The organism is Pseudomonas sp. SBB6 (genome assembly GCF_024213215.1).
Taxonomy (GTDB): domain Bacteria; phylum Pseudomonadota; class Gammaproteobacteria; order Pseudomonadales; family Pseudomonadaceae; genus Aquipseudomonas; species Aquipseudomonas donghuensis.
In genome coordinates this window covers 1-115,343 of the sequence record NZ_JANAVH010000014.1, presented here as the reverse complement: position 1 = coordinate 115,343, position 115,343 = coordinate 1, and the positions used below count along the sequence as shown (strand labels likewise).

Here is a 115,343-nt window from a genome sequence, read left to right as displayed (position 1 = left end):
GAGACTTAGTGTGCCGCCTGTTTGCATCCTAGTCAGGAGACCTAACGAGGGGTTAGGAGTTTTTTATTGATTACTAGGATTATTTTGCAGCACTGCCTGCCCGGCGAGGTTAAGAAAACGAGAAACAAGGAAGGAATGAGAAAATGAAACCTGAATCGGCCAACTTGCCATTTCTGCTGTGGTTCGATCGCACCCGGGATCGATCGGCCGAGGCGTTGGTAGCGCATTTTCGCCCGACCTGTGAATGTCGTATCGCCAAGAACGCCGCGTTGTCCGAGCTTGCGGGTGAGCGCCAGCCAGATATGGTCTGCATCCACTATGACCGCCCCGACATGCCTGGCCTCAACCTGCTGCTGGAGATCAAGCACGCGTCCCCCTCGATACCGATCGCCATGTTCACCGTACAGCACTCCGAGGAGCTTGCCGTATGGGCCATGCGCTCACGTGTCTGGGAGTACATCGTGCTGCCCCTGTGCAACAGCGAAAAAGGCCGCTTTCTGCACGCGCTGCAGCAACTCTGCGAGCTGCGCCGCAGCACTCACTTCCCCAGCAAGAAGCCCCTGATCGAACATGGTCCGTCGCTGCCGGACAGCATCCGGCTGACCGCAGAACACCACAAGCACCAGGCACTCAGTAACGTATTGCTCTACATCGACCAGCATTTACGTGACAGCATCGACCAGAAAGAATTGGCAAAGCGCTGCGGCATGACCACCTTTCGCTTCAGCCGCCTGTTCAAGGAAGTCAATGGCCTGGGGTTCATGGAGTACATCCTGAGCAAACGGATGGACTATGCCAGGGAGCTGCTCGACAACAGCCAGATGCCCATCACCAGCATCGGTTACGAAGTCGGATTCAAGGACCCTTCTTATTTTGCCCGTGCCTTCAAGCAATTCGTCGGGTGTACACCTAGCGAGTACCGGCAGCTCCCTCGAGCTGAGAGCTCCGGGGTAGAATCGACATCAACGGAAGAACTCTCGGAGGTCGTCGAAAGCCTGCGGCTGGGTGCCAAACGCTGACGGATGGCTACGTGCCATTAGCCCGTTTGTGCTAATCGACCCTTCTCTTTCCCGGCGCTATATTCCTCTTCACCCCAGTGTTCCCCAGTGCCGCAGCGTTGCCGCGCGAGGGATCGCCGTGCCTGCAACAACACAACAACACCAAGGAAGAAGCGCCATGAAACCTGCATTCAACACGCTCACCCTGCTCAGCGCCCTGCTCGTCGCCCTCGCCGGCTGCCAGACCATGAAACCCAACGAAGATCGCCTGAAAACCACAGCCCAGACGACGATCGGCGAGCCGGTGACCAAGATTTCCAACGTGCGCAACGACAACAGCGCCACTTACTTCATCGCCAGCACCGCTTCAGGGGATTACAACTGCGAGCTGCCCAGCGGCGTCATGATCGGGATCGCTTCGATGGGCATGGGGATGAGCGCCCACTGCTACAACAAGAACAGTGGCCGGCCGCAGAATCCGCTGCAGCGCTATTGATCCTCAGCTAAACCGGTTCTGTGCGGGCTTCACGCAACGAGCGCAAGGTCGCGCGTAACTCGGCCGGGCGCACCGGCTTGGACAGAATCGCGATCTGGCGGTCATGCAGGGCCGCCTGGATCCTCTCCACCTCATGCCCGGTGAGGATCAGTGCTGGCACCGCCCTGCCCCGTTGCGCACGTAGCTGGTCGATGCACTCGATGCCGGTGGTCTGGTTGCCCAGGTCATAGTCGGCGACGATGATGTCGCAGTCGCTGAGCAGGTCCTTGCCACTGGATTCGGCCTGCACTTCGCAGCCCCAGCGTTCAAGCAAGGCTTTGGTGGCCAGCAGCACGTTGCGGTCATCCTCCACCAGGCACACTTTCAGGCCGGTCAACAAGCCGACCTGGCTCGCTTGCTCTCGGGTGATCGGCTGCCGGGGTGCTTCAACCCTGCGCAAGCCCAGCAGGCTCACCGCCGTGCCATGGCCGACCCGCGAACGTATCGCCACCTGCATGTCCATCATCCGGCCCAGGCGTCTGACGATCGACAGGCCCAGGCCCACGCCTTCAACGTCCTTGTCGCGTAACTGGCGCACGCGGTAGAACTCCTCGAAGACCTTGGGCAATTCGTCGGCATCAATGCCGCAGCCCTGGTCATAAACGACAATGGCCAACCCGTCACCACGCTTGCGCACACCGATCAATACCGGCCGCTGCGGTGCGTACTTGAAGCAGTTGGACAGCACGTTCTGGACCATGGTGGCCAGCAGCGCCGGGTCAATCTGCACCCAGTGCTCGGCCACCCGCAGGCGCAGTTCGACGCCGGCCCAACGCGCCGCTTCGGCGTTCTGGCGCACCAGGTCGTGGAGCAGATCAGCCAGCTGTACGCATTGCAGGCGGGGTTGCAGGCGCCCGTTGTCGAGGGTGTACAGGTCGAGAATCGAGCGAAACAGTTGCGCGACGTTGAGCAGCGAGCGGTCGATGTTGTCGACCAGGCGTCGCTCCTCCTCGCCCAGGCGCGCTTCGCGCAGGCAAGCGGTGAACAGGCCGATCGAGTGAATCGGTTGGCGCAGGTCGTGACTGGCCTGGGCCAGAAAGCGCGACTTTTCCAGGTTGGCGGCGGTCGCTTCTTCGGAGGCCTTGCGCGTGCGCTCAAGCAACAGGTGCGCGTACATGGGGATGACCGTACTGGTGATCATCAACATCAGCACCATGAACGGTTGCGCCTGCCAGTAAGGGGTCAGCCGGTAAACGCAGAGCAATGCCAACAACGCCAGGGCGGTGGCGATCGCCAGGTATCGCGAGCCATAGCGCATGCCATTGCCCAGGTTGACCCAGACCATCACCGCGTACAGCGGCAGCGCGGCCTCGCCACCCACCACCAGGCCGTAACAGGTGCCGGTGTAGTCCTGGACCATGCTGAAGATACGCCGGGCCGGATAGTTGCCCGGCCAGCGCACGATGACCTGGCGCAGGACGATCGACAGCAGCAGGAACAGGACGATGTAGATCATGATCGGCAGGTACGTGTTGACCTGCTGCCCGGGCAGAAAACCCAACACGCTGATATAGACCATGGCAAGGCCGGCGACAATGATCCGCAGGTTGGCCTGGTCGAGCTCGGTATTTTTCTCGAACTTCATCGGGAACATCCTTGTGCGACAGTCGTCATATCCAGTACGTACACCGGGCAGCGTCCGTGCCCGGTGGTAAAGTAACACGCCTGTAAGGAACGCCAGGCCCAGGGAGGCACTCGACATGGCATGCCGGATCATCATAGCTGACGACCACCCGCTGTTTCGCGAAGCGATGGTGGGGACTGTCCAGCGCCTGTTACCTGATGCGCTGATCGAACAAGCCGGGGATTTCGACAGCGTCCTGGCACAGGTTGCTCGCGGCGCGGAGCCCGACACCCTGCTCCTTGACCTGCGCTTCCCCGGGCTTACCTGCATCACTCAGTTGGTCGACTTGCGTCAACAGTTGCGCCGCACCACCCTGATTGTGGTGTCGATGGTCGATGACCCGGAGCTGATCAGCGAAGTGATGGCCGCCGGTATCGACGGTTTCATTGGCAAGAACATCGCCCCCGACGAGATCGGCCAGGCGATTCTGGCCATTCGCGAAGGCGAAGTGCTGGTGCGTTTTGCTCCGTCCGGGTTGCTGCCGCTGGACACCAGTGCAGTGGCCACCACCCTGACCGCGCGTCAGCAAGAGGTGTTGCGCCTGATCGCCCAGGGCAAGACCAACAAGGAAATTGCCCGCGCGCTGGATATCTCGCCCTTTACCGTGCGCATTCATGTGTCGTCGTTGTTGCGCACCCTCAACGTGCCGTCGCGGGCCGCCGCGGTGAAATACGCCGTCACACCATAGGGGCCGGCTTGCCCCGCGATTTCACTACTGAAGCCCAGGCTCGTCAGGCTTTCGTCCGCTGTCGCAGTGTGAATGCCCAGCGTTTTTTTATCGCCAGCAAGCGTGAACATCCGCCCACCGACTATATTGATAAAGCCGCCCGCTGCGGCAGGTGGGAAGCGCAGCCGTCCGTTTTTTCCACACCTTGGGACATCACCATGGTCTGACATCGAGACGGCGAACATGCTCTCCAGTCAATCCTCCAGGATCACGCCTGAATCGACACCCTCATCACCGCCACTCAAATTCAACCTGAGCTGGGGGCTGCTGGCGATTGTAATGACCGTTGCAGCCGGCGTCTTGGCTCACTGGCAACCACCCTACCCTTACCCGGCCACCCCCGTTTCCGAGCGAAGCTGGGTGGACCAACTGCTGTACCCCCGCGAGGCGAATGGTGAGTTGCGGCTATGGCAACCCGCCCGCAAACTCAACTCCATCGCGGCCTCCGCAAATGGGCAATACCTTCTGGCTGTTGGCGACAGCGGCGCCGCCCTGTTCTCTGACGATAGCGGCAAGCATTGGCGCAGCCAGGTCAGCGGGTTGACCAAGGACCTGACATACGCGTGGATCTCCGATGATGGCAAGCAAGGTGGCGCCGTCACATTCTCGGGTTCGGTCTATGAGATGCGCCCTGACAGCGGCACCTGGACACCAGATACTCGTTCATCTGGAATTCCGATAGGTCCTCCGCAGCTCCCATCACCATCGCCGTACTTTAATAATCGTTCACCCCGCTGGCCCCAAGGCATGCCACCCGGAACACAAATAGAAAGGTCTCTGAGCAAGGACGCCTCGCAAACCTCCAACGATAGTCCGTGGGGGCTGGTGGTTTCTCCAGTGCCTACCGACTGCAAACACGCATGGGCCATTGGCGACTATGGCAGCATCGTCACCAGCGAGGACTGCGGGAAAACCTGGAAGGTTAAGGCCAGCGCATTGCCTGGCAGCCTCTTCGCCATAACATTCCTGGCCGATGGCAAACGCGGCTGGGCGGCCGGGTACGCTGGCGTGTTGCTGCGAACCACCGACGCGGGTGAGCACTGGCTGCCGACCGTCACCGGCATTCACTCCACTGTGACCTCGATCATGTTCCTCGAAAATGGCCACGGATGGATGGCCACGGAGGATGGGGAATTGCTGTCGAGCACGGATCTAGGGCGCTCCTGGCGTTTGCTGAAACCACAACCACAACCCCAACTGCCAGGGCTACGCTGCGTCCACTTTCAAGCGGATGGACTGCGTGGCAGGATCAGCAATGGCGAGGGGGCGTCCTTGTCTACCACAGACGGCGGCTTGAAGTGGAAAAGTGTTGCCAGGGACAAGCCTGCGGACGTGCACACCATGACGTTCTCTCCAGACGGCCTGAAGGCCCCTCCCAAAGCAAAGGACGGGACGATGGTGTCCAACGATTGCGGCGCTACCTGGCGCTTGCAGCCCACGCCTGATGTCCAGATGACTGCAACCGCGACCTACAGCACGGGCAACGGCCTTGGCTGGATGGCGGGCGAGGACGGCCAGATGATTGCAAGCGTCAACGGCGCGGCGCAAAAAAGCTACTCGCCGGCACGCTCCACGCGCTTGGCCATGTGGTTCAGTGATGCCAACAACGGCTGGGCCGTCGGCCTGCACCCTGCCCTCACGCGCACCCGGGACGGCGGCAAGACCTGGGCAATCGTGCCCACTCCGATTCAATACTCCCGCTACCCTGCGCCGTGGTTCTGGGCCTCGCTGCTGCTGATCGCCTGGATGTGGATGCGTGCATTCCAGACCCGGCCGCCCCCCGTGGAGGATGGCGTCGCCACCATGGCCGCGTCGGATGCGCCAACCCAAGACTTCTGCCAAGACCGCCTGCGCTTCGGCCCACTGGCCAAAGGCATTTCGCGTTTTCTGCGCAACGAGGCCACGGAGCCGCCGCTGACGCTCGCTGTTTCCGGCGACTGGGGTACCGGCAAGAGCAGCCTGATGACGTTGATTTGCAAAGACTTGCAGAACAACGGCTGCCGCCCGGTATGGTTCAACGCCTGGCACCACCAGAAAGATGAGCAGTTGCTCGCGGCCTTGCTCAGTGCCGTGCGCGAGCAGTCGCTGCCTTCCTTTTTCGAACCGAGCGGGTGGATATTCCGCTGGCGACTGCTGGTACTACGCACGAAAAGGCATTGGTTCGTGGCCAGTCTGTTGGCACTGTCCGCGGTCTGGTTGGGGGCCTACCTGTCGGCTCATGAGGCAGGTCAATGGCAGTCGCTTTCGACACTGCTCGACAAAGCCTCGGCGCCCCAGGACGACGGGATCACGCTGGCGTTTCTCGGATCGCTGAATCTGGGGCCGCTGGCGGCGAAACTGGCAGGGCTGGTTACAGCGTTCGTTGCCTTGCGCAAGACGCTAACCGCTTTCGGCGCGGATCCGGCCGTGTTGCTGTCCAACTCGGTAGAGCAGTTTCGACTCAAGGAAGCGAATGCCCTGACCAGCTTCCGCTCACGGTTCGCCAAGGAGTTCGAGGAGGTCACCCAGTGTTTGCCTGGGCGCTTGGTGGTGGTGATCGATGACCTGGACCGTTGTCGCGCAGAGGCTGTCCTGGAGGTAATGGAGGCCGTCAATTTCCTGGTGTCGTCAGGCAAATGCTTTGTTATCTTTGGCATGGCCACCAACCGGGTACAGGCGGCGCTGGCGTTGTCCTTTGAAAAGATCGCCCAGGAAATGACCGAACTCGACAGCTCTAGCCAAGCGCCGCTCACGGCTGAGGCAAAAGCCGAGTTGGAACGTATGCGGCGACGCAAATACGCCCGTGACTACCTGGAAAAGCTGATCAATCTGGAGATCGCAGTACCGGATACTCCCAGCGACAAACCGCACTCCTTGCTGGAAGAAACCGCAGCCGACTCAACGCCACAGACGGCCCTTTTCAAACGACTGAAGATTGCAGTCACTACGGTTTTTTGTCTTGTTGCACTCGGCTATGCATGGCATTCAGGCCAGCACTATCAACTCCCGCTTGCCTCGGCGCAAGCTTACGAAACCACGACAAACAAAACAGCTGCGACACCCCCTGCCAGCGTACCCGACGACAACAAACAAGGCAGCTCCGCACTGCCTGAAACCAATCTTGACAGCACCGTCACAGCCAACCCCTTCCCGCCGAACGAAGCGTTGGATACGCGTAACGATATCGCCTTTACGGTGGTAGCGATCATCGTGCTGCTGGTTACCACGGGTTTGACCTATGCGCTTTTGCGTTTGCGCCGCACTCTGTACAGGGTGCAGGACTCACCAGCGTTCAAAGCGTCTCTGGTGGCATGGTCGCCCTTGGTCCAGAAGCATCGCAGAACACCTCGAGCGCTCAAGCGTTTTGCCAATCGCTTGCGTTACCTGGCAATGCTGCAGCAGGCCCAGCGGTTTGATCAGTCCGGTTGGGACATACTGCCAAGGCGTCTAAGGGAGTGGCTAGGGCTGACAGTAGCATCCGGATCTTCGGCGGCCGAAGCCAGTATCGCTGAACACCGGATCGTGGCCCTGGGCGCGCTCTATGAGGTGTTCGGTAGCGACTGGAAGAACTGCGCCAAAGACCATCTCCCCGAGAGTGAACTCGCCGATCTGGCCAAGGTGTCGATCAAGGCCTACTGTGCGCCAGGCCTGGGGGTCACTTGGCCGCCCTCGGAGGAGGAGATACAGCGTTTTGCCCAATCATTGGCTGGGGTGCGTATTCCTTCTTGATAGCTTTTTCCAACGAATCTCGGCCTCATGGGCAGGGCCAGATCGAACGCCAGTGTTCGACCTGGTGAGGCCCCTCCCCCCGCCATCACCGCACCCAGCGTGACTCGCTGTTCTGCAATGCCGTGGCAATGGTATCGAGGCGGTTGTCCGGCAGGGTCTCGGGCAGCAGATCGGTGCCGGCGCTGACGAACAGCTGCGCATGGGCATTGCGTAACTCGGCATAGGCCAGGTCGCGCTTGAGTTGGGTCTGCAGGTTGTTGAGCTCGCCCTGGATCAGTTCCAGCTCTCCGATGTTCTGGGTCTGATAGCGGTTGCGCAACTGCTCGGCGATTTCCCCGTCCAGGGTTGCCAGCTCTTCGCTGGTGCGGAACTGCCGGGTCGCCTCGTTGAAGTTGGCGTTGGCCACATACAGTTGTGCCAGGACCGCCATCGACATCGCCTGGCGCCGGGCTGCCGCTACATCCTCGCCGGCCTTGGCAACCTTGATGGCGGCCGGTGCCGAGAGCACGTTGAACAGGTTCCAGGTGACCTTGACGCCGTAGTCCGCCCAGCTCTGATTGACCAGGAAGGAGTTGCTGTCGTAATGCCCGCCGGCGGAAAACTCCAGGCCCGGCAGCAAGCGCAACATGGCCTTGCGTGTTTCCGCTGCGCTGATGCGTGCCTGGTAATCCTGCTCGCGCAGTTCCGGCCGACTGGCCAGGGCCTGCTGCTCAAGCTGGGCGAAATCGCCTTTGAACTGCGGCAGCGCATAGCCCTCCTGCGGCGCCAGGCTGAAATCGGCGTTCAACGGCAGGTTGATCAACGCCGCCAGTTCGGTCTTGGCCAGCGACAAGGCGCGACGCTGCTCTTCCAGCTGGCGGGTCGCTTCGATCAGCGCACGCTGATAGCTGAGCACCTGTACCGGGTCGCCCAGGCGCTGCGCACTCATGTGCTGGCTATTGCTGCGCGCCTCGGCGATGCGCCCCATGAGGCTGTCGATCTGGGTCAGCAGACGCTGCGCCGCCACGGCGCGCCAATAGGCCGAGCGTACATCCTGGGTGATGGTATGGATGACCTTGCGCCGGCGCTCCTGGAGAATCAGGCGCTGGTCGGCCTGCTGCTTGGCGCTGACATAGCTGACACCGAAGTCGAGGACGTTCCACACCATGGTCAGGTCGGCCACCTCGCGATCGCGGTCCTGGGAGGTCGAGGGTTCCAGGGACTGGGTACCCGTTCGCACACTCTGGCTGCTGGACGCACTGACATTGTTACGTCCGGCATAACCGGCTTCCAGTGCCATGCGCGGCAACATGTCGAAGCTCGCCAGGTCGACCTGGCGCTTGGCCAGCGCTTCTTCCATGACTTTCAGTCGCGCCTCGAGGTTGTACTTCACCGCCCGTGCCATTGCCTGATGCAAGGTCAGCGGCCCCCTGAGCGGTTCCTGGTCCTTGAACATCGCGCTAATATCGGCGCGTGCACGGTCCTCACTGACCTGCCTGTCTATCGGCTGGCTGGTGACCGCACAGCCGCTGATGGCGAATGCCAAGACGCTGACCCCGAGCAACTTGTGGTTTTTTTTCATCCTTGGGCCGCCCCCTGGTACGGCTCGATCTTGAAAGTGTTGGTGCCGTCCATCATGCCCGCGGTCCGATCTGCGTCGGTTGCGCCAGGGCCAGGGCCAACTCGCGTACAGGACGCTGGTCGGCCTCGTTCAGTGCATGCAATTGCTGACCCAGGGTCGGCGCCCCGGAGACACCGCGGCCATCACCGCCGCGCCACTGCTTGCCATCGAAGACGCTCATCTGGACCTCCTCCGACGGCATTTGCCGGGTGAAAATAGTCGAGAAGCTGCTACTGCCAAACACCCCGCCATCGCCACCGCCAAAACCCAGGAACCCCGTGCCCGTGCCCTCGCCAGGATTGTTGCTGCTGGCAAAGACCTGGGCGATGAAGCTCGGTGCGCTGGCGCCGTTGTGTATGAAGAGGCGACCCAAGGGGGCGATGCCGCTGCCCAGCGTGCGCACCTCGAACAACGGCGTCGGCAACAAGGGTGAGGTCGTCGGCTGCGTTGGCATCAGCGGTACTTGTGGTTGCGCCAAGGTGCTCGAAGGCACGGTGCTCGGCTCGGGGACCTTGACCCGGTACTCAGGATCCCCGGCGTCCTGCGCATTGATGACATAGGCCGGCCCCGTCAGCGACACCGCCAATGCATTGCCGGCCTGGTCCTGAATGCCGCTTCCCAACGCATTCAGGCGCAGGCCAAGGCTGCCCTGGCCACTGATACTGGCCACACTGATCCGGTAGGTCCGGGCATCGACTTGCACCAGCGATTGCGGGCTACCGCTGGCACTGCCGGTGCTGGTCACACTGAAATCGCCGACGTCCACGCCGCTGACGTCTTCGTCGAAGGTCAGGGTAAAGCTCAGGGTCGGTTCCGCCGTCGGCGAAGGGCCATCGAGGCTGATTGCGCCTGGACGCGGCGCACGAGCATCAATCAGCACGGCATCGGTACTGGCGACGTTATTGAGCGCAGCCTCCAGATCATTGCCCAGGGCATCGCGCAAGCTGCCACCGTTGAGATCGATGAGCGGCCCGACACTGATGCCGTTGTTGCCTTGCTGGCCGCTGCTGACGGTCATGCGGAACACCAGGGCAGTGCTGCCGGAGCCGGAGAGGTAGTCGGCATAGGCGACCCGGCCGTTGCCCAGGCTGATAGCCAGGCGCGGCAAACCGTCGGCGGTATCGACCAGCACGGCTTCGTCCAGCTGCACGGTGAAATCCAGGGTCTGCCCGGCGACATAGGTGCCGTTGGCCGGAACCTGCACCGCCGTCACCGAGGGGGCGACCCGGTCGATGCTATAGACACTGCCTTGCAGGCCGGCACTGAGGTCGTTGCCGGCACTGTCGACGATAGCGGTGCCGCTGCCCTTGAGATCAAGGCGCAACGTGCCGAGCCCGGCGAGGCTGTCGACCAGTACGGTGTAGGTCCACCCGTTGAGCGCAGTCACGCTGGCGATACGTCCGCTGGCCGTGCCGCTGAACACCAGCGCGAAGTCGGGGCTGTCGACGCCGCTGACGCTTTCATCGAAGGTCACGGTGTAACGGACCGAACTGCTGGCGATCGGGCTGACATCGACCCGCACGATATCGGCAACCTGGGGTGCCAGGGTGTCAACCCGCACCGACGAGGTACTGCCAAGGTTGTTGAGCGACAGGTTCAAGGTATTGCCCGCTCCGTCGCGCACGGCCCCGCCGTTCAGGTCCAGGCTGCCCGCCACGCCAATGCCGTTGGCGTCGTTGTTGCCGGCCTGCACGGTGTACTGGAACAGCAGCGCGCCGGTGCCGGAGCCTGACACATAGGTTGCATGGCGGGTCACGCCACCGATGTTGAGCAACAAGCGTGGCGTCCCCCCGCTGGTATCGACGATCACCGCTTCACTGGTATTGACCGTGAAGCTCAGTACGTCGCCACTGTTATACGCGCCGGCGGCCGGTACCGAGACCGTGGCCACGCTCGGCACCACGGCATCGATCAAGACGCCGCTGGTGCCGGGCACGCCGTTGAGTGTGGTACCGGCGTTGTTGCCGAGCCCATCGCGCAGGGTTGCGCCGTTGAGCTGGAGAGTACTAGCGACAGTGATGCCGTTGCTGTCCAACTGCCCGCTGGCGACGGTCAGGCGGAACACCAGGGCGGCGGTACCGGAACCGGACAGATAGTTGGCGTAGACGGTACCACCGCTATCGAGGGTAACGGCAATACGCGGTGTGCCCCCGGTCGTATCGACCACGACGGTTTCGTCGAGGTGGACGATGAAGTCCAGGTTCTGCCCGGCAACGTAGTTGCCGTTGCTGGGCACCTCGACATGGGTGATGCTCGGCGCGACCCGGTCAATGCTGTAGACAGCGCCAGCCAGGCCACCGCTCAGGCCGTTGCCGGCGGCATCGGTAATAGCGGTGCCGCTGCCATTGAGGTCCAGGCGCACGCTACCCACCCCGCTCAGGCCGTTGACCAGTACCGTGTAGGTATGGCCATCGACCTGGGTAACACTGGCGATGTTGCCGGCAGCGCTGCCGCTCAACACCAGGGTGAAATCGGCGACATCCACGCCGCTGACGTTCTCGTCGAACGTCACCGTGTAGCGGACCGAGTCGGCAGCGCTCGGGCTGGCATCGACGCGCACGATGCCAGTGGTTTGCGGGACGACGGTATCGACCAGCACCGACACGGTGCTGCCAAGGTTGTTGAGCGTCAGCGTCAGCGGGTTGCTCGCCGGATCGCGCACGGTCGCGCCGTTCAGGTCCAGGCTCGCCGCCACGCTGATACCGTTGCTGTCGTTGTCGCCGGCTTGCACGGTGTACTGGAACAGCAACGCAGCGCTGCCAGAACCTGACACATAGGTTGCATAACGGGTCACACCACCGATGTCGAGCAGCAAGCGTGGCGTCCCCCCGCTGGTATCGATGCTCACCGCTTCACTGGTATTGACCGTGAAGCTCAGCACGTCGCCACTGTTATACGCACCGGCGGCCGGTACCGAGACCATGGCCACGCTCGGCACCACGGCATCGATCAAGACGCCGCTGGTGCCGGGCACGCCGTTGAGTGTGGTACCGGCGTTGTTGCCGAGCCCATCGCGCAGGGTTGCGCCGTTGAGCTGGAGAGTACTAGCGACGGTGATGCCGTTGCTGTCCAACTGCCCGCTGGCGACGGTCAGGCGGAACACCAGGGCAGCGGTACCGGAACCGGACAGATAGTTGGCGTAGACGGTACCACCGCTATCGAGGGTAACGGCAATACGCGGTGTGCCCCCGGTCGTATCGACCACGACGGTTTCGTCGAGGTGGACGATGAAGTCCAGGTTCTGCCCGGCAACGTAGTTGCCGTTGCTGGGCACCTCGACATGGGTGATGCTCGGCGCGACCCGGTCAATGCTGTAGACAGCGCCAGCCAGGCCACCGCTCAGGCCGTTGCCGGCGGCATCGGTAATAGCGGTGCCGCTGCCATTGAGGTCCAGGCGCACGCTACCCACCCCGCTCAGGCCGTTGACCAGTACCGTGTAGGTATGGCCATCGACCTGGGTAACACTGGCGATGTTGCCGGCAGCGTTGCCGCTCAACACCAGGGTGAAATCGGCGACATCCACGCCGCTGACGTTCTCGTCGAACGTTACCGTGTAGCGGACCGAGTCGGCAGCGCTCGGGCTGGCATCGACGCGCACGATGCCGGTGGTTTGCGGGACAACGGTATCGACCAGCACCGAGGCTGTACTGCCCAGGTTGTTGAGCGTCAGCGTCAGCGGGTTGGCCGCCGCATCGCCCACGGTTGCGCCGTTCAGGTCCAGGCTGCCCGCCACGCCAATACCGTTGCTGTCGTTGTCGCCGGCCTGCACGGTGTACTGGAACACCAAGGCACCGCTGCCAGAGCCGGACACATAGCTCGCGTAGCGGGTCACGCCACCAATGTCGAGCAACAAGCGCGGCGTGCCTGCGGAGGTATCGACGATCACCGCTTCGCTGGTGTTGACCGTAAAACTCAGCACGTCGCCGTTGTTGTACGCGCCGGCGGCCGGTACCGAGACCGTGGCCACGCTCGGCACGATGGCATCGACCAATACGCCGCTGGTGCTGGGCACGCCGTTGAGCGTGGTCACTGCACTGTTGCCGACGCTGTCACGCAAGGTACCGCCGTTGCTGTCGATGGCACCGGCCACGCTGATGCCGTTGCTGTCCAGCTGCCCGCTGGCGACGGTCAGGCGGAACACCAGGGCACCGGTACCGGAACCGGACAGGTAGTTGGCGTAGACCGTGCCGCCGGTATCCAGGGTGATCGCCAGACGTGGTGTACCGCCGCTGGTGTCGACCAGCATGTTCTCGCTGAAGTTGACGGTGAAATCCAGGTGTTGGCCAGCGACATAGCTACCATTGGCCGGCACGCCGACACTGGCGACCGTCGGTACTACGCCATCGATGACGATACTGTCCTGGCCGGCGATGGAGTTGGCGCCACCCACGGTGGGCAGGGTCAGCACCGCGTCGTCGCTGTGCACGCTTTTGATCGTCGCGCCGTTGAGGCTCAGCGCGCCGGTGGAGGTGTAATCCAGATCGCTGCTCAGGTCGCCGGCCTGGACCACATAACTGAACGTCAGGGTCGTGCTGCCGGAGCCCGATACGTAGGACGCCAGGCGATCGACCAGACCGGTTTCCAGCAACAGGCTCGGTGCGCCGCCGGTGGTATCGACGACCACTGTCTGATCGAAGCTGACGGTCACGCTGATGACGTCACCGACCTTGTAGCCACCATTGGGGTTGCTGACCTGGACGTTACTCACCCGCGGATTGAGCGGGTTCACGTTCAGGTTGATGGTGTCGCTGTCGATCTGCGCGCCGCCGCTGCCACTCAAGCCCTGGTCGTTGCTGATGATCTGCAATGACGCCAGGCCGTTGAAGCCCGGTGTCGGGGTAAAGCTCAGGCCATTGAGCGCAGCGTTGATGCTGGCCAGGCTACCGGTGAAGACCATCGTCGCATCGGCCGTGCCGTCACCGCTGGTGAAGCTCAGGCCGGTAGTTGTGGAGAGCGTGATCAGGCCATTGGTGGCCACCAGCGTTACCTGCAGCGCACCGCCGCCGGCATCCACGTCACTGATGCTGATCAGGTTGCCGTTGCCGGTCGTGAACACCAGCACGCTGTCCTGGGCGAAAGACTGGGTGCCAGGCACCGCGTTGAGCGGCGCATCGTTGATGGCCGTCACGGCCAGGGTCAGCGTCGTGCTGCTCGCCTCGGAACTGCCGGTACCGGAGTTGCCGGGGTCGACGCCCGTGTTGCCGCCGTCGTCGATGGCCACCGTCAGGGTGACGTTGCCGACCGAGTTGGCGGCGGTGAGGAAGTTCACCTGGCTGGCGGCGATGAAGGCATTGATATCGGCCAGACCGCCCACCAGGGTCAGGCTGCCGGTGCCGGAACCGCTCACCGTAACACCGCTGCCGCTGGTTGCGTTCAGGCTGCCACTGGGCACCGAAAGGACGACCGTGACCGCGCCGCTGCCGGCGTCGACGTCGCTAAAGCTGATGCCGGTGATGGCGCCAGGCTGGTCCTCGTTCACGGCGATGCTGCCCGGCGCGCTGATACTCGGTGCGTCGTTGACCGCCGTGACCTGCAAGGTCGTGGTGGTCGAGGCCGTGGCGATGCTGGCGGTGTCGATACTCACCGTCAGGGTCACATTGGCGGTGGCGTTGCTGGCGGTGGTGAAGCTCAGGTTACTGCCGGCAATGAAGGTGTTGATGTTGGCGATAGTGCCGGTCAGTGTGCGGGCCGAGCCCGTACCACCGACCACCACCCCGCCGCCACTGGTGGCCGACAAGGTACCGGAACCCACCGTCAGGGTTACCGTGGCCATGCTTGAATCGACATCGCTGAAACTGATGCCGGTGACTGCGGTAGCGGTGTCTTCGCTGACCGACAGCGTCGCCGGTGCGCTGACCTGCGGCGCGTCATTGACCGCCGTGACGCTGACGGTCTTGGTCGCCACGGTGCTGTCCAGGCTGCCGTCGTTGATCTGGAAGCTGACCGTACGGTTAGCGGTGCTTGGCGCGTCGGACAGGTTGCTGTAGGTCACCGCGTGCAGGGCCGCCTGCCATTGCGCCAGCGTGGCCGAGGCACCTGCCGAGGTCAGGGTCAGGACGCCGCTGGCGGCATTGTAGCTGGCGCTGATATTGCCCATGGTCGCCGGGTTGTTGGTGAAAGCCAGACGGTCTTCAGCCGTCTGCAGGTTGCCGGTGATGCTCACTGTGGCACTGGCCAGGCTAAGGTTGTCGGAATCCGCCAAGGTCAGCCCGCTATCGATAACCACTGGCGTGGAGACGACATTGTTGCCTTCGGTAAACGCTGTGGTGCCGCCACTGGTGGTGACCTGCGGGGCGTCGTTGACGGCGGTGACGGTCACACTGGCCGTATCGCTGGCCAGCGAGAAGGCACCGCTGCCGCCGGACAAGGCGGTGTCCACCTTGGTGCCCTGCTGCCCTGCGGTCACGCCCGTCTGGTCCCAGGCGTTGTAGGTCAGGGTGGCCGTGGTGCCATTGGTGCCGTCCGGAACGAAACGCACTTTGTCGGTGGCCCGCAACAGCAGCGCGCTGTTGGCCGCCACGCTACCCATGGCGTTCCAGGTGCTGCCGTCGAGGCTGTACTGCCAGGTGCCGTTGCCGCTGGTGAGGCCGGTGACGGCGATGCCCTGCAGCGCGCCGCTGTCGACATCGCTGATGCTGGCCCCGACCACGCTGGCAACCGTCTGCCCGGCGTTGTTGATCGCACCGTCGGTCAACGGCGTGAGCGCAGGCGCGGCCGGGGTCAGCACCGGGGCATCGTTGAGTGCGGTGACGCTCAGCGTGGCCTGGGCGATGCCGCTGGAGAACGCGAGGCTGCCACCGTTGCTGCTGGTGTCGGCGCTATTGCGGGTGCTGTTGGTCGACGCCGTGCCGCTGCTCCGGTCCCAGGCGCGGAACGACAGGCTGACGTTCTCGCCATTGCCCTGGTCGGGCACATAGCGCAGGTAGCTGCTGCTCGACAGCAGCAAAGCGGCATTGCCCGTGACTGCGCCCACCGCGTTCCAGGTCAGGCCATCGGTGGAGTACTGCCAGGTGCCGTTGCCGCTACTGGCGGTCAGGGCAATCCCGGACAGCGCACCGGCATCGTCATCTGCATAGGTCAGCCCGCCCAGGATGGTCGAGACCAGCACGCCGGAGGTCGGTGTGTTCTCGTCGGTGCCGGGCAGTGCGTACGGCCCGCCGGACAGCGTCGGCGCATCGTTGACCGCCACCACCGTCACTGTGCTGGCGATCGCCAGCACCTGGGTGTCGACGCCGCCATTGCTGGTGCCGCCGGAGTCGCGGATGCTGGTCAGGGTCACCACCCGGCTGGTGGTGTCCGGGGCCTGGCTGGTGTTGCGGTAGGCCATGCCGTCGACCAGGGTCTGGGTCGCCGCCGTGGTGATACCGCCAACCTTGCTCAAGGTCACGGTAGCGGTGCTGCCGGTAATGTTCACCAGGTAGCTCATGCTATTGCTGGCGGTGGTGCCGGTCGTACCGTTGAGCAGGACAATGGTGGTGCCGTCGACCACCAGCAACTCGTCGCTGCCATTGCCCAGGTTGCCGACCGTGAGGATCAACTGGTCGATATTCTGCCCCGCCTCCAGCGCACTGACGGTGACGCCGCTGAACAGGTCCGCCGCGCCACCGCCCTCGGTAAAGGTCGGGTTGTTCGGCGTCGCCACTACCGTCGGCGCATCGTTGATCGCGGTGATGGCGACAGTGACGTTGGCATTGCTGCTGGTACCGCCGTCGCCATCGTTGACGGTGACGCGCACGGTACGGCTGGCGCTGGCGATGTCGCCGGTATTGCTGTTGCTGTAGGTCAGGTTGCGCAGCAGCGCTTCGACGATGGCGGGCGTCGCGCTGGCGTTGAGGCTGATGACCAGGTTGCTGCCCCCGGTACCGCCGGCAACGGTGCCGATGGTCACACCGGCATAGGTGATGTTGCCGCCCGATACGCCAATCTGGCCGGCACCCACGCCCTGGTTGCGAACATTGAGCACGTCCTCGCCCGCCACCCCGTTGCTGACGATCGACACGGTGACATTGCCGCCGTTGAAATCCGCCGAGTCGGCATCGCTGAGCGTGGCATTGCCGCCCAGGTCGATCAGCACGGCACTGCCGCCTTCGCTGAAGCCGACCGAGTCGCCATTGAGGTTGCCGACCACCGGTGCGGCGTTGGTCAGGGTGGTGAAATTCAGCGTGGTGTTGTTGCTGATGCCTTTGAAAATCGCGCCATCGAGGTCGGCGAAGGTCTTGCTGTCGAAGCGAATGGCGTAACCGGTACCCAGCGCCAGGGTGATCGACGGGTCGATGGTCCAGGTCGTGCCGGAACCGGTGATCTGCCCACTGCCTACCGCGATGGTCTCGACAATGGCGTTGTCGGAAGTCCGCACGATATAGAGGTTGCCGGTGCCCTTGACCACGCTCTCGTTGAAGGTCAAGACGATATTGGCCGTGGGCGAAACGTTCACCCCGTTGTCGCTCGGGGTGGAGCTGACCACGATAGGCGGACGGTCGTTCTGAATGACATAGGTACCGGTGGAGGTGTTGATCCCGGCATACAGGTCGACGTCACCGTCACCGTCGAAATCGGCGACCCGGTAGTTGGTGCCACTGGTGTCGGTCAGGGTCAGGCCGGCAAACGGTGAAGCGGCCTGGGTCATGAGGGTGAAGGTGCCGTCGCCATTGCTGCGCGCGTACTGCCAGGCCGTACCGTTGCCGCCGGTCTGGTAGAGGATGTCGGTATCGCCGTCACTGTCGAAGTCGCCCACCACCAGGCGCGCACCAAAGACCGGTGCCGGGAAGGTGCTGCTGGACTGGCTGCTGAAACTGCTGCCGTCGTTGCGATAGTAGTTGCCGGTGGCGCCGTTGACACCGGTAAGAATGTCCAGGTCGCCGTCACCGTCGAAATCACCGACCCGGTAGGCGTTGCTGTTGTGGTCGGCGAAGCTCAGGCCGGCGAACGGCGACACGTTCTGGGCCATGAGGGTGAACGTGGCATCGCCATTGTTGAGCGCATACTGCCAGGCCGAGCCATTGCCGCCGGTCTGGTACAGGATGTCGGCGTCGCCGTCGTTGTCGTAGTCGCCTACCACCATGCGCACGGCGAAACTCACCGACGGAAAGGTTGTATTCGGCTGGCTGCTGAAACTGCCACCGTCGTTGCGAAAGTAATTGCCCTGGCCGCCGTTGATCCCGGCCAGCAGGTCGATATCGCCATCGCCGTCGAAATCGTCGGCGAAAAAGTTGTTACCCGCGGTGTCGCCCAGGCTCAGGCCGGCAAATGGCGAGACGGCCTGGGTCATGAGGGTGAAGGTACCGTCGCCATTGCTGCGTGCATACTGCCAGGCCGTGCCGTTGCCGCCGGTCTGGTAGAGGATGTCGGCATCGCCATCACCGTCAAAATCGCCCGCCACGGTACGCACACCGAACAGCGGCGCCGGAAAGGTAGCGGTAGAACCGGAACTGAAGCTGGTGGCCAGCAGGCTCTGGTAGCCGCTCAACTGCGCACCCAGGGCGGTGCTTTGCAGCATCCCGTTGCTGCGCTCCAGGGTCCAGTTGCCACCCAGGGCCTGGGCCCCGGTGTCATCGGTGGAGGCCGCGATATCGGCCCCGGTCAACGCCGCGAGCTGATCGACGAACGCCAGGCCGGCGCTGTCCTTGCCGACGCGGCAGCCATACAGCATCAGGTCGCCATCGGCCTTGAGCGCCGAACCGATGCTTTGCAGGGCTGCGCTGTGCTCGGCCAGGTTGCTGCTGTCGAGCCAGACATTGCCCAGCTGCACGCTGCCCGATGCCCCGTGGGACAGCAGGTGGATGGCGTCCAGGCCGTCACGCCCCTTGAGGTAGTCGGCCATCTGTTGCAGGCCGTCCTTACTCGGGTCGAGGACCACCACCTCGGTGCCGGCAGGCAGGCCGTCCAATAACTGTTGCGAATCCTTGACCTGGCCATCGACGAACACCACTTCGTGGCGCTGCCCGGTCTGTTGGCTGCCGATATCGGCAGTGGCCGCCGCTGGCGGGGCGCTGTGCTCGGCAGAGGTGCTGTCCTTGGCCGGTTCCGCTGTCGCCTGGGCCATGGCCTCCTGGGCAACGACGGCCACGGAGGCATCGAACATGATCCGCGGCTCCAGGGCGAACAGCAACGGCGCCTGGCCGCTGTGCCCGGCTGGCTGGGTTGCCTGCGACGCCTGACGCTTGAATCGCTCGAGGAACTTCATGCTGCACCTCCTGCTGTGCAACCGCCCTGCTCACAGGCAGCGAATGGTGAAAAGTGGCGACGGCCCCGCCGGACCGCCGCCGGACCGCGCTGATTTAGTTACGCGACGGGAAGGTGCCTTCCAGCGCGATGATGTACGTGATGCCCAAATACGGATTACGGTTGCCGAATGGCTGGCCGCCGCCAGCCAGGCTCAGCGAGTTGGGTGCCAGGGTCACCGCGCCGCTCAGGTCCGAACCGTAGATGTTCATGGCGTTGCCGCCGGTATCGGCTGCACGCGCCAGGTACAGCGCTTCGCTGCCCACGTCGCTGGTACCCGTAACAGTCGAGACGATCTGCGCATGGCTATGACTCGGCAGTTGGTTGTAGGTCAAGGTAACGTTCTCGACGCCGCCGACCTCGCCCAGGTCGATTTGCGACAAGCTCGGCCCCTGCCCGGTACCGACCGCTGTGCGCCCACGCAGGTCCGGCAGGCCGAAGGTGTTCTGGCCGTTGCCGCCAAAGGCAGTGCCAAGGATCGAGAACAAGGCCGCGTTCTGCGCGATCGGCAGGATCTGGGCCTCGCAGATGGCATATCCGCGAGGCGCGAAATTGCCGCCGAACATCTTGATTTCACCGAGAAATGGTTCGCTCATCGGGCATTTCCTTACGTTGCGTTGTTGGAATGACGGGCCTAGCCGCAGACCGCCTGCGGCGACGATTGGCATTCGCGATGGATCACTGCTTCGAGGGTATGGCGCCCGTCTGCCTCAGGCATTACCGGCGTCATCAGCAACACCCACTCCTGCCCCGCCGGGCCGCCCAGTCGATAAACCGCCTGGGGCAAGATGACCGCGGGAGGCAAGGCGAAGACCACGGAAAAACATTCATAGCGGGCGCTCATCGGCGTCCCGTCGAGCAACTGCAGCAAGGTCAGCGGCAGCGCCTGGTCCGCGCCGATCCAGAGGACGAAGCCATCCGGGGCCGCTTCGGCCAGCTCGTTGCGGCTGGGGATGGCATAGAGAACCTGTTCACTCATGAGGCAATCCTGCTGGCAGAAGCCCGGGCTTGGCGGCGCATGCGCAGGTAGACACCGGACGTGTTGATGACCTGAAAACCGAACCGGGCATACAGCCGCTGCGCCGGGTTGTAGGGCTCGACCGACAACTCCACCGCCAGCCCATGGTCATCGGCGCGCTGCAGCAGATCCGTGAGCAAGCGGGTGCCGAGCCCCTGGCCACGGTAAGGCGGCAACAGGGCGATATCGATGAGGTTGAGCGCGGTCTGGCCCCAGAACAGGTAGAGACGGCCGCAGGCCAGCCCGTCTTGTTCGATGATGGAGAACTCGGCGTCGGGGAAATGTGCCTGGTAGTATTGGTGCTGGGCGTGGAACTGCTGGGCGAGAAAGGCCTCGATGGCCTGCGCGGACCAGCCACTGGGGGCCATTTCCTCGGTGCGGGTGCTGGCATAGAGCAGCCGCAGAAAGTCCAGATCGCCAGCTTCGGTCCCACGAAGAGACACCGCGAACTTCATCATGAACGCAAACTTCCCTGTTTGGTGGAACCGCCGTGGCCTGGAGCTGGATGATCGGCTGATCAGCGTGACATTAAACTGATGGCAGATTACTCCAACTGTCGGACAATCGCACTATCAAAATCCGCTTTCCCTTACACCGAGTGCGGCCATTCGTCGCCAGGCCGCTCCCAGAAGGGATTCGCCGCGGCCTTCAAGCACCACAAGCCCACGAACAGGGTGCGAAATACCTGCCTGCGCCGCCTCTTCCAGGCTAAAACGCACGCCGTATTGGGCCTGCAACGGCTGGGCCCGCTTCTGCTCATCGCGGCGCACGGCAATTGGCCCTTGCTGTTCGGACACCAGCGCTTCCTGATCAATATAGGCCACGCCCGTGGCGTCGACATCACCCAGGCTCACCTTTAACGAGGCACGCAACGGATCGTCCGCGACAAAGTGCCCGAGCGTCCCCGGCCGGACCCGCCATAAGTCGGCTTCGGCCAGGTAGCCACGCAGGCGCATGCCCTGCTCCACCACGGCAGCCAGCGGCAACTGCGCTGAGACCCAGCGGCCCGGAACGAGGTCGCCGACCAGGTCACGCACGATGCCAGCATGGGGCGCGCGCAGGTTCAGGCGTTCGCGCTGGGCCACCAGGCCGCGGTACTCGGCGACCGCTTCGGCCAGGCGCTGCTCGAGGATGCCGCTGTCGGCGGCGGTTTCGCTGCGCCCCGCCTGACGCCGCAGTTGCAGCTGGAGAATCTCGATTTCGCGACGAATGATGCGCAGGCGCGAGTCCAGGTCCGGGGACTCCAGCTCCAGCAACAGCTCATCCCTGGCCACCACCTGGCCGTCGTGGACCCGCACCTGGCGAATACGCGCCGCAGTTGGCGCATGCAACGCGCTGCTGCGCGATGCCTCAAGCATCGCCGGCACTTCGACGTCGCTGCGCCAGGGCACCAGCAACAGCGCCAGCAACCCCAGCAGGCCCAGCCCCAGCCACAGCACCCGCTGCGGCCGGGCATGCTTGCGCTGCTGCCACCAGTGACGCCACTCGCGCCAGATCGGCAAGCCGATGAACCAGGCCAGCTCCACCAGCATCAGGAAGATACCCAGGACCTTGAAGAACAGGTGATAAACCGCCAGGGCGATGCCGAAAAACAGCACTGCCCGCCATAACCACGAGGCATAGCCCCAGACCAGCAGGCGCCGACGCATGCCGGCCGACCAGGGTTCGGGCGCCGGCTCGCGGTAGCCGAACAGGGCTTCACGCAGGTGCCAGCGACACAGGGCGTAGGCACGCCCCTGGAGGTTGTCGACCGCCCACAGATCGCTGAGCAGGAAGTAGCCGTCAAAGCGCATCAACGGGTTGAGGTTGATCGCCAGGGTGGTGAGCCAGGTCGCGCTGGCGAGCATGAACGCCGCCGTGCGCCCTGCGCCGTCCGGCAGCAACGACCAGGCCAGCAAGGCGATGCAGGCCAGCAGTAGCTCGGCGAGCACGCCGCCGGCGCCGATCAGCAGTCGGCTGCGGCGGTCGCGCACGCGCCAGGCATCGCTGACATCGGTGTAGAGCATCGGTAACAGCACCATGAACGCCAGCCCCATGCTCGGTACCCGGCAGCCAGCGCGCTTGGCCATGTAGGCATGGCCGAACTCGTGACACAGCTTGGCGAAACCCAGGGCAATGGCAAAAGCCAGCACCCCGCCGAGGCTGAGCAAATGCGGAAACGTTGCGAGAAAGCGCTCCCAGTCGCGCACCACCAGGAACACCCCCAGCACCAGCACCAGTGGCAGACCATAACGCAAGAGCCCGGGCCCGAAACGCGCCAGCCACGGCCAGGTGCGATTGAGAAAGGCATCCGGGCGCCATAGCGGAATGCGGAAAAACAGGTACTTGTGCAGCAGTTGGGTCCATAACCCCTGGCGCTGGCTAGCCGCCTTGGCGGCGTAGCCTGCGCGCTGCTCATCGTCGTCGGGCGCAACCAGGTCGTGCCCGCGCAGAAAGCGCAGCAGCTCTTCCACGGCAGCCGCTGGCAGTGGCCCCCCGGGTTCGGCATTGGCGGCTGCCAGCACCCGCCGCGGATCGCCCAGCGCCCAGTGCCGCAACAGGCGCATGGCCGGTGCGCCCAGTTTGAAGTAGCGCCCGCGCAACGGGTCGGCCAAGGTCCACTGCGGCGCCCCGTCCAGCCCCGGCGCACTGGCCGAGAGCTGCAGGTCCTGGCGCAGGGCGGGCAGGCTCAAACCCCCACCGCCTGACGCAGCGCCGCCAACGGCCGGCGCAACAGGTACAAGGCCAGCGGGGCGCGCTGGCCGAAGAGTTTGGCCGTGCCGCGCAGGCCGATACGCGGTGGCGCATCGCTGAAGCTTGCGTCCAGCCGATAAGCCAACTGCCCGGCCGGTGTGCTCTGGGCCTGATAAGCGGCTCGTTGCAGGTGTGCGCTATGGCGGTGCAACGGATCGCTATCGAGAAACAGGGCTACCTCGGCGCCCGGCTCGAGGCTGATGGCATCAGCCACGGGCAGTTCAATACGTAACTCGGCCTGGGTCGGGTCGGCGATGTCCAGCAGGCGCTCGCCGGTTTGTACCGGCTTGCCGGTCCAGCGCTGGGCATCGGCGAATACCGCAATGCCAGCCCGCTCGGCACGCACTTCGGTGCGCGCCAGCAGGTCGCGGGCATAGTCGCGTTCCGCACGTTTCTGCTCGACCCGCGCCGCCAGCAGATCAAGCCGGGCACCGGACTCGGCATCGGAGAAGGCCCGCTGGGTATTGGCCTTGAGTTCGGCCTCGGCGACGCCGAGGGTGCGTTCGGCCACATCCGCTTGCGCCTTGAGGCTGGTGGCGTCAAAGCGCAGCAACAGCTGGCCGACGGCCACTCGCTGGTTGGGTTTGACCAGGAACTCGGCAATCACCCCATCCAGTGGCGCCGCCACCACCTGGCCGTTGCGCGGCACGACTTCGGCCGGAGCCAGCACCGACTGGCGCACAGGCACGAACAGCAACAGCAGCACGATGCTGGCAAGCGCCCAACGGGTCCGTAGCGGCCAGCGCAGGCGCCACGGCTTGCCAGGCTGCAAGGCCTGCCAGGCATGGCTGTAGCAATCTCCCAACTGCACCAGCAGGGCTTGTTCGGCCTCGCTCCAGGGCGTGTCGCGGGCCAGCCAGAGGCCACCGAACACCTCGCCTTGACGGTCCTTGAGCGGTAGCCAGAACGCTTCGGCCGCCGACAGTGCCTGCCAGTCCTCGCGGCTGGCCGCATCCAGCGCCGGTGCGAGCACCGGCGCAGCCACAGCCAGCTGCTTGGCGTTCTCCAGGCACCCGACCGCCCGCTCGATGAACGCCACGAACGGCGCATTGGGCTCGATCACACTAATGCCGGTAAGCGCCCGGACCTTGTTGGCGATCAGCAGCACGGCATGGCGGTAGCCGAACAGCGCCTGGCCATCGTTGACCATGGCGAACGCCAGGGCCTCGACGGTGGTAGCGGCCCGGGCCTGGCGCTCCAGGCCCAGGTAATGGGCCAGCAATTGTTCGAGCACACCCGGGGCCGGGGCGTTCATGGCTGCTCGGCGAAATGCGCGGTACCGCTCATTCCCGCCAGCAGCCCCGGGCTGTTGGCCGGCAGCGTGCCGATCAACAACAGGGTCTGGCTGCCTTCGTCAATACGCGCGCCAAGGCGCTTGACCGAGGCCTCCAGGGGTTTGCCGGTTTCGTCGGGGGTAAAGCTGAACCTCTGCTCCGGCTTGAGCCGCCCCAGCCAGCGCGAGGGCACCAACAGGTGGATTTCCAGGGAGCGATTGTCGACGATATCCAGCAGTGGCGCGCCACTGGCGACACTTTCGTGGGCCTGGACCTTGCGTGCGACCACCTGGCCATCGAAAGGTGCCTTGACCTGGCAACGCTGAACGTGCACCTGGTACACCTGCGCTTCAGCCTGGGCCTGGGCCTGACGGGCCTCGGCCAGGGTGACCTCGAAACGCCCGACGGAATTGAGCGCAGCCAGCTGCTGCTTGTTGCGCAGCTCTTCACGGGCGGCACGTACCGCTGCATTGGCCGCACTCTGTTGCGCCTGGTAGGCGCTGCAGTCAAAGCGCACCAGCACATCGCCCTTGGTGAACGACTGGCCTTCGGCATAGGGTATCTCCACCACCCGCCCGGCCAGTTCACTGGCCAACAGCGCCTGGGAGCGCGCCCGCAGCACGCCACGGACCTCACTGGCGGTGGAGGTAGCACCTTCGAGCAACGGGTCAGGGTCCGTCGCGGCCTGAGCCCATCCGCTGGCCATCACCAGCACCATCCACCACGCTGATCGCTTCATGTTGCTGCATCCTTGCGGTTATGGCCGGATGCTATCAATCTTTTCGGCCATCCGAAAGTCGGATGCCAGTTCGTCCGGCTGGACTGCATGCCCCTTCCCACCCCGACCAAGTGATCTTGAAATGCCACTTTGCTCTGCTAGCGTTAGCAGCGCATCACCGCATCCCCGCGTTCGCGGGCTGCAACCGCGGTACAAGGACGATAGACCCTCTGCCAACAATGATTGGAGGCAACAATGAGCGCAGTCAGCAGTTCGACCAATTTCGGTCATGGCTACCCCACCCCCGGTCCACAAACACCCAACGCACAGAAGGTGCTGGACCATGTGTTCTTCCTCTCCGAGTCCGCCTGGAAACAGGTCCGCGAAGAGGAGCATTTCGACTTCATCATTATCGGTACCGGCTTCTGCTCCCTGGCCTTCGCCGAGCGTATCCTGAGCAGCAACCCCAAGGCGCGGATCCTGATGGTCGAACGCGGGCCGTTCTTCCTCCCCGAGCACTTCCAGAACCTGCCGATCCCCTACCAGAAAACCCTCGGTGGCTTTTCCGAAACCTTCCCCTGGACCCTCTCGGCCCGCACCGCCAGCCAGCCACCGGGCAACATCGGCTGGCAGCACGGCATGGTGCCGTTCTTTGGCGGGCGCAGCATCATGTGGAGCGCCTGGTGCCCACGGCCGACCAAAGATGAAATGGCCTTCTGGCCCGAGCAGACCATCGCTGCCGCCGAGGCCCGCTTCGAGTCGGCCGAGAAGCTGCTCAACGTGATCCCGGCCGACAAAATCGACACCCAGCTCGACCCGCAAGTGTGCGCCCATGTTACCGAGCAGCGCCCGGTCTACGGCACCCTGCAGCTTGAGTTGCAGAAAATGCTCGAGCACAACATCGGCAAGATCGACTCGGCCACGCGCTGGCTACCGGCGCCACTCGCCGCCGCTGCCGATCGTGCTGGCGGCGTTGACTTCGCCAAGTTTTCGACCCCGGCCTCGATCATGGAACTGGCGGGCAAACAGGCCGACCTTGCCGCCGCCGGCAGCGGCAGCCCGCTGCGCATCATTACCGAGTGCGTTGTCGAGCGTATCCACCAGCAGGATGGCGTAGCCACTGCGCTGCAAACCTCGCGCGGGGTGATCAACATCGGCAATGCCAAGCTGATCCTGGCCATGGGCACCCTGCCGCCGGCGACCTTGCTGATGAACTCGTTCCCGCAGGTCAAGCGTGCCGGCGATCGCTTTACCGCGCACTTCATCACCTCGGTGGTGGCGCGGGTACCGCGCAAGGACTACCCGTTCGCCGCCAAGCTGGCCGAGCTGGAGCTGGCGGCGATCTACCTGGCCGGCAAGAATAAGGACAACGGCATGCAGTACCACGTGCAGCTGTCGGTGCTGTCTGATCGCGAGCCTGCAAAGAACGCGCAGAAAGCCGCGCGCTACATGCCTGACGTGGTGGCCACCGCATCCATGGCGCAACTGGAATCGTCGAAGGATTACCTGGTGTTCGTTTGCGCCGTGCTCGGCGAGATCGACTTCCGCAACCCGGAAAACCACTTCCACCTCAACGGCCAGGCCGACCCGACCACCAACGTCAACCTGCAGGTACTGGCCAGCGAAACCGACCGGCAAACCTGGGACACCATGGATCAAGGGACCTTCCAGATGATGGAACGGGTGTTTGCCCCCGAGGGCAAGGTCGAATACTGGCATGGCGACCCGAACCTGGGCCATTGGACCAGCGAGCGGCCAAGCATTCCCGAGCGCCGGGTGGCCGGGCTGGTGCACGAAGGCTCGACACTGTGGATTGGCGACAAGGACGAAGGCGTCGTTGGCCTGGATTACCGCCCCCATGGTGTGGAAAACGTCTACGTCACCGGCGGCGCGCTGTGGCCGGCCAGCGGTTCGTGGAACCCGACCATGACCATGGTGGCCCTGGCCCAGGACCTGGCTGACCAGCAACTGCACTGCATCAATGCCGTCCCCCCGCTAACCTCGGACCTGACCGAAGTCTGACCGAAGCCTGATCTGTAGGAGCCGACAACTCCTACAGAGCCTTCCCCCTCAACGCCGTCTTTCAGACGCTGCAGTGACGTTCGCGAATCAGCTTCTTGTTGATCTTGCCGACGCTGGTTTTCGGAATCTCGCTGACAAAGCGCACCAGCTGCGGGATCGCCCATTTATTCAGGCGGCCGCTGTCGACAAAGGGCTGCAGGTGCCAGCCCAGACCACCGGCAAGAACCCGCTGGCCAACCTCATGCAAGCCATCAAGGTCCCGGCTATCTGGCTGGTCAGCTTCAACGTGTTCATGGTTTACATCGTCTACTGCGGCCTGACCTATTTCATCCCATACCTGAAGGAAGTCTATGGCCTGCCGCTGGCGCTGGTCGGTGCCTACGGCATCATCAACCAGTACATGCTGAAGATCTTCGGCGAGCCGGCGGGCGGTTTTATCGCCGACAAACACTTCAAGAGCCCCAGCCGCTACCTGAAATGGGCGTTCCTGGCACTGCTGCCGATGATGGCAATCATCCTCCTGGTCCCCAAGAGCCCGGGTTTCATCTATGCCAGCATGGCCGCGACGCTGTCGTTCGCCTTTATCGTGTTTTCCATGCGCGGGGTGTTCTGGGCACCGATGGGCGAAGTCGGCATCGCCCCGCACATTACAGGTTCCGCTTTCGGCATCGGTTGCCTGATCGGCTATGCGCCGGGGATGTTCGCCTATGTCGGCTACGCCGCAATCCTTGACCACTTCCCGGGCCAGCAAGGCTACAACTATGTGTTCATCGCCATGATGCTGCTGGCACTGATCGGTATTGCCGTCGCCAGTCGCCTGCAACGACTGGTGCGCAACGCCGCCCCGGTTGCCGCACCGGCCGCGGCGTAGCGCCTGGGTTACATCTCGACCTGCGTGCCCAGTTCGATCACCCGGTTAAGCGGCAGGTTGAAGTACTTGAGGTTGCTGTTGGCGTTCTTGAGCAGGAACGCAAACAGCGCCTCGCGCCAGCGTGCCATGCCGATGCGCTTGGTCGGGATCACGGTTTCGCGGCTGAGGAAGTAAGTAGTCGCCATCGGGCTGAAGTCCAACTCATCGAGGTGGCACAGCTGCAGCGCGGCGGGTACGTCCGGCTCTTCGATAAAGCCGAAGTTGAGGTTGACCCGGTAAAAGCCCTCACCAAAGCCCTGCACTTCAAAGCGTTGCGCCGCTGGCACCCGCGGGCGGTCCTGGGAGACCACCGTCAGCAGTACCACCCGTTCATGCAGCACCTGGTTGTGCAAGAGGTTGTGCAGCAATGCATGGGGCACGGCGTCGGCGCGGGCGGTAAGGAACACGGCGGTGCCCTGCACCCGGTGCGGCGGCTGCGCGGCCAGGCTGCTGATGAACAGCGGCAGCGGCAAGGCCGACTCGTCGAGGCGCTCGACGATGATCTTGCGCCCGCGTTTCCAGGTGGTCATGAGGATGAACAAGACAATGCCGGCGATCACCGGGAAGGCACCACCCTGGAAGATCTTCGGCGCGTTGGCGGCAAAGTACAGGCTGTCGACCAGCAAAAAGCCCAGCAGCAACGGCACCGCCAGCCAGCGCGGGGTCTTCCACAGCAGCAAGACCACGGCCGAGGCCAGCAAGGTGGTGATCAGCATGGTGCCGGTCACTGCCACGCCGTAGGCTGCCGCCAGTGCGCCGGACGACTCGAAGCCGATCACCAGCAGCACCACACCGACCATAAGCGCCCAGTTCACCGTGCCGATGTAGATCTGCCCCTGTTCCTGGCTGGAGGTGTGCTGGATAAACATGCGCGGCACATAACCCAGTTGAATGGCCTGGCGGGTAAGCGAGAACGCACCGGAGATCACCGCCTGGGAAGCAATGATGGTCGCCAGGGTGGCCAGGGCGATCATCGGCAGCAGCGCCCAGTCCGGAGCCAGCAGGTAGAACGGGTTGCGTACCGCCTCGGGGTTGCCGAGGATCAGCGCGCCCTGGCCGAAATAATTGAGCACCAGGCCCGGCAGCACCAGCAGGATCCAGGCGCGGGCGATGGGCTTGCGGCCAAAATGGCCCATGTCGGCATACAGCGCCTCGGCGCCGGTCAGGGCCAGCACCACCGCACCAAGAATCGCCACGCCGATGCCCGGGTGCACGATAAAGAAGTTCACCGCCCAGGCCGGGTTCATCGCCAGCAGCACTTCCGGGCGCTGGACGATGCCATAGATACCCAGTGCACCGAGCACGCTGAACCACAGGACCATGACCGGGCCGAAAATGATACCGATGCGTGCGGTGCCATGCTTCTGGATCAGAAACAGTGCCACCAGCACCACCACCGCCAGGGGCACGACCCAATGGTCGATGCCGTCAAAGGCCAGTTGCAGCCCCTCTACCGCCGACAGCACCGAAATCGCCGGGGTGATCATGCTGTCGCCGTAGAACAGCGCAGCACCGAACAGCCCGAGCAGCACCAGCACCCTGCTCAGCCGTGGATACGGCGCCGCCGCACGCCGGGCCAGGGCCGTCAGGGCCATGATGCCGCCTTCGCCCTGGTTATCGGCGCGCAGCACAAACAGCACGTACTTGATGGTGACAACCCAGATCAGCGACCAGAACACCAGCGAGAGGATGCCGAGCACCCCGTCATGGTTGGCCTGCACGCCATAATGGCCGGCAAAGACCTCCTTGAGGGTGTACAGCGGGCTGGTGCCGATATCGCCATAGACCACGCCGGCGGCGGCGATCAACAGGCTCAGTGACGAAGTTTTTACGGGGGAATGGGCGTTTGCGGAGGTTGCGGCTTGGCTCACGGTCAGACGTCTCGAAGAAATGCCAGGGCAGTATCTCTTTCTGCGTAACGCGCCTTCGTAAAAAGTCCGTAAAATTTTTTTACATTTGTCGGCTGGCTGGACTGGCCACATCGCGGGGCAAGTCGAGTCGTCGCACCGCCGCTCCCACCGGATCTGTGGGAGCGGGCTTGACCCGCGATCGATCTACTGCCCGATCACAGTCCCTTCCCACGCGCCGGCACCGTCCTGCCGAGCAACCACCAGGCACTCCCCTGCCCCATCCGCCTTGCAGATCAGTGCGCCATCCCTGGCCCAGATCGCACTCTGCCCCGCCGCTTGCCAGCCACCCGTCTCGCCGCCATGGTTGGCAAGCATCACCATCATCTGGTGTTCGACGGCATAACCGGCCATCTGCTGGCTCTCGGCAACGATGCCCCTGTGGGAAATCAGCATCCCCGCTGCATAGACATCCGCACCGAGCCTGGCAGCATGAGCCGGGTGGCCGGGCTGCATGGCATCGGCGCAGATGGCCAGGGCCAGCCGTTGGCCCCCCAGTGGCAGCAGATCACCACCGCTGCCGGGGCTGAACACCAGGTCCTCGCCAGGATGCAGATGCTGCTTGCTGTACAGACCGACACTGCCGTCGGGGCGAAAGATCAGTGCCGCCAGCAACACCTGACCACTGCCGGGCACGCGCACCGGTGCACCGACCACGCTGTACATCGCCTGTTTACGGGCAAGTTCGCGCAACGGGTCCAGGCGCGGATCGTCCGAGCCCAGGGCCAGGTCAGGCGCGGCATCGAGCTCATAGCCGGTCAGCGACAGTTCCGGGAACAACAGAAACTGCACGCCCTGTTCGGCGGCCAACTGCATCATCTGCAGATGACGCTGCACATTGCCCGTAATGTCCCGGGCAATGGCAACGGTTTGAGCGCAAGCGACAGTCATTGTCATGCTTTCATCCTTAAGGAGGGGGTGTTCAACCCGTGAGCAAAGCACTCAAGTCCAGGCCATGCTCGCCCAGTGGCGGGCACCAGTAGTAGCCGCCGGTGAGCGGCCGGCTGAAGCGGTACAGGGCGTCGACCACACCGTCTTCCAGGCCGCTCATGCGTCGCAGCTGCACCTCGAAGGCATCGAAGGAGTGGCCGAAGGCGAGGAAGGCCAGGCCCGCGCCACGATCGTCGGCCCAGGGCATCGAACGACGGACGATAAAGGCCTCAGGGGCAAAGCTCTCCTGGGCGGTGCGCTTGACGTGAGCCGACTGTGGCGCATCGTCGAGTTCTTCGTTGTCGGCCTTGCGGCGGCCGATGATGTCGTCCTGCTCGGCTTGCGGCAATGCCTTGAAACAATTCAGGTCATGGCGCCACAGCTGGAAGGCGGCAAAGCTTGAGCCGTTCAGGCCCGGCACGTCGCTGGAGCGGATGGCGGCATCGATGGCGGCGTCTTGCACCGGGTTCTCGGTGCCATCTTCATAGCCGGTCAGGTCATGGCCGCTCTTGTGGCGGAAGGCATCGGTGGCGTCGACCAAGGTGAACGCCGGAGCCAGCAGTTGTTCCAGGTCCTGGCTGAGCAGCCACAGGTCGCCGCGGTCTTCACCGCGCAGCCACAGCCACAGGTGGTGCTGGGTGCAGGGATTGTCGACCGCCGCGGTCAGTTGCGGGAACTCGCGCAGACCGTCGATGCTGCGACCCAGCGCCTGCACCAACGGTGCGCCGAACCCGGCTACCACGCGGCTGCCATCGACCTGTTGCTGCAATGCATCGAGCACACCTGGCAGCGCGGCTGGCGAATGCAAGGTGAAGAACAGGTGGCGGGCCTGAGCGGGAACGGGGGCGGCGAGAATACCTGGCTGAAACTGCATCGGGAATCGGGTCCTGGGGCAAAAGCGGGATGCTACTGTTTGCCAGGCATAAACCGCAAGATCTGTAATGGATAGTGAAATCCTTGCCTACACTGGCGGACATCGCCTTTTCTACGAGTCCGTGCCATGACTGCATCGCCCTTGCTCAGTGCCTTCCTGCCCATTGCCCTGGGTTTCATCATGCTCGGCCTGGGGCTGACCCTGACCCTGGCCGATTTTGCCCGGGTGGTGAAGTTCCCAAGGCCGGTGCTGATCGGCCTGGCCTGCCAGATCCTGCTGCTGCCGTTTATCTGCTTTCTGATCGCCAAGGGCTTTGGCCTGGCGCCTGCGCTTGCGGTCGGCCTGATGCTCCTGGCGGCCTCGCCGGGCGGCACCACTGCCAACCTGTTCAGCCACCTGGCCCATGGTGATGTGGCCTTGAACGTGACCCTGACGGCGGTCAACTCGCTGATCGCGATCCTGACCATGCCGCTGCTGGTCAACCTGTCGCTGGCGCACTTCATGGCCGCCGACCAGGCCATCCCGCTGCAGTTTGCCAAGGTGCTGCAGGTATTTGCCATCGTCCTGGTGCCGGTGGCCCTGGGCATGCTGATTCGCCATCTGGCGCCGGGCTTTGCAGCGCGCATGGAGCGGCCGATGAAGATCATCGCCGCGCTGTTTCTGCTGTTTACCGTGGTCCTGGCATTGATCAAGGATTGGCAGACGGTGGTGGAGTATGCGCCGCTGGTGGGTGGCGCGGCTTTATTGTTCAACCTGCTGAGCCTGGGCATCGGCTACTGGCTGCCGCGCCTGCTGAAAATCCCCAAACGTCAGGCGATTGCCATCGGCATGGAGATCGGCATCCACAATGGCACCCTGGCCATTGCCCTGGCCTTGAGCCCTACCCTGCTGAACAACTCGACCATGGCCATCCCGGCAGCCATTTACAGCCTGATCATGTTCTTTACCGCGTCGGGGTTTGGCTGGTGGGTGAGCCGCGGGCATGAGCCCCTGACGGCAGGAGCGGCGCAGCAGCGCCCCGACTTGACTCGCGATTGACCGCAAAGCCTACCCTTCAGCGCGCGCCAGCCTGCCGACGCCTTTGCCCTGCGCCAGGCCGCGCGGCGGCGCACCATAGGTGCGGCGGAACAGCCGGCTGAAATGGGCCTGGTCGTAGAAACCAAGATCCAGGGCAATGGTGCTCAACGGCTGACCGGCCAGCACCCTGGGCAGGGCCCGTTCCAGGCGCAGCTGGGTCAGCCATTGCTGCGGCGGCAGGCCGCAATGGTTGCGAAAGCGGCGCAGCAACTGCCAGGGGCTGAGGCCGGCGAAGGCGGCCATCTCTTCCAGGCTTGGCGGCAGGTCCAGGCGCGACTCCAGCCATTCACGCAGTTGCCGCCAACGCAGCGGATCGAAACCCTGGCCGTGTTCGCCGACCTTGAGCGTCGACCCCAGCCCGAGCAACAGTGCCAGGGCCTCCCATAGCTGGCTCTGGAACGCCAGCGGGTCGCGTTGCCGGTGCAGGCCGTCGAGCAGCTGCTGCAGTTGCGGGTGGCGCAGCTGCAAGGCATTGAGGCTGGGCAGGCCCTGGCGGCCGTCGCTCAGGTCACGGCTGACCTCGGCCAGCCAGGCAGGGTCCAGGGTCAGGATGCGGATACTGTAACCTTGGTCATCGGCACTGGCGCCATCGTGCACATGCTCCGGCGCCATCAGCAGGATGTCCCCGGCCCCGGCCAGCTGCCGTGTGCCACCGGCGGCGTAACGCTGCTGGCCGGTGACGATCAGGCCGATGTGGTACTCCAGGTGAAAATGCCGGGGAAAGGCAAATTGCTGGTAGCGCGCATCGATCAGGCGCACGCCTGGATGCCCGGGGGCCTGGTGGACGACGCTATCCAACTAGCAGGCCGCCCGCCATTGGCGGATCTGGTCGAGGGTCGCGGTCACGCCACCACAGACGATCACCAGCACTTTCTGGTGCTGTTTGAGTTCTGCCGTTGGCGCATAAGCCAGGGCCAGGGCGGCACCGCAGGCGGGCTCGACCAGGATGCGTTGGTCCAGCAGGAACTGCTCGCAGGCTTCCAGCGCCGCCTGATCACTGACCACATGGCTGTACACCGGCCGCTGCTGGCTCCACTCGAACGCCCGCTGGCATACCTGTTTGGCCGCCAGCGAGGTCGCAACGGTATTGACACTATCGAGCGCCACCAGTTGCTTGCGCGCCATGCAGGCTGCCAGCGAGGCGGCGCCGGCGGTCTCGACGGCAAACACCGGCACCTGGCCCCAGCCGTTGCGCGCCAAGCCTTCACAGACGCCGGACAGCAAGCCACCGCCACCGACTGCGACCACCACGGCATCAGGCTTGAAACCGGTGGCGGCGACTTCGTCGATCATGGTCGCATGGCCCTGCCACAGCAGCGGGTCATCGAAGGGATGGATATAGGCGTCATCCTCGCCCATCAGCGACAGCGCCAGGGCATTGGCCTCGTGCCAGGCCTTGCCGTGCACGATCACCTCGGCCTGTTCCTGGCGAATCAGTTGCTTGGCCCGCTCGGTGGTGGTCTCTGGCACCACCACCGTCACCGGCAGGCCCAGAATGCGCCCGGCAACGGCCACGGCGATGCCGGCATTGCCGCCCGACGACGATACGAAGCGGCGCTTGCCCTGCTTGGCATAGGCTTCACAGGCGGCACCAATGCCACGCAATTTGAACGAGCCGGACGGCTGCAGCGCATCGAGCTTCAGCCAGATGTCCAGGCCACTGGCCAGGCTCAACGGGCGTGAGGCCACCAGCGGGGTTTCGATGTGCAGGCTCATAAGGTTTCTCCACTGGTCAATTCAACGATCAGTTCTATTTCGACACAGGCGCCCAGCGGAATCTGGCTGGCCCCGAAAGCGCTGCGGGCATGCTTGCCGCGCTCGCCGAAAACTTCTTCGAACAATTCAGAGCAGCCATCGGCGACCAGATGCTGCTGGGTGTAGTCACTGCTGCTGTTGACCAGGCATAGCAGCTTGACCACTTTGGCCACGCGGTTCAAGTCGCCGGTTGCGGCGAACAAGGTCGCGAGCAGGTCAAGGCCAACCCTGCGCGCGGCGTGTTGCCCGGTGGCGGTGTCCAGTTCACGGCCGAGCTGGCCAACCCAGGGGGCGCCGTTGTGTTTGGCGATATGACCGGAGATGAACAGCAGGTTGCCACTTTGCACCCACGGCAGATAGGCGGCGGCCGGCGGGCTGGGCGGCGTGAGGATGATGCCCAGTTGTTCCAGGCGCTGATGAGGGGATACGGACATGGCAGGTGGCCTTGAGGTGGGAACCACGCCAGCCTACTGCCAGAGGGATATTGAAATCTTGTATGAAATTGCGCTCGATCGCTGGCAGGTCCGGCGTGCACAGATCCCCTGTGGGAGCCGGCCTTGCCGGCGAAAATCTCAGCCGCGCTGCCGCGCCCGCAGTTGCTGCTTCAATTTGCGCAGCGGCGGCGCATACAAGAAACCGAACGACACGTTGTTATCCCGCCCCTTCAACGCATGATGCAGCATATGCGCGCGGTACAGGCGCTTGAGGTAGCGGTTGCGCGGCCGTGGCCGGAACGGCCAGTGCCGGTGAACGATGCCGTCATGGACGATCACATAGATCACCCCGAACGCCGCCACCCCCGCCCCCACCCACTGCAGCGGCGCATGCCCGGCCCGGCCCAGCGCGACCAGGGCAAAGGCGATCAGGGCCAAGGCCAGGAGGTAGACATCGTTGGTTTCCAGCGCCCCCAGGTGCGGCTCATGGTGCGAGCGATGCAGGAACCAGCCCCAGCCATGCATGATGTAGCGATGCGCCAGATAGCCGATGCCCTCCATGGCCGTCAGGGTGCAGAGAAATACAACAAGGTTGAGGATCATGCGCTCGAGTTCGCGTGAGTTGGCAAAAACGCCGCAAAGCCTACCACCTCGGCCCTACTCGCGCACCGTCACTGTCGCCGTGGTACCGGCGCGCAGGTTGGCCTTGCCGGCATAAGCCGGGTCGATTTCAATGCGCACCGGGATGCGCTGGGCCAGCTTCACCCAGGTGTAACTGGGGTTGATATTGGCCAGCAGGCGGTTACCGGGGGCGTTTTCGCGGTCAGTGATGGCGTAAGCGATGCTCTGCACCCAGCCCTGGAAGCGCTCGCCACTCATCAATGCGATATCTACCTTGCTGCCCTGATGAATGCGCGGCAGCTTGGTTTCCTCGAAGTAGCCACTGATATGGAACGAGCCGCTATCGACCAGCGCCAGCAGCGGCCCGCCGGCGGTGGCGTAATCCCCCTGGCGGGTCAGCAGGTTGGTCACATAACCGCTGACCGGCGCATAGATGCGCGTGCGTTGCAGGTCGAGTTCCGCCTGGGTCAGGGCGGCGCTGGCCAGTTGCACGTTGGCGCTGGCCAGGCTCAGGTTGGCCTGGCCGCGCATCAATTCGGCCTGGGCCACGGCAACGTCGGTACTGGATTTTTCCCATTCTTCGCCAGAGATGGCAAAGCCCTGTTTCAAGGTGCGCCGCCGTTGCTCCTCACTCTGGCGCTGCTTGAGCAGGGCCTGGCTGGAGATGATCGCCGCCTGGGCCAAGCCTTCGCTGGCCCGCGCCACCTCGATGGCGCGGCGGGCATGCTCAACCGCCAGGGCATAACGCTCGGGATCGATCTCCAGCAGCAGCTCGCCTTTGTCGACGTGCTGGTTGTCCGTCACCTTGAGGCTGACGATACGCCCGGCGACATCCGCCGACAGCGTCACCACGTCGGCGCGCACCCGCGCATCACGGGTCCAGGGCGCGCGGGTGTAATGCTCCCAGGCAAACCAGCCGAGCACCAGCGCCAGCACCACCACAACCAGGGTCGAGACCTGGGCGACACGTTTGTTCACGGTTCAGCTCCCCATGTACAGGATGATCAGCGCGCACAGGCAGGCGTACAGCGCGCCTTCAAACAGGGCCGGATGCCAGACCCGTTGCATGACCCCCAGCTTTTGCAGCAGCCAGAGCACGGCAATCAACAGCGGTATAGCCAGCAGCAACGCTTGGGCAATCGGCGGCAGGTAGACGCCGCCAATCTCGAAATCAATGGGCAAGGGCCGGGGCTCCTTCATCTGCGGGTTGAAGATAAGAGCTGTAGTGACGCAAGAAACCGGCGATCACCAGCAAGGCCACACGGATCCTGAACAGCGAGCGTAGCTGTTCGGCCGGCGCCTGCAGCTGTTCATCGTGCAGGTTGTCGAGGCGTTCACCCAGGTCCTGCAGGGTCTGCAATAAGGTTGGCAGCACCACCGCGGTACGCCCGGCAATGTACCGGCCAGTATTGCGCAACACCTGCTCAAGCTGGGTGCGCATTGCCTCTGGCAGCAACGGGTTGGTCTTGCCTTGCTCCTGCAGCTGGCGCAAGGCCACGCCCAGGGCCATGCACGCCAGGTTGACCTCGAACAGCGCCCGCGAACGCGCATCCGTTGTCGCCGGCAGCAGGCCGATAATCAGAGTCAGGCGGTCGACCATGCGGCTTTCGAAGGCGAACTGGCGTTCATCCGAGGCCGGGCCCTTGAGCAAGGCATACACCTGTTCACGGGTTTGGCGAAACAGCCGTTCGATGCGCAGTTGCGGGTTGAACGGGAAAATCCACGCATACACCATCAATGACAGCGCCGCGCCACAGACATAAGCACCGGCGAATTCAAACCACTGCATCGCGGTGTTCTGCCAGGCGCCGATGTTCTGCGGGCCGAACAGCAAAAAGCTCGACAGGCCCAGGCCCATGCCAATCCCTGCGGTCATCGGCCCCGACAACCCTACCGCCACCACATAGAGCAAGGGCACCAGCAACAGCGCGAGCATTTCGAAGTCGACCACCTGCGGGATCAGCCAGAACTGGTACAGCGCCGACACCACCAGCGCCAGGCCCAGGCCACGGGCGTAGTTCTGCGCGGCCATGAGCGGGCGCGGAAAGGTCGCCATCAGCGAGCACAGAATCCCTACCAGGATCATGCCGGCGCGGGCGCCGTCCCAGGCGGTCTCGATCCAGATCAGCCCGGCAGCGACCAGGGCGATAAAGGCGCGGCTGGCATTCATTGCCGCCAGGCGCCAGTCCAGGTGCAAAGGGTTGGTGCGTCCTTGGCGGTACAGGCAGTCGCCGGCACGGCCTTCCTGAATGGCATCGCTGAGTTCAAGCATTTCGCCCAGCTGTTCAAGCAACCGCGCCTGCTCCCAGCGCAAGGCCCAAGCCAGCGAGCGCAGTGGGGTTGGCAGGTCGCTTTGCAGCTGCTCGGCTTGCAGCGCGGCCTGGTCGAAACGCCGCTGCAGGGCACTGAAATGCTCGCGGGCCGGTGCCGGCAAGGCACGGCCCTGCTGCGCCAACTGGTCGAGAAAGGCCAGCTCATCGGCCAGCAGGCGGCTGATGAACTCCGGGTAATCGCCTTGCCAGCGCTCGGCGATCATCAGCTTCTGGTTACGCAAAACCGTCAGCCGCGAGCTGAGCAGCACCAACTGGTTGCCCAATAGCTGCACCAGGCCGTTGGCCCCGCGCAAATGCGGCGCATCGAAGTACAGGTGCCGGCGCAGGCCTTCCAGGGCGCTGATCTCACCAAGGATCTGCATCTGCCGCTGGCTGAACTCGGCAGCGCTTTCCTCGCCGCGAATCGCCGCCGCAGCATGGCTGGCCATCAGTTTGATCAGGTTGTCGATCTTGGCAAAGTACCCCGTGGCCACCGCCTGCGGCCGCGCACTGAGCAGGCTGACCGCGCACACGCAGGCCACCGCCAGCAGGGTTTCGGTGACCCGGGTAATGGCCAGCATCAGGGTATTGTCCTGCTCGGGGATCGCCAGCATCGCCACCACCACGGCGGTAAAACCACTGAGCACGAAGGCATGCGAGCTGGTGTAACGCAACAAGGTGCCGCCGGCGGTACACAGGGCCAACCACAGTGCCAGGGTGATGATGAACGGCAACGGCGCCTGCGGGAACAGCGCCATGATCAGCACCGCCACCGCCGCCCCGAGGGTGGTGCCGACCACTTGGGCGAAGCTGCGTTGCAAGGTCATGCCGCCCAGCGGCTGGCTGACGATGAACACCGCCATGATCGACCACTTGGGTTGGTCCAGGTCGAAGATGAACGCCAGGTACAAGGTCAACAGGCAGGCGACGATGGTCCGTAGGGCGAAGCGCAGGGTGTCTGCCCCCGGATGCAGCACCAGCCGCCAGTAATTGATCAATGGTTGCACACCGGTCTCTCGAAAGTCCTTTCTGCGAACACTAGCCATAGAAGCGCTCCAGGGAAAGACCACGACATGACCCAGAGCGTTGCAAATCCGGAACGATAAACCGCTATCAAACAACAAATGTCATGTTTTTACCCTTGACCCTGCCGGGCCCGAGGGTTAGTTTCTCGCCCGCATTTTTGCATGCCTACACAGGAGTCCTGCATTGGACAGTAGCTCTGGTCGATTGCGACAGGTTCACACGGCGCGCTAGTTCAGCAGGTTGCTTCTGCCACTGGCACGCCGAACACGGCGGTTAGTGGCGATTCGCATCCCTTGCGGATGACAAATCCTCATTCTCCCTCCCGCACACCTGGCACCTTCAATGGTGTTGAAGGTTCGTGGCCCTGCGCATTCTCTTTGTTCACGTGCATCACTTTTGGGGTCGATGCCAAAGCGGCGCTTTGCCGTGGATTCGAGGTTTGCTATGGATTGGAAAGTATTTCTGCTGCGCGTCACCGTCGCGCTGGTGCTCGGGGCGCTGATCGGCGCCGAACGTCAACTGCGTCAGCGCCTGACCGGCCTGCGCACCAACGCGCTGGTCAGCACCGGCGCCTGCCTGTTCGTGCTGATGACCCAGGCGGTGCCGGGCATGGCCGCGACCGATGCCTCGCGCGTTGCCGCGTATGTGGTCTCGGGCATCGGCTTTCTCGGCGGTGGCGTGATCATGCGCGACGGCCTCAACGTGCGCGGCCTGAACACCGCCGCCACGCTCTGGTGCACCGCGGCCGTTGGCGTGCTGTGCAGCCTGGGCCTGCTGCTGGAGGCCGCGCTGGGCAGTTGCGTGGTGCTGTGCGCCAATATCCTGCTGCGCGACATCGCCCAGCGCCTGAATCATCAGGACGTGCTGCCAGCCAACGAGGCCGAGCAGCGTTTCGAGGTGCGTATCACCTGCCGCGCCGAGGACGAGATCCAGGTGCGCAGCCTGATGCTGCACAGCTTCGGCAACGGCGGTCTGCGCCTGCAGTCGCTGCACAGTGAAGACCTGGCCAACCCGGCCAAGCTGGAAGTGCGCGCCGAACTGATGGGCAGCCCCGATGCGCCCACCCAGCTTGAACGCCTGGTCAGCCGGGTGAGTCTGGAAAAAGGCGTGAGCTCGGTGCGTTGGCAAGTGCAGGAGCTCACGGCCGACTAACGGCGATCAACGGCAGGCCCGCGAAAACATGCTCAGTGGCAAGTAAAATCCGCTGCAGCACCCAGCTGATCAAGGGGTATCGTGTAGCAAAATAATCAGCCAGAGGTGCACTGTGGCGTCCTATACCTTGCGTCAGTTGAAGTACTTCGTCACCACCGTTGAATGCGGCAGCGTCGCCGAGGCGTCGCGCAAGCTGTACATCGCCCAGCCGTCGATCTCCACGGCGATCAAGGGCCTGGAAGACAGCTTCGGCGTACAGCTGTTCATCCGCCATCACGCCCAGGGCGTTTCACTGACCCCAAGTGGTGCACGCTTCTACCGCAAGGCCCAGGAACTGCTGCGCATGGCCCGCGAGTTCGAACAGAACGCCCTGGCCGACAATGACGTGGTCTGTGGCCAGATCGACATCGGCTGCTTCGAGACCGTTGCCCCGCTCTACCTGCCGCGCCTGATCGCCGGCTTTCGCCAGCGCTTCCCGGGCGTGGAGATCCGCCTGCAGGACGGCGAGCAGCAAGAACTGGTGCAAGGCCTGACCGGCGGGCGTTTCGACCTGGCGATCTTCTATGAGCACGACCTGGACAGCACCATCGAAGTCGAAGCCCTGACCGCCCCGCAGCGCCCCTATGCGCTGGTGCCGGCCGGCCATCGCTTTGCCGGGCAGGCCCAGGTGTCGATCCGTGACCTGGCCCTGGAGCCAATGATCCTCCTCGACGTGCAGCCCAGCCGAACCTATTTCGTGAGCATTTTCGAAGAGCTGCAACTGAGCCCCAACATCGTCTTCAGCTCACCATCGATCGAGATGGTGCGCGGCATGGTGGGCCAGGGCTTTGGCTTTGCCCTGCTGGTGACCAAGCCCCATGGCAACAGCACCTATGACGGCCAGGAAGTGGTCTGTGTGGAGATTGCCGAGGATGTTACCGGATCGGCACTGGTGGCCGGCTGGCTCAAGCGTGCGCAACTGACCAAGCCTGCGCAGCTGTTTGTCGATTACTGCAAGGAGCAGTTTGCCGCCTGGCTGAACTGAAGCACTCATCGCCGGCAACGCCGGCTCCCACAAGGAATCGGTGTACACCTGACCTGTGGGAGCTGGCTGTGCCGGCGATGCAAGGCAAAGCCTTGCCAATCAGCCTCAGCGCGCAGCCCAGGCGTTAAAGCGCTGCTCCAGCTCCTCGCCATGGTCCACCCAGAACTCGGCATCCACCGCCCGCGCACCGGCCAGGTTGGCTTCAGCGGTCGGCAACTGCTGCTGGACAGTCGCAGGCAACAGCTTCAAGGCCTCGCGGTGTACCGGCCCGTACGGGATCTGCTCGGAGAACACCTTCTGGCTCTGCGGCTGGCTGGCAAAAGCAATGAAATCCTCGGCCAACGCTTTGTTCGGCGTGCCCTTGACCACCGCCCAGTACTCCGGGTCGTACAGGCTCTGCGGCCAGACGATGCTGAGCTTCATGCCCTCCTTCTGCGCCGAAGCAATCCGGCCGTTGTAGGCTGCGCTCATGACCACGTCGCCGGCGATCAGCCACTGCGCCGGTTGCGCGCCGGCTTCCCACCACTGGATATTGCCCTTGATCTGGTCCAGCTTGGCAAAGGCGCGGCTGACGCCCTCGGCGGTGCCGAGCACTTGATACAACTGCTCGGGCTTGACGCCGTCGGCGAGCAAGGCGATTTCCAGGGTGTACTTGGCGCCCTTGCGCAAGCCGCGCTTGCCAGGGAAGTCGGCTACGTTCCAGAAGTCCGCCCAGGAGCTCGGCGCCCTGGCCAGCTTGCCGTTGTCGTAGGCCATGACCATCGACCACACATAGGTGGCCACCCCGCATTCACTCAGGGTGCCCGGCACGAACTGCGCCGGGTCGCCGAAGCGCGCCGGATCGAGGCGTTCGAACAGGCCCTCGTCGCAGCCGCGCAGCAGTTCCGGGCTTTCGACTTCGACCACATCCCAGCTGGTATGGCCGACATCGACCATGGCCTTGATCTTCGACAGCTCACCGTTGTACTCGCCGGCAACCACGCGTCCTGCACCGCTGGCGTTGAAAGGTTGGAAGTAGGCCTTGTTCTGGGCCTGCTTGGTGGCACCGCCAAAAGAGATGACGGTGAGGTTCTGCGGCGCAGCCGACACGGCGCTGCACAGCAAAACCAGGGCAAAGGGAACACAGCAACGCAAGGATCTGGACATGAAGCGGTTCCTCTAATAGGCCGACGCGCCCGCACGCGCCGGCCGCTTATGGGCTTACAGGCGACCGAATTCGCGGGCGGTACGGTCTACGGCGGTACGGGTCTTGTCGACCAGTTCATCGATGTCGGCGTGGCTGGCCACCAGGGCCGGGGCCATGATCATTCGGCCCAGGGTCGAGCGGATGATCAGGCCTTCTTCAAAGCCGAGGGTGCGGCAACGCCAGGCCATGTCGTTTTCGTTGGCGAAGCGCTTGCGGCTGGCCTTGTCTTCGGCGAACTGCAAGGCGGCGACTAAACCTGCGCCCTGCACCTCGCCAATCAACGGATGGTTGCCGAACACTTCGCGCAGGCAGCGCTGCAGGTACGGGCCGGTCTCGTGCTTGACCCGGCTGACGATGCCTTCGTCGCGCAAGGCCTTGAGGTTGGCAATCGCCACCGCCGCCGCCACCGGGTGGCCGGAATAGGTCAGGCCGTGGGCGAACACCCCGCCCTGCTCCACCAGCACTTGCGCCATGCGCTTGGAGAGAATCAGGCCGCCCATGGGGATGTAGCCGCTGGTCAGGCCCTTGGCGATCGACAGGGTGTCGGGCTCGAAACCAAAGTGCTGGTGGGCGAACCACTCGCCGGTCCGGCCAAAGCCACCGATCACCTCATCGGCGCACAGCAGCACGTCGTATTGACGGCAGATGCGCTGGATTTCCGGCCAGTAGCTTTCGGGCGGGAAGATCATGCCGCCAGCGCCCTGGAACGGTTCGGCAACGAAGGCAGCAACGTTCTCGGCGCCAAGTTCGAGGATTTTCTCTTCCAGCTGGCGCGCCGCGCGCAGGCCGAATTCGGCCGGGGTCAGGTCGCCTTCGTGGGCGAACCAGTACGGCTCGTCGATGTGTGCAACATCGGGGATCACCCCGCCCATGTCGTGCATGAACTTCATCCCGCCCAGCGCCGTGGCGCCCAGGGTCGAGCCGTGGTAGCCGTTCCAGCGGCCGATCATGATCTTCTTCTGCGGCTGGCCGAGGATCTGCCAGTAGCGGCGCACGGTACGGATCAGCACCTCGTTGGCTTCGGAGCCGGAGTTGGTGTAGATCGCGTGGCTGTAGTGCGCCGGCAACAGGCTGAACAGCAGCTCGGACAGCTCGACCACCGCCGGGTGGGTGGTGTGGAAAAACATGTTGTAGTACGGCAATTGCTCAAGCTGCTGGCTGGCGGCCGCGGCCAGGTCCTTGCGGCCATAGCCGAGGTTGGTGCACCACAACCCCGACATGCCGTCCAGGTAGCGTTTGCCGTCGTTGTCCCACAAGGCCAGGCCTTGGCCACGGACGATCACCCGCGGGCCTTCGGCGTTCAGTGCCTTCTGGTCAAGAAAGGCATGAATGTGGTGCGCAGCGTCCGCGGCCTGGTAATCACCGGTGCTACGGACAGGTTTCTCTTGAGCGGTCATTGCGAGTCTCCTTGCGGGTTTTTATCGTGTTGAGTGCCGAGTGCGCGCTCTAGCGGCTCCGGCTTGAACAGCGGTTTGCCCATCACGCCCTTGATCCACAGCACGGCGATGATCGAGACGATCAGCAGCACCAGGCCTGCGTAGGCAAAAATCGAAAAGGTCATGTCCGGGCTAGGCGAGACGTTCCAGATCGCAAACAGCATGCCGGCGATGCCGAACAGCTGCGGCAACGGGTAGTACGGCGTGCGGAACGGCCGCGCTACCTGCGGGTAACGCCGGCGCAGGGCAATGACGTTGACGTGGGTGATGATGTAGGCCAGCAACCAGGCCAGGGCGGCGGACAACAGCAGCTGGTTGATGGCATCGGCATGGTCATGCATCAGCAGCAACGGCAGGCCGGTGACCGCAGCGATGAACAGCACTGCCACCCAGGGCGCACCGGTGCGCTTGCCCTGGCGCTTGAACACACCGAAGGCCTGGCCGTTGCGGGCCATGCCCAAGAGCATGCGCGGGATCGCCGCCAGCGAGCTGTTGAGGGTGCTGCAGGTGGCGGTAATCGCGGCGGTGACCAGGAACACCTTGCCGGCCTCACCGAAAACGGTGGTGGCGAACAGGTAGTGCGGCAGGCCGTTGCTGGCCAGTTCCGCCTGCGGCACGGTGAGCAAGGCACCCAGACCGTACAGGCTGATGATCACGAAGATGATGGTCAGGCCGAGCATCATCGACCCCGGGATGTTGCGCTCCGGGCAGCGGGTTTCTTCTACCAGCGGGCAGACGAACTCGGCGCCGACAAAGCCCCACACCGCCATCGCCGTCAGGGCGATCACTCCCAGGCCCAGCGGGTTCCAGTGGGCACTGTCGAACAGCGCCGGGTTGGGCGCAGCGATATCGCTGTTCATCGCACTCAGGCCCATCACCAGCAGCACCACGGTCATCACCACCGCCAGCACCGTTTGCAGGCGGGCGAAGATGTCGATGTTGAACAGGTTGAGCACGGTAAACAGCGCCAGTACCCCGAGGGCCACGGTCAAGGGCGGCATGGCGTGCGGGTAGACCTTGTCGATGATGAACTCCATCAGCAACAGCTCGGCCGACAGGGCGAACATCGCCACCACCACATAGCCGGAGAAGGTCGCCAGGATCGCCGGGAACTGACCGATGGCGACTTCGGTGTAGCTGCTCAGGCTGCCGGCACGGGGGATCATCAGCGCCAGTTCCGAGAACGAACAGGCGTAGCTCAGGGCCAGCAGATAGGCCAGGCCCAGGGGCACGATAAAGCCCAGGCCGGCGATGCCGACGCCTTGCAGCATCAGCACCATGACGCCCTGGGACACCACCAGGCCGATGGCCACCGCCAACAGCGCAGTGAGACCGAGTTTCTTGCGACTAGCAGGCGGCGCCAGGGCGCCGGTTTGCACGCTTGCATTGCTGTTCATCGATTGCTCCGAGTTGTTGTTATTGGAAGAACAGAGTTGTTGCCTGTGCTGGCCTCATCGCTGGCAAGCCAGCTCCCACAGACCCTCAGCCACGCAGCTGAATCCAGGTGGTTTTAAGCTGCGTGTACTTGTCGAACGAATGCAGTGACAGGTCGCGGCCAAAGCCCGACTGCTTGCCGCCGCCAAAGGGCACGGTCACATCCAGGGCATCGACGGTATTGACCGACACCGTCCCGGCATTCAGCCGCCGGGCGACGCGGTGGGCGCGGTTGAGGTCGTCGGTCCACAGCGAAGCCGCCAAGCCATAGATATGGTCATTGGCCATGGCCACTGCCTGGTCCTCGTCATCGAACACGCTGACCGCCAGCACCGGGCCGAAGACCTCTTCGCGGGCCAGGGTCATGTCGGCAGTGACGCCAGTAAAAATCGTCGGCTCGATGAAGTTGCTGGAGCCGTCGAAGCTAAGTTGCCGTCCGCCACAGACCAATTCGGCGCCCTCGGCCTGGGCCTGCTCGATGTAGTGCATGATCCGCTGCGCCTGGCGAGAGTCGACAATGGCCCCGGCCCGGCTCGCCGGGTTCAGCGGATTGCCCGGTAGCCATTGGCGTGCCTTGTCGATCAGGCGCTGGATGAACGCATCGGCAATCGAGCGCTGCACCAGCAGGCGCGAATTGGCCGAGCAGACTTCACCCTGGTTGAAGAAGATCCCGAACGCGGCTTTCTCGGCCGCCAGGTCCAGGTCCTGGCAGTCGGCAAACACCAGGTTCGGGCTCTTGCCACCGCATTCGAGCCACACCTGCTTGAGGTTCGACTGTGCGGCGTACTGCATGAAGTACTTGCCGACCTCGGTGGAGCCGGTAAACGCCAGGGCATCGACGTCCATATGCAGGCCCAGGGCGCGACCAGCCTCCTCGCCCAGGCCCGGCACGACGTTGAGCACCCCCTGGGGAATACCGGCTTCGATCGCCAGCTCGGTCAGGCGCAGCGCCGAGAACGGCGATTGCTCGGCCGGCTTGAGCACCACGCTATTGCCCGCGGCCAATGCCGGGGCGAGCTTCCAGGCAGCCATGTCCAGCGGGAAATTCCACGGCACCACCGCACCGATCACCCCCAGCGGCACGCGGGTGATGGTTGCCAGGGCATTGCTGGCAGTCGGCGCTACCTGGTCGTAGAGCTTGTCGAGGCTCTCGCCGTACCAGGCGAACACATGGGCGGCGCCGGGCACGTCGATGTTCCAGGCATCCATCACCGGCTTGCCCATGCTCAGCGAGTCGAGCAAGGCCAGCTCATCGCGGTGCTCCAGCATCAGTTGCGCAAGGCGCAGCAGCACGGCCTTGCGCTCAGCGGGTGCCATCCTGGCCCAGGGGCCGTGTTCGAACGCCTGCCGGGCGCTGCGCACGGCAAGCTCGACCTCGGCCTGGCCGCAGGCGGCAACCTCGGCCAAGCGCTTGCCGGTGGCCGGGTTGATGACCTCGAATCGCTTGCCGCTCAAGGCCTGGCAGGCCTCGCCGTCGATAAACGCGCTGTCGATCAGGCGCTGTTGTTGCGCCAGGTTGGTCCACTCGTTGAAATCCTTCACCGCAGGCTCCTACTTGTTATCAGTTGTTGGCGAGGTACTCGGCCAGGCGCTCCATCAGGCGGTCACAGGCCGCCATCTGTTCGACGCTGACAAATTCATCCGGCTTGTGGCCCTGCTCCATGCTGCCCGGCCCGCACACCACGGCCGGGATCCCGGCCTGGTCGAACAAGCCGCCTTCGGTGCCAAAGGCCACGGTGCTGAAGGCGTCGCTGCCACACAGCTGCGCGACCAGTTGCGCCGCCGCGCTCTCAGGCGCGGTGGCCAGGCCCGGGTAGGCGGAAAGCGGCTCGAAGCGAATCGCCGTGTCGGCCTTGACCGCTTGCATGGCCGGCAACAGCGTTTGCTGCGCGTAGCGTTGCAGCTCGTCCACCACCGCCTGCGGCGCGAAGGCCGGCAAGGCGCGCACCTCAAAATCGAAGCGGCAAGTGGCCGGGACAATGTTCAGCGCCGTGCCGCCGTGGATCACCCCGACCTGCACGGTCGAGAAGGCCGGATCAAAGCGTGCATCGTGATGCTCCGGCGCCGCCAGGCGCTGGCCGATCTCGCCCAGGCGGCCGATCAAGCGCGCCGCCTGCTCGATGGCGTTGACGCCATAAGGCGCATAGGCCGAATGGCACGGCGCACCGTGCACGTGGCAACGCATGGCCAACTTGCCCTTGTGGCCGAGCACCGGCTTGAGCTCGGTGGGCTCGCCGACCAGGCACAGCGCCGGTTGCGCGATGCGCTGGGGCAACAGCTCCAGCAGGCTGCGCACGCCCAGGCAGCCAACCTCCTCGTCATAGGAGAACGCCAGGTGCACTGGCCGGCGCAGGGGGCTTTGCAGAAACAGCGGCACCGCCGCCAGCACCGAAGCCAGGTAGCCTTTCATGTCGGCGGTGCCACGGCCGTACAGCTTGCCGTCGCGCTCGGTGAGGCTGAACGGCTCGACCGTCCACGCCTGACCGTCCACCGGCACCACGTCGGTATGCCCCGACAGCACCACCCCGCCCGCCACTGCCGGGCCAATGCTGGCCAGCAGGTTGGCCTTGGTCCGCTCCGTGTTGTAGGTCAGCTCGCAGCTCACGCCCAGGCCGTGCAGGTAGTCGCGGACGAACTCGATCAGGGCCAGGTTCGAATCGCGGCTGACCGTGGCAAAGCCGATCAGCCTGGCCAACAATGCACGACTGCGCAGCTCACTCATCGCCCGGCACTCCGTAGCTCGGCGCCAGGGTCGGGTTGAGGGCGCGGGTCAGGTAGTCCTGCAACTGCGGCTGGTAAGCGGTCCAGAGTTTGTTCAGCTCGCCAATGGGGTTTTCCTCGGCCCAGTCCACGCGCAGGTCAACGATCGGCCAGAGCAGCTCGCCGACCACCGACAGCGCCGCCGAATGCACCGCCCCGGCTTCGCCGCCGGCGTCCTGGCCGGCCTGCAGCGCGCTCAGCAAACGGGCGGCCAGGCAGCCCTCGCTGTTCTCGAAAACCTCGACCATGCGCTCGATCACCGCGCTGTTGGCCAGCAGGTTGCCCGCCGCCACGCATTGCTCACCGGCCACGGCGTTATTGATGCCCAGCGCATGGTTGCCGCTGAACAGCGCCGTGCGGCCCTGGGCATCGACCACCGCCACCTGGCGGTACTGGCTGTAGCCGTTGCGCGTCAAAGCGCGGTCCAGGGCCTGGTGTGGCGCCAGGCCTTCGTCGAGGCCATCGAGTATCTGCGGGCCGAGGGCCGGCAAGGTGATGTTCTGGCTCGACACCGCACCGACGCCGCTGCGCAGCCACGGGCAGCGGGCGCCGACGGCGATGCTCGAGGAGCTGATGGCAATGCCCAGCTGGCCGGTGTCGGCACAGCGGCCAACGATGGAAAAGGTCATGGCGCGCTCCTTATTCGGGGATGACCGCAATCACGTCAATTTCCATCAGCCACTGCGGCTGGCCGAGGGCGCTGACCACCAGGCCCGTGGAGATCGGAAACACGCCCTTGAGCCATTTGCCGACCTCCTGGTACACCGGCTCGCGGTAGCGCGGGTCGATCAGGTAGGTGGTGGTCTTGACGATATGGCTGAGGTCGCTACCGGCCTCCTCCAGCAACTGCTTGACGTTGCGCATGGCCTGCTCGGCCTGGGCCCGTGGATCACCGAGGCCGACCAATTGGCCATTGAAGTCGGTGCCCACCTGGCCCCGCACATACACGGTGTTGCCGGCACGCACGGCCTGGCACAGGTCGTTGTCCAGGGTCTGGTTGGGGTAGGTGTCTTTGGTGTTGAACATGCGAATACGGGTATGAGTAGGCATCAACGGGCTCCGATCAGGCTGACAGGTTGGCTGGACGCTTCGCGCTCGGCTTGGCGCTGCGCGGCGTCGCGGTAATTGAGGTAGGTGCGTTGCTTGGCAATGTGGTCGGCGATGTGCTTGGCGTCGTGCCACACGCCCCAGATAAACGCCGAGCCGCGCCGCGACAGCCATGGCAGGCCGACGAAATAGACCCCCGGCTCGCTGGACACGCCGCGCTGGTGCCGGGGCTTGCCGTTGTCTTTGAAGGCGTCGACCTGCAACCAGCTGTAGTCCACCGAATAGCCGGTGGCCCAGATGATGGTGCTGACGCCGGCCTTGGCCAGGTCGAGTTCGAGAATCGGCTGGGTCAGGCACTGCGGGTCGGGGAGAATCTCCCGCGCTTGCGGTTCTTCCGGCAGGCTCAGGCCATTGCGAGCGATATAGGCGTCGGCGGCATCGAGCAGCGCCAGGTAGTTTTCGTCACCGCGGGCGATGTTCTCGGCCAGGTTCGCCTCGAAACTGACCACGCCATTGTCAAAGCCCTTGGTCAGGCCGACCAGGGTCATGCCCTGCTGCGCCAGCCTGCGAAAATCGACCGTATGGCCGCCGCGCGCACCGCTGACGGCGATGGTCACGTGCTCCTTGCCCGGCTGCATGGTTTCGGCATCCCACTCGCCGAGCACGCCCAGCCACCAGCAGAAATCACGGTTGCGGTAGGCCCGTGGCGGCCGGTCGTGGGCACCGACCGAGAGGTACACCTGCTTGCCGGCGCGTTGCAGTTCATCGGCGATCTGCACCCCCGAAGAGCCGGCACCCACCACCAGCACCGCACCTTCAGGCAGCTGCTGCGGGTTTCGGTACGCGGCCGAGTGCATCTGCAGCACGCTCGACTGTTGCGCGGCAATCGGCGGGATCACCGGGCGCTGGAACGGGCCGGTGGCGACCACTACCTGCTGGGCTTCGATCACCCCGTCGCTGGTTTGCACGGTGAAACCCGGGCGGTCACTGTTGCGCACCACCTGGGTGACATCGACGCCGGTGCGGATCGGCGCGTTGAACGTGCGGGCGTAGGCTTCAAAGTAGTCGGCGACCTGGTCCTTGCCGGCGAAGGCGTCCGGGTCCAGGCCCTCGAATTCCAGGCCCGGGAAGCGGTCGTGCCAGGCCGGGCCGTTGGCCACCAGCGAATCCCAGCGGCCAGTGCGCCAGGCTTCGGCAATGCGCTTGCGTTCCAGCACCAGGTGCGGCACGCCCAGGCGGCTCAGGTGTTCACTCATGGCCACACCGGCTTGCCCGGCGCCAACTACAAGCGTATCGATCTTGGTTTTATGGGTTGTCATGTCTGCGCCCTACTGAGTTGTCCCACGCGGGTTGCCGTGGGAGGGTGTAGGACGCATTCTGGGAGCGCGCGGGAAAACGCGAAATTATGATTTTTGTGGTTGTTAGAGAGTAAAAAACTGGGGCTGCTTCGCGCTCGATCGCTAGTATGTTTCTGGTGTTAGTCCAAAAGTGCCAAAAGGCCCACCTGTTGCGGATCGGCCGATGATTGACGACACTGCAGCTTTACCCTGCACAGTTGCCGTCATGTCCCTGAACATTCGCCTGGCCCGCGTCGAAGACGCCCCCCTGCTGCCCGCCATCGAGCGTTCGGCGGCGCAATCCTTTATCGATCATCACGGCCTTGAATGGATTGCCCAAGGGCCGGTCATGAGCACGGCTGAGCACCTGGCCTTTATCGATCAGGGCCATGAATGGGTGCTGGTAGACCCACACGATCAACCCCTGGGGTTCCTCTGCGCCACGCCGTCGGGTGCCGACCTGTTCGTTCATGAACTGTCGGTTGCCCAGCACGTTCAGGGTCAGGGCCATGGTCGCAGGCTGATCAACACGGCCTGCCAGTGGGCCCGCGAACACGACTTTCAGGGCCTGACCCTGACTACGTTCGCCCAGGTGCCCTGGAACGCGCCCTTCTATGCCCGCCTGGGTTTCGCGCTACTGACCGAACAGCAACTCAGCCCGGCCCTGCACCAGCAATTGACCCGTGAACAGTTGCAGGGGCTGACCGGGCGCTGCGCCATGCGCCTTGATCTTCAGCCGTTGTCCTGAGCCTGCTCGCCGGCGCGTTCAGCCTGGCGCAGTTGCGCTTCCTGCTTGCCAATCAGCTGCAACTGGCGGCGCAGCTCCGAGACCCGTTCGGCCAGGCTCAAGGCCAGGTCCTTGTTCTGTTTCTCCAGTTCGTCACGTGATCCGCTGAGCTGCGCAAGCTTCACCTCCAAGCCCTGGATCTGCGCCTGCTGACGCTCGCTCTGGGTCTTGAAGCCACGCTGGGCCTCCTTGAGGGTGCGGATCTGCACCAGCAAGCCTTCGTTGTCGCGGTTCAGCCGGGTCAACTCGTCCTGTTTGACGATCAGGGTCTGCTGCAACTGGCGCACTTCCACCTGCAGCAACTGCACCTGCGCCTCATGACGGCGCTGATCCTGATCACGCTGTTCGCGGCTGGCGTTGCGGTAATGCTCAAGGGCGTCGCGGGCATGCAGGTGCTTGTCTTCCAGCGAACGGATCTGCTCGTCCTTGTCCGCCAGACGCAGGTTCAGCTCGCCGACGGCCTGGTTGAGGGTGGCGTTACGCGTCTGCTCGCTTTGCAGGGTGCTGCGGGCGGTGGCCAAGGCTTCTGACTCGCTGGCCAGTGCCGCTGCCTGGATCTCGTGCTGCTGTTGCAATGCAGCCAACGCCTGCTGGCTGATCTGTACTTGCGCGAGCAACGTCTGGCGCTGTTGTTCAAACGCGCTACGGGCTTGCTCGATGCACGCCTCGCCCTCCTCCCGCAACTGTTCAGCCAGTTGCTCGACCAATGTCGCCAACGTGCCACTGAGGTTTGGCGTGCTGGCAGGCACGGCGGGCTGCAGGCTTTCCAGCGCTTTCAGGTAACGGTGAATGGTGGTTTTCGAGCCGGTATTGCCCAGCTCGATACGTACCGCATCGATACTTGGATGCTCGCCACGGGCCAGCAATGCTTGCCGCGCCTTGTGCACTAATGCCTGGTTGATGCCGCCACGGGCCATATGAGCTCCTACGATTTCGTACTGTGATACGTACCATGTATTTACATACTATCTCATCGTTTAGTTCTTTGCTCGATGCACCTTATCCTAAGATAAAATAATCACGGCTTATCGCATCTAAGGCGCTAAAATGCCGAGTAAAAGTGCCCGGGCGGTACGACAGGCGAGGAACCAGGCGATGAATACGATCGAGCGCTATCTGCAGGCGGCGGTGCGCGACAACACCCGGCGCAGCTATCAGGCGGCGGTGGAGCACTTCGAAGTGAGCTGGGGCGGTTTTTTGCCGGCCACCGCAGACAGCATCGCCCGCTACCTGGCCGACCACGCCCAGAGCCACTCGATCAGCACCCTCAAGCAGCGCCTGGCAGCGCTGGGCCAGTGGCATGTCAGCCAGGGGTTTCCCGACCCGACCAAGGCGCCGCTGGTGCGGCAGATGCTCAAGGGCATTCGCACCCTGCATCCGGCAGAGCCCAGGCAAGCCGCACCGCTGCTAATACAGCATCTGCAAACCGCGGTTGCGGTGCTGGAAGGTGAAGCGACCCAGGCCCGCGCCCGGCACGATTTGCCTGCGCTACTGCGCGCCAGTCGTGACAAGGCCTTGCTGTTGATCGGTTTCTGGCGAGGATTTCGCGGTGATGAACTGGCGCGCCTGCAGGTCGAGCATATCCAGGCCCAGGCAGGCGTCGGCATGACGCTCTTCCTGCCGCGCAGCAAGGGCGACCGCCAGGCGCTCGGCGTGCGGCACCGGGCGCCGGCGCTCAAGGTCCTGTGCCCGGTGCAGGCTTACCTGCAGTGGATCGAGGTGGCGGGCATCGCCCATGGGCCGGTGTTTCGCAAGCTCGACCGCTGGGGCAACCTCGGCGAACAGGCACTCAACAGCAACAGCTTGATCGCTTTGCTGCGACGCATCCTTGAGCGCGCAGGTGTTCCGGCAGCTTTATATACCGGTCACTCGCTGCGCCGCGGGTTTGCCACCTGGGCCAGCAGCAATGGCTGGGAGCTCAAGGCGCTGATGAGCTATGTCGGCTGGAAGGATGCCAAGTCGGCGCTGCGCTATATCGATGCCTCGGTGTCGTTTGGCGAGCTGGCGCTGCTCGAAGGTGGCAGCACCGCTGGGCTACTGACGGATCAGGCTTAAAACAGAGAGTGAAGGTGCCGGCCTCATCGCGGGGCAAGCCCGCTCCCACAGGTCTTGCGGGCGCAATTCCACAAGCGGGCAATGTCGCGGGCCCGCGCCTGGAGCAAGGCGGGTGCATTGGCGCAGGCCGCTTCCAGGGTCATCGGGCCACTGGTCAAGGCAAATGCGGCGTCGATGCCGTGGGCATACAGCTGCTCGTAGCCCTCGCCCAGGGTGCCGGCAATCACCACCACGGGTACGGCGTGACGCCGCGCTACCCGGGCCACGCCGAACGGCGTCTTGCCGCGCAGGGTCTGGGCATCGAAGCGGCCTTCACCGGTAATCACCAGGTCAGCGCCCTGCACCGCCGCCTCGAGACCGGCCAGTTCGGCCACGACCTCAATCCCGGGACGGAAGGCGGCCTGCATGAAGGCTTTGGCGGCGAACCCCATACCGCCGGCCGCGCCACATCCGGGAAAATCACGCACGTCAGTGCCCAACAGTTGCGCGCAGTGATCGGCAAAGTGACCCAGGGCCTGGTCGAGGGCTTGTACCTGCTCGGGGCTTGCGCCTTTTTGCGGACCGAAGATGGCCGACGCCCCATGGCTGCCACACAGGGGGTTGTCGACATCAGCGGCGACTTCCAGCTGCACCTCTGCCAGGCGCGAGTCCAGCGCGCTGGCATCGATGCGGGCTAGCCGGTTCAACGCCAGCCCGCCTTCAGCCAGAGGCTGATTCTCAGCATCAAACAACTGCAGGCCAAGCGCACGCAGCATACCGCTGCCCGCATCATTGGTCGCACTGCCGCCAATGGCCAGAATGATCCGCCGGGCACCGGCGTCCAGCGCCGCGCTGATCAGTTGCCCGGTCCCGTAGGTGCTGCTGCGGCAGGCATCGCGCTGGCCCAGCGTGAGCAACTGCAGGCCACTGGCGGTGGCCATTTCGATAATCGCCGTGTGACTGTCGCCCAGCCACCCCCAACCGGCCTCGACCGGCTCCCCCAGTGGCCCCCGCACGCACTGGCTGCGCAGCTCGCCAGCACAGGCGGCAACGATGGCCTCCATGGTGCCCTCGCCACCGTCGGCCATCGGGCACTTGACCAGTTGCGCCTGCGGCAACACCTGGGCAAAACCTGCAGCGATGGCATCGGCGACGCCTTCGGCGCTGAGGCTGTCCTTGAACGAGTCGGGGGCGATGACGATTTTCATGGGGATTCTCCTGATCCAGATGCCTGCATGCTGACAGTTGGGCCTTGATTGTTCGTCAGTCGAATGCACAAAAACCGCCGGCCTTTGTTTGGCACTTGGCCAAAGTCGAGTCAGCTACCGGCCGGCAGCAATTGCAACCCCAGGTACAGGCTAAGCATCCCCTCCAGCCGCAGCGGGTCGACTTCACTCAGTTCGGCGATGCGTTCCAGGCGGTAGCGCAGGCTGTTGCGATGAATGCCCAGGGCATCGGCGCAGGCCTGGCTCTGGCCATCATGGGCGCACCAGGCACGCAGGGTTGCCAGTAACTGGCCGCTGTTGTCCTTGGCGCGAATCCGCTGCAGCGGCTCGAGCAGCTCATCCAGGGCGTCATCGTTGCGGTGGCGCCACAGCAAGGCCGGTAGCCGATAGCGGCTCAGGGTCAGCAGGCGCTCGGCTGGCAGCACTTCACGCCCATAAGCCTGAAGGTCGCGAACCCGACGATAACCACGGCGCAGCTGCTCCAGGCTTTGCGCCGCCGAACCTGCGGCCAGGCGCTGGACCTGCCAGCCGTGACGCTGCAACCGATCCAGCAACTTCGATTCATCGAGCACCACCGTGGCGGGCCGGCACCATAGCAGTGATTGCCGCGCCGGGCTGACGCACCAGCTGTCCGGATAACGACTCATCAACCAGCTGGCCAGCGCTTCGGCTGCGGGCCCGGCATCCAGTTCGAACAGGCAGGGAATACGCGGCAGCTGTGGCTTGAGCCCCAGTTGCCGGGCCTCATCGACCAGGCGCGGCGAGTCGCCAGAGCCTCCCAGCAACAAGGCCAGCAAGTCATCACAACGTTGCCGCCGCCACTGTTGCTCGACCTGCAGGTGACGCTGGGCCAGGAGCATTTCGGCGGTCATGCGCACCAATTCGCCATAGGTGCGCAACTGCTGCGGATCACCGGTCAGGCCAAGTACGCCGATCAGCCGCCCGTCGAGAAACAGCGGCAGGTTGACCCCGGGCTGCACGCCCTTCAGGCACTTGGCCGCTTCCACGTCGAGCTCGACGATACGGCCGTTGGCCAACACCAGCTGCGCACCCTCGTGGCGGGTGTTGATGCGCTCCGGTTCGCCGCTGCCCAGGATCAAGCCCTGGCTGTCCATGACGTTGACATTGCACGGCAGGATCGCCATCGCCCGCTCGACGATGTCTTGTGCCAGGTCATGGTCCAGTTCGAACATGGGAGGATCCTTGTTGTCGCAATGATTGGTCCGGGGCACAGCAGGCCAGGCGAAATGCTGTGCAAAAGCACAAAGACAGCCACGGCCCGCTCACCGAGACTCGTCGCAGCAGCCGCCTTGACGCAGGTTGCGGCGATAAACATAACAACAGAGAGAGAATCATGTCATACAGCCCTGCCCCTGACCAAGGCCAAGACGTCACCCGCAATGCGCTGTATCGGCGCATTACCCTGCGGCTGATTCCGTTCATCTTCATCTGCTACCTGTTCAACTACCTGGACCGGGTCAACGTCGGCTTCGCCAAGCTGCAGATGCTCGATGCACTCACGTTCAGCGAAACCATCTACGGCCTGGGTGCCGGGATCTTCTTCATCGGCTACGTACTGTGCGGCCTGCCCAGCAACCTGGCGCTCAATCGCTTCGGCCCACGGCGCTGGATCGCGCTGATGATGATCGCCTGGGGCACGCTGTCGACCTGCCTGCTGTTCGTCACCACGCCCATGGAGTTCTATGTGCTGCGCCTGTTTACCGGCGCCGCCGAAGCGGGCTTCTTCCCCGGCATCGTGCTGTACCTTTCGCGCTGGTTCCCGGCGGCCCGCCGCGGGCGGATCATGGCCCTGTTCATGTCGGCGATCCCAGTGTCCGGGCTGCTCGGCGGGCCGTTCTCGGGCTGGATTCTCAATCACTTCGCCGCCGGCCAGCATGGCCTGGCCGGCTGGCAGTGGATGTTCCTGATCCAGGGCCTGCCCACCGTACTGCTGGGCTTTCTGGCTATTTTCCTGCTCAGTGACGGCTACGCCAAGGCCAAGTGGCTGAGCCCTGCTGAACGCCAGATCATCGAGGCCGACCTCAAGGCCGATGCCGCCGGCAAACCGCTGACCACCAGCGACAGCGTACTGTCGGTGTTCGCCAACCCGCTGATCTGGACCTTCGGTTTCGTCTACTTCTGTATCCAGAGCGGGGTTTACGCGATCAACTTCTGGCTGCCGTCGATCATCAAGAACCTGGGCTTCAACGATGCCCTGCTGATCGGCTGGCTGAGCGCGATCCCCTACCTGCTGGCCGGGGTGTTCATGCTGCTGGTCGGGCGCTCGGCTGACCTGCGCAACGAGCGTCGCTGGCATTTGGTGGTGCCGATGCTGATGGGTGCCCTGGGCCTGCTGATTGCGGTCAACTTCGCCCACAGCCCGGTGATCGCTATCATCGGCCTGAGCATCGCCACCATGGGCGCCCTCACCGGCCTGCCGATGTTCTGGCCCATGCCCACCGCGCTGCTGAGCGCCGGTACCGCGGTGGCGGGCCTGGCGATCATCAACTCGGTCGGGCAGATGGCGGGGTTTCTAAGCCCGTACCTGGTCGGGTTCATCAAGGACCAGACCGGCTCCACCGATGCCGCGCTGTATTCGCTGGCGGGGTTGATTGTGTTTGGCAGCCTGGTGGCGTTGCGGGTTTCGCGGGTGCGGGCTTCCGGGACGGTGGCTGAGCCGGCGAACTGAGGTAACCCCATCGCGGGGCAAGCCCGCTCCTGCAATATGTGGGAGCGGGCTTGCCCCGCGATGCTTTAAATCGGAGGTGGAACTGTGTAAAACAGATCGAATTCCAACCGCGAAGGGACTTTCGATCATGATCTACCGTCCTCTGGGCCACAGCGGCCTGCAGGTGTCCGCACTGACCCTGGGCAGCATGATGTTCGGCGAGCCGACCAGCACCGAAGACTCGCTGCGTATCATCGACAAGGCCTGGGACCAGGGCATCAACTTCATCGATACCGCCAACGTATACAACGCCGGGCGTAGCGAAGAAATCGTCGGCGAGGCCATCGCCCGCAACCGCCAGGACTGGATTCTCGCCTCCAAGGTCGGCTTCGGCCCCGCCGAGGGCCTGCCCAACCGCAGCGGCCTGAACCGCAAGCATATCTTCAATGCCATCGACGCCAGCCTGACCCGGCTGGGCACCGATTACCTGGACATCTATTACCTGCACCGCGAAGACCATAGCACCCCGCTGGAGGTCAGCGTCAGCGCCATCGGCGACCTGCTGCGCCAGGGCAAGATCCGCCACTGGGGAGTGTCCAACTTCCGTGGCTGGCGCATCGCCGAAATCTGTAACCTGGCCGAGCGCCTGGGCGTGGCCAAGCCTGTGGTCAGCCAGCCGCTGTACAACATCGTCAACCGCCAGGCCGAGCCCGAGCAGCTCACCGCCGCCGCTTACCATGGCCTGGGCATCGTGCCGTTCAGCCCGTTGGCCCGTGGCGTGCTCAGCGGCAAGTACAGCCCCAACGCCAACCCCGATGCCAACAGCCGCGCCGGGCGCCAGGACAAGCGCATCCTGGAGACCGAATGGCGGCCCGAATCGCTGGAAATCGCCCAGAAGATCCATGCCTATACCCAGGCCAAGGGCGTCGGCATGGTCGAGTTCGCGATTGCCTGGGTGCTCAACAACCAGCTGATCAGCTCGGCCATTGTCGGCCCGCGCACCGAAGCCCAGTGGGACACCTACAGCGGCGCCCTGGCGGTGAAGATCACGGCTGAAGACGAAGCCTTCATCGATTCGCTGGTCACTCCGGGCCACGCCTCGACCCACGGCTACAACGATGCCGCGCACTTCGTCAGCGGGCGCCTGGCGCGCTAAGTTCGCTGCCGAGCAGGTGGCTGATGGCAGCTTTGAGCCTCATCGGCCGCACCGGCTTGTGCATCAGGGTGTGGCCTTGTTCGCGCACTTGCTGCTTGAGCTCGTTGCTGTAGTTGGCGGTGATCATCAACGCGGCCAGCGGCACACGCCGTTGGGCGTTGATCGCCGCCACCGCATCGACGCCATTGCGGCCGTTGTCCAGGTGATAGTCGGCGATCAGCAGGTCGGCGTCGGCGCGGTCGGTCGCCACCTGACGCACCAGGTCCTGTTCGCTCAAGGCGGTTACCACCTCGCACCCCCACTGCTCCAGCAAGGTGCGCATCCCCGCACAGATCGCCGCGTCGTTATCCAGCACCCAGATGCGTGCGCCCTCCAGGCGTTCGCGCAGCGGCTCACTGAGGTCAGGCTCCACCGCTCTTTGCGGTGCCCGTTGGCTTTGCGGTACGCCAATGGCAAACACCGAGCCTTTGCCGGGCACTGAACGCAACTGCAGGCGGTGGCCGAGAATCCCGGCGATTTTGTCGACGATCGCCAGGCCAAGCCCCAATCCGCGATCCTGGTCCGGACGCTGGATATCACCACGCTTGAACTCCTGGAAGACTTCCTCACGGCGGTCCTCGGCGATGCCGATACCGGTGTCCCAGACTTCGATCCACAGCACCGCGCCACGACGCCGGCAGCCAAGCAGCACGCGTCCACGCGGGGTATAGCGAATGGCATTGCTGAGCAGGTTGCGCAGGATCCGCGCCAACAACTGGATATCGCTGTGCACGCTCAGGCGGCACGGCACGTAATCCAGGCGCAGGCCTTCACTGGCGGCGGCATGGGCATATTCGGCGGCGAGGTTGTCGAGCAGGTCACTGACCGCGAAAGTCGCCAGGTCTGCCTTGATCACCCCGGCATCGAGCTTGGAGATGTCCACCAGGGTGCCCAGCAGGTTCTCGACATCATCCAGCGAGTTGCTGACGTTGCGCACCAGCGCCGGGTTGGCGCTGCTTTGTTCGAGCAAAGCGCTGGTGAACAGCCGCGCAGCGTTCAAGGGTTGCAGCAGGTCATGGCTGACGGCGGCGAGAAACTTGGTCTTCGACAGGTTGGCCTGCTCGGCCTCCTGTTTAGCCTTGCTCAGTTCGGCGGTGCGTTCACGCACGCGCACTTCGAGGTTCTGGTAAGCCTGGTGCAAGGCCTCGGCGGTGCGCCGGCGCTCGGTAATGTCGCGGATCAGCACGAAGATCCCGACCACCTCGCCATGGGCCAGGCGATTGGGCACGTAGGAGCGCAGCATGTAACGTTCCTGGCCGTTGACATGGGTTTCGGCGCATTCGAATGTCACGCTTTCGCCGGCCAGGGCCCGCTGGATGTAGCCCTCCAGGCGCTGATAGTGCTCAGGGCTGTGCACCTCGCGCAGGCTCTGCCCAAGCATCACCCCCGGCGGCCAGCAGTACCACTGCTCGTACACCTTGTTGGTGAACTCGTAGACCAACTCGGCATTGAGGTAAGCGATCAAGGCCGGAACATGGTCGGTGATCAGGCGGATCCAGCGCTCGCTTTCGCTCAGCGCTTCTGCGTGCTGGTAACGCTCGGTGATGTCGGTGAAGGTGTTGACGAAGCCGCCGGTGGGCAGCGGGTGGGTGCGGATCTCGAGCATGCGGCCATCGAACAGGCGTTGTTCCCGTTCATGCACGCAGCGGCCATTGCCGTCACGACTGGCCGGGGTCAGCAGGGCCAATTCGCTGTCGGCGATCACCTCGGCAAAACTGCGGTGCGCAGCGATCGGTGCCAGGCCGCTGAGTTCGAGAAAGCGCCGGTTCCACAATTCCAGCACGCCATCGGCATTGACCATGGCCACGCCCTGGGAAAGGTTGTCGACCGCCCGTTGCAGCAAATAGGATTTCTGCGCCACCGCCTGCTCGCGGCGCCGGGTTTCGCTGTGCTTGACCTCGGTGATATCAGTGAACAGCATCACCCGTCCGCCGTCGCGGGTCGCCCGCTCGCTGACCTGCAGCCAGCGTCCGCCTTGCAATCGGTACAGCAGGTGATCGTCATTGGCGCCGCGTTGCTCTTCGCTGAACAGGCCGCTGCTGTGCATCAGGCGCTTGACCTCGGCCAGGCGCATGCCGCTGATGATGCGGATACGGCTGCCTGCCCAGAACGCCTTGAAGCGGCTGTTGAACAGCACGATGCGCAAGTCCGGATCGAACAGCACGAAAGCGTCGGAAATACTCTCGATGGCATCGACCAGGTACTGGTGAGCGGTCTCGGCGCGCAAGCGCGCATCGCTGAGCAGGTGGTTGCTGGCCTTGAGTTCGACCAGGGTCTGGTTAAGGGCATCGGTGCGTTCACGCACCTGCTCGGCCAGCACCACCGAATGCTGAAACGCCGCATAGGAATCGTCCGGCCGCGCCGCCCCCGACTCCAGGCGTTCGATCAGTGCGGCGTTGATCCGTAGCAGCTTATGGTTGGCCCGCTGCAGCTCGGCCAAGCGCTGGTCACTGCTGTCGCTGGCCACGGGGCCGTCCGATGGCAACGCCGGTGAAGGTCTGGTTGATGTGCATGCCATTGAACTGTTCTCCGTAGGAGTTAAAGCCCAGCACCCGCTGGCGGCGCAGGAAACTGCCGACTTCGGCCAGGCTGTCGCTGCCTTCCAGCTCCAGGCGGCGCAGGAAGCAATCGCAACCGATGGCCAGCAACAGCGGCCCGAGGCGCTCCCGCAGCCCGTCGAACAGGCCTTCAAGGTTGGGCAACAAGGGGCCGGGACGCATGGCGGTGAGGACGATGCCGTTTTCTACCGCGCAGTAGAAGCTCAGGCTCAGGTCCTCGTGGACCTGCTGAATGGCACGTACGTAATAGCGCTCGTTGATCCGCACCGCCAGCGGGTGGGCGGCGAAGGTACGGTGGTTGATCTGGCTGACCGGCACACCGATCAGTTGTGCGTATTCCAGCGCGGCAGGCTCGGCATTGAGCTCGTAGACCCGGCGCAGGTTGCGGTCGGCGCGGGTGACCACCAGTTTCTCCGTGCGTGGTTCGATGTGATGGGTGGTGAACACCTCGAAGTCCAGCCAGGTATTGACCAGCAACACCACGGCGGCGCCGCTGCGAAAAGCACCGTCGAAATAGACGTGGGTGTGGTTGAGGTAATTGTCATCGCCTGCCGAGCCGCCAAAATGCGGAATATCGCCTAGCGCTGCACTGAGCGCCGCCAGGACCATCTCCTCGCGGCTGGACAGGCCGTCGAGCAAGGTCAGGGCAAAGCTGTGGCCCTTGATCGGTGCCAGGGTATTGCTGCGGCACTCGCCCACCAGCCGCTCGACCGTGGCTTGTGCCTGGATCAGGCTGAACGCCGGCATGGCGTCGATCAGTTCCGCGGCAATCGAGAACTGGCGGTGATCAAAGCCCAGGGCGGTGATGCAGCCCCGGCCATAGCCGTCGGGGGTCAGTTCGCCGGCGCTGGTGCAACCGGCCAGGCGAATGCCGCCAAAGCTCTGTTGCAGGGCCTGGGCCAGGGCAGGCAGGTCGTACTCGGCGGAGCAAAAGAACAGCACGAAGCCCAGGTGCGGGTGCAGCAACTGGCTGGCCAGTTCCTGGGCGGCAAGCTCAGCGGCACTGGCCCGCGACACGGCACTGATCACGCCCTCGGCCGGGAACTGCTGCATGGGTGCCTCCTGGGTGGGCGTTGGTGGATGCAGGCAGTGTAGGGAGGGGCGAGAGCGGGCCGAATGCTACTTGGGTACTGGGTGTGGGTGGCATTGGTTGTAGAGCCAAACCTGTGGGAGCTGGCTTGCCAGCGATGAGGCCGGTCCAGCTTGCACATAACCTGTCGCCTGGACTGCGACCGCTGCGCGCTCGATCGCCGGCAAGTCCGGTTCCCACAGGATTGGCAGTGGTCATGAGATTAGTGCAGTACCTGTGGGAGCGGGCTTGACCCGCGATGAGGCCAGTGCAGCCAGCACATCATGCGGCGTCTGGATTACGACCGCTGCGCGCTCGATCGCCGGCAAGTCCGGCTCCCACAGGATTGGCAGTGGTCTTGAGATTGGTGCAGTACTTGTGGGAGCGGGCTTGACCCGCGATGAGGCCAGTGCAGCCAGCACATCATGCGGCGTCTGGATTACGACCGCTGCGCGCTCGATCGCCGGCAAGTCCGGCTCCCACAGGATTGGCAGTGCGCTCAAGTCTTGTGTTTACCAGGTCAGCACCGCCCCCACGGCAAAGGTATCGGTATCCTCGTTCTGCGCATCGCCCTCATGCCCGTCGATCTCGAACTGGTTGTACTCGGCCACCAGCTTGAGGTTGTCGTTGATGTCATGAAACAGCGCGATACCGCGGGTTTCATAATCGGCGCCGGTGTTCACCGCGCCGTTGCCGTCATCCTTGGTCTTGCCATAGGACAGCGCCACGCGGTTCTTGCCGACCTTGTACGAGCCCTGCAGCAAATAACCCTTGCTGTCGACTTCGCGCAACGTGGCCTCACCGGCGTTGTTGGTGAAGAACGGGTTGATGCCCTTGGCGGTAAAGCCCGAGCCGGTCAGGGAGAAGCCACCCATCTTCGCCTGCACGCCATAGCCCAGGCCTTTGGAGGTGACCGAATCAACCCGGCTATCGGTATTGTCCGAGGTCTGGTAGGTGCCGTTGAGCCAGCTGTAGAGCTGCGCCCCACCCAGGTCGAACTGGTAGGTGATCTCGCTCTCGGTACGCGGGTTTTCCTGGTAGGCCTTGCCCACCGCGCTGTCGTCGTTGGTATCGACCGGGTCCATGATCCCCACGGCAATGCGCAAGCCTTCCATCACTGGCGTGCGGTAAGTGATCTGCGAGGTCGGGAACGGGTACGGATAACCGCTGCCGATGTTGCCGAACGACACGCCGCCGCCATCGACCAGGCCCAGGGTGTCACTGACTTGGCCATAGCCTGCGAGCAGCTCATCGAGGAGGATGTTGGAGCGGGCGAACAGGCCGAAGTCCTTGCCGATCAGCACCTCGCCCCACTCGGGGTTGGCCACGGTGCCGTAGAACTGGCGCACGTCGATGGCGGTGTCGGTGCCATTGGTTTCGCTGTCATTGATGGTCACCCAGAACGAGGCGCGGCCACCGAGCTTGAGGTCATCCACCTGGCGGGTCATGTTGAAGCCCAGGTAGTTGGGCAAAAAGCCCATCTTCACCCGCGACTGTCGACGATCGTACTGCTCCCCCGCCCGATCGACGTCGCTGTTGACGTAGAAGGCGTTGATATAGCCGTCGGTGGAAAAGGTCGTCTGCTCCTTGTCGTAGAGCATGATTTCGGCATCGGCCAAGGGGCTCAGACTCAGGGCGGCAAGGCTGGTCAGCAAGGGCAGGAAACGGCGATTGGCATTGTTATTGTTGTGCATGGCGCTCTCCGCAAACGGGGGGACGAATGTCGGAGGCGATTATCGAAACCTTCGCCAGGCAGCCATACGCTGCCTTGGCACCGGCCGGGTACTGCTTTGGCGGCGCGGGCCTGGCTCCCCGCACGCGGAACTACTCCTCTGAACTAAGCCCTTGCCCGCCGGTGCCACAAGGCTAAAGTGGCAAGACCCGGTGCGTTAGGCGCAATCAGCCATGCAAAAATGCAGACTCAGCCTGCAGATTTACGGATTGTATTGGGCAATTTTGCACTGATAGGATCCTTCGATCCTCTAGCGTCTATCCAGACCGTGTTAAAACACATGGAAAATCAATAACAAAGCAGGGAGACAGCGATGACCGCGCACGCTCAAGCGCCAACCGACGCCCATGTACTGGCCGAGGTTCGCAACCATATCGGTCACTTGACCCTCAACCGCCCCGCCGGCCTCAACGCCCTGACCCTGGACATGGTGCGCAGCTTGCAGCGCCACCTGGATACCTGGGCCAGTGACCCGCAGGTGCAGGCCGTGGTGCTGCGTGGCGAAGGCCCGAAAGGCTTCTGCGCCGGCGGCGACATCCGTTCGCTGTACGACAGCTACAAGGCCGGCGACAGCCTGCACCGGGATTTCTTCGTCGAGGAATACGCCCTCGACCTGTGCATCCACCATTACCCCAAGCCGGTCCTGGCCCTGATGGACGGCTTTACCCTCGGCGGCGGCATGGGCCTGGCCCAGGGTGCCGATCTGCGCGTGGTCACCGAGCGCAGCCGCCTGGCCATGCCGGAAACCGCCATCGGCTACTTCCCGGATGTCGGCGGCAGTTATTTTCTTTCGCGCATTCCTGGCGAGCTGGGCACCTACCTGGGGGTCAGCGGCGTACAGGTGCAGGCGGCCGATGCGCTGTACTGCGGCCTGGCCGACTGGTACCTGGACAGCAGCAAGCTGGCCAGCCTTGATGAACGCCTCGACACCCTGAGCTTTGGCGAACACCCGCTCAAGGACCTGCAAAGCGTGCTGGCCAAGCTTGGCACCCAGGTGCTCGAAGACGCGCCATTGGCCAGGTTGCGCCCGGCCATCGATCACTTCTTCGCCCTGGCCGATGTCGGCAGTATCGTAGAGCAATTGCGGGCAGTCACCGTGGCCGACAGCCACGAATGGGCGGTGAAAACCGCCGACCTGCTGGAAAGCCGCTCGCCTTTGGCCATGGCCGTGACCCTGGAGATGCTGCGCCGTGGCCGCCACCTGGGCCTGGAAGACTGCTTCGCCATGGAACTGCACCTGGACCGCCAGTGGTTCGAGCATGGCGACCTGATCGAAGGCGTGCGCGCACTGATCATCGACAAGGACAAGCAGCCACGCTGGAACCCCACCACCCTCGCCGGCCTCAACCGCCAGCGCGTGGATCAATTCTTCGAAGGCCTGTGAGGCCTGGAGTACGCAGATGCAAGACCTGGAACTGACTGAAGAACAGATCATGATCCGCGACATGGCCCGGGATTTCGCCCGCGGCGAGATCGCCCCCCATGCCCAGGCTTGGGAAAAGGCCGGCTGGATCGATGATGGCGTGGTGCAGAAGATGGGCGAGCTGGGCCTGCTCGGCATGGTCGTGCCCGAGCAATGGGGCGGCAGCTACACCGACTATGTCGCCTACGCCCTGGCGGTCGAGGAGATCGCCGCCGGCGATGGTGCCACCGGCGCACTGATGAGCATCCACAACTCGGTGGGCTGCGGCCCCCTGCTCGCCTACGGCAGCGCCGAGCAGCAACAGACCTGGCTCGAACGCCTGGCCAGCGGGCAAGTGATCGGCTGCTTCTGCCTGACCGAACCGCAGGCCGGCTCCGAGGCCCACAACCTGCGCACCCGCGCCGAACTGCAGGGCGATCACTGGGTGATCAACGGCGCCAAGCAGTTCGTCAGCAATGCCCGGCGCGCCGGGCTTGCCATCGTCTTCGCGGTGACCGACCCGGAGCTGGGGAAAAAAGGCATCTCGGCCTTCCTGGTGCCCACCGACAATGAAGGCTTCGTGGTCGATCGCAGCGAGCACAAGATGGGCATCCGCGCCTCCGACACCTGCGCGGTAACCCTGAACAACTGCCGCATCCCCGCCGCCAATATGCTCGGCGAACGCGGCAAGGGCCTGGCTATTGCCCTGTCCAACCTCGAAGGCGGGCGTATCGGCATTGCCGCCCAGGCCCTGGGTATTGCCCGCGCAGCGTTCGAGGCAGCGCTGCTGTACTCGCGCGACCGCATCCAGTTCGGCAAGCCGATCAACGAGCACCAGAGCATCGCCAACCTGCTGGCCGACATGCAGGTGCAGATCAACGCCGCGCGGCTGTTGATCCTCCACGCCGCACGCCTGCGCAGCGCCGGCAAGCCGTGCCTGAGCGAGGCTTCACAGGCCAAGCTGTTCGCCTCGGAAATGGCCGAGCGGGTGTGCTCCAAGGCGATTCAGGTGCATGGCGGCTATGGCTACCTGGAGGACTACCCGGTCGAGCGCTACTACCGGGATGCGCGCATTACCCAGATCTACGAAGGCTCGAGCGAGATCCAGCGCATGTTGATTGCGCGGGAGCTCAAGCACTATCCGCTATAAGTCCAGCGCCGGGCCGGACACTTCGCCCTCACGATGTTCATGCGAAGCGTCACAGGCCCGGCAGGCAACGGTAGCCAACCGATAACCACTGACATACAGCACGTTGCCATGGGCGATGGGGAAGATCCGGCCAACGCCGATGGACAGGCTATAGGCATAATCCGGATGCGGTGGAGTACCTAGAAACACCATCGCACTGCCCGGCCAGTTACCTTCATCGTCTTGCAGCCAGCCGTTGGCGCGCAGGTCTCCCCATTCACTCCACAGTTGCCCCTGGCCGCGCTCGCCTTCACGATGGATCACCTCGCCAATGGTGGGCAGTTGCAGGCGCTCGCGCAGGCAATAGTCTTGTGCCGAAGTAAAGGTAAACAGCTGCCTTGGCGGTTTCTCGAACCACTTCAGCGGCGCATCCAGGCGGTAGCTGGCGTGGCGTCCATCGTCACCATCGGCGGAGATGAACAACGGTTGTTGCAGTTGCCCAAGCAGGGTCACCTCACCGGTTCCATCCACCGAGGCCAGCTCCGGGTGGCTAACACTGAAACGCAACGGCGGCACCAGGCCAATCGGCCTGCGGCGCAAACGCGCACCGGCAAAACCGGTAACCGGTGCAAAACGCCCGGTGACCCAGCCGTTGACCTCGAACGGTTGCCAGCCCAGCGGGTTGATCAGCAACTCCAGCGCTTCGAAGTTCAGGGCGTTGGCTTCCAGTTCCGAACCGTCGAAGCAGGCTTTAAACTCCAGGGTGAACGGGCTGCTGGGCATCAGCTGCAGCAGCACATCACGCGGGATCGTCAGGTTCAAACCGCTGGCAATCTGCTCGGGGTCATCCAGTACGCCGTCGAACAAGGTGAGGTTCAGCGGTCCGTTTTCGCTGATGCCATGCAACCTCAACCAGGCCCATTGGCCCAGGGCGATAAAGGGCCAGGGCGCAACCTGAAAGTGCGCGTCGCCCTCGAAGTCGGCCAGATCAAGGCCACCGTCGTGCGCTTCGAGCACCTGCGTCGGCGGCAGTTCGCTGAGCGTTTCAATGCGCAGTTCCAGCGGGCTTGAGAAACGCGGCAATTGCCCATCGACACTCACGGTGTAACGCACCGTAACCAGGCTCTGCTGCGGGCGAATGTTGGCGCCGACCACCGTCGCGGGTACCAGGATGTCAACCACGCCAGAGGCGTTGCCTGGCTCGGGCAGCGAAGTCCATTCGCCCGCGCTGTGCTCGCCCTGCCACTCGAGGACGATTTGCTGGTCTGCGCTCATGCCCTCATAGGCGACCCGCACCTGCAGACCGTCTACAGCATCGAGGGGATCGAGCACAGCGTCCGGGGCCACGGGTACTTCAGGTGGCGGCAGGTCGATATCCAGCTCGCCCACCGTCAGGTTCAGCAGGTGCGAGGCGCGCCCGGGCCGTGCGGCACTGCTGACGATATAGCTCACCTGAACCTGCTGGCCCTGGCTGGCCAGGACGATATCGCGCGGTACCCGGAACACCGGCGGTTGCGCGGCATCCTCGACCGGCTTGCGCTCACTGGCAAAGCCCTGGTCATCGAAGCCGTGCCAGAAATAGGTCACCCAACTGCCCGGCAGCACGTCCTCGCCCACTGGAATGACCAGCGTTGCGCCCTCGTCGCCCAGGTCCGCAGGTGCCAGCATGCCGTCCTTCGCCTCAAGCACGTCAGGGGCGTCGAGCAGCGCCAGCGCATCACCGATCTGCAGGAACAACGAAGGCGAACGCTCGGCGTCGACCAGGTAGTAGAGCTCGGCACGCTGGCCCCACAACTGCGTTACATAGCGCTGGGGAATAGTGTGCTCGATAAGCCTGCGGCCATCTTCGAGGTCTTCTTCGTCGAGAATCAGCAGTTGCTCATGGAACACCCGCCCATTGTCGAAGCGCTTGCCGGTCCAGACGATGCGAACCGATTGCCCAACCCGTATCCAGGGGTAGAAGGGTATCTGCACAGTAGCCGGCGAGTCGGGCTGCAGATGGTTGTCTTCGTTGGCCTGCTCGACCCGGGGCAAGGCCAGCGCCGTTCGCTCGTCGGTAAAAATGACCGGCACCTGGGGTGACGCCAGGTGCGGCTGCCCCTCGCGCAGGCGGTGATAGGATACCGCCGCAGTACCCTGGCCGAGGGTGCTGGCCAGCGCGTTGGGCACGTTGAATGTCACCGGCCCCGGCACTTGCGTCACTGGCTGTACAGCCTGCAGCGGTACCGGTTCGCCATTGCAGGCAACACCGTCGAAGAACAACGCCAGCGAATCACCGACGCGAAAGTGATAGTCGTAGGTCGAGACCACAACCAGCAGGTCGCGGGCGGTGAGGTTGCCCACCACCGCCCGACAGCCACTCTCGCCTCCGTCGGCACCTCTGATCGTGACGCAGGGTGTGGGCAGTGGGTCGGCGTTGAGCCGCACGCGTACCTCCACGCGCGGTGACCAAGGACTCCCAAGTTCGCCCTCGGAGCTATTGAGTACTTCGTCAATCACGCGGTACTGCACCAGCAGGTGATAGGTCGGGTTATTGACGGCCTGATTACTGTCACCAGCGGCCCTGATCACATCGCCGGGCACCGAAAGGGTCAGTTCACCGCCGACCTCGTCATGGCCTAACACATGGCTGAAACGCTGACCGCCCCACTCCACCTCGAGCCGATCGCGCACACGCATGCCAGGGTAAGCGTCGATGCTCAGTTGCACCCGATCGACGTTGGAGCTTGTAACTTGTGTGACATTCAATCGCGGTGCGGCCAGTTGCGAATGCTCACCAGGCGCGGGCTGGCCCGGGCGCTCGAGCTTGACCAGCACCCGTATGGGCGCGGATTGTTGCCAGCCGCTGCCGGGTTGCCACAGTGCATAGTGGACACTGACCTGGCCTTCGCCAAGGGCGTTGGCCGGGACTGAAAGGTGTACGGTGTGGCCGACTTCAGGGTCACCAAGCACCCGCAACGTCAGCGGCTGCCCGGCCCAATACAGGCGCAAGCGATCGCCTGCCTGCTGGCCGGGCCAAGGCTCGATGGCCACAGCCAGCGAACCGCTGGTGTCCAGCATCGCCAGGTTGACCCCGGCATCGCCGGCGACTTCGTTACCCTCATCGTCTTCAACAATGACAGCAATGTCTGCCCCCACGGGCACGCGAACCACAGGTAATTCCAGCAACGAAGTCATAGGTTTTCCTCCTGAGCGGAAGGCCTATTCAACGCTTGAACGCAAGGTTGCGAAACTGGCAAAAATGCTAGGTCAGCGACAAGCGCTCTATTCCTCGACGTGCACGCTGTCAAGGTAGCTGCGCACTGCCCAGAGCGCTTCCTGGCTCAGGTAATCCGCCATTTTCGGCATGTACACCCGGCCATCACGGACCGCGCCATTGCGCACCCGCTCAACGAACCACTCATCACCGGCAGCGCCTTCGTCGAGCAAGCGCAAATCCGGGGCGATGCCACCGGACTTGGCCTCCAGGCCGTGGCAGGCGGCGCAGTTCTGGTTATAGGCCGAAGCGCCGATCGACACCGCCTCGTCATGGTCCTTGCTGTTGCGGTAAGGGTTTTCTGCGCGCCACTGATCACCGAGCTTTTCCAGGTTGCCGGTATTGACCGCGGTCGGCGTGACGTTGCCATGGGCGAAAGCCCCGGCGCTGCTCATCAGGCCGACACCGACGATCAGGCTCAACCAGGCGTGTTTTGCTGTTTTCATTGTTCTGCCCTCGACTGCTGTTTGCACGCAAGAACCTCTCGGCTGAAAGGTTGTGCCGGCATCTTAGGAAGGCCCTGACAAAGGCCCCATGCTGCTTTGGTGGTCGCAGCCTCCTCCCTTGGTAGTAGCGCTTGTGGGGCAGTGCCAAATCATGTCCGGATTGGGAAATTTTCCCGCTAAGGCCGGGAGTTTTTCCGTATCGATCGCGCCCTTGGCGTTCCAGTCTATGCAGGCCAAAACCTTCATTGGGAACTCCAACCATGACAATAAGATCGTTACCCGCCGCGCTTTCTCCGCTGTCTGCCGCCGTGCACACCGTCCTCCTGCTCGGCAGCCTGGCCCTGACCCCGCATGCCCTGGCGAAACCGGTGAGCTGGGAAGACATCGCCGACGACCACAAAAGCACCAGCAACGTGCTGCAGTACGGCATGGGCACCAATGCCCAGCGCTGGAGCCCGCTGGCCCAGGTCAACGACCAGAACGTGTTCAAGCTGACCCCGGCCTGGTCGTACTCCTTTGGCGACGAGAAACAACGCGGCCAGGAGTCCCAGGCCATCGTCAATGACGGGGTGATCTACGTCACCGGCTCCTACTCGCGGGTATTTGCCCTCGATGCCAAGACCGGCAAGCGCCTGTGGACCTACAATCATCGCCTGCCGGACAACATTCGCCCGTGCTGCGACGTGGTCAACCGCGGCGCTGCCATCTATGGCGACAAGATCTACTTCGGCACCCTCGATGCCCAGGTCATTGCCTTGAACAAGGACACCGGCAAGGTAGTGTGGAAGAAGAAGTTCGGCGACCACAGCGCCGGCTACACCATGACCGGCGCCCCGACCCTGATCAAGGACCAGAAGAGCGGCAAGGTGCTGCTGATTCACGGCAGCTCCGGCGATGAATTCGGTGTGGTTGGCCAACTGTATGCTCGCGACCCGCAAACCGGCGACGAGGTGTGGATGCGCCCCTTCGTCGAAGGCCACATGGGCCGCCTGAACGGCAAGGACAGCACCCCCACCGGCGACGTCAAGGCACCGTCCTGGCCGAACGACCCGAGCACCGAGACCGGCAAGGTCGAGGCCTGGAGCCATGGCGGCGGCGCCCCGTGGCAGAGCGCAAGCTTCGATGCCGAGACCAACACCATCATTGTCGGCGCCGGCAACCCGGGCCCCTGGAACACCTGGGCGCGCACGTCCAAAGACGGCAACCCGCACGACTACGACAGCCTTTACACCTCCGGCCAGGTCGGCGTCGACCCGAGCACCGGCGAGGTCAAGTGGTTCTACCAGCACACGCCCAATGACGCCTGGGACTTCTCCGGCAACAATGAACTGGTGCTGTTCGACTACAAGGACAAGGACGGCAAGCAGTACAAGGCCACCGCCCATGCCGACCGCAACGGCTTCTTCTACGTGGTCGACCGCACCAACGGCAAACTGAAGAACGCCTTCCCGTTCGCCGACAACATCACCTGGGCCAGCCATATCGACCTCAAGACCGGCCGCCCGGTAGAAAACCCCGGCCAGCGCCCGGCCAAGCCCGAGCCAGGGCAGACCAAGGGCAAGCCGGTGGAAGTGTCGCCGCCGTTCCTCGGAGGCAAGAACTGGAACCCCATGGCCTACAGCCAGGACACCGGCCTGTTCTATGTGCCGTCGAACCAGTGGAAAGAGGAATACTGGACCGAGGAGGTCAACTACAAGAAAGGTTCGGCCTACCTGGGCATGGGTTTTCGCATCAAGCGCATGTACGAGGACCACGTCGGCTCGCTGCGCGCCATGGACCCGACCACCGGCAAGATGGTCTGGGAGCACAAGGAACGCCTGCCGCTGTGGGCCGGGGTACTGGCGACCAAGGGCAACCTGGTGTTCACCGGTACCGGTGACGGCTACTTCAAGGCCTTCAACGCCAAGACCGGCGAGGAGCTGTGGAAATTCCAGACCGGCAGCGGCATCGTCTCGCCGCCGATCACCTGGGAACAGGACGGTGAGCAATACATCGGCGTGACCGTCGGCTACGGCGGCGCGGTGCCGCTGTGGGGCGGCGACATGGCCGAACTGACCAAGCCGGTGGCCCAGGGTGGCTCGTTCTGGGTGTTCAAGATCCCGGCCTGGGACACCAAGACAGCGCAACGCTGATTTGACGCCCTCTCGCCGGCAAGGCCGGCTCCCACAGTGGATCGGTGCATACCAAACCCTGTGGGAGCTGGCTTGCCAGCGATGGCTATCGCCCAGCCCCAGGAGATCCCCATGAAATACCTCCCGCTACTGCTCACCCTCGCCTGCACCCCCGCCCTGGCCGATGACGACGCGCCGCTGACCATCAACGGCTGCACCATCGCCCAGGAAAGCCAATGCCCCAATGCCAACCTGCGCAATGCCGACCTCAGCAACCAGGACCTGCGCAAAATGAACCTGGCCGGTGCCGACCTGCGCGGGGCGAACCTGCGCCATGCGCGCCTGGACCTGGCCAACCTGGAAAAAGCCCAATTGCAAGGCGCCAACCTCACCCGCGCGAGCCTGCAGCAAAGCAACCTGCGCCTGGCCGACCTGCGCGACGCCAAGCTGGTCGCGGTACAGGCCTGGGGCATGTTCGCCCAGGGCGCCAACTTCGAGAACGCCGACTTGAGCGCCGCCTACCTGGAATTCGCCCGCCTCTCCGGGGCCAAACTGCACCGCAGCAAGCTGCAGGCCGCCGACCTGGAAATGACCTGGTTGAGCAAGGCCGACCTCAAGGGCGCCAACCTTGCCGATGCCAACCTGCAAGAAGCCAAGTTCGGCGAAAGCAATCTGGAGCAGGCCGACCTGCGCGGCAGCCGCCAGCATTACGCCAACTTTCAGGACAGCAACATGGAAGGCTGCCAGGGTTGCCCGAAAACCTGGGACTAAGCGGCGATACGCAGCAGGCCCGCCTCAATCGCCAGGTGCACCATTTCGGCGTGTGAGGCGACCTGCAATTTGCTTTTGAGCAGGGTCAGGCAGTTGGATACGGTCTTGGCGCTGATGCACAACTGCTCGGCGATCAGTCGGGTCGGCATGCCCTTGGCCAGCATCAGGAAAATTTCGGTTTCGCGCAGGCTCAAGCCTTGCAGGCGCGTATTGCCCCCCTGGCAGGCCAGGTCGGTGGCCAGCGCCTGCTCGATGTAGGCATGCCCGGACAGCACCCGGCGTACCGCTTCAAGCAACACCGCAGGCCCCGCTGCCTTGGACAGAAAGCCACAGGCGCCCGCCGCCATGGCCTGACGTACCAGGCCAAGATCAGTGTGCTCGCTGAAAAACAGCACGCGCAGCTGCGGCCAGCGCTGGCGCAGGCGCCGGGTGGTTTCCAGGCCGCTGATGCCGGGCAGGCCGAAGTCCATCAGCACCAGCCCCGGCAACTGCTCGCCAACCTTGTGCAGGGCCTCTTCACCACTGGCCGCTTCGATGATCGGCATGCCGTCCAGGCCCTGTTGCAGCGTAGCGGCCAGCCCCAGGCGCAGCATGGGGTGATCGTCGACCAGCAATATGGCCATGGCGTGGTGCTCCTGCAGTTTTATCCCATGCTAGAACGCACGCCTGGGCGCTCGACTACTACTTTGGTACTGTTTTACTTGTCGATGGTCGCATTCCCAAAGCGTTGCACCTGGCCTGTAATGAAGGGGTGCAGCACAACCACAACAATAAGGTGCAAAGCCATGTACAAGATTCTGATCGCCGACGACCACCCGTTGTTTCGCGAGGCCATCCACAATGTCATCAGCGATGGCTTTCCTGGCAGCGAGGTGATGGAAACCGCCGACCTCGACAGTGCCCTGGCGATCACCGGCGATCACGATGACCTCGACCTGATCCTGCTCGACCTGAACATGCCCGGCATGCACGGCCTGGGCGGGCTGATCAACCTGCGCAACGAGGCACCGACCATCCCGGTGGTGATCGTTTCGGCCGAACAGGACAAACAGGTGGTACTGCAGGCCATCACTTACGGCGCCGTCGGCTTTATCACCAAATCCTCGCCGCGCTCGCAGATGACTGAGGCCATCGAGCAGATCCTCAACGGCAACGTCTACCTGCCGCCAGACATCATCCGCACCCAGAAGAGCAGCCACCGGCGCAGCCAGGGCGAACACCAGGGCTTTGCCCCGGAACTGCTGCAAGCCCTGACCCGCAAGCAATTGCTGGTGCTCGAACGCATGACCAAGGGCGAGTCGAACAAGCAGATCGCCTACAACCTCGACATCGCCGAAACCACGGTCAAGGCTCACGTGTCGGCGATCCTGCGCAAGCTCAATGTGCACAACCGCGTGCAGGCGATCCTCAGTGCCGGCGACATCGACTTCACCGCCTACCTGCGACGATAGCCCTGGCATATCGCATTCATGCAAATTAGCCATTGAAACCACGGTAACGCCTGAAGTAAGCTCGGGAACATCAACTGGAGAGTCACATGTCGCACACACCCCTCACTCACGCTTGCAGCACTGGTCGCTTGTCGCGCCCCGTGGCGGCTGTCGAGTGCGCGACGGCCTCACCGGCTCGATTTTATTTTGGGTATTGGTTTAGCCACAGGCGCCGCTGATACCCACACCGGCGCCCACACTCAAGGGGCCGCCGAACACGAGAATACTCAACCCCCGGTCGGCTCCCCGATCGGGGGTTTTGCGTTTCAGGCCCCCGGCAACTAGCGAATCACATTGAGGAACAGCACATGAACTACGTCACCTACCACCCTTACCCAAGCTTTAGCGCCTGGCGATTTAGCCAATCCCGTTCGGGCCAGCCTGCCGCCTCCGATCGGTCACTTGTTGGTGGCACGCACACACATGACGCCAATCCGGCCATCTGTCGAACACCTCGATAGGGCCGACAGCGCGGGCCAGACCCCGCCATCCGCCCAGGGAACCAGAACATGCAATCGTCCAACCTCGCTCTGCCACTGTCCGAACCCACTGCTGCCAACAGCGCCGTCAGCCAACGCCTGCCGAGCCCGCTGCTGCTCAAGCAGCAAATGCCGCTTACCCCTGCCCTCACCGCCCAGGTCGAAGCCCATCGCCAGGCCGTACGTGCCATTCTCGCGGGCGAAGATCAACGCCTGCTGGTGATCGTTGGCCCCTGCTCGCTCCACGACCCCCGTTCGGCCCGCGAATACGCCCAGCGCTTGGCGCGCCTGGCCATCGACGTCAGCGACCAGATGCTCCTGGTGATGCGCGCCTACGTCGAAAAGCCGCGCACCACCGTCGGCTGGAAAGGTCTGGCCTACGATCCGCACCTCGATGGCAGCGACGACATGCACGGCGGCATCGCCTTGTCCCGCGGCCTCATGCTGGCCATGCTCGAACGCGGCCTGCCGGTTGCCACCGAGCTGCTGCAACCCATGGCCGCCGGTTACTTCGATGACCTGCTGAGCTGGGCGGCGATTGGCGCACGCACCACCGAATCGCAGATTCACCGCGAGATGGTCAGCGGCCTGGGCCTGCCGGTCGGCTTCAAGAACGGCACCGACGGCGGCGTTGGCATTGCCTGCGATGCGATCCGCAGCGCCGCGCACAGCCATCGGCATTTCGGCATGGACGTGCAAGGCTACCCGGCGATTGTCGAAACCCTGGGCAACCCTGACACCCACCTGGTGCTGCGCGGCGGCAACAAGGGCCCGAACTACGACCGCCAAAGCCTCGCCCTGGCCCGTCAGGGCCTGGCCAAGGCCGGTGTGGCGCCGCGGATCATGGTCGATTGTAGCCATGCCAACAGCGGCAAAGACCCATTGCGCCAACCGGCGGTGTTCAACGAAGTGCTCGAGCAGCGCCTGCAGGGCGACACCTCGCTGGTCGGCATGATGCTTGAAAGCCACTTGTTCGATGGCTGCCAGGCGCTGGGCGCGCAACCGCTCAAGTACGGTGTGTCGATTACCGATGGTTGCCTGGGCTGGGATTCGACCGAACGTTTGCTGCGGGAGGCGGCTGAGCGGTTGTGAGCCTTATCGCGGGGCAAGTCGGGTCGCCGCACCGCCGCTCCCACTTGCCCCGCGATAACTATCGGCCAACCCTCATTTGCGTTAGGCTTGGGGTTTTACCCCAAGGAGCCACTCCCATGGCCAAAGCCACTGCCCGTCACATCCTGGTTGCCACTGAAGACAAGTGCAATGAACTGAAAGCCCAGATCGAAGCCGGCGCCGATTTCGCCGAAATCGCCAAGGCCAACTCCACCTGCCCATCCAGCCGCCAGGGCGGTGACCTGGGCTCGTTCGGCCCAGGCCAGATGGTCAAGGAATTCGACACCGTGGTGTTCAGCGCACCGGTCAACACCGTGCAAGGCCCGGTGAAGACCCAGTTCGGTTATCACCTGCTGGAAGTGACCAGCCGTCAGGATTGATTATCATATGGCCGGCCGGGTTAAGGCCGGCCATGTGCAATCAGCTAAACTTCATGACTGTCCCATTTTGGCGTGTACATGCGTATACGCTATTGTCATCATCGATTACCGCATCCCACGCGTAGCCACCGTTTAGCGACAAGGCTTGCAGTCTACTACCTGTCGCTATATCAACAATCTGCAAAGCGTCGTTGTACTCTGTGGCAACCCAATTATCAGCGCTGGCCAATACCCTTCCATAAGTACCGCTCCCTAGCGAGACATACCGAACACTTCTTGAGGCAAGATCAATAATCGCCAGTGAATATTTATTTGGGATCAGCGCAAAAACCGTTTGATTGTTTCCGCTCACGCAAATATCACTACAATAGTCCGTCAAGGGTATGCTGAACTCCAACGATAGCGTCTGTGCATCAAGAACACTAAAACCATTGGCACTCGCCAGGACGCGCTGCCCATCGTGACTCAATGTGAGCCCCGAGACCATCGGAAAATCAATTGTCTTGATCACGGCATTATTGCTCGTGTCCAGTATTGATAATTTTTGGACATTCACACCACTCGCATGATGGATGGTCTGAAAGTAGACACGAGTCCCAGCCGCATTGATCACGGGAGACGAGGCGCCATACGGAACTGGCGTAAAATGCGTGACCTGTAGCGTGTTCAGATCTATGACGCGGAGCCCATCATAACAACCTTTCCACGCTTGTGTTTCGTTTGCATTTACCGCTGCGCGTGACGTGTCGGCACGAATACTCATCAAACTTTGGGTTTGCCCAGAAGCCAAGTCAAGTACCGCGAGGCCTGAGCCATTCAATTGATCCGTACTATGCTCCAAAGTGACATACAACTTGGCATTCGAACGCCCCAGGATCATGCTTATTGGCCGGTGAGAAAGTGTATAGGTTCGAGAATGTGCAAGCTGCTTGTGGTTAATCGTATAGACACCTGACAGAAACTCGACAGCCAAGCCTTCATTGACCGAACGATCAAACGAAACTTTCAGTTCAAGTGTAAATGTACTGCCATCCTTGAGTTGCTCCAGGTCCGCACGAGGGATACTCCTGGTCAGCGGCAGCGTATTGGTCAAAGATTGCGCCGTCCACAACGGGAAAGTCACTTCACTGCCATCTTTTTTTTCGCCGTGAAGACGTAACCACAACCGCTGTCCAGCCGCCATGAAGTGCCAGGGTTCCGTCCGAAAAGCGGGATTTCCCGATATCCTGTTTAGGTCAATGACTCCGTTTTCAGCCTGGGGCAACCCGGGGGTCGGTAGTTGGGCCAGCGTCTGTATGATCAACGGCAATACGGGCGACTCTGCCAGTTCCTGTCCGCTACGTTCTACGCTGTAACTGAGCTGTACTGTCATACTCGCCGGCCCGATGTTCGCCCCCACCAACGCCACCGCGATATCTATCAGCAACGTACCACTGGCATCACCCGCAAACGGCCCCAGTTCGGCAGAGCCGGCAATCGCCGTGCCGCGCCAGTGCAACGTGATCTGGTCGCTGACAGACATGCCGGCATAACTGACCTCCACTGTCGCGCCCGTTAGCGCATCAAGCGGATCCAGGATGCCGCCCGGAGCCTGGACTACCGTCGGAGCATCAAGCTCCAGCGCCAGCACCCCGACCCGGAACGAAAACACTCGCGACACCAGCCCAGGATGCCCGTCGCGTTCAACGCTGTAGTTCACCTCGACACTGCCGTTGAGGTTGGCCTCGACAAACTGTTTCGGCACATCGAACACCAGCGGCTCGCTCAGGCTGCTGATCTCGCTCTGGTCACTGGTGCTGCCATCGGCCTCGCTGCCGCGCCACAGGTAGGTCACCCGATCACCGAGCGCGATGCCTTCATACAGGGGAATCTCCAGGGTCGCACCCTGGGCACCGACGGCCGCCGGGTCCAGCACGCCTTCGTCGACCTCCAGCACCGTCGGCGCCTGCAGGGTGGCCTGCAGCTCGCCGATGACCAGCCCGAGGGTCTCGGAGCGGCGGCCATTGACCAGGTAGTAGACCTCGGCACGCCGGCCATCGAGGGCGGCGATGTACTCGCCGGGCACATAGCGCAAGACTTCGCCGGCCTCGATCTGCCCGCTGGTGACATTGCGGGTGTGGTCGAAGTACACCTCACCGCCATCGGCGCGGGTGCCGCTGAACACCACGGTCAGCACATCGCCAATCTTGATGCCTGGGTAGGCAGCCACCCGGATGGTTGCTTCGCCAAGGCTTGGGTCGAGGTACCCCCCTTGTGCTTCCAGTACCGTCGGTGCGCGCAAGCCGATGCCGGCGCCCTCGCCTTCGATGCGCCGGGTGGTGCGTTGCGAGCTGTTTAAAGGCGGTGTGGTTTCGCCCGCCTTGACCTGGTAATGGAGCACCACCCGGCCACCCCCACCTAGCAGTTGCGCCTGACCATTGGGCACCATGAAGGTGACCGCGCCGGGGACACGTTCGACCTGGGCCTGCTGGCGGTGCTGGACCCGTTCGCCGTCGGCGGTGAAACCGTTCCAGAACAGCTCGACCCAATGATCTTTTTCGAAGTGCTGCGGATCGGTAAACACCTCGACGGTGACGTCGTCCAGGTCAAGCTCGTTGAGATCGATGACTTCATCCACATACTCATCGCGGATCTTCACGTATGGCGGATACAGCTGCGCATCACTGGCATAGACCTCAACCGTGGTCGAGGCTGACCAGGGCCGCTCATCGGCGTCCCGCGAGCTGTTGAGTACCTCGTCGGTGACTTTCCAGGCGATCTTGATCTCGCCATCGCCAGCGGCGAGGATCAATGCTTCCTCGACCACCAGGGTCAGGTCCTGGCCCACTTCGTCTGCTGCAACTACGTGCACCAGGCGTTCGCCGCCCCAATCCAGCTCGATGCGATCACGCACGCGCATGTGCTCGTAGGCGGCAATCGACACGTCGACGCCAGCAGCAGCCTCGATCGGCCCGATGCCACTTTCGATCAGCTCATCCCCCAGCCCCGCCGGCACCAACCCCTGATGTCCGGGTTGTTCGGCGTCATCATCCCGGCCGCCCGGGCGGGTACGCTTGACCAGTACGCGAATGGCCGCGGACTCGGACGAGTTGCCGTCAAGGTGCCAGACCGTGTACGAGACCTCGGCCTGACCGTCCAGCAGGCGCCGCAGCGGCACCCGCAGGTACAGGATGCCTTCCGGCGCATCGAGCTCGGCCGCCGAGAGGAAATGGATTACCGCCACGCTACCGCCCCAGTACACTTCGATCTCTTCGAAGGCTTGCGCATTGGCCCACAGCGGGATCCCCACGGCCAGGCCGCGGGGATCGTCGGTCAGGGCCAGGTTGACCCCGGCATCGCCCGGTATCAGCTCGCCGTCATCATCCTCGACCAGCACATCGATCAAATCCCCGAGCGGGACGCGCAGGCGCTCAAGGTTACGCGGCGACAGGCTCTGGCGTTGGGCTCGTAGGGCAAAGGGCGCTTCGGCGCGGGTCATGGTTGCACCTCATCGACGAGGGCTGCCGGGGAATTGCCCGTTACTGCGCGCGGCCCGACAGAAAACTCCAGCGGCTCGGAAACCCCAGGCTCGCCGTTTACCGGGGTAACCTGGTAATTGAGGCTCACCGTGCCGCCGCTGCTCGCCTGCACCACGTTACGCGGCACATCGAACTTCAAGGGCCGGGTCAGGCTGCTGATCGCACTGGTATCCGCCGCACTGCCGCCGGGCTCGGTGCTGCGCCAATAGAACATCACCCGGTCATTCAGCTGTAAACGCGGATCCAGCGGAATCACTAGGGTCGCACCTTGCGCGCCGAGCTCGGCGGGGTCCAGCAGGCCGTCGCGCAACTTCTCGACCTGCGCAGCGGCATAAACCTCTTGTGAAGTTTCAAGCTGAAGTTCCATGTTCGGGCCCTCTTGACCGTCGATCTGTAACGAAAAGCGCAGCCGCTGATGTGCCAACACCTTAAGCAGGGGCGCCGGGAGCGAAAAACTCAGTGCATCGCGCTGCAGGTCCCGCCGGCTGAGCGAATGGCTACGCATCCATACCACCCGCCGCTGGCGGCCCGAGTTTGTGCTGCACACCAGCGTCAACACCAGGCCCAGCGGGCAGCCACGAGGCAGGTCGATCTCGACTTCGAGCGCTCCCGCGCCAACGGCAACAGCGCCATGCACGGCTGCGGGTACGCGTGGCGCGTGCCATGACCATGCTGGCACCTCAAGCACAGACAAGGTCCGCCGCCGCGAGCCACGGGGGTCCGGGTCAGTTGCCGTTACACCCACCTCGTAACTGACACGCGCAGTACCGCTGGCCAGTTCAAGTAACTGGTCATTGGCGATCCTGAACCGCTCGGCACCGGGCACCCGGCTCAACTGGCGGCTCTCCTCGATATCCACCACGCGTCCGTCCTCGGTGGTGCCACGCCAGAGCAGGTGCAGCCATTGCCCGCGGGCAAAATCCGCCGGGTAAGTCACCACCTCAACCCAGGCATCGCCATCTGCGACGGCCTGCAGTTCGATCTGCTCGACGTATTGCCCGTTCACCAGCACGTAGGCCGCAGGCAGCGAGGAGTTACTGGCATAGACCTCGAACGCCTGGCTCGGCGCCGACCAGGGCAGCAGGTCGGCGTCCTGGGAGTCGTTGCGCACCTCGTCACTGACCCGATAGACCAGGCGCAGGCCGTCGCTGTCGCCGGCGTCGAGAATCTGCTGTTCATTGACAGTGAGCACCACACGTTTGTCGTCGGCTTCAGCCCGGGTGACCGTGTGCAGAACCCGCTGATTGCCCCAGCGCAGTTCGATCAGATCACGCACGCGCAGGTTTTCGTAGCCGGCGATGGTTACCGGCACGCCCGCCGCGGCCGAAGCAGCGTCCACCCCGTGCTCGATCAGCGCTGGCGGCAAGGTGGCCACCGGCAGTCCCTGGTGTCCCGGCTGGCTGGCGTCGCGATCCTTGCCGCCGGGGCGGTTGAGCTTGAGCAGGACGCGGGCTGGAGCGGAATCTTCAACGTCATTGGCGCTGAAGTGCACCCGATAGAACACGGCGATACTGGCGGCGCCTTGCCCGGGTAGCTGTTCGCCAGGCACTTGCAGGTACAGGGTTTGGCCAACGGCCGTTACCCATTCGCTGGTCATCGGCTCGCCGGCCCAGAACAGGTCGACCCGCTGCCCGGCTCGCTGATCCAGCCACGGCTCGACCGCCACCACCACGCCGGGCGAAGACTCGCTCTGCGCCAGGTTGATCCCGGCGTCACCGACAACCTCCTGCCCGGCTTCATCGGTGACAATCACCGGAATACGCTCGCCAAGGGGAAAGCGCGGGCGGCTCAGCCAGCGCGGCTGGCCTGGCCGGGATAGCGCAAGGTCGAAGGGTTCTGCGTGGGTCATGAGCGGTGTCCTTCTACAAGGGAGAGGGACACTTATTCAATAGCAGAAACAGCACTGGCGATACTGACAAAAATATCAGGTGGCGCCGAACTGCTAAGCTCAAGACACCCTCCAGACTCCCACAGGCAGGCAGGCGTTTGCGTATCGCTCACGGCATCGTGGTGGCATTTCTCCTGAGCATTGGCTGGCCGCATGCGGCGCTGTCAGCTTCCGGCCATGCCCTGACGGTTTACGGCGAAACACCGCGCTACCCGACCAGCTTCCAGCACTTCACCTACGCCAACCCCGACGCGCCCAAAGGCGGAAGCCTGCGCCGCTCGGCCATCGAGATCGGCCAGTTCGACCACCTCATTCCCTATATCGACAAGGGCATCGGCGTTGCCGAGGTCGATGGTTGGCTGTACTCGCCGCTGGCCGTGCGCTCGCAGGACGAGCCCTACACGGTGTATGGGCTGGTGGCACAAAAGCTTGAGCGCGATCCCGACGGGCACTGGCTGCGCTTCTATCTTGACCCACGAGCGCGCTTTGCCGATGGCCAGCCGATCCGCGCCGAGGATGTGCGCTACACCTTCGAGCTGTTCATGCGTGCGGGCAATCTCAGGTACCGTACCCAGTTCGCCGACGTTGATGAGGTCAAGGTAGAAAACCCGCGGCAGATCATCTTCCACTTCAAAAGCAACCAGAACCGTACCCTGGCCCTGGACCTGGCGACCTTGCCGGTACTGCCCGAACACTGGTGGAAAGACCGCGACTTTGCCAATGGCGCAGGCTTCGAAGCACCGCTGGGCAGCGGCCCGTACAAGGTCGGCCGGGTCGACAACGGCCGCAGCATTACCTTCGAACGCGACAAAAGCTGGTGGGCCCGGGACCTGCCGGTCAACCGCGGCCGCTACAACTTCGACCAGTTGCGCATCGAGTACTTCGGCGACACCGAGGTGGCGCGCCAGGTGCTGCGCGGCGGCGGTTTCGATTACAACCGCGAGTTCTCCGCCACCGCCTATACCCTCGGCTACGCCAGCCCGGCGCTGGACGATGGCCGCCTGCAGCGCGCGCACCTGGCCAAGGAGGCACCGCAGACCGCCCAGGGTTTTGTCTTCAACCTGCAGCGGCCGGTGTTCAAGGACCGTCGGGTGCGTCAGGCGCTGGCCCTGCTGTGGGACTTCGAGTGGAGCAACCGGCAGATGATGCGCAACCTGTACATTCGCCAGCAGAGCTTTTTCGCCAACAGTGACCTGGCGGCGCGCAGCGTGCCCGATGAGCAGGAGCTCAAGTTGCTCGAACCGTTGCGCGGGCAGGTGCCCGACGAGGTCTTCAACCAGGTGTTCGAAGCGCCGCGCACCGACGGTTCGGGGCTGATTCGCGACAAGCAACTGCAAGCGCTGGCACTGCTTGAGACGGCTGGCTGGAACCCCCAGGGCGATCAACTGGTCAACGCCCAGGGTGAACCGCTGACGTTCACCTTCCTCAATGGCCAGGCCGGTTTCGAACGCCTGCTGCTGCCGTGGAAGCGCAACCTGGCGCAGATCGGCATTACCCTGGAAATCCGCCGTATCGACGCCTCGCAGTACGTCAACCGCCTGATGGCCCGCGACTATGACCTGATCGTCAGCGGCTATCCGGTGTCACCGTCGCCTGGGCTTGAGCTGTACAACTATTTTGGCTCGGCGGCGGCCAGCGACCCTGGCTCGAACAACTACATGGTCTTGCAGGATCCGGCCGTGGACCGCCTGCTCGACGGCCTGGTCAAGGCGGCGAGCAAGGCTGACATGCTGCGCCATGCCCATGCACTGGACCGGGTGCTGAGCTGGAACTACTACTGGATTCCCAACTATTACCCACCCGGCTCATCCACCGTCTGGTGGAACCGCTTCGGCCTGCCCAAGGTGCAGCCGAGCTACGACGAAGGCCTGGACAGCTGGTGGGAAGTCAGCCCGACGCCGCTGACCAACGCGCAGATGGCCGAGCGCCTGGGGAGCCCGCCATGATCGGCTACATCCTGCGCCGTCTGCTGCTGATCATCCCGACCTTGTTGATCATCCTGCTGGTCAATTTCGTCATCGTCCAGGCCGCGCCGGGCGGCCCGGTCGAGCAGGCGGTTGCACGCCTGCAGGGGATCGGCGGCGGTGCGCCCGGGGCCAGCGCCGAAACCCTGCACGCCAGCTCGCGCGCCAGCCGCGGCCTGGACCCCAAACTGCTGGAAGACATCAAGCGCCAGTACGGCTTCGACAAGTCGGCACCCGAGCGCTTATGGCTGATGCTCACTCAATACGCCCGGCTGGACTTCGGCGCCAGCTTCTTTCGCGGCGCCAAGGTCACCGATCTGATCCTGGAGAAGATGCCGGTGACCCTGTCGCTGGGCTTCTGGGCCACCCTGATCACCTACCTGGTGTCGATCCCCTTGGGGATTCGCAAGGCGGTGCGCCACGGCAGCGCCTTCGATGCCTGGAGCAGCAGCCTGATCGTCATCGGCTACGCCCTGCCCTCGTTCCTGTTCGCCTTACTGCTGATCGTGCTGTTCGCTGGCGGCACTTCGCTGAACTGGTTTCCGGTGCGCGGGCTGGTCTCGGAGGACTTCGACCAGCTCAGCCTGCTGGGCAAGCTCGCCGACTACTTCTGGCACCTGGTGCTGCCGGTCGGCGCGCTGGTGATCGGCGGTTTTGCCACCCTGACCCTGCTGACCAAGAACGCCTTTCTCAACGAGATCACCCGCCAATACGTGATCACTGCACGGGCCAAGGGCCTGAGCGAGCAGCGAGTGCTGTACGGGCATGTGTTTCGCAATGCCATCCTGCTGGTGGTGGCCGGCATTCCCCAGGCACTGATCAGCGTGTTCTTTGCCGGCTCCCTGCTGATCGAGGTGATCTTCTCCCTCGATGGCCTGGGGCGCATGAGCTACGAAGCCGCAGTGTCGCGCGACTATCCGGTGGTGTTCGGTTCACTGTTCATCTTCACCCTGTTTGGCCTGCTGGTACGGCTGATCGGTGACCTGTGCTACACCCTGGTCGACCCGCGTATCGATTTTGCCACGAGGGCACGCTGATGCTTCGCCTGTCGCCGGTTTCACTCAGGCGCCTGCAGCGATTTCGGCGCAACCGTCGCGGCTGGATTTCGTTGTGGCTGTTCGGCCTGCTGTTGCTGGTGAGCCTGGGGGCCGAGCTGGTGGCCAACGACAAGCCGTTGCTGCTGGGTTATCAGGGGCAGCTGTATTTCCCGGCGTTCAAGCGCTATACCGAGCAACAGTTTGGCGGTCAGCTGCCGTTCCAGCCGGATTACCGCAGCCAATACGTACGCCAACTGATCGAGGGCCAGAACGGCTGGATGCTGTTTGCACCGGTGCCCTTTAGCGCCGATACGCCGAACTACGATTTGCTGGTACCCACGCCCAGCCCGCCGTCCACGGTCAATTGGCTAGGCACCGACGACCAGGCCCGGGATGTGCTGGCGCGAGTACTGTATGGCACCCGGGTGTCGATTCTGTTTGCCCTGGCGCTGACCGCCATCAGCACCCTGATCGGCATCGCCGCCGGCGCCTTGCAGGGCTATCACGGCGGTTGGGTCGACCTGATCGGCCAGCGCCTGCTGGAGGTCTGGTCGGGCCTGCCGGTGTTGTACCTGCTGATCATCCTCAGCGGTTTTGTCGAGCCGAACTTCTGGTGGTTGCTGGGGATCATGGCGCTGTTTTCCTGGCTGGCGCTGGTGGATGTGGTGCGCGCCGAGTTCCTCCGTGGGCGCAACCTCGAATACGTGCTGGCCGCCCGCGCCCTGGGCCTGCCCGACCGCTGGGTGATCCTGCGGCACATTTTGCCCAACGCCATGAATGCCACCCTGACCTACCTGCCGTTCATTCTCACCGGCGCCATCACCACCCTTACCGCCCTGGATTTTCTCGGCTTCGGCATGCCCGCCGGCAGCGCTTCGCTGGGCGAGCTGGTGACCCAGGGCAAGCAACACCTGCAGGCGCCTTGGCTGGGCTTTACCGCGTTCTTTGCCCTGGCGCTGATCCTGTCGCTGCTGGTGTTCATTGGCGATGCCTTGCGCGAAGCCTTCGATCCACGGGCATAATCGCAGCTTTCACCTCCGGCGGAGCGGCGCATGCAGGACAGTGACAGCCTCAAGGACTACCAGCAGGTGCGCCTGCTGGCGATTCGTTCGCTGTTCGAGATCATCGAGCAGTCCAGCGAAGGCACGATCATCGTCGACCGTGATGCGCGCATCGTCTGGATGAACGAGCGCTATGCCCGGCGCTTTGGCCTGGACGACGCCAGCAGTGCGATCGGCCAACCGTGCGAGAGTGTCATCCCCGGTAGCTTGATGCGCGAGGTGGTGAGCAACGGTCGGCCGATCCTGCTGGACATGCTCGACACCCCGAAAGAGCCGCTGGTAGTGATGCGCCTGCCGGTGCACGACAGCAGCGGCAAGCTGATCGGTGCCATCGGTTTTGCCCTGTTCGACGAATTGCGCAGCCTTTCGCCGCTGCTCAAGCGCTACGCCAGCATGCAGCAGGAACTGGCCTCGACCCGCTCGTTGCTGCGCGCCCGCCAGGCCAAGTACAGCTTTGCCCAGTTCATCGGTACCAGCGCCGCCAGCCTTGAGGTCAAGCGCCGCGCCCGGCGTGGCGCCAGCAGTGATTCGCCGGTGTTGCTACTGGGCGAAACCGGCACCGGCAAAGAGCTGCTGGCCCATGCCATCCACGCGGCCTCGGCACGGGCGCACAAAGCGTTTGTCAGCATCAACAGCGCGGCAATCCCCGAGACCCTGCTCGAAGCCGAATTCTTCGGCACCGCCCCGGGCGCCTTTACCGGCGCCGAGCGCAAGGGCCGCCCGGGCAAGTTGCAGATTGCCGAGGGCGGCACGCTGTTTCTCGACGAGATCGGCGACATGCCCTTGCCACTGCAGAGCAAACTGCTGCGCGTGTTGCAGGAGAAGGAGTACGAGCCGGTCGGTTCCAACCAGATGATCCACAGCGATGTGCGGATCATTGCCGCGACCTCCACCGACCTGCAGGCGGCGATGGCCCGTGGCGAGTTTCGTGCCGACCTGTACTACCGGCTCAATGTGCTGCCGATCCAGGTGCCGCCGTTGCGTGAGCGGCTGGACGACCTACCGGCCTTGAGCGAGGCGATTCTTGAAGAACTGGGCAGCCAGCACGAGCTGGAGGACCCAGCCCAGGCGCTGCTGGCCCGGCATGCCTGGCCGGGCAATATCCGCGAGCTGCGCAATGTGCTGGAGCGGGCGACCTTGCTGGCGGATCAGCCGCGCTTGAGCGTGGGTGATGTACAGGCGGCGTTGGGCGACCTGGCGCCGCTGCAGGTCCAGCTGCCACAGCTGAGCTACAAGCAGGCCTGTGCCGATTTTGAGCGGCAGTTGCTGGAAAACACCTTGGCGCGCTGTGCCGGGAATGTGCCGGAGGCCGCGCGGCAGCTGGGGTTGGGGCGCTCGACGTTGTACAAGAAGTTGCTGGCGCTGGGCATAAAATCTCATTAAATAGAATTGTGTCTCCATATAGAGACGAACACCTCTCCCCATGGGAGCCGGCCTTGCCGGCGATGCAAGGCGCAGCCTTGCCAGGTTTTTGGCTGCTTTGCAGCCCATCGCCGGCAAGGCCGGCTCCCACAAGACCTGTCTCCATATAGAGACCGATTCATTAAAATCCATTCATAAATTCAATTTATACGTTTAGATTCAATAACTTATAAACATGGCACGATTCCCGCTATCTCCTTCGCACCAACAAAAACAAGATGCACCCAAGGAGACACTCGATGAGTGTGATCATCGCCCTGGCAGCCCTGGCGCTGCTGATGCTGGCTGCCTACCGTGGTTATAGCGTTATCCTCTTCGCCCCCATTGCCGCCCTTGGCGCGGTGCTGTTGACCGACCCTGCGGCGGTCGCCCCGGCCTTTACCGGGGTGTTCATGGAAAAGATGGTCGGCTTTATCAAACTGTACTTTCCGGTGTTCCTGCTGGGCGCCGTGTTCGGCAAGCTGATCGAGCTGGCGGGTTTCTCGCGCTCGATCGTCGCCGCCGCGATCCGCCTGCTCGGCACCCGCCAGGCCATGCTGGTGATCGTGCTGGTCTGCGCGCTGCTCACCTACGGCGGCGTGTCGCTGTTCGTGGTGGTGTTTGCGGTGTACCCGTTTGCTGCCGAAATGTTCCGCCAGAGCAACATTCCCAAACGCCTGATCCCGGCGACCATCGCCCTGGGCGCGTTCTCCTTCACCATGGACGCCCTGCCCGGCACCCCGCAGATCCAGAACATCATTCCCAGCACCTTCTTCAACACCACCGCCTGGGCCGCGCCCTGGCTGGGCCTGATCGGCACCCTGTTCGTGTTCTGCACCGGCATGCTGTACCTGCAGCGCCAGCGCAACAAGGCCCAGCGCACCGGTGAAGGCTATGGCTCGGCGCTACGCAACGAGCCGGAAACCGCCGCCGACCTGAAGCTGCCCAACCCGTTGCTGGCGCTGTCGCCGCTGCTGTTGGTAGGGATGATGAACCTGCTGTTCACCCACTGGATTCCAGCCTGGTACGGCAAGACCCATACCTTGAGCCTGGCGGGCATGAGCACGCCGGTGCAGACCGACATCGCCAAGCTCACAGCGATCTGGGCGGTGGAGGCGGCCTTGCTGCTGGGTATCCTGCTGGTGCTGGTGGCAGGCTTTGGCGCGATCAGAAGCCGTCTGGCCGAAGGCAGCAGAAGCGCGGTCAGTGGCGCCTTGCTGGCAGCGATGAACACCGCCTCGGAATACGGCTTCGGTGCCGTCATCGCTTCACTGCCGGGTTTTCTGGTGCTCGCCGACGCCCTGCGCGCGATCCCCAATCCACTGGTTAACGAGGCGATTACCGTCACCCTGCTGGCCGGTATCACTGGCTCCGCCTCCGGCGGCATGAGCATTGCCCTGGCGGCGATGTCCGACAGCTTCATCGCCGCCGCCAATGCCGCCAACATTCCCCTTGAAGTGCTGCACCGGGTCGCGGCCATGGCCAGCGGCGGCATGGACACCCTGCCGCACAACGGTGCAGTGATCACCCTGCTGGCCGTCACCGGCCTGACCCACCGCGAAGCCTACAAGGATATTTTCGGCATTACCCTGATCAAGACCCTGGCGGTGTTCGTGGTGATTGCTACGTTCTATGCCACCGGTATCGTCTAAGGAGCACCCTATGCGTCTCAACGGCAAGACAGCAGTAGTCACCGGATCGACCAGCGGCATCGGCCTGGGCATTGCCCAGGCATTGGCCAAGGCCGGCGCCAACCTGATCCTCAACGGCTTTGGCGATGCCAGCGCGGCCATCGCCGAAGTGGCCCGGTTCGGTACCCGGGTCGGTCATCACCCGGCGGACCTTGGCGACGTTAAACAGCTCGAAGCGCTGTTCGCCTACGCCGAGCGCGAGTTCGGCGGCGTCGATATTCTCGTCAACAATGCCGGCATCCAGCATGTGGCGGCGGTTGAAGACTTCCCGGTGGAGCGCTGGGATTCGATCATCGCCGTCAACCTCTCGGCCGTGTTCCATGGCACCCGCCTGGTGCTGCCGGGCATGCGCGCGCGCAACTGGGGGCGAATCGTCAACATCGCGTCGGTGCACGGCCAGGTCGGCTCCACCGGCAAGGCCGCCTATGTCGCCGCCAAACACGGGGTGGTGGGCCTGACCAAGGTGGTGGGGCTGGAAACCGCCACCAGCAACGTCACCTGCAACGCCATCTGCCCGGGCTGGGTACTGACCCCGCTGGTGCAGAAACAGATCGATGACCGCGCCACTAACGGTGTTGATCCGCAGCGGGCCCAGCATGATCTGCTGGCCGAGAAGCAGCCGTCGTTGGCCTTCGTCACTCCCGAACACCTGGGTGAGCTGGTATTGTTCCTCTGTAGCGAGGCTGGCAGTCAGGTTCGTGGCGCTGCCTGGAACATCGATGGCGGCTGGCTGGCCCAGTGACGGGCAGCCTGAACACCTGGCTGCGGCATCGTCTTTTTTACCTGCAAGGAGGCCTTATGCGCCCACTCTCCCTCACCGCGTTGTTCACCCTGACCCTGGCTGCCGCTACTTCGCTACAGGCCGCCAGCCTCAAGGATGTTGCGCCCTACCCCGAGGCCGAAAAAGGCTTTACCCGCCAGGTGATCCAACTGCCAAAACAGGCTGACGAGTCGGCCTACAAACTCGAAGTGCTGGCTGGCAAGCAACTGGAAGTCGACTGCAACCGTCAGCACCTGGGCGGTAACCTGGAAGAACAGACCCTGCAAGGCTGGGGCTACAACTACTACCGCCTGGAAAAAGTCTCGGGCCCGGCCTCGACCCTGATGGCCTGCCCTGACGGCAAGAAAAAACAGGCTTTCGTGCCCGTGGTCGGCGATGGCTTCCTGCTGCGTTACAACAGCAAGCTGCCGGTGGTGGTGTATGTGCCGGAAGGCGTTGAAGTGCGTTACCGCATCTGGTCGGCCTCGAACAAGGTGGAAAAAGCTACAGTGAAGTAAAGCGTTGCTTGACTGACGGCCCTGTAGGAGGAAGGCATGAACGAAGTGCTCTGGCGCCCAAGCAAGGCGCGTATTCAGGCAAGTCGAATGGATGCCTTTCGCCGCCAGGTCAATCAGCAGTTTGGCCTGGCGCTGCGCGATTACGCCGCGCTGCACCGCTGGAGCATCGAGCAGCGTGCCGCGTTCTGGCAAACCCTTGCCGACTATTTCCAGGTGCGCTGGCAGCAGCCGGCCACTCAGGTGCTCGACGAGGGCCCGCAGATGCCCGATGCGCGCTGGTTCGCTGGCGCCACCCTGAACTTCGCCGAACACTTGCTACGGCGCCGCGACAACCATCCGGCGTTGATCGTGGTGCGCGAAGACGGCGAGCGACGGGTTATCAGCCATGGCGAACTGGCCGAACAGGTGGCCGGCCTGCAGCGCAGTTTCCAGGCCGCCGGCATCGGCGTCGGCGACCGGGTGGCCGCCTGCATGCCCAACACCTGGCAAACCCTGGTGGCGATGCTGGCCTGCACCAGCCTCGGCGCTATCTGGTCGTGTTCTTCGCCGGAGTTCGGCACCCACGGCATCATCGACCGCTTCGGCCAGATCGAGCCAAAGCTGCTGATCGTCTGTGCCGGTTACCCCTACGCCGGCAAACAGATCGACCAGGTCGACAAGATCAACCAGGTACTGGCACAACTGCCAAGCCTGCAACATCTGCTGGTGGTGCCTTACACCCGCACGCACACCGCCAGCGACGAATTCGTCTGCCAGGCCCGGGTCAGCCTCTGGGACGACTTCTACCAACCCGGCGGCGAACCGCAGTTCACCGCGCTGGCGTTCAATCACCCGCTGTACATCCTCTATTCCAGCGGCACCACCGGCGTGCCCAAGTGCATCGTCCACGGCGCCGGCGGCGTATTGCTGCAGCACCTCAAGGAGCATGGCCTGCACAACGACCTGGGCTCGGACGACGTGCTGTTCTACTACACCACCTGCGGCTGGATGATGTGGAACTGGCTGGCCAGCGGCCTGGCCGTGGGGGCCACCCTGGTGCTCTACGACGGCTCGCCTTTTCATCCAGGGCCCGAGCGCCTGCTGGAGCTGATCGACAGCGAGCGCATCACGGCATTCGGCACCAGCGCCAAGTACCTGGCAGCCCTGGAGCAAGCCGACCTGCGCCCGCGCCTGAGCCATTCACTGGACTCGCTGAAGTTGCTGCTGTCGACCGGCTCGCCGTTGTCGCCGGAAAGCTTCGACTACGTCTACCGCGAATTCAAGCGCGACCTGTGCCTGGCATCGATGTCGGGCGGCACCGATATCGTCTCCTGCTTCGTCATCGGCAACCCGCTGCTGCCGGTGCGCCGCGGCGAGATCCAGTGCAAGGGCCTGGGCATGGCCGTTGAGGTCTGGGATGACGATGGCCATGCGCTGATCGGGGAAAAAGGCGAGCTGGTCTGCACCCGGCACTTTCCGGCCATGCCCCTGGGCTTCTGGAATGACCCGCAGGGCGAGCGCTTCCAGGCGGCCTACTTCAGCCAGTTCCCCGGGGTCTGGGCCCAGGGTGATTACGCCGAGGAACGGGCCGAGGGCGGCATGCTGATCCACGGTCGCTCGGACGCGGTGCTCAACCCCGGCGGCGTGCGTATCGGCACGGCGGAAATCTACCGTCAGGTCGAGAAGGTGCATGAGGTGGTCGAAAGCGTCGCCATCGGCCAGCGTTGGCAGCATGATGTGCGGGTGGTGCTGTTCGTGCGCCTGCGCGACGGCCTGCAACTGGATGACGCCTTGCAGGCGCGGATCCGCCAGGTGATCCGCAGCAACACCACGCCCCGGCATGTGCCGGCGGTGATCGCCGCAGTGACGGATATCCCGCGCACCATCAGCGGCAAGATCGTCGAGCTTGCGATTCGCAACGTGGTGCACGGGGAGCCGGTGAAAAATACCGACGCCCTGGCCAACCCCGAGGCCCTCGAGCAATTTCGCGACCGCCCGGAGTTGCGCAATCAGGCATAATGCGCGGTTTTAGCGCTTTACGAAGGTACGTTGAGATGAAAGCACAGGCCCGGCATATTCTGGTCAAGACCGCCGAAGAAGCCGAACAGCTCAAGCAGCGCATCGCCAAGGGCGAGGCGTTCGATGTGCTGGCCAAGAAATACTCCACCTGCCCGTCAGGCAAACGCGGCGGCGACCTGGGTGAAGTGCGCCCGGGGCAGATGGTCGGCGCCATCGATCAGGTGATTTTCAAAAAGCCGCTGCGCACCGTGCACGGCCCGATCAAGAGCAAATTCGGCTATCACCTGGTGCAGGTGTTCTACCGCGATTAAAGGCTGTCGCGGCGCCGCTGCGAGTGCCGGTTACGCTGATCCTCCAGATCATTGCGCAGGCCGACGATCAGGTTGGAAATCGCCCGGCTGCTGGTCAGTTGCTCGGCGCTGATGCCGGTTACCAGCAGGTCGACCCGCTCGCAGCTGCGGTCGAACACCCGCACGGTCAGTGAACGGTCGGCGGCCAGGGTGCACTGGCAGCGGGTGGGTAAAAAACTGCTTTCTATGATGTTGCGCAACTCCAGGGTCGAGAGCATCGGTACGTCTCCTTGGCAGGTGGCGGACAGCGTTTCCTGTTGCCCGATCCAGCTCCAAGCCTAGGTCATATTCCTCAATTGAATCAGACCCTTTCACTATAAGCACCGCATGCTTTGGCCGGCCTCCGGGCAGTGGAAGCAAGTGGCCACCTAGCATTTTTGTCAGTTGTCGATATTTCTGATTGCTCTATACATCAGGGCACGACCCTCCAGCGCTCACAGGAAAGCTGGAGCCGCAGTGGTCAATGCCCTGTATGGAAATGGAGCCCGCCTGATGCGAACCTCGCTTATCGTGGTACTCAGCGCCCTGCCTTTCACTGCCTTGGCACAAAACCTTGTTGTCGGCCAAGGCCAGACGCTCGGCGCCCAGGTCCAGACATCGGGAGTCGATGACTTTCGCATGACCGGCGGGACTATCCAGTCGCTGGCTCAAGGCGACGGACTTGATACCTTTTTCATGTCCCAAGGCCGGATCATCGGTTTCTTCGAAGACGGTGACTATGCGATCTTCACCGGCGGGCGCATCGGCCGCGTCAACATGAAGCTGGACGACAACACCTTCGACATGTCCGGCGGCACCATCGACGGTAATCTGGTCACCGGCTTTGGCAACGACACCATTATCCTCAGCGGCGGCACCATCGGCGGCAACATCAGCACCAGTGGCGGCACCGACACGTTCACCATCACCGGCGGCGAGCTACTGGGCAACCTGCTCGCCAGTGTCGGCAACGACGTGCTTACCTGGCAAGGTGGCGGGGTTATACATGGCACGGTGGACATGGGCGGTGATAACGACCAGGCCACGTTGAGCGGCCTGGAGGCCAGCGTCCTGAACATCACGGTCAACGGTGGCGCCGGCCAGGACACCCTGACCTTCGACAACAGCAAGCCTGCCGGTGGCGCCCTCTATACCAACTGGGAAACGTTCAACCTCAACAACGGCAGTGCCTTCACCCTCAATGACACCCTGACCCTTGGCGACGCCGCTACTGCCAGCGGCGTAGTGAACATCGATGCCAGCAGCAGCCTGGTATCGCAAACGGGTGTTATCAGCCCGTTCACCGCCGGACAACCTGTCACTGTGACCAACGCCGGGCTGATCAACCTCAGCAGTGGCGGCAATGCCCAAGGCAGCCTGACTATCAACGGCAACTACGTAGGCAACGGCGGCACGCTCGCACTCAACACGGTGCTGGCCGGCGATGACGCGCCTTCCGATCACCTGGTGGTAAACGGCGGGCTGATTTCCGGCTCGACCAATCTGTTGATCAACAACTTCGGTGGTACCGGGGCCCCCACTAATGTCAACGGTATTCCCGTGGTGATCGCCGCCAATGGCGCTACCAGTATCGATGGAGCGTTTGTTCAGACCCAGGTACTGTCAGCCGGTGCCTTCGATTATCGCCTGGTCAAGGGCGGCGCCACTGCCGGTAGTGAGCAGAGCTGGTTTCTGGTTTCGAGTATCACCACACCGGTCGCGCCGCCGCCAGCAGACCAACCTCCTCCGGTCGACCAGCCGCCACCGGTGGTGCCACCGGCAGTCGCCCCTCCGGTTTTGGCTCCCGCACCCGGCCAACCCGTCCTGTCCATTCCCCCGGCTGGCCAGAGCCTGGTGATCTACCGCCCGGCAGTACCGGTTTATGCTGTCGCGCCGCGGGGCGCGGCGCTGGTATCGCGGTTCAACCTGGGCACCTTCCACCAGCGCCACGGCGATCAGAGCTCGCTCCGGGAACAAGGTGCCTTCTCAGCCAGTTGGGGCCAGGCATATGGCTATAACTTTCACCAGCGCTGGTCCGGCACGGTAAGCCCGAGCCTGGATGGCAATCTCTACGGCTTCAAGGTCGGCCAGGACCTTTACGCGCAGGTCAGCGAAAGCGGCTACCGCCAGCATATCGGCTTTTACGTCAGCCACAGCCGCCTGGACGGCGACGTCAAGGGCTATGCCCAGGGCATCCAGGACCGCTCGGTTGGCGACCTGAAGCTGGACGGCGACAGTGTCGGTGCCTACTGGACCCTGATCGCTCCCCTGCAGTGGTATGTTGATGCGGTGGTGCAATACACCGACCTTGATGGTCGCGCCCGCACCGATCGAGGCGATAAACTCGACCTGGACGGCGATGCCTGGACCGGCTCGCTCGAATTCGGCTACCCCTTCCTGCTGTCGACGTCCTGGACACTGGAGCCCCAGGCACAGTTGATTGCCCAGAAAGTGTCACTCAAAGGCCAACGTGATCAGGTATCCAAGGTTGACTTTGACAGTGATACCGAGCTGACCGGTCGTCTCGGGCTGCGCCTGGAGGGTGACTTCAAGGCGCAAACCGCAGACTGGCGTCCTTTCCTGCAAGCCAACATCTGGCACGTTGACGGTGGCCAGGACACTGTGACCTTTGATGATAGCGACAAGGTCGAAACCGATTTCAAAGGCACTTCACTGGAAATCGAAGCTGGTCTCGTCGCCCAACTGACCAGCAATCTCGCTGTTCAGGTCAGCCTCAACCATCGCCGCAACCTCGATAGCGAGCAACTGGAAGGCACTGGCGCTAACGCCGGCGTGCGCTTCAGTTTCTAAGCCCGCCGCGCTGCCAGCAAGCCAATCCCGGCGCAGCCGAGCAGCGTGGCACTGACCCGGTTGAACAGCCGCCGCGGGCCGGGCTGGTTGAACCAACGCTGCAGGTAGGCGCCCAGCCAGCCATAAATGGCAATGGCCAGCCATTCCAGCAGCAGGAACATCCCGCCCAGCCAGGCGAACTGCTCGGCCACCGGCAGCGGGCTGCCGACGCTGATGAACTGCGGCAAAAAGGCGGTGAAGATCAGAATCGCCTTGGGATTGCCCGCCGCCACCCAGAACTCCTGACGCGCCAGACGCAGCGTACCGCGGCGACGCTCACTGAGCACGGCAGCCTCGGCCACTGGCGCCCGCCACAGCTGCCAGGCGATGTAGAACAGGTAGGCGGCCCCCAGCACCTTGATCACCAGGAACAGGTATTCGCTGGTGTGCAGCACCGCTGCCAGGCCCATGGCCGCCAGCACGATCATCCCGGCAAAGGCGAACAACCGGCCAATCCCCGCCACACAGGCCGTTCGCAGGCCATACCGGCTGGCATTGTTCAGCGACAACAGGTTGTTCGGCCCGGGGGCCATGTTCAGGGCAAAGCAGGCCGGGATGAACAGGGCCAGGGTGGTCAGGTCCATGGAGGCGCTCCGGTGGCGAAAAACACAAGGTTCCGCTCGGCGCTGTACCCGCGTCAAGGTACAGCTGGGCGACAAAACTGTGCAGCCCTTGGCGGGCCATGCAGTGATAGACTTCTGGCCACGTTTTCATCGGCCCCTGCACATGCCTCAGCCAACTGACGCCGCCCGTACAGCGTTCTGGCGCGACCCGGCCTTGCCCTATGTCGAAAGCCGCCGCGCCTGCGACAGCCGTGCCTGCTACAAGGCACACAGCCATCCAACGTTCTCCATGGGTGCGGTCGATCAGGGCTGCAGTGTGTTTAGCGGTGCGAGCAAAGCGCAAACACGCCTTCACCCTGGCACCCTGGTGTTCGTGCCGGCGCACTGTGTGCATGCCTGCAACCCCGAACCCGGGCTGAGCTGGAGTTACCAGATGATCCATCTGGACGCCGCCTGGCTGCAGACCTTGCGCCTGGAATCGGCACTGGCGGCGCAGGCAGAGGGAACGCCGGCGCACGTCACCCGCAACCGGTCGACCTACGCCAGTTTTACCCGGCTCAACGATCTGTTGTTCTCTGCGGCCAATGCCCATGAGAAAGAAGCCGCCTTGATCGCGTTCATCGGCGATCACCACAACCCGCCAACCCAGGCCTTGTCGCAGCCACCGCAACGCCTTGAGCGCAACCTTGAAGCGTTGCTCCAACGGCTTGCACAGGAAGACGCCGGCAGCGTGGCGCTGGGCGAACTGGCGGACAGCGTCGGCATGGGCCGTTATCAACTGATCCGGGCGTTCCGTGCCGCGACCGGCCTTACCCCTCATGCCTGGCAGTTGAACCAGCGCATCAACCGCGCGCGCCTGTGGTTGCGCAAAGGCCAGGACATGGCTGACATCGCCTATCGCCTGGGCTTTGCCGACCAGAGCCACTTCCAGCGCGTGTTCAAGGCCCACACCGGCGTAACACCTGGGCTGTACCGCGGCTGAACACGCAATTTTGTTCAATACAGGCCCCTCGCACGGCACCGACAATCAGCCCCCCTATCGCTGAAGAAGTCCGTCATTCATGGAGCAGTTTCTGATCGTGGCGGCAGCGCATTTTCTTGCCCTGCTGTCGCCTGGCCCTGATTTTTTCCTGGTTGCCCGTACTTCGATGAGCGCCGGCTGGCTCAAGGCGACCGGCGCCTGCCTGGGTATCGCTCTGGCCAACGGCGTGTTCATTGTTGCCGCCTTCAGCGGGGTCTCGGCGCTGCACCCGGACAGCGCGCTGTTCGTCGTCCTCCAGCTGGCCGGCTGCGCCTACCTGCTGTACATCGGTATGCTGTTCATTCGCCATGCCGGCGCAAGTTCGCTGCCCCAGGTCAGCGCTCGGGCCAATGCGCTGCACAGTCCCTGGCTTCAGGGCCTGTTGATGGGCTTTCTGTCTGCAATCCTCAATCCGAAGAACGCCCTGTTCTATGTCAGCCTGGCCAGCATGGTCAGTGGTGGCCAGACCAGCGCAGGCTGGAAGCTGACGTACGCGGTGTGGATGTTCAGTGCGGTGTTGCTGTGGGACATGCTGGTGGCCGCAGCCATCGGCAACCTGCACGTGCGCCGGCGCTTTGCACGACTGCTGCCATGGCTTGAACGGGTTTCGGGCGCGGTGCTGATACTGTTGGCGCTGGGGGTGCTCACTCACCTGGCCTGGCGTTGAGCAGGCTCAGGCTGCCCAGGTCGAGCAGGCTGAACTGGCCGCTGGCCCAGCCGCCGGTGTCGATATGCCAGATGTTGCCCAGCACCCGCACCTCGCGCTGCGGGGTATGCCCGACGATCAACGCTCGCAGTCCCTCGACGGGCGTGGTATCGCCGCTGTACAAGCGCTGGCGCGACCATTGGCAAACCTCCTGGACCTCGCTCGGTGGCGTACTGGCCAGGAGCTCACGCAACTGCGCCCAGTGGCGAAACGGACAATCGGCATGCAACAGGCCGATCAGCCCGTCAGCGGTTTCTACCTCCAGCGCCAGCGGCAGGCGCCGAAAGCGCTGGGCAAACCGCGCCTGTTCATCGGCGCTCAGGGCCAGGAACCAGCCGCCGCCAGCGGCGCGGTACTGGCCATAGTCGAGCATACCGCCGTCGACATGGGTGATCGCCAGGGCTTCATGGTTGCCTTGCACGGCATGGAACCAGGGTTTGTCCAGCCAATCCAGCGCCTGCGGGCACTCCGGGCCACGGTCGACCAGGTCGCCAACGCTGAACAGGCGATCTACCGCCGGATCGAAGCCTATCGCCGTCAGCCGCTCCTGCAGGCGCGAAAAATGCCCGTGGATGTCCCCCACGGCAATGTCCCGCCCATGCCGGTTGGCTGTAAATCGTTCGATCCTGCGCACTGCCGACTCCTCTGCTTTCAATCATCACAGGCGTACAATGAAGCCTGTGCAGCGAACTGCGCAAGGCTGCACCCGGAGGTGAATCATGCGCCCTGCCCTGACCCTGGCCACGCTCAGCCTGCTGGCTTTCAACAGCCTGGCGCAAACGCCGGCCAGCCCCAACGTCGAAGTCACCTTCGACAAACCCGAGCACTTTCGCGACGCCAGCCTCGACAGCAACGGCTACCATCGCGGTGCCGACGCCTATGTGATGAAGGAACTGAGCGCCTACCTGGTCAAGCTCGGCCAACGCTACCTGCCCGCCGGTCAACGCCTGCGCATCGACATCCGCGATATCGACCTGGCCGGCCAGTATGAACCGTGGCGGGCCAATGCCTACTCGGTGCGGATTATGCGTGACGTTACCTGGCCCAGTATCGACCTGCACTATGCCCTGTCGCAACAAGGCCAGACCGTAAGCCAGGCTGATGCGCACCTGACGGACAAGTTTTACCTGCAACGCCCGGGGCGGCGCGCCGACACCGACCGCCTGTATGCCGAGAAAGCTATGCTCCAGGAGTGGTTTCGCAAGCAGTTCAGCGTACAACGGCAGACCTCGGCTCAGCCCTAGCAGCGAACCGAGCCCATGCCTGAGAGTCGAAGTCTTTAACAGGCTTGCCATCAACGGTGGCGAGGAGTATCCCATGGTCACCCACTACAGGACCGCCGGCCACCTGGCCTGCGGTCGCCACGGTAAAAACCTGATCGCCACCAGCGAGCTCAATCGGGTCAAGTGCCGCAGCTGCCGCAACACCGAGGCGTTCAAGGCCGCACGCAAGGACCAGCGCAATGCCGCGCGGCGCGCGCGCAGGGCCAACACTCACCCCACCGGCAACGACTGGCGCAGCGCCTGGATCGAGCGCCTGAGCGCCCTGCCCGGCCGCCAGCGTTTGCCGCGCGGGTTTTACGGCCAGAGCTTCGTCTGAGCCCAGGCCTTTATCTGACGTTGATCAGGCGCTTGAGCGCATTCGGCGCGATGAACCGGTGAAATGGCGCGACCGGCAGCATGTACAAACGCCCGAGACGATTGTGGGTGTGCACCACCGTGGACACCACAACCTCGCGGCGGTTGTCAGCGCCCAAGGGTAAACGCAGCAGCGAAATATACACGTCCAGGTGCTTGTCACGGTCGACCAGCAGTACTTCATCCGGGCTATTGCTGATCAGGGTGAAAATACCGACCCGTTCATTGACCTGGTAAGACGCCTCGTCGCGCTGAAGGTCGATTCTCGACAAGCGCCCCAGGTCTTTCAGGCCAAACAGCTGCACCGCGCGATTGCGCAGCACCATCAGGTTGTCGATCCAGCGTGGCATGCTGCTCATCAGCAGCAGAAAATGGCCGAGCGCCGAGCGTTCGGCGTTGATCACCGGCGCTCGGTGCGCATCGACGAAATCGGCACCGGTCAATTGCACATGAATCTGCGCATTGCCCGGTACCGCACAGCGTGTGATGGGGGTGTTCATCTGCGGGTTTCCTTACGAGCAGGGACGGATGCCGAGGTCTTCAAAGAAGCGCAGCAAGTAACCATCCGGGTCCTGGATGAGGAAGTTGCGCTGGCCTATTTGCTTTGATTCGCTGCGGTACCAGTGGTCTTCCACCCCGCGGCGCAAGGGGTAGCCTGCGGCCTCGAACGCACCTGCCAGCGCATTGGCATTTTCGCACAGGATCTGCAGGTTCAGGCCACGCCCGAACGGCGCCTGCAGCGGGCCGACGCGCCACGGCGACTCGCTGTGCCAGTCCTGTTCGAGCATGATCTGGCTCTGGCCAAGCGAGAGGAATGCAAAGTTGTCCTCCGTGCGCTGGTACTCCACGGAAAAACCGCCCGTGGCGCAATAAAACCCCAGGCTGCGCTGCAGGTCGGAGACGATCAGTTCCGGCACCAGTGCGTTCATCTTGAACATAGGGATATCCATACAGGGTAACGACTGATCAAGCCTTGGTGCTCGCAACTGAGCACGTGGTCAACGTCGGGTCGATGACCGGCACATTCTTGCCATTGCAACCTGGCAAGGCGCCGAGTCTACAGCAGGGCGGCAACTTACTTGTAGAAAATATCCAGGGTCGCACCGGCGTTGAACTCGCCAAAGCTCGGCGTCGCGGTCATCCACTTCAGGCGCGCCAGGAAGTTGTGCGAGTTGGTGGTCGACGTGGTTTTTGGGGTCAACACGAACTCTTTCTTGAACAGCAAGGCGCGCTGGTCATCTTCGTTGATCAGGCTGATACCCACCGATTTGTTATCGGTCGGGATCAAGGTGTCCTGGCTGCTGGACAGTGTAGCGGTCAGCGGCTCCAGGTAACCGCCCAGCCCATAGGCGGCATTGCAGGTGCGCTGTTCGGTGATGGTGAACGGTACGTCCTTGATTGTCGCGCCGGCTTTGGCGCCAGAGGTGCGGATCGCACCGAAATTGATCACGCTTGGCTGGATGTTGATCGACGACTCGCAAGGCAGGTAGCGCAGCTTGTTCAGGCCCTTGACGGTGACGTTGTAACTCACCCCTGGCCGCACCCCGCCAACGCCATCGAACTGGAACGCCCGGTAGTCACTCAGCGAGGTGATCGGCCCCTCCTTGTTATCACCGGCAGGCGACTTCTTCACGAAAAACAGCGAGTAGGTCATGGCCTTGCTTTCTTTTTGCCAGCCGCAGTTGTCGTTGGCCGGACAGCCATTCACCCACCATCCGATGTTGAGCTTGCCGCCGGTAAGCGAAGAATAGAGGTAGTCCTTGCCTTCATAGGTGACACCGATTTCGATGTCCTTGCCCAGGTCCACCCGGTTCGGGTTCATGTAGAAGTAAATGTTCTCGCCGGGGCTACCCTGAATGTCCACCCAGCACTCGACATTGATGCGTTGCGTCGGTTGCCGCCAGAGGATCGTGCCGGCGGGCAATGAATTGGGAATGGCGGTGGTATCGGTAATGGTTGTGGTGTCATTGATCAGCCCCGAGCTGGTTTGCTGACATTTCAATGCGTAGCTGTGGGGAATGCTCAGGAAGAACAGAAAACCGACAAAAAACAGCTTCTTGGTAAACATGACAATGCCTTCTGAGGTAACCGGGGTCACAAGTTGCTGCGCCGCGCATGGCTTAGCCCGGCGTCGCTGATAAATGCATAAGCCACTTGGCTGACAGGCCTGTCACAGCCTTTCACGTTCAATGAATAGGACGAAAACGGCGCAATCATCAGATGATCGATGGCCTGGCCGCAGGCGACGCCTGATTGATCAAGCAAAGCGACCTCGGTCAGCGTCAGGTAATAGGGTGAGTCGTTGCGGGCCCGATAACTGCCTGCAGCAGCCGGCGACCAGTGCAGTTGTTCAACGCCAGTGTTGACTGAGCCTGGCAATGGCGGCCGGTAGAACAGCTTGAGGTTGTGCTGCAGGGCAATCGCCATGGCGTTGCTATCGACGGTTTTTTTCGGAATCTGCAGCACTTTCAACAACAGGAAGGACTCCCTGTCATCCGGCAGGCCCGCCCCCTGGTAAAGGATGTCGGTCGATGCCTTGCTGTTGGCGGGAATAAGCAGCAATGGCTTGGAAACAGCCATGGGCAATTCACTGCTGCCCGGCTTGTCACCCCAGTCGAGCTTGACCTGTACCAGCGCCGGTTGGTTGCCCTGGTTGACGATAATCACCGGCAATTGCTTCTGCTTGCCCTCGAAGATAAAGCGAGTGAAGCCGTCGAAGGTGATGTCGGCGCGTGCCGTTGTGCTGAACAGCAAGGCCAGGAGGATGCCGATGCCGGGCATCAGCCGGCAACGAGTGTGGCGAACGCTAATGTCGAATTTCATTCGCCGATTCTGGCGTGGCCCAGGCCCGTCACCTATCAGACGATTCCTAAAGACTGGCAAGCCAGAAACTGGAGCCCGGTAGCTTCAACGGCTTGGGCATCCAGCATTGATCGATTACAGGCACGCCGGAAGGGATAACGTGTCGGCTACCACGGTGAAGGGTAAGTCGAGAATGATGAACGGCCCAATCAACGGCATCATCTCCTTGAACTCAAGCTCTGTTCCTTCAAAGCAGGAAGCAGGCCCGTAAGAGTTTGCAACAAACCAGGCGCAACCGCTCAACTGCGAAATGGCCAAGATCAACATGAGTTTACGTAGCACGTAATGTCCTTATTACTTTCCATTGTCTGCTTCATAGACGTTGGCACGAAAAAGCAAGTCACCCGCGGCGTGGCGAACGCGCAACGCTCACGCCTGGAGTAGCACCCTCAGCGGCTCAGGAACTTCAATAACGGCTCGGGTAACCGGTGAGATGCAAACCTGTGTGAGGCTGGCCGTAAAGGCCACAACCTCTGACGCTAAACGACCTTCGACGAAAAATGTGAACGAGTGACGCCCGACTCGGGCAACACTTACCTTTATGGAAAGTTCATCATCCCACGTGACCGGATGAAGAAACTCCAGCGAAAATGCCCTTGCCGGAGGCAGTACATCAAAACCTAGCAGGGTTCTTAACCCAGGACCGGACAGCCAGACTGCAAGTGCATCATGGACGGCCTCAATAACGAAATACGAAAACCTCGGGGTATAGACAATCCCCTCGGGATCACAGTCACCAAACAATACCGTTCTCTTGACAATCACTGCCGTCGGCACAAGATCAATCCTTAATAGTGAGAGACACAGCGTTAACAACCCCGTTTTTTACGCCAAGGGTTTGTACCATCACCTGCTCCAAGATGGCATAAAAAGTTTTGATATGGATCTGCTTCAGGGCTTGCGGCCGCGTCACCAAATACACATCCATGTCGGGGATGTGCAACTCAGGGAACAACTCGATCAAGCCGTTTGCCAACATACGAGGCAGCACGGCCGCGCCAATGCCTCGCCTCACCGCTTCGAGCTGCGCGGCGAAGGCGTTTACGCTGACCTGCGCGCGGTCCAGGCTCGCCGCCTTCGCTGCACGCATCTGCGGCAACATATCCAGCGGCGCAAGCAAGGCAATACTGTCGGCGGTGGCCGGAGTCACTTGTGGAAATCGCTTCAGATAGCTTGCATCGGCGAAGACACCGTACGCGAGTTTGCCTACTGACCGATAAATCAGCGACGGCTCGCCCAAATGAGCGGTGCGTACGGCAATGTCAGCCGCGCCGCGCACGATCTTGTGGAAATCGGCTGTGACCTGCAACTCCACGGAGCAGTTCGGGTGCAAGGACGTGAAGCGCGCCACCGCCTCCATGATGCAAGAAGAGAACCCTTCTCCGGCGCTCACCAGCACCCGCCCGGATAACGCCGAACTCGACCCGGGCACAGCGACAGCTTGCCCCCTCAAGCCTGCTTCCGCAGCCAAGGCAACTTCCACAAGCGATTGTCCTCTGGAGGTCAACCAACAGCCTTCAACGCCCCTTTCGACCAGTGGTTCGCCCAGGGCTGCTTCAAGTTGGGTTAATCGGCGTGACACGGTAGACGCTGCAAGCCCCAGCAACTGGCCTGCTTGAAGAAAGCTGCCGCGCCGCGAAACGGCCAATAACAGACGAAGATCGTCCCAATTTGCTTGCATCGCCATATGCCATCTCTTCCCTGGTTTGCATAAATGCAAAGCCATTATGCAGCAGTCGCTGTTTTTCGGTGGAGGCCTTGAGGGTATATCTGCAAGCCCTCCGAACAATTGGCATGGAACAAATGACTACAGGCCCTACCGAATACGCAGATCGAGCCGCTAATGCATTCAATCGCCGTGATGTAGAAGCGATGCTTGCGCTGGTTCACGAAGACTTCGTTTACCTTGATGCCATGGGGATACAAAAAGGTCGGGAGTCCATGCGCAGACGTGAAATCGCGCTGATCGACGCATTTGCCGATGCCCACGTGATCTTGACCCCATTCGTTGTCACTGAGGATCGCCTGGCGCTGACGGCCATACTGACCGGCACCTTCTCGGCCCCATTGGTACTGCCAGACCGGGTAATCCCAGCCCATGGCCGAGCTATCTGCGTGCACTACGCGGCGCACTTCACCTTCAAGGATCGACTGGCCATCCGCGAGGAGGCTTTTTTTGACACGGCGGTGTTGATGCCGTTTGCACAACAGGGCGAGGGTTGAACCATGCGCAACGCATTCGTTACCGGCGCCACCGGTTTGTTGGGCAATAACCTGGTTCGTGAGTTGGTTGCACGTGGCTATGCGGTTAAAGCCCTGGTCCGCTCAAGAGCCAAAGGTGAACTGCAGTTCGCCGATCTGCCCTCTGTCGAGTTGGTCGTTGGGGATATGGCCGACGTCACGGCATTCGCAGCGTCGCTGCAAGGCTGCGATACGGTGTTTCATACAGCGGCGTTCTTTCGCGATAACTACAAGGGCGGCAGCCACTGGAAAACACTCGAAAAGATCAACGTCACGGGCACACACGAGCTGATCCACCAGGCTTATCGTGCGGGTATACGGCGGTTCATCCATACGTCTTCGATTGCCGTGCTTGACGGGGCACCTGGCAGCCCCATCGATGAGACGTGCCTGCGGGCCGAGGCCGACGCGGATGACTACTACCGCAGCAAAATACTTGCTGACCGGGTTGTCCTGGCATTTTTGCAAGCGCATCCCGAGATGCATGCCTGCATGATCCTGCCAGGTTGGATGTGGGGGCCTGGCGACATAGGTCCGACCTCCTCGGGGCAATTGATCAAGGATGTTGTGAACAGAAAGCTGCCCGGATTGATCCCTGGTACCTTCTCCGTCGTCGATGCCCGTGATGTGGCATTAGCGCATATAGTCGCGGCGGATAAAGGGCGCAGAGGCGAGCGCTATCTTGCGGCAGGTCGGAACATGACCATGCGTCAGCTGGTACCCATTCTTGGACGTGTCGCAGGCGTGAAGACGCCTGTTCGGCAACTCCCACTGCCCGCGTTATACCTCCTGGCGACCGTGCAGGAGCTCTATGCGCGCCTTACCGGCAAACCCATTTTGCTGAGCATGGCGACATTGCGCCTATTGATACGGGAGGAGCACCGCACCTGTTTTGACCATCGCAAGAGTGAGGAAGAGCTCGGCCTGACGTTTCGGGGGGTTGAGCGGACCATCACAGAGACCATAGCGTGGTACCGAGAACACGGATGGATTGAAAAAAGCACCGCGCGCGAACCTCGCGAAACGTAGTGGTCAACTGATCCCGGATGCCGCGCCAGGTTGTCCTCGGCCACGGCGGGCGCCAACCCGCCGTTGTGCTGACGCCAACCAGCGAGCGGTGGAATTCGGGCTTCGCTGCGGATCAACCAGATCAGCGACGATCGCACCTGTCTACTTCCGGCCAGCATCAGCCATCTCGGCGTCGCTACCGGCTGGCTGGGGACGGTTGCGGGCGGTGCAATCCAGGCCTATGTTCCAAGCGAGGCTTTCCCTGCGACTGACACGCAACGACTCGTCGCAGGTTACCGTCCATCCAATGCGAGCTCCCGCAGCGAGGTGACGACATGCCGAACGACTCCCGCCCCGCCGTGCTCGAACTGATCGGCAATACGCCGCTGGTGCGCGTCAGCCGCTTCGATACGGGTCCGTGCACACTGTTCCTCAAGCTCGAATCGCAAAACCCCGGCGGTTCGATCAAGGATCGCATCGGCCTGGCGATGATCGACGCCGCCGAGCGCGATGGCCGCCTGCGACCCGGCGGCACCATCGTCGAGGCCACCGCCGGCAACACCGGCCTGGGCCTGGCCCTGGTCGGCCGCGCCAAGGGTTACCGGGTGGTGTTGGTGGTGCCGGACAAGATGTCCACCGAGAAGGTCCTGCACCTCAAGGCGATGGGCGCCGAGGTGCACATCACCCGCTCTGACGTCGGCAAGGGCCATCCCGACTACTACCAGGATGTTGCTGCGCGGCTGGCGCAGGAGATTCCCGACGCCTTCTTCGCCGATCAGTTCAACAACCCGGCCAACCCGTTGGCCCACGAGTGCAGCACCGCTCCGGAGATCTGGGCGCAGACCCAGCATGATCTGGATGCCATCGTCGTCGGCGTCGGCTCGGCCGGCACGCTTACCGGGCTGACCCGCTTCTTTCGCCGCCTGCAGCCGAACCTGGCCATGGTGCTGGCTGACCCGATCGGATCGGTGGTCGCCGAATACAGCCGCAGCGGCACCCTCGGTACGCCCGGATCCTGGGCAGTGGAAGGCATCGGCGAAGACTTCATTCCGTCTATTGCCGACCTTTCCAGTGTGCGCCAGGCCTACTCCATCAGCGACGAGGAGAGCTTCGATCACGCCCGCCAACTGCTGCGCGCCGAGGGCATTCTCGGCGGCTCTTCGACCGGCACATTGCTGGCCGCGGCACTGCGCTACTGTCGCGAGCAAACCGAGCCCAAGCGGGTCGTCAGCTTCGTCTGCGACACCGGCACCCGCTACCTGTCGAAGGTCTACAACGACCAGTGGATGACCGATCAGGGCTTGCTTGCGCGCAAGCGTTACGGCGATCTGCGCGACCTGATTGCGCGGCGTTTCGAGGATGGCCGGGTGATCAGCGTGGGCCCGGACGACACGCTGCTCACCGCCTTTCAGCGCATGCGCCTGGCTGATGTGTCGCAACTGCCGGTACTGGTGAATGGACAGCGCCTGGTCGGCGTGATCGACGAGTCCGATATTCTGCTTGGCGTGCACCAGGACGCTTCGCACTTTCATCTGACCGTGGCCAGCGCGATGACCGACAAACTGGAAACCCTGCCGCCCAGCGCCAGCCTGGCCGAGCTGCAGGCCGAGCTCGACCGTGGGCTGGTGGCGATCATCGAAGACGCTTCGGGCTTCCACGGCATGATTACCCGCGTCGACATGCTCAACCACTTACGCAGGTCCCTACCATGAGTCAGCACGATGAAACCGGCGCGCCACGCGCCTTCGCCACCCGAGTGATCCATGCTGGACAGGCGCCGGACCCTTCGACCGGGGCACTGATGCCGCCGATTTACGCCAACTCCACCTATGCGCAGCAAAGCCCCGGTGTGCACAAGGGCCTTGACTACGGGCGTTCGCACAACCCCACGCGCTGGGCGCTGGAGCGTTGCGTGGCGGACCTTGAGGCCGGAACCCAGGCCTTCGCCTTCGCCTCCGGGCTGGCGGCGATCGCCACTGTGCTCGAACTGCTCGACACAGGCTCCCACATCGTCTCTGGCAATGACCTGTACGGCGGTACTTTCCGACTGTTCGAGCGGGTGCGCCGGCGCAGCGCCGGGCATCGTTTCAGCTTCGTCGACCTGACTGACCTGGCGGCATTCGAAGCGGCGCTGCAGGATGACACGCGGATGGTCTGGGTCGAGACACCGAGCAATCCCTTGCTACGCCTCACTGACCTCGCCGCCGTCGCGCGCACCTGTCGCGAGCGAGGCATCATCTGTGTGGCTGACAACACCTTTGCCAGCCCGTGGATTCAGCGTCCGCTGGAGCTGGGCTTCGATATCGTGCTGCACTCGACGACCAAGTATCTGAACGGCCACTCCGACGTGATCGGCGGCATCGCGGTGGTCGGGCAGAACCTCGAGCTGGCCGAGCGCCTGGGCTTTCTGCAGAACGCGGTGGGGGCTATCGCCGGGCCGTTCGACGCTTTCCTCACCCTGCGCGGCGTAAAGACCCTGGCACTGCGCATGGAGCGCCACTGCAGCAATGCGCTGGAGCTGGCGCAATGGCTTGCACGTCAGCCGCAGGTTGCGCGCGTCTATTATCCGGGCCTGGCGTCGCACCCGCAGCACTCACTGGCACAGCGGCAGATGCGCGGGTTCGGCGGGATGATTTCCCTTGACCTGAACAGCGACCTGGGCGGCGCCAAACGCTTCCTCGAAGCGGTACAGATCTTCGCCTTGGCCGAGAGCCTGGGCGGGGTGGAAAGCCTGATCGAACACCCGGCGATCATGACCCACGCCAGCATCCCCGCACCAACCCGCGCGCAACTGGGCATCGGTGATGCGCTGGTGCGTTTGTCAGTGGGTGTCGAAGATGTCGAAGACCTGCGCGCCGACCTGGCCCAGGCGTTGGCGCGGATTTAAGCAGTGGGTCGATAGCTGCCAGCAAGTTAGCCTGTAGCAGGCCATAACGTGCCCAGCGGTTGCCTAAAGCAACGCCCCCGCTACGCTGGCATGTTTTCACCAGCAGGCTACAGTCTGGGCTTCGCAACCTTCTCGGAGAAACCCCATGCCTGTAACCGTAAACGTGGGTGAGTTGCTTGAATGTGATGGAACGGACAATATCAGAACGCGTGGCTGCGACCCTTGCGTCGCACTTATCGTCATCTACCAGAACGGCCAGAATGGTGCCATAGCAAAGCGATGCGCCCATTTTTCTGTGGATTATGGCCCCCCTTATACCCAGGCCAGAGTGGATGCTTCGTTAGATCCCGTGCTCACCGCCCACTTTCCACTCAACGGAGATACTATCCGAGCAGTAGGATTCACGTGGGGAGGGAATGCTGCAGGCATGGGTTCAGTACAGATTTTTAACAGGCTCACTCAATACTTCAATGGGCTCGACGTACAGAGCTCAACAACAAATGACAGCATCACGACGAACGGTGAAGAGATTCTGATCCTGGACAATCAAAATCAATGGGTTTTTACCAACCAGCCCGCATCGAATACGCTTGCCGAACTACAGCTGCCGAATTGATGGCCGTCAGTTAGGCTCGCGTCCTTTGTCGCACTGCCCCTGTAGCCCTCGGAGCAAGTCCGAACACATCGATGCGCCCCTCTCGGGGCGCATCGCCAACACACCTACCGAACAATAACGGTAAAATTTTTCGTATCATGCGAGGATCTGAAGGAATCAGCACTGGATAGCACGGCTCAGCCGGGCACTGGATGATGGGTACACACCATGATGGATCGGGAATTGCTGGAGCTGGCGGCTAAGGCTGCTGGGTATGAACTCATCGAATGGACGGACTTGTGGCAAGGCGTTCCTGGGCACCCGAGGGTTTGTGAACAGGGCTTTCTAATGCTCGTTGACGAAAGTAGAGCGCTCTGGAACCCACTGGTAAATGATGGCGACGCGCTGCGCCTGGCGGTGAAGCTTGGTCTTCATATCGATTGCGCGTTTCTATGCGCAATGCCCAAAGATCTTTTTGGAAAGAACCCGGACGACTGGTCTGAGGGATCGGATATCGATAGCGATGACGAGTGTGAATTGATGCGCCGCGCCATTGTCCATGCTGTCGCCAAGATCGGAAAATCTATCCCTTGATATCTACGACACCGGCCGTGCTGGTAGCTACGCCAGAGCGCCCCGGCCACCAGCGCCATCGACACGGCCGCACCGATCGTGCATGGTGATCATCCCTATCCCGCTTGCCTCAAAGGGTTGAGCCTTTAAGCCGACCGTCCCCTTTTGCAATCATCTCAGCGTTAAATGTAGCCGTGTGATGCTGCTCTGCTTTATCAAACCAATCGCAGGTCACTTGCACGCTGTAACCTTCGCTTATGTCGTTATCAACATACCTAACAGTCATGACAGGGCCACCACTGTTCAAAACCACTAGATCGCCCTTCTCGAAATTCGACATGGCCTGGCTCCCTGGTTGATTGACCCCCCTCATGGGTTGCGGCAAACCTAAGCGCAATTACCCTTGGAGAGCCATGATCTGCGTCTGCCTCAGTATATTCTCAAACCTACGATTTCACCCGCCGCAACCGCTTGCAGGGTGATACCTCGCCACCGGCTCAGTTCGTAAGGGTAAGCATGGATAGCATCATCAAACTCCGTATTGGCTTAATCATCGGAGCACTCTTCGGCCTGCTACCGATCACCGTTCTTTTCTCGGTGACCCTGGTGGCGATTTTCATCCCTCCCCCCTTCGTTCCCGAGGCACCTCCCCGCACCATTCCTTTCACACTCATCGCCTCTGCAATCTCGATGTTCGGAATCTGGTCAGGCTGGAAAATCTTCAGCATTGCAATGTCGAGCACGCCAGCGCTTAAAAACAAGCCACTGCTCGTCGCTGGTGTAGTGGTAACCACCCTATGGGGTCTAACAATCGCCGCATCCTTCAAGGCGTTCATCCCGCAAATTTATTGCTTCTTTCTAATGCCAGGGATCACATCAACCGTGATGCTCGCGATCGCGTGCAAGAGAGCTGCACTGAGCGTGAACGAAATGCCAGGTCGATAGTCCGAAGACCTTCGGATTACAGTCACAGCTGAGGCTGAACGGCTTTGCTCGAACGAAAGACCCAGTAGCTCGCCGCCACTAGCACCCATGCAGCAATACCGCCATACAGCATCACCCAGCCAAACCCATGCGCCAACGCTGCATTGGCGACCTCGACCGGAATCGCAGTCCCTTGGCCAGCCTGCGCCAACTCGGCAGTGTTGCCGGCTGAAATTTCCTCCGCCAGCAACCTCAGTTGCACATCATCGGGTGTGCCAGATAACTGGTCGCGCAGGGAGGACAGGATGCCTTCCACCAAGATGAATCCCATCAGCGCAATATTGATTGCAAGGCTGATCATACGAGCGCTGATATCAATGCCCGATGCCATGCCAGCACGCTCACTGGACACCGATCCGGTGGTGGTATTGGTAACAGGCGTATTGGTCAACCCCAGTCCAATCCCGGCGATCAGGCAGCCTGGAAGCATCGTCAGCCAGCTGGCATCCGTGACGCTGCTGCCCCAATTCATCAGCAGGAACCCCAGGCCTATGGTGAACAAGCCAGCCGGGATCACGACCTCCGGCCGATAGCGCAGCGCCAGCCGTTCGCCTAACGGGGGGACAACCAACGTCGGCAACGTGTAGGCCAGCAGTGCCAGGCCGGTGCCGACACTGGCGTAGCCTAGGCCATTTTGAAAGTACAGAGGCAGGTAAATCATGAATGGCCAGAAGCTGAAGTTCATGCCGGCCGAGCCTAACAAGGCACCCGAGAAGCGGCGGATGCGCAATACAGAGAAATCGAACATGGGATCGGCATTGCGGCGCTGCGCGACGACAAAGACGATGAAACTGACCATTGCCACAACCAGACTGGCCAGACTGGCGATGGCCAAAGCGCTGGAAAAACCTGGCGCCGCTCCCTGAGTGATGAACCAGGACAGGCCTAAGACTGCCAGCGACAGCGAAATAATGCCCAAAACATCCAACTTGCGACGCTGTGGATCGCGTGATTCGTCGACACCGGCGATCACCAGCAACAGCGCGAGCACGGCGATTGGCGCATGTACCAGGAACACCCATTGCCAATTCGACAACGCCACGATCATGGCGCCGATAATCGGACCGAACCCCAAACCGATACCGAACACGATCCCCCAAGCACTAAAAGCTTTGCCGCGTGCTGCGCCTGACTGGAATCGGTGAGACAGCACTGCCACCTGACAGATCAGCATGGCCCCGCCGGACATACCTTGCAGGAATCGGTTTACGATCAACACGCTGGCGCTTTGCGCCCATCCACAGCCCAGTGAGGTAATGCCGAAAAGCACCAGGCTAATGACGAACACACGCTTGCGCCCATACCGATCCGCCAGCGTGCCGGTGGCCATCAGCACTGTAGTGCAGGCGATGGTGTAGGCATTCATGATCCACTGCATCTCTTTGAAATCGCTGCGCAGAACCGATTCAAGCGTGGGCAGGATGGCCGGCACGCTTGAAATTTCCAGGCCGAACATCAGCGAGGCCAAGCAAACGGCGGCTATGGCGAACACATCTTTTTGCGAAGAAGAGAACTGCATTGTGATCTTCCAGATCAAGTTGATGGGGCCTGGCAAGACTGCCCTGAACGCTGTCAGGGGGCAGACGCAATAGCCTCGCCAGCGCCACCCGGCAAACGTCCAGGTGACCTGCCCGCATTCTGGAAGTAATTAAAAAATGACAAAAATGATTTAATTTCGTAAGTTTTATTAGCATCCGTCATGAGTTGACTTAATGGACTTCGACCCAGCGCTATTGCGTGCTTTTGTCGCGATCAAGGAAACCGGCAGTTTCACCCGTGCCGCAGAGCGGCAGCACGTGAGCCAGTCAGCGATCAGTCATCAGATCCGGCGTTTGGAAGAACAGGCCGGTACCAGACTTCTGGTACGCACCACCCGACGTTTGACACTGACAGAAGATGGCGAAGACTTTCTGCGCCATGCCGCACAAGTCCTCAGAGCGCAGGACGCCCTTTCCCGACGTTTCGAAGCGTCATCGGTATCCGGGGCTGTGCGCTTCGGTGTACCCGAGAACTTTATCGGCGACGGCCTGCCGCCGTTACTGGCTCGGTTTGCCAGGCAATTTCCCGCAGTACGTCTGGATGTAACCGTTGGCACCTACCTCGATCTGCGCGCGCTGGTTGATACCGATGGTCTCGATCTGGCCGTGGTCATGGCATTACCGGACAGTCAGGCCGGCGGCACCGTGCTGCGCGAAACCCGGTTTGTCTGGGCCGCGGCGCAAAGTTTCGACTTTGCCGGCGATGGCCCATTGCCGCTGGCGTTTGCCCCAGCGCCCTGCGTGCACCGCCAGGTGGCCGTAGAGGCACTGGCGAGTTCCACCGTGGAGTGGCGGGTCGCCTTTTCCTCTCCGAGTCAACAAGGGCTGCGGGCGGCGGTATTGGCGGGGCTTGCCGTCACCGCGCTACCGCTGGGCGATCTAGAGCCCGGTATGGTGGTGATTGACGGGCAACATGGCTTGCCAGCGCTGGTGGATGCTGATTTCAGACTGATATGGAGCGCCACGGGAAAGACGCCTGCGGCCAACGCATTTGGGCAACTGCTGGTGGAGATGTCTGAGTCGCCATCGATGCCGACTCCAACACTCAGCCCCTGAAGGCAAAGCGCTCCTGCAGCCCTGCGCCGGGTACGAACAGCGCGAATTCGCCGGATTGGATTCTTATCCTGGCCCGCGCATCAGCCCGCTTCGGCGGGCTTTTTGTTGCCTGCTATCCTGTCGTGATCTTTGGAGGATCAGCCCATGGTCACCGACAAACTCACTCTTGCCCTACTCTCCCGGCTGGCTGATGCGCAGCTTGCCTTGGCCACCTCCATGAAAGGGGTGACCCCTTCAAGCCAGGGCTATCCTGAAAAGCCCCTTCGAACCATCGCCGAAGCCTTGGCGGTCATTGAGGCCGCCTTGGTGGAGATTGGGTTATTCAGCGATGGCGGCGATTCAAATGAGCACACCAAGCTACACTGAACTGGCCGAGAGCTCTCCCCTTTTACTGCGCTCGGCATCAGCCCGCTTCGGCGGGCTTTTCGTGCACATCAGAACGCTACCTCTTTCCACGCCACTGTTCCTCTACGCGTGAGGAACACACCGAGCTCGCGTTTCAGCATAAGCGCTCACACCTTCCCTGTTTGCAACGGCTAGCGTTGTTGGTCAATCCCGATATCATGCAGGGTGTAGAACACGGATGTGGATACCGCTATGCCAAGATTGTCATTCGCCGTCAGAGTTTTGTTTGCCTGCTGTCTTCTCATCGCAACCGCTAATCATATCCGTGCAGACGTTGCACATGGATTGCTCTGGGACTATGGGTACGGGCCTAGCGCTTACTTGGCTAGTCGGGTGTTCTGGGGGGCGCTTACGTTTTTAGACCCACTTGCAGCACTGCTGCTTTTCATCAGGCCAAGAGCCGGAATCGTGCTGACGGCAGCGATTATTTTGCTCGACGTAACCCACAACAGTTTTTACGTTGCATTGAAGCAACAGTGGCTGGAGCCGTTCTACCTGTCCCAGGTGGCATTCCTGATCGCAGTATTGCTACTCTCACCCATCGCTTGGAATGGCCCTATTCGGGACCTGGCGCTCACCTATCGTAAGCGCCTGTGCTCGAAATATTGAGCCTCTGCTTTTTGATATCTGAGAGTATTGTGTCTGCACCATGACGACAGAACCTACCGCTCACGCATCACGCGCTGAGTACACGCGGCGCATGAACCGTGTACTCAACTACATCGATGCTCACCTGGAGCATCCGTTGGAGGGCGCGGAATTAGCCGACGTCGCCAACTTCTCGCGCTTTCATTTTCATCGGATCTTCGCCGCCTGGATGGGCGAGACACTGGGCAGCTACGTCCGGCGAAGACGGCTCGAGAAAGCGGCACTCCGTCTGTCCTGCGGTAGCCATGAAACAGTACTTGAAACCGCCCTGGCCACCGGCTTCAATTCGGGTGAGGCATTCGCGCGGGCCTTCAAACTCAAGTTTGGATGCACGCCATCAGACTGGCGTGCCAATACGCCACAGCGACTGGCAACGCTCGCGGCCGCCATCGGCCAGCGACCTGGTAAGCAGGAGAGCAATCCTGATCAGGTCTTTGGCAATACCGATCAGGCACGCGAGACCGCGTTCGGTGACTCTGACGTCTGTTATCTATCGACGAAGGAGACCACCATGCATGTACGCATCATCGACTTACCGAAAACGCGAGTCGCCTACCAACGTTTGATCGGCCCGTACGGCCCTGCGATCGGCGAATTCTGGCGCAGTACAATGGCGCCGTGGATGCACTCGAATGGCTTCAGCGAGGAAGCTTGCTACGGCATCGGTTATGACGATCCGTCTATCACGCCAGCCAGCAAGTGCCGCTATGACGCTTGCGTTGAAGTGCCGGCAGATTTTGTTGCCAGCGGTCAGGCAGACACTCAAACCCTTCCGGGCGGCCGCTATGCGGTGTCGAGCTTCAAGGGCCGAGTAGAGAACATTGCTGACGCCTGGACGCGGCTGATGCGCGAATGGATGCCGTCCAACGGCCTGCAATGCGACGACCGGCCATGCTTTGAGATGTTTTATGCAGCGACGGCATTTAATCCTGAAACGGGTGAGTTCAGCTGCGATATCTGCATTCCTGTGAAAGCCCTGTAGTAGGACTTCCTTGCGGTTGGCGGAAATGTGGCCTTTTCGACCCACAAAGAATAACCCCGCAGACGTTAATCTGCGGGGTTTTCATTAATGGAGGCCGAGGGCGGAATCGAACCGGCGTAGACGGCGCAACTGGGTGGTTGCTCGCCAACCTGGGGAGGAATGTCGTCCAAGGCCTAGCGCCTGTGGCGACAATGAGAATCGTCTGATTCCGAATGGGGGGAGCAGAAGGTAACTTCAAATATTCCCTTCAGCCAGCATGAATCAGCAATGAACTATGAAGATCAAAAGTTGGAATTAACGCGAAGCAAGCAAGCAAGCAAGCAAGCAAGCAAGCAAGCAAGCAAGCAAGCAAGCAAGCAAGCAAGCAAGCAAGCAAGCA

The 115,343-nt window shown here is 62.9% G+C and carries 95 protein-coding genes and 1 pseudogene; 45 read left to right on the top strand and 51 right to left on the bottom strand.

The annotated features are described in order from the left end of the window. The first annotated feature begins 143 nt into the window (after positions 1–143). Together NLX68_RS22965 and NLX68_RS22960 are read left to right on the top strand one after the other, a co-directional pair. A complete protein-coding gene (locus NLX68_RS22965; protein WP_254285942.1) occupies positions 144–1,019 on the top strand; it encodes a response regulator transcription factor in 876 nt (291 codons plus the stop codon). Between the two features lie 157 nt (positions 1,020–1,176). Next, positions 1,177–1,494, top strand: a complete 318-nt coding sequence (locus NLX68_RS22960) for a hypothetical protein (protein ID WP_254285941.1) — start codon at positions 1,177–1,179, stop codon at positions 1,492–1,494. 7 nt (positions 1,495–1,501) lie between these two features. Here NLX68_RS22960 and NLX68_RS22955 read toward each other — a convergent pair whose 3' ends face one another. Continuing rightward, positions 1,502–3,118 (bottom strand): hybrid sensor histidine kinase/response regulator, encoded by a 1,617-nt coding sequence (locus tag NLX68_RS22955; protein WP_254285940.1) that lies wholly within the window; start codon positions 3,116–3,118, stop codon positions 1,502–1,504. 115 nt (positions 3,119–3,233) lie between these two features. Here NLX68_RS22955 and NLX68_RS22950 point away from each other — a divergent pair, with 115 nt between their 5' ends. Both NLX68_RS22950 and NLX68_RS22945 read left to right on the top strand, forming a co-directional pair. Continuing rightward, entirely contained in the window at positions 3,234–3,845 is a 612-nt protein-coding gene (locus NLX68_RS22950) for a response regulator transcription factor (protein ID WP_254285939.1), read from the top strand. 222 nt (positions 3,846–4,067) lie between these two features. Beyond that, positions 4,068–7,592 (top strand): P-loop NTPase fold protein, encoded by a 3,525-nt coding sequence (locus tag NLX68_RS22945; RefSeq protein ID WP_254285938.1) that lies wholly within the window; start codon positions 4,068–4,070, stop codon positions 7,590–7,592. 85 nt (positions 7,593–7,677) lie between these two features. Here the strand turns inward: NLX68_RS22945 and NLX68_RS22940 are convergent, their stop codons facing one another. The 8 genes from NLX68_RS22940 to NLX68_RS22905 all read right to left on the bottom strand — a co-directional run bounded on the left by NLX68_RS22940 (position 7,678) and on the right by NLX68_RS22905 (position 25,177). Further along, complete coding sequence (locus NLX68_RS22940) at positions 7,678–9,153, bottom strand: TolC family protein (protein ID WP_254285937.1); 1,476 nt, start codon at positions 9,151–9,153, stop codon at positions 7,678–7,680. Between the two features lie 52 nt (positions 9,154–9,205). Continuing rightward, positions 9,206–19,375, bottom strand: coding sequence for a DUF4347 domain-containing protein (locus NLX68_RS22935; protein ID WP_254285936.1), 10,170 nt, complete (start codon positions 19,373–19,375; stop codon positions 9,206–9,208). A 94-nt stretch (positions 19,376–19,469) separates the two neighbouring features. Beyond that, on the bottom strand, positions 19,470–20,009 hold the full coding sequence (locus NLX68_RS22930) for a phage tail protein (protein ID WP_254285935.1): 540 nt from the start codon (positions 20,007–20,009) through the stop codon (positions 19,470–19,472). Positions 20,010–20,047: 38 nt separating this feature from the next. Next, entirely contained in the window at positions 20,048–20,392 is a 345-nt protein-coding gene (locus tag NLX68_RS22925) for a hypothetical protein (protein WP_254285934.1), read from the bottom strand. Next, positions 20,389–20,889: a GNAT family N-acetyltransferase gene (locus NLX68_RS22920; protein ID WP_254285933.1), complete on the bottom strand. Its 501-nt coding sequence runs from the start codon at positions 20,887–20,889 to the stop codon at positions 20,389–20,391. Before NLX68_RS22920 ends, NLX68_RS22925 begins: the two co-directional genes overlap by 4 nt. Before the next feature lie 114 nt (positions 20,890–21,003). Next, complete coding sequence (locus tag NLX68_RS22915) at positions 21,004–23,103, bottom strand: site-2 protease family protein (protein ID WP_254285932.1); 2,100 nt, start codon at positions 23,101–23,103, stop codon at positions 21,004–21,006. Continuing rightward, positions 23,100–24,419 carry an efflux RND transporter periplasmic adaptor subunit gene (locus NLX68_RS22910; protein ID WP_254285931.1) on the bottom strand — a complete coding sequence of 440 codons (1,320 nt, stop codon included), beginning with the start codon at positions 24,417–24,419 and terminating at the stop codon, positions 23,100–23,102. Before NLX68_RS22910 ends, NLX68_RS22915 begins: the two co-directional genes overlap by 4 nt. Further along, the gene (locus NLX68_RS22905; RefSeq protein WP_254285930.1) at positions 24,416–25,177 is read right to left on the bottom strand and encodes an efflux RND transporter periplasmic adaptor subunit; all 762 of its coding nucleotides are present in this window, start codon (positions 25,175–25,177) and stop codon (positions 24,416–24,418) included. Before NLX68_RS22905 ends, NLX68_RS22910 begins: the two co-directional genes overlap by 4 nt. Positions 25,178–25,411: 234 nt before the next feature. On the opposite strand from NLX68_RS22905, the gene NLX68_RS22900 reads away from it, so the two are divergent. Continuing rightward, on the top strand, positions 25,412–27,178 hold the full coding sequence (locus tag NLX68_RS22900) for a GMC oxidoreductase (protein ID WP_254285929.1): 1,767 nt from the start codon (positions 25,412–25,414) through the stop codon (positions 27,176–27,178). 61 nt (positions 27,179–27,239) lie between these two features. Here NLX68_RS22900 and NLX68_RS22895 read toward each other — a convergent pair whose 3' ends face one another. Then, positions 27,240–27,425, bottom strand: a complete 186-nt coding sequence (locus NLX68_RS22895; protein WP_254285959.1) for a hypothetical protein — start codon at positions 27,423–27,425, stop codon at positions 27,240–27,242. Here NLX68_RS22895 and NLX68_RS22890 point away from each other — a divergent pair. Further along, a pseudogene (locus tag NLX68_RS22890) lies at positions 27,399–28,049 on the top strand (MFS transporter); the annotation flags it as partial. The gene NLX68_RS22895 and the pseudogene NLX68_RS22890 sit on opposite strands and share 27 nt — an antisense overlap. A gap of 8 nt (positions 28,050–28,057) precedes the next feature. On the opposite strand, the gene NLX68_RS22885 reads toward NLX68_RS22890, so the two are convergent. The 3 genes from NLX68_RS22885 to NLX68_RS22875 form a co-directional block, all read right to left on the bottom strand. Beyond that, positions 28,058–29,959: a potassium transporter Kup gene (locus tag NLX68_RS22885; RefSeq protein ID WP_254285928.1), complete on the bottom strand. Its 1,902-nt coding sequence runs from the start codon at positions 29,957–29,959 to the stop codon at positions 28,058–28,060. 183 nt (positions 29,960–30,142) lie between these two features. Then, complete coding sequence (locus tag NLX68_RS22880) at positions 30,143–30,892, bottom strand: carbon-nitrogen hydrolase family protein (protein WP_254285927.1); 750 nt, start codon at positions 30,890–30,892, stop codon at positions 30,143–30,145. A 25-nt stretch (positions 30,893–30,917) separates the two neighbouring features. Next, positions 30,918–31,799: a Dyp-type peroxidase gene (locus NLX68_RS22875; RefSeq protein WP_254285926.1), complete on the bottom strand. Its 882-nt coding sequence runs from the start codon at positions 31,797–31,799 to the stop codon at positions 30,918–30,920. A gap of 126 nt (positions 31,800–31,925) precedes the next feature. On the opposite strand from NLX68_RS22875, the gene NLX68_RS22870 reads away from it, so the two are divergent. Further along, positions 31,926–32,837 (top strand): bile acid:sodium symporter family protein, encoded by a 912-nt coding sequence (locus NLX68_RS22870; RefSeq protein ID WP_254285925.1) that lies wholly within the window; start codon positions 31,926–31,928, stop codon positions 32,835–32,837. 9 nt (positions 32,838–32,846) lie between these two features. Here the strand turns inward: NLX68_RS22870 and NLX68_RS22865 are convergent, their stop codons facing one another. From NLX68_RS22865 to NLX68_RS22835, 7 genes are all read right to left on the bottom strand, one after another. Continuing rightward, positions 32,847–33,674 carry an AraC family transcriptional regulator gene (locus NLX68_RS22865; protein ID WP_254285924.1) on the bottom strand — a complete coding sequence of 276 codons (828 nt, stop codon included), beginning with the start codon at positions 33,672–33,674 and terminating at the stop codon, positions 32,847–32,849. Then, positions 33,675–34,592 carry a pyridoxal-phosphate dependent enzyme gene (locus NLX68_RS22860; RefSeq protein ID WP_254285923.1) on the bottom strand — a complete coding sequence of 306 codons (918 nt, stop codon included), beginning with the start codon at positions 34,590–34,592 and terminating at the stop codon, positions 33,675–33,677. Beyond that, positions 34,589–35,065 (bottom strand): RidA family protein, encoded by a 477-nt coding sequence (locus NLX68_RS22855; RefSeq protein WP_254285922.1) that lies wholly within the window; start codon positions 35,063–35,065, stop codon positions 34,589–34,591. Before NLX68_RS22855 ends, NLX68_RS22860 begins: the two co-directional genes overlap by 4 nt. 138 nt (positions 35,066–35,203) lie before the next feature. Beyond that, complete coding sequence (locus NLX68_RS22850) at positions 35,204–35,668, bottom strand: sterol desaturase family protein (RefSeq protein ID WP_254285921.1); 465 nt, start codon at positions 35,666–35,668, stop codon at positions 35,204–35,206. A gap of 54 nt (positions 35,669–35,722) precedes the next feature. Then, positions 35,723–36,664, bottom strand: a complete 942-nt coding sequence (locus tag NLX68_RS22845) for an HlyD family secretion protein (protein ID WP_254285920.1) — start codon at positions 36,662–36,664, stop codon at positions 35,723–35,725. A gap of 3 nt (positions 36,665–36,667) precedes the next feature. Then, complete coding sequence (locus tag NLX68_RS22840; RefSeq protein WP_010226052.1) at positions 36,668–36,868, bottom strand: DUF1656 domain-containing protein; 201 nt, start codon at positions 36,866–36,868, stop codon at positions 36,668–36,670. Beyond that, positions 36,858–39,005 (bottom strand): FUSC family protein, encoded by a 2,148-nt coding sequence (locus tag NLX68_RS22835; RefSeq protein ID WP_254285919.1) that lies wholly within the window; start codon positions 39,003–39,005, stop codon positions 36,858–36,860. The genes NLX68_RS22840 and NLX68_RS22835 overlap by 11 nt, the downstream gene beginning before the upstream one ends. Before the next feature lie 463 nt (positions 39,006–39,468). On the opposite strand from NLX68_RS22835, the gene NLX68_RS22830 reads away from it, so the two are divergent. Both NLX68_RS22830 and NLX68_RS22825 read left to right on the top strand, forming a co-directional pair. Continuing rightward, positions 39,469–40,176 (top strand): MgtC/SapB family protein, encoded by a 708-nt coding sequence (locus NLX68_RS22830; protein WP_010226050.1) that lies wholly within the window; start codon positions 39,469–39,471, stop codon positions 40,174–40,176. Positions 40,177–40,288: 112 nt separating this feature from the next. Next, complete coding sequence (locus NLX68_RS22825) at positions 40,289–41,200, top strand: LysR substrate-binding domain-containing protein (protein ID WP_254285918.1); 912 nt, start codon at positions 40,289–40,291, stop codon at positions 41,198–41,200. Positions 41,201–41,305: 105 nt separating this feature from the next. Here the strand turns inward: NLX68_RS22825 and NLX68_RS22820 are convergent, their stop codons facing one another. From NLX68_RS22820 to NLX68_RS22785, 8 genes are all read right to left on the bottom strand, one after another. After that, positions 41,306–42,346, bottom strand: a complete 1,041-nt coding sequence (locus NLX68_RS22820) for an ABC transporter substrate-binding protein (RefSeq protein ID WP_254285917.1) — start codon at positions 42,344–42,346, stop codon at positions 41,306–41,308. A gap of 54 nt (positions 42,347–42,400) precedes the next feature. Further along, the gene (locus NLX68_RS22815) at positions 42,401–43,783 is read right to left on the bottom strand and encodes an aspartate aminotransferase family protein (RefSeq protein WP_254285916.1); all 1,383 of its coding nucleotides are present in this window, start codon (positions 43,781–43,783) and stop codon (positions 42,401–42,403) included. Continuing rightward, positions 43,780–45,219 (bottom strand): APC family permease, encoded by a 1,440-nt coding sequence (locus tag NLX68_RS22810; protein ID WP_254285915.1) that lies wholly within the window; start codon positions 45,217–45,219, stop codon positions 43,780–43,782. The genes NLX68_RS22815 and NLX68_RS22810 overlap by 4 nt, the downstream gene beginning before the upstream one ends. Before the next feature lie 85 nt (positions 45,220–45,304). Next, the gene (locus NLX68_RS22805) at positions 45,305–46,771 is read right to left on the bottom strand and encodes an aldehyde dehydrogenase (RefSeq protein ID WP_254285958.1); all 1,467 of its coding nucleotides are present in this window, start codon (positions 46,769–46,771) and stop codon (positions 45,305–45,307) included. Between the two features lie 46 nt (positions 46,772–46,817). Further along, the gene (argE, locus tag NLX68_RS22800; RefSeq protein ID WP_254285914.1) at positions 46,818–47,978 is read right to left on the bottom strand and encodes an acetylornithine deacetylase; all 1,161 of its coding nucleotides are present in this window, start codon (positions 47,976–47,978) and stop codon (positions 46,818–46,820) included. Continuing rightward, the gene (locus NLX68_RS22795) at positions 47,971–48,645 is read right to left on the bottom strand and encodes a DUF1028 domain-containing protein (protein ID WP_254285913.1); all 675 of its coding nucleotides are present in this window, start codon (positions 48,643–48,645) and stop codon (positions 47,971–47,973) included. Before NLX68_RS22795 ends, argE begins: the two co-directional genes overlap by 8 nt. 10 nt (positions 48,646–48,655) lie before the next feature. After that, positions 48,656–49,066: a RidA family protein gene (locus NLX68_RS22790; protein WP_003201555.1), complete on the bottom strand. Its 411-nt coding sequence runs from the start codon at positions 49,064–49,066 to the stop codon at positions 48,656–48,658. Beyond that, entirely contained in the window at positions 49,066–50,382 is a 1,317-nt protein-coding gene (locus NLX68_RS22785; protein ID WP_254285912.1) for an NAD(P)/FAD-dependent oxidoreductase, read from the bottom strand. The genes NLX68_RS22790 and NLX68_RS22785 overlap by 1 nt, the downstream gene beginning before the upstream one ends. Positions 50,383–50,626: 244 nt before the next feature. On the opposite strand from NLX68_RS22785, the gene NLX68_RS22780 reads away from it, so the two are divergent. Continuing rightward, positions 50,627–51,148, top strand: a complete 522-nt coding sequence (locus tag NLX68_RS22780) for a GNAT family N-acetyltransferase (protein WP_254285911.1) — start codon at positions 50,627–50,629, stop codon at positions 51,146–51,148. On the opposite strand, the gene NLX68_RS22775 is transcribed toward NLX68_RS22780, so the two are convergent. Next, on the bottom strand, positions 51,133–52,104 hold the full coding sequence (locus NLX68_RS22775) for a DNA-binding protein (RefSeq protein WP_254285910.1): 972 nt from the start codon (positions 52,102–52,104) through the stop codon (positions 51,133–51,135). The two genes, NLX68_RS22780 and NLX68_RS22775, sit on opposite strands and share 16 nt — an antisense overlap. 178 nt (positions 52,105–52,282) lie before the next feature. On the opposite strand from NLX68_RS22775, the gene NLX68_RS22770 reads away from it, so the two are divergent. Next, the gene (locus tag NLX68_RS22770; RefSeq protein WP_254285909.1) at positions 52,283–53,242 is read left to right on the top strand and encodes a site-specific integrase; all 960 of its coding nucleotides are present in this window, start codon (positions 52,283–52,285) and stop codon (positions 53,240–53,242) included. A gap of 23 nt (positions 53,243–53,265) precedes the next feature. Here NLX68_RS22770 and NLX68_RS22765 read toward each other — a convergent pair whose 3' ends face one another. After that, positions 53,266–54,429, bottom strand: coding sequence for a glycerate kinase (locus tag NLX68_RS22765; RefSeq protein WP_254285908.1), 1,164 nt, complete (start codon positions 54,427–54,429; stop codon positions 53,266–53,268). 110 nt (positions 54,430–54,539) lie between these two features. Further along, the gene (locus tag NLX68_RS22760) at positions 54,540–55,640 is read right to left on the bottom strand and encodes a sugar diacid recognition domain-containing protein (RefSeq protein WP_254285907.1); all 1,101 of its coding nucleotides are present in this window, start codon (positions 55,638–55,640) and stop codon (positions 54,540–54,542) included. Between the two features lie 161 nt (positions 55,641–55,801). On the opposite strand from NLX68_RS22760, the gene NLX68_RS22755 reads away from it, so the two are divergent. Both NLX68_RS22755 and NLX68_RS22750 read left to right on the top strand, forming a co-directional pair. Then, positions 55,802–57,136, top strand: a complete 1,335-nt coding sequence (locus NLX68_RS22755; protein ID WP_254285906.1) for an MFS transporter — start codon at positions 55,802–55,804, stop codon at positions 57,134–57,136. 127 nt (positions 57,137–57,263) lie between these two features. Continuing rightward, the gene (locus NLX68_RS22750; RefSeq protein WP_254285905.1) at positions 57,264–58,271 is read left to right on the top strand and encodes an aldo/keto reductase; all 1,008 of its coding nucleotides are present in this window, start codon (positions 57,264–57,266) and stop codon (positions 58,269–58,271) included. Here NLX68_RS22750 and NLX68_RS22745 read toward each other — a convergent pair. The 3 genes from NLX68_RS22745 to NLX68_RS22735 form a co-directional block, all read right to left on the bottom strand. Continuing rightward, positions 58,249–60,828, bottom strand: coding sequence for a PAS domain-containing hybrid sensor histidine kinase/response regulator (locus NLX68_RS22745; RefSeq protein WP_254285904.1), 2,580 nt, complete (start codon positions 60,826–60,828; stop codon positions 58,249–58,251). The two genes, NLX68_RS22750 and NLX68_RS22745, sit on opposite strands and share 23 nt — an antisense overlap. After that, complete coding sequence (nosP, locus tag NLX68_RS22740) at positions 60,758–61,921, bottom strand: nitric oxide-sensing protein NosP (protein ID WP_254285903.1); 1,164 nt, start codon at positions 61,919–61,921, stop codon at positions 60,758–60,760. The genes NLX68_RS22745 and nosP overlap by 71 nt, the downstream gene beginning before the upstream one ends. 528 nt (positions 61,922–62,449) lie before the next feature. Next, a complete protein-coding gene (locus NLX68_RS22735; RefSeq protein ID WP_254285902.1) occupies positions 62,450–63,631 on the bottom strand; it encodes a porin in 1,182 nt (393 codons plus the stop codon). Positions 63,632–63,982: 351 nt separating this feature from the next. Between NLX68_RS22735 and NLX68_RS22730 the strand changes: the two genes are divergently transcribed. Next, positions 63,983–65,053, top strand: coding sequence for an enoyl-CoA hydratase/isomerase family protein (locus NLX68_RS22730; protein ID WP_254285901.1), 1,071 nt, complete (start codon positions 63,983–63,985; stop codon positions 65,051–65,053). A 16-nt stretch (positions 65,054–65,069) separates the two neighbouring features. Further along, the gene (locus NLX68_RS22725; RefSeq protein ID WP_254285900.1) at positions 65,070–66,221 is read left to right on the top strand and encodes an acyl-CoA dehydrogenase family protein; all 1,152 of its coding nucleotides are present in this window, start codon (positions 65,070–65,072) and stop codon (positions 66,219–66,221) included. On the opposite strand, the gene NLX68_RS22720 is transcribed toward NLX68_RS22725, so the two are convergent. Both NLX68_RS22720 and pedF read right to left on the bottom strand, forming a co-directional pair. Further along, positions 66,216–69,377 carry a hypothetical protein gene (locus NLX68_RS22720; protein WP_254285899.1) on the bottom strand — a complete coding sequence of 1,054 codons (3,162 nt, stop codon included), beginning with the start codon at positions 69,375–69,377 and terminating at the stop codon, positions 66,216–66,218. The genes NLX68_RS22725 and NLX68_RS22720 overlap by 6 nt on opposite strands. A gap of 87 nt (positions 69,378–69,464) precedes the next feature. Beyond that, on the bottom strand, positions 69,465–69,902 hold the full coding sequence (gene pedF / locus NLX68_RS22715) for a cytochrome c-550 PedF (protein ID WP_010226528.1): 438 nt from the start codon (positions 69,900–69,902) through the stop codon (positions 69,465–69,467). Positions 69,903–70,162: 260 nt separating this feature from the next. On the opposite strand from pedF, the gene exaA reads away from it, so the two are divergent. Both exaA and NLX68_RS22705 read left to right on the top strand, forming a co-directional pair. Continuing rightward, complete coding sequence (gene exaA, locus NLX68_RS22710) at positions 70,163–72,034, top strand: quinoprotein ethanol dehydrogenase (RefSeq protein ID WP_254285898.1); 1,872 nt, start codon at positions 70,163–70,165, stop codon at positions 72,032–72,034. Between the two features lie 111 nt (positions 72,035–72,145). After that, positions 72,146–72,784 carry a pentapeptide repeat-containing protein gene (locus tag NLX68_RS22705; protein ID WP_254285897.1) on the top strand — a complete coding sequence of 213 codons (639 nt, stop codon included), beginning with the start codon at positions 72,146–72,148 and terminating at the stop codon, positions 72,782–72,784. On the opposite strand, the gene NLX68_RS22700 is transcribed toward NLX68_RS22705, so the two are convergent. Continuing rightward, on the bottom strand, positions 72,781–73,407 hold the full coding sequence (locus tag NLX68_RS22700; RefSeq protein WP_254285896.1) for a response regulator transcription factor: 627 nt from the start codon (positions 73,405–73,407) through the stop codon (positions 72,781–72,783). The two genes, NLX68_RS22705 and NLX68_RS22700, sit on opposite strands and share 4 nt — an antisense overlap. Positions 73,408–73,569: 162 nt before the next feature. Here NLX68_RS22700 and NLX68_RS22695 point away from each other — a divergent pair, with 162 nt between their 5' ends. From NLX68_RS22695 to NLX68_RS22685, 3 genes are all read left to right on the top strand, one after another. Next, positions 73,570–74,235, top strand: coding sequence for a response regulator transcription factor (locus NLX68_RS22695; protein ID WP_010226520.1), 666 nt, complete (start codon positions 73,570–73,572; stop codon positions 74,233–74,235). 548 nt (positions 74,236–74,783) lie between these two features. Further along, a complete protein-coding gene (locus tag NLX68_RS22690) occupies positions 74,784–75,845 on the top strand; it encodes a 3-deoxy-7-phosphoheptulonate synthase (protein ID WP_254285895.1) in 1,062 nt (353 codons plus the stop codon). Positions 75,846–75,961: 116 nt separating this feature from the next. After that, positions 75,962–76,243 (top strand): peptidylprolyl isomerase, encoded by a 282-nt coding sequence (locus tag NLX68_RS22685; protein ID WP_010226518.1) that lies wholly within the window; start codon positions 75,962–75,964, stop codon positions 76,241–76,243. Positions 76,244–76,283: 40 nt separating this feature from the next. Here NLX68_RS22685 and NLX68_RS22680 read toward each other — a convergent pair whose 3' ends face one another. After that, entirely contained in the window at positions 76,284–79,721 is a 3,438-nt protein-coding gene (locus NLX68_RS22680) for a YncE family protein (protein WP_254285894.1), read from the bottom strand. Beyond that, positions 79,718–81,610 carry a hypothetical protein gene (locus NLX68_RS22675; protein WP_254285893.1) on the bottom strand — a complete coding sequence of 631 codons (1,893 nt, stop codon included), beginning with the start codon at positions 81,608–81,610 and terminating at the stop codon, positions 79,718–79,720. Before NLX68_RS22675 ends, NLX68_RS22680 begins: the two co-directional genes overlap by 4 nt. A 158-nt stretch (positions 81,611–81,768) precedes the next feature. Here NLX68_RS22675 and NLX68_RS22670 point away from each other — a divergent pair, with 158 nt between their 5' ends. The 9 genes from NLX68_RS22670 to NLX68_RS22630 all read left to right on the top strand — a co-directional run bounded on the left by NLX68_RS22670 (position 81,769) and on the right by NLX68_RS22630 (position 92,390). Beyond that, positions 81,769–83,595: an extracellular solute-binding protein gene (locus NLX68_RS22670; protein ID WP_254285957.1), complete on the top strand. Its 1,827-nt coding sequence runs from the start codon at positions 81,769–81,771 to the stop codon at positions 83,593–83,595. Next, on the top strand, positions 83,592–84,650 hold the full coding sequence (locus NLX68_RS22665) for a microcin C ABC transporter permease YejB (protein ID WP_254285892.1): 1,059 nt from the start codon (positions 83,592–83,594) through the stop codon (positions 84,648–84,650). Before NLX68_RS22670 ends, NLX68_RS22665 begins: the two co-directional genes overlap by 4 nt. Then, positions 84,650–85,672, top strand: a complete 1,023-nt coding sequence (locus NLX68_RS22660; RefSeq protein WP_254285891.1) for an ABC transporter permease — start codon at positions 84,650–84,652, stop codon at positions 85,670–85,672. Before NLX68_RS22665 ends, NLX68_RS22660 begins: the two co-directional genes overlap by 1 nt. Positions 85,673–85,702: 30 nt before the next feature. Further along, positions 85,703–87,094, top strand: coding sequence for a sigma-54-dependent Fis family transcriptional regulator (locus NLX68_RS22655; RefSeq protein ID WP_010226514.1), 1,392 nt, complete (start codon positions 85,703–85,705; stop codon positions 87,092–87,094). 278 nt (positions 87,095–87,372) lie between these two features. Continuing rightward, complete coding sequence (locus tag NLX68_RS22650; protein ID WP_254285890.1) at positions 87,373–88,764, top strand: GntP family permease; 1,392 nt, start codon at positions 87,373–87,375, stop codon at positions 88,762–88,764. Positions 88,765–88,774: 10 nt separating this feature from the next. Then, entirely contained in the window at positions 88,775–89,545 is a 771-nt protein-coding gene (gene hbdH, locus NLX68_RS22645; RefSeq protein WP_254285889.1) for a 3-hydroxybutyrate dehydrogenase, read from the top strand. Positions 89,546–89,601: 56 nt separating this feature from the next. Continuing rightward, positions 89,602–90,081, top strand: coding sequence for a serine protease inhibitor ecotin (gene eco / locus NLX68_RS22640; protein ID WP_254285888.1), 480 nt, complete (start codon positions 89,602–89,604; stop codon positions 90,079–90,081). A 36-nt stretch (positions 90,082–90,117) separates the two neighbouring features. After that, positions 90,118–92,079, top strand: coding sequence for an acetoacetate--CoA ligase (locus NLX68_RS22635; protein ID WP_254285887.1), 1,962 nt, complete (start codon positions 90,118–90,120; stop codon positions 92,077–92,079). Between the two features lie 35 nt (positions 92,080–92,114). Then, the gene (locus NLX68_RS22630; protein WP_007932676.1) at positions 92,115–92,390 is read left to right on the top strand and encodes a peptidylprolyl isomerase; all 276 of its coding nucleotides are present in this window, start codon (positions 92,115–92,117) and stop codon (positions 92,388–92,390) included. Here NLX68_RS22630 and NLX68_RS22625 read toward each other — a convergent pair. Continuing rightward, a complete protein-coding gene (locus NLX68_RS22625; protein WP_254285886.1) occupies positions 92,387–92,647 on the bottom strand; it encodes a DUF1652 domain-containing protein in 261 nt (86 codons plus the stop codon). The two genes, NLX68_RS22630 and NLX68_RS22625, sit on opposite strands and share 4 nt — an antisense overlap. Positions 92,648–92,921: 274 nt before the next feature. Between NLX68_RS22625 and NLX68_RS22620 the strand changes: the two genes are divergently transcribed. Continuing rightward, positions 92,922–95,219, top strand: a complete 2,298-nt coding sequence (locus NLX68_RS22620; protein ID WP_254285885.1) for an autotransporter outer membrane beta-barrel domain-containing protein — start codon at positions 92,922–92,924, stop codon at positions 95,217–95,219. On the opposite strand, the gene NLX68_RS22615 is transcribed toward NLX68_RS22620, so the two are convergent. Next, positions 95,216–95,842 carry a LysE family translocator gene (locus NLX68_RS22615; protein ID WP_254285884.1) on the bottom strand — a complete coding sequence of 209 codons (627 nt, stop codon included), beginning with the start codon at positions 95,840–95,842 and terminating at the stop codon, positions 95,216–95,218. The genes NLX68_RS22620 and NLX68_RS22615 overlap by 4 nt on opposite strands. Before the next feature lie 142 nt (positions 95,843–95,984). Between NLX68_RS22615 and NLX68_RS22610 the strand changes: the two genes are divergently transcribed. Together NLX68_RS22610 and NLX68_RS22605 are read left to right on the top strand one after the other, a co-directional pair. Beyond that, positions 95,985–96,803, top strand: a complete 819-nt coding sequence (locus tag NLX68_RS22610) for a helix-turn-helix domain-containing protein (RefSeq protein ID WP_254285883.1) — start codon at positions 95,985–95,987, stop codon at positions 96,801–96,803. Between the two features lie 79 nt (positions 96,804–96,882). After that, the gene (locus NLX68_RS22605; RefSeq protein ID WP_254285882.1) at positions 96,883–97,509 is read left to right on the top strand and encodes a LysE family translocator; all 627 of its coding nucleotides are present in this window, start codon (positions 96,883–96,885) and stop codon (positions 97,507–97,509) included. Here the strand turns inward: NLX68_RS22605 and NLX68_RS22600 are convergent. Then, positions 97,487–98,182: a metallophosphoesterase gene (locus NLX68_RS22600; protein ID WP_254285881.1), complete on the bottom strand. Its 696-nt coding sequence runs from the start codon at positions 98,180–98,182 to the stop codon at positions 97,487–97,489. The genes NLX68_RS22605 and NLX68_RS22600 overlap by 23 nt on opposite strands. A gap of 85 nt (positions 98,183–98,267) precedes the next feature. On the opposite strand from NLX68_RS22600, the gene NLX68_RS22595 reads away from it, so the two are divergent. Together NLX68_RS22595 and NLX68_RS22590 are read left to right on the top strand one after the other, a co-directional pair. Beyond that, entirely contained in the window at positions 98,268–98,792 is a 525-nt protein-coding gene (locus NLX68_RS22595) for a DUF3016 domain-containing protein (protein WP_254285880.1), read from the top strand. A 73-nt stretch (positions 98,793–98,865) separates the two neighbouring features. Further along, positions 98,866–99,147, top strand: a complete 282-nt coding sequence (locus NLX68_RS22590) for a hypothetical protein (RefSeq protein WP_254285879.1) — start codon at positions 98,866–98,868, stop codon at positions 99,145–99,147. A gap of 10 nt (positions 99,148–99,157) precedes the next feature. Here NLX68_RS22590 and NLX68_RS22585 read toward each other — a convergent pair whose 3' ends face one another. From NLX68_RS22585 to NLX68_RS22555, 7 genes are all read right to left on the bottom strand, one after another. Then, a complete protein-coding gene (locus NLX68_RS22585) occupies positions 99,158–99,685 on the bottom strand; it encodes a DUF2867 domain-containing protein (RefSeq protein ID WP_254285878.1) in 528 nt (175 codons plus the stop codon). A 12-nt stretch (positions 99,686–99,697) separates the two neighbouring features. Then, entirely contained in the window at positions 99,698–100,123 is a 426-nt protein-coding gene (locus NLX68_RS22580; RefSeq protein WP_254285877.1) for a VOC family protein, read from the bottom strand. Between the two features lie 137 nt (positions 100,124–100,260). Further along, a complete protein-coding gene (locus NLX68_RS22575) occupies positions 100,261–101,253 on the bottom strand; it encodes a fimbrial protein (RefSeq protein ID WP_254285876.1) in 993 nt (330 codons plus the stop codon). A gap of 26 nt (positions 101,254–101,279) precedes the next feature. Continuing rightward, entirely contained in the window at positions 101,280–102,008 is a 729-nt protein-coding gene (locus NLX68_RS22570) for a molecular chaperone (protein ID WP_254285875.1), read from the bottom strand. Positions 102,009–102,122: 114 nt separating this feature from the next. Further along, the gene (locus tag NLX68_RS22565; RefSeq protein ID WP_026001512.1) at positions 102,123–102,329 is read right to left on the bottom strand and encodes a YceK/YidQ family lipoprotein; all 207 of its coding nucleotides are present in this window, start codon (positions 102,327–102,329) and stop codon (positions 102,123–102,125) included. An 87-nt stretch (positions 102,330–102,416) separates the two neighbouring features. Beyond that, entirely contained in the window at positions 102,417–102,824 is a 408-nt protein-coding gene (locus tag NLX68_RS22560) for a thioesterase family protein (protein WP_254285874.1), read from the bottom strand. Between the two features lie 4 nt (positions 102,825–102,828). After that, positions 102,829–103,734, bottom strand: coding sequence for a LysR family transcriptional regulator (locus NLX68_RS22555; protein WP_254285873.1), 906 nt, complete (start codon positions 103,732–103,734; stop codon positions 102,829–102,831). Between the two features lie 116 nt (positions 103,735–103,850). On the opposite strand from NLX68_RS22555, the gene NLX68_RS22550 reads away from it, so the two are divergent. The 6 genes from NLX68_RS22550 (at position 103,851) to NLX68_RS22525 (ending at position 109,372) form a co-directional block, all read left to right on the top strand. Further along, positions 103,851–104,270 (top strand): ester cyclase, encoded by a 420-nt coding sequence (locus NLX68_RS22550; RefSeq protein ID WP_254285956.1) that lies wholly within the window; start codon positions 103,851–103,853, stop codon positions 104,268–104,270. Positions 104,271–104,273: 3 nt separating this feature from the next. Next, complete coding sequence (locus NLX68_RS22545) at positions 104,274–105,317, top strand: SDR family oxidoreductase (RefSeq protein ID WP_254285872.1); 1,044 nt, start codon at positions 104,274–104,276, stop codon at positions 105,315–105,317. A 314-nt stretch (positions 105,318–105,631) separates the two neighbouring features. Then, the gene (locus tag NLX68_RS22540) at positions 105,632–107,008 is read left to right on the top strand and encodes a cystathionine beta-synthase (protein ID WP_254285871.1); all 1,377 of its coding nucleotides are present in this window, start codon (positions 105,632–105,634) and stop codon (positions 107,006–107,008) included. Then, positions 107,005–108,183, top strand: a complete 1,179-nt coding sequence (locus NLX68_RS22535; RefSeq protein WP_254285870.1) for a PLP-dependent aspartate aminotransferase family protein — start codon at positions 107,005–107,007, stop codon at positions 108,181–108,183. Before NLX68_RS22540 ends, NLX68_RS22535 begins: the two co-directional genes overlap by 4 nt. 145 nt (positions 108,184–108,328) lie before the next feature. After that, positions 108,329–108,799, top strand: a complete 471-nt coding sequence (locus NLX68_RS22530) for a hypothetical protein (RefSeq protein ID WP_254285869.1) — start codon at positions 108,329–108,331, stop codon at positions 108,797–108,799. A gap of 207 nt (positions 108,800–109,006) precedes the next feature. Next, on the top strand, positions 109,007–109,372 hold the full coding sequence (locus NLX68_RS22525; RefSeq protein WP_254285868.1) for a hypothetical protein: 366 nt from the start codon (positions 109,007–109,009) through the stop codon (positions 109,370–109,372). A 109-nt stretch (positions 109,373–109,481) separates the two neighbouring features. Here NLX68_RS22525 and NLX68_RS22520 read toward each other — a convergent pair whose 3' ends face one another. Beyond that, on the bottom strand, positions 109,482–109,691 hold the full coding sequence (locus NLX68_RS22520) for a DUF2158 domain-containing protein (protein WP_010226463.1): 210 nt from the start codon (positions 109,689–109,691) through the stop codon (positions 109,482–109,484). 176 nt (positions 109,692–109,867) lie between these two features. Between NLX68_RS22520 and NLX68_RS22515 the strand changes: the two genes are divergently transcribed. Continuing rightward, entirely contained in the window at positions 109,868–110,296 is a 429-nt protein-coding gene (locus NLX68_RS22515; RefSeq protein ID WP_254285867.1) for a hypothetical protein, read from the top strand. A gap of 22 nt (positions 110,297–110,318) precedes the next feature. Here the strand turns inward: NLX68_RS22515 and NLX68_RS22510 are convergent, their stop codons facing one another. Continuing rightward, positions 110,319–111,854, bottom strand: a complete 1,536-nt coding sequence (locus NLX68_RS22510; protein WP_254285866.1) for an MFS transporter — start codon at positions 111,852–111,854, stop codon at positions 110,319–110,321. Between the two features lie 193 nt (positions 111,855–112,047). Between NLX68_RS22510 and NLX68_RS22505 the strand changes: the two genes are divergently transcribed. The 4 genes from NLX68_RS22505 to NLX68_RS22490 all read left to right on the top strand — a co-directional run bounded on the left by NLX68_RS22505 (position 112,048) and on the right by NLX68_RS22490 (position 114,964). Next, positions 112,048–112,929, top strand: coding sequence for a LysR family transcriptional regulator (locus NLX68_RS22505; protein ID WP_254285865.1), 882 nt, complete (start codon positions 112,048–112,050; stop codon positions 112,927–112,929). Between the two features lie 144 nt (positions 112,930–113,073). Further along, a complete protein-coding gene (locus tag NLX68_RS22500; protein WP_254285864.1) occupies positions 113,074–113,295 on the top strand; it encodes a hypothetical protein in 222 nt (73 codons plus the stop codon). A 447-nt stretch (positions 113,296–113,742) separates the two neighbouring features. Further along, positions 113,743–113,943 (top strand): hypothetical protein, encoded by a 201-nt coding sequence (locus NLX68_RS22495; protein WP_254285863.1) that lies wholly within the window; start codon positions 113,743–113,745, stop codon positions 113,941–113,943. A gap of 91 nt (positions 113,944–114,034) precedes the next feature. After that, positions 114,035–114,964, top strand: a complete 930-nt coding sequence (locus tag NLX68_RS22490; RefSeq protein WP_254285862.1) for a GyrI-like domain-containing protein — start codon at positions 114,035–114,037, stop codon at positions 114,962–114,964. Positions 114,965–115,343: the final 379 nt, after the last annotated feature.

Coding starts and splice junctions, on each gene's coding strand:
- NLX68_RS22685 (WP_010226518.1), top strand. CDS start 75,962: ATGGCCAAAGCCACTGCCCGTCACATCCTGGTTGCCACTGAAGACAAG.
- NLX68_RS22680 (WP_254285894.1), bottom strand. CDS start 79,721: ATGACCCGCGCCGAAGCGCCCTTTGCCCTACGAGCCCAACGCCAGAGC.
- NLX68_RS22695 (WP_010226520.1), top strand. CDS start 73,570: ATGTACAAGATTCTGATCGCCGACGACCACCCGTTGTTTCGCGAGGCC.
- NLX68_RS22615 (WP_254285884.1), bottom strand. CDS start 95,842: ATGGACCTGACCACCCTGGCCCTGTTCATCCCGGCCTGCTTTGCCCTG.
- NLX68_RS22880 (WP_254285927.1), bottom strand. CDS start 30,892: ATGACAATGACTGTCGCTTGCGCTCAAACCGTTGCCATTGCCCGGGAC.
- NLX68_RS22525 (WP_254285868.1), top strand. CDS start 109,007: ATGATGGATCGGGAATTGCTGGAGCTGGCGGCTAAGGCTGCTGGGTAT.
- NLX68_RS22755 (WP_254285906.1), top strand. CDS start 55,802: ATGTCATACAGCCCTGCCCCTGACCAAGGCCAAGACGTCACCCGCAAT.
- argE (WP_254285914.1), bottom strand. CDS start 47,978: ATGAGTGAGCTGCGCAGTCGTGCATTGTTGGCCAGGCTGATCGGCTTT.
- NLX68_RS22960 (WP_254285941.1), top strand. CDS start 1,177: ATGAAACCTGCATTCAACACGCTCACCCTGCTCAGCGCCCTGCTCGTC.
- NLX68_RS22570 (WP_254285875.1), bottom strand. CDS start 102,008: ATGAAATTCGACATTAGCGTTCGCCACACTCGTTGCCGGCTGATGCCC.
- NLX68_RS22735 (WP_254285902.1), bottom strand. CDS start 63,631: ATGCACAACAATAACAATGCCAATCGCCGTTTCCTGCCCTTGCTGACC.
- NLX68_RS22585 (WP_254285878.1), bottom strand. CDS start 99,685: ATGAACACCCCCATCACACGCTGTGCGGTACCGGGCAATGCGCAGATT.
- NLX68_RS22950 (WP_254285939.1), top strand. CDS start 3,234: ATGGCATGCCGGATCATCATAGCTGACGACCACCCGCTGTTTCGCGAA.
- NLX68_RS22760 (WP_254285907.1), bottom strand. CDS start 55,640: ATGTTCGAACTGGACCATGACCTGGCACAAGACATCGTCGAGCGGGCG.
- NLX68_RS22855 (WP_254285922.1), bottom strand. CDS start 35,065: ATGTCCGTATCCCCTCATCAGCGCCTGGAACAACTGGGCATCATCCTC.
- NLX68_RS22505 (WP_254285865.1), top strand. CDS start 112,048: ATGGACTTCGACCCAGCGCTATTGCGTGCTTTTGTCGCGATCAAGGAA.
- NLX68_RS22745 (WP_254285904.1), bottom strand. CDS start 60,828: ATGGCATGCACATCAACCAGACCTTCACCGGCGTTGCCATCGGACGGC.
- NLX68_RS22940 (WP_254285937.1), bottom strand. CDS start 9,153: ATGAAAAAAAACCACAAGTTGCTCGGGGTCAGCGTCTTGGCATTCGCC.
- NLX68_RS22925 (WP_254285934.1), bottom strand. CDS start 20,392: ATGAGTGAACAGGTTCTCTATGCCATCCCCAGCCGCAACGAGCTGGCC.
- NLX68_RS22775 (WP_254285910.1), bottom strand. CDS start 52,104: ATGGCCCGTGGCGGCATCAACCAGGCATTAGTGCACAAGGCGCGGCAA.
- NLX68_RS22690 (WP_254285895.1), top strand. CDS start 74,784: ATGCAATCGTCCAACCTCGCTCTGCCACTGTCCGAACCCACTGCTGCC.
- NLX68_RS22750 (WP_254285905.1), top strand. CDS start 57,264: ATGATCTACCGTCCTCTGGGCCACAGCGGCCTGCAGGTGTCCGCACTG.
- NLX68_RS22515 (WP_254285867.1), top strand. CDS start 109,868: ATGGATAGCATCATCAAACTCCGTATTGGCTTAATCATCGGAGCACTC.
- pedF (WP_010226528.1), bottom strand. CDS start 69,902: ATGAAAACAGCAAAACACGCCTGGTTGAGCCTGATCGTCGGTGTCGGC.
- NLX68_RS22490 (WP_254285862.1), top strand. CDS start 114,035: ATGAACCGTGTACTCAACTACATCGATGCTCACCTGGAGCATCCGTTG.
- NLX68_RS22575 (WP_254285876.1), bottom strand. CDS start 101,253: ATGTTTACCAAGAAGCTGTTTTTTGTCGGTTTTCTGTTCTTCCTGAGC.
- NLX68_RS22765 (WP_254285908.1), bottom strand. CDS start 54,429: ATGAAAATCGTCATCGCCCCCGACTCGTTCAAGGACAGCCTCAGCGCC.
- NLX68_RS22555 (WP_254285873.1), bottom strand. CDS start 103,734: ATGGCGATGCAAGCAAATTGGGACGATCTTCGTCTGTTATTGGCCGTT.
- NLX68_RS22780 (WP_254285911.1), top strand. CDS start 50,627: ATGTCCCTGAACATTCGCCTGGCCCGCGTCGAAGACGCCCCCCTGCTG.
- NLX68_RS22820 (WP_254285917.1), bottom strand. CDS start 42,346: ATGTCCAGATCCTTGCGTTGCTGTGTTCCCTTTGCCCTGGTTTTGCTG.
- NLX68_RS22520 (WP_010226463.1), bottom strand. CDS start 109,691: ATGTCGAATTTCGAGAAGGGCGATCTAGTGGTTTTGAACAGTGGTGGC.
- NLX68_RS22910 (WP_254285931.1), bottom strand. CDS start 24,419: ATGAACGCCCCGGCCCCGGGTGTGCTCGAACAATTGCTGGCCCATTAC.
- NLX68_RS22510 (WP_254285866.1), bottom strand. CDS start 111,854: ATGCAGTTCTCTTCTTCGCAAAAAGATGTGTTCGCCATAGCCGCCGTT.
- NLX68_RS22635 (WP_254285887.1), top strand. CDS start 90,118: ATGAACGAAGTGCTCTGGCGCCCAAGCAAGGCGCGTATTCAGGCAAGT.
- NLX68_RS22580 (WP_254285877.1), bottom strand. CDS start 100,123: ATGTTCAAGATGAACGCACTGGTGCCGGAACTGATCGTCTCCGACCTG.
- NLX68_RS22655 (WP_010226514.1), top strand. CDS start 85,703: ATGCAGGACAGTGACAGCCTCAAGGACTACCAGCAGGTGCGCCTGCTG.
- NLX68_RS22660 (WP_254285891.1), top strand. CDS start 84,650: ATGCTTCGCCTGTCGCCGGTTTCACTCAGGCGCCTGCAGCGATTTCGG.
- NLX68_RS22500 (WP_254285864.1), top strand. CDS start 113,074: ATGGTCACCGACAAACTCACTCTTGCCCTACTCTCCCGGCTGGCTGAT.
- NLX68_RS22705 (WP_254285897.1), top strand. CDS start 72,146: ATGAAATACCTCCCGCTACTGCTCACCCTCGCCTGCACCCCCGCCCTG.
- NLX68_RS22530 (WP_254285869.1), top strand. CDS start 108,329: ATGCCTGTAACCGTAAACGTGGGTGAGTTGCTTGAATGTGATGGAACG.
- NLX68_RS22610 (WP_254285883.1), top strand. CDS start 95,985: ATGCCTCAGCCAACTGACGCCGCCCGTACAGCGTTCTGGCGCGACCCG.
- NLX68_RS22630 (WP_007932676.1), top strand. CDS start 92,115: ATGAAAGCACAGGCCCGGCATATTCTGGTCAAGACCGCCGAAGAAGCC.
- NLX68_RS22665 (WP_254285892.1), top strand. CDS start 83,592: ATGATCGGCTACATCCTGCGCCGTCTGCTGCTGATCATCCCGACCTTG.
- NLX68_RS22955 (WP_254285940.1), bottom strand. CDS start 3,118: ATGAAGTTCGAGAAAAATACCGAGCTCGACCAGGCCAACCTGCGGATC.
- NLX68_RS22860 (WP_254285923.1), bottom strand. CDS start 34,592: ATGAGCCTGCACATCGAAACCCCGCTGGTGGCCTCACGCCCGTTGAGC.
- NLX68_RS22535 (WP_254285870.1), top strand. CDS start 107,005: ATGAGTCAGCACGATGAAACCGGCGCGCCACGCGCCTTCGCCACCCGA.
- NLX68_RS22605 (WP_254285882.1), top strand. CDS start 96,883: ATGGAGCAGTTTCTGATCGTGGCGGCAGCGCATTTTCTTGCCCTGCTG.
- NLX68_RS22945 (WP_254285938.1), top strand. CDS start 4,068: ATGCTCTCCAGTCAATCCTCCAGGATCACGCCTGAATCGACACCCTCA.
- NLX68_RS22590 (WP_254285879.1), top strand. CDS start 98,866: ATGGTCACCCACTACAGGACCGCCGGCCACCTGGCCTGCGGTCGCCAC.
- NLX68_RS22620 (WP_254285885.1), top strand. CDS start 92,922: ATGCGAACCTCGCTTATCGTGGTACTCAGCGCCCTGCCTTTCACTGCC.
- NLX68_RS22810 (WP_254285915.1), bottom strand. CDS start 45,219: ATGAACAGCAATGCAAGCGTGCAAACCGGCGCCCTGGCGCCGCCTGCT.
- NLX68_RS22545 (WP_254285872.1), top strand. CDS start 104,274: ATGCGCAACGCATTCGTTACCGGCGCCACCGGTTTGTTGGGCAATAAC.
- eco (WP_254285888.1), top strand. CDS start 89,602: ATGCGCCCACTCTCCCTCACCGCGTTGTTCACCCTGACCCTGGCTGCC.
- NLX68_RS22725 (WP_254285900.1), top strand. CDS start 65,070: ATGCAAGACCTGGAACTGACTGAAGAACAGATCATGATCCGCGACATG.
- NLX68_RS22920 (WP_254285933.1), bottom strand. CDS start 20,889: ATGATGAAGTTCGCGGTGTCTCTTCGTGGGACCGAAGCTGGCGATCTG.
- NLX68_RS22770 (WP_254285909.1), top strand. CDS start 52,283: ATGAATACGATCGAGCGCTATCTGCAGGCGGCGGTGCGCGACAACACC.
- nosP (WP_254285903.1), bottom strand. CDS start 61,921: ATGCAGCAGTTCCCGGCCGAGGGCGTGATCAGTGCCGTGTCGCGGGCC.
- NLX68_RS22650 (WP_254285890.1), top strand. CDS start 87,373: ATGAGTGTGATCATCGCCCTGGCAGCCCTGGCGCTGCTGATGCTGGCT.
- NLX68_RS22595 (WP_254285880.1), top strand. CDS start 98,268: ATGCGCCCTGCCCTGACCCTGGCCACGCTCAGCCTGCTGGCTTTCAAC.
- NLX68_RS22905 (WP_254285930.1), bottom strand. CDS start 25,177: ATGAAGCGATCAGCGTGGTGGATGGTGCTGGTGATGGCCAGCGGATGG.
- NLX68_RS22935 (WP_254285936.1), bottom strand. CDS start 19,375: ATGAAGTTCCTCGAGCGATTCAAGCGTCAGGCGTCGCAGGCAACCCAG.
- NLX68_RS22830 (WP_010226050.1), top strand. CDS start 39,469: ATGGATTGGAAAGTATTTCTGCTGCGCGTCACCGTCGCGCTGGTGCTC.
- hbdH (WP_254285889.1), top strand. CDS start 88,775: ATGCGTCTCAACGGCAAGACAGCAGTAGTCACCGGATCGACCAGCGGC.
- NLX68_RS22720 (WP_254285899.1), bottom strand. CDS start 69,377: ATGACTTCGTTGCTGGAATTACCTGTGGTTCGCGTGCCCGTGGGGGCA.
- NLX68_RS22625 (WP_254285886.1), bottom strand. CDS start 92,647: ATGCTCTCGACCCTGGAGTTGCGCAACATCATAGAAAGCAGTTTTTTA.
- NLX68_RS22815 (WP_254285916.1), bottom strand. CDS start 43,783: ATGACCGCTCAAGAGAAACCTGTCCGTAGCACCGGTGATTACCAGGCC.
- NLX68_RS22700 (WP_254285896.1), bottom strand. CDS start 73,407: ATGGCCATATTGCTGGTCGACGATCACCCCATGCTGCGCCTGGGGCTG.
- NLX68_RS22790 (WP_003201555.1), bottom strand. CDS start 49,066: ATGCCTACTCATACCCGTATTCGCATGTTCAACACCAAAGACACCTAC.
- NLX68_RS22675 (WP_254285893.1), bottom strand. CDS start 81,610: ATGACCCACGCAGAACCCTTCGACCTTGCGCTATCCCGGCCAGGCCAG.
- NLX68_RS22875 (WP_254285926.1), bottom strand. CDS start 31,799: ATGCAGTTTCAGCCAGGTATTCTCGCCGCCCCCGTTCCCGCTCAGGCC.
- NLX68_RS22795 (WP_254285913.1), bottom strand. CDS start 48,645: ATGACCTTTTCCATCGTTGGCCGCTGTGCCGACACCGGCCAGCTGGGC.
- exaA (WP_254285898.1), top strand. CDS start 70,163: ATGACAATAAGATCGTTACCCGCCGCGCTTTCTCCGCTGTCTGCCGCC.
- NLX68_RS22930 (WP_254285935.1), bottom strand. CDS start 20,009: ATGAGCGAACCATTTCTCGGTGAAATCAAGATGTTCGGCGGCAATTTC.
- NLX68_RS22785 (WP_254285912.1), bottom strand. CDS start 50,382: ATGACAACCCATAAAACCAAGATCGATACGCTTGTAGTTGGCGCCGGG.
- NLX68_RS22900 (WP_254285929.1), top strand. CDS start 25,412: ATGAGCGCAGTCAGCAGTTCGACCAATTTCGGTCATGGCTACCCCACC.
- NLX68_RS22850 (WP_254285921.1), bottom strand. CDS start 35,668: ATGATCCTCAACCTTGTTGTATTTCTCTGCACCCTGACGGCCATGGAG.
- NLX68_RS22965 (WP_254285942.1), top strand. CDS start 144: ATGAAACCTGAATCGGCCAACTTGCCATTTCTGCTGTGGTTCGATCGC.
- NLX68_RS22870 (WP_254285925.1), top strand. CDS start 31,926: ATGACTGCATCGCCCTTGCTCAGTGCCTTCCTGCCCATTGCCCTGGGT.
- NLX68_RS22540 (WP_254285871.1), top strand. CDS start 105,632: ATGCCGAACGACTCCCGCCCCGCCGTGCTCGAACTGATCGGCAATACG.
- NLX68_RS22550 (WP_254285956.1), top strand. CDS start 103,851: ATGACTACAGGCCCTACCGAATACGCAGATCGAGCCGCTAATGCATTC.
- NLX68_RS22730 (WP_254285901.1), top strand. CDS start 63,983: ATGACCGCGCACGCTCAAGCGCCAACCGACGCCCATGTACTGGCCGAG.